Genomic DNA, 113139 nt, shown 5'->3' on the forward strand with positions numbered 1-113139 from the left:
ATTCACGTATCGTCAATTGCAACAAGTGACAAGCAGCGAATTTTACGCGGGAAAGGCGCAAGATGCGTGGACTTCCTGCGGCGATGCGGCCTTTTAGGCCCTGCGGTCTGACAAATCCTTTTCCGCACAAGGTCGGAGGGCGTTCAGATGCCCCTAAACGTCCCTCGATCCGCCCGTTATCTCCTCGAGATAACGGGCTACTTTTTTTCCGCGCCATACTGCTTCGCGAGTTTCCGTGCCGCGCCGGCGAGGAGCACGACGTCTATACCCACGGCGATGAAGGTGACGCCCAGTGCAGCATAGGTGTCGATGGCTGCGGGATCCGTCGCCAGTATTCCCGACGCCCTGCCGGCAGCGTGGATGCGACCGATTGCAACCGCTATCGCTTCCTGGACCTCCGGCGTGCCGGGCTTGCCGATGTGTCCCATGTCGGCGGCGAGATCCGCCGGTCCGATGAAGACGCCGTCGATCCCCTCGACCGCCAGGATATCGTCCAGGGCGGCCATGCCGGCCCGGTTCTCCACCTGCACCAGCAGACATATCTCGTCGTCGGCGGTGGTGAGATAGTCGGAGATGCCGGAGAATCTCGACGCGCGGGCAAGCGCCGAACCGACGCCGCGCACGCCCCTCGGCGGATACCGCACCGCCTTCACCAGCGCGGCGGCCTGTTCGCCGCTTTCGACCATCGGCACCAGGATGTTCTGCGCGCCGAGATCGAGCACCTGCTTGATCATCCAGGTCTCGCCGATCGGCAGGCGGACGACGGAATGGGACGGTGACGCCTCGAGCGCCTGCAGCTGGGCGAGGATGGAGCGCAGGTCGTTTGGCGCGTGCTCGCCGTCGATCAGCAGCCAGTCGAAACCGGCGGTGCCCATGATCTCCGCCGCATAGGCGTCGGCAAGGCCGAGCCAGCAGCCGACCTGGCGTTCGCCGCGCGACAGGGCGGCCTTGAACTCGTTTACGGGTGCGGGCATGGCGTGGTCCTCAAGCGAAATTGCAGGAAACGGTTCCGAAGGCGCCGAAATCGGCGTGGATCTTCGAGCCCGGCGGGCATTCGACCGGGCGGATAAAGGATCCGGACAGGACGACCTGGCCGGGCTCGATGCGCTGGCCGTAACCGGCCATGCGGCGGGCCAGCCAGACGATGCCGGTTACCGGGTTGTCGAGGACGCCGGCGCCGAGTCCGGTTTCCTCCACCTCGCCATTGCGCGAAACGATGGCACCGACCCAGCGCAGGTCGAAGGCGTCGACGGGATGCCTTTCATCGCCCAGAACGATGCCGGCATTGGCGGCGTTGTCGGAAATGGTGTCGCAGATGGCGCGCGCGCGGCCGGTCTCGGGATCGGCGCGCAGGATGCGGGTGTCGAGGATCTCCAGCGACGGCGCGACATGATCCGTCGCGGCGATCACCTCCTCGCGGGTGACATTCGCCCCGGCGAGCGGGGCCTTCATGACGAAGGCAATCTCGGCCTCGATGCGCGGCTGGATGAAGCGGCCGGCGGGCACGGTCGCGCCGTTGTCGAAGGCCATGTCGTCGAGCAGCACGCCGCTGTCGGGAATGTCGATGTTCAAGGCGGACTGCATCGCCCTGGAGGTCAGGCCGATCTTCCAGCCGATCACCTTGCGGCCGGCGTCCAGCTTGCGGCGGACGAGCGCCGCCTGCACGGCATAGGCCTCGTCCATCGTCATGGATGGGTGGCGAAGAGTCAGGAGGCCGATCTGGCGGCGGTTCTGGTCGGCCCGGAAGAGTTCCTCGGCCGCCTGCTCGATCTCGGATTCGCTGAGCGTCATGTCTCGTCCGCCACGCCGTTTCTCAAGACGCCGATTCCTTCCGCCTCGATCTCGACCAAGTCGCCGGGTTCGAGGAAGACCGGCGGATCGAGGCGCGCACCGGCTCCGGTCGGCGTGCCGGTGACGATGATATCACCGGGCAGAAGGGTGGTGAAAGTGGAGATGTAGGCGATCTGGCGGGCGACGGGAAACATCATCCGGCCTGTGCGGTCATCCTGCCGGACCTCGCCGTTGACGCGGGTGGTCAGGCGCACGTCGATGATCTGGGCGGGATCCCGGAACGGTACCAGCCAGGGGCCCATGGCGCCCGAGCTGTCGAAATTCTTGCCCTGGGTGACGTTGAACTTGGCGTGTCGCACCCAGTCGCGCAGCGTGCCCTCGTTGCAAAGGGTCAGTGCGGCGATGTGGCCGAGCGCCTCGTCGTCGGGGATATGGCGGCCGCCCTTGCCGATCACCACTGCGATCTCGCCCTCGTAGTCGAGCTTGTCGGACGCCTTCGGGCGGATCAGCGGCCGGTCATGGCCGGTGAAGGAGCGCGGGAAGCGGACAAAGAGCGACATGTTCTCCGGCGCGTCCTTGCCGTCCTTGTACTCGGCATTGCGATCGGGGAAATTGACACCGACGCAGATGATCTTCTCCGGCGCGGGCACCGGGATCTCGTATTGGAAGCTTGCGTCCGGGTGGGTGACCGGGCGGCCCTTCGCGGCCTCGACAAGCTGTTCCAGCGCGCCGGCCTCGACCACTTCGCGCAGTGTCGGCCATTGCGGGAAGTCCGGCGACAGGGCGATCATGCCGCCATCGGCGACGACGCCGTAGAAGGATTCTCCGGCGGCGGAAAACGTGGCGATGCGGTCAGTCATGCCTAACTCCTCAGGGCGCGACAATGGGCTGGGCGGCGAGGCTCGGCTCGACGATGTCCGTGCCCTCGAACAGGCTTCCTTCCTCGAACCATGAGCGCGGCGCAGGCGCGCCCCACAGGGTCTGGCGCTGGGGGTCCTTGAGGTCCCACTTGATCGGCTCCAGGTCCGGATCGACCGTCTGGTAATCGGAGCAGTAGATCTCGATGCGGTGGTTGTCGGGATCGCGGATGTAAAGGAAGAAGGCGTTGGAGATGCCGTGCCGGCCCGGGCCGCGCTCGATGTTCGAAACCCAGCCGGTCGTTGCCATCAGGTCGAGCAGGTCGATGATGTTGAGCGGGGTGGGAACCCAGAAGGCGGTGTGGTGCAGGCGCGGGCCGCGGCCGTTGGTGAAGGCGAGGTCGTGGACGCCGCCCTTGCGGTGCGTCCATGCCGCCCAGAGCCGGCCGGTTTCCTCGTCCTCGGTGTACTCGGTCACGCGAAAACCGATCTCGTTGTAGAAGGCGACGGATTCGTCGACATTCGGCGAGAAGCAGTTGAAGTGGTCGATGCGCAGCGGTTTCACGCCGCGATAGAGTTCGTATTTCTGGTGGATCGGCGGCAGGCGGTCCATGCGGGCGTAGAATTCCAGCGGGATGCCGTGCGGATCGCGGGTGCGGAAGGTGCGCGACTGCCAGGGGCGCTCGACCCATTCGACCGGCAGGTCCCTGGATTTGAAGAAGTGTGCCGCCTTGTCGAGATCCTCTTCGCTGAACACCTTGAAGCCGAGATCGCGGGCAACCGCCGTCTCGCCCTCGCGCAGCACGATGCAGTGGTGGCCGCGCTCCTCCATGGCTCGCAGCCAGATGGTGTCCGGCGTCTCGTCGGTAACCTGCAGGCCGAGCGTATCGACATAGAAGGCACGGCTCTTCGCCAGATCGGTTACCACGAGCTCCACATGGGACAGGCGGACGATATTGAAGGGCGGGTAAAGGACCGGTGCGGGTATCGGCATCGCTTGCTCTCGTTCCGGTAGCCGTCAGACGACGGGGAATATAACGTTTGTCTGGCCCGTGCCGGAGCTCGGGAAATATTCGGTCACGACCTCGCCCCTTCCCTTGTAGCCGTCCCAGCCGAGCGCACCGAGCAGCATGACGGTGTCGTGCATGGAGCCCTCGCCGCAGCAATAGTCGGCATATTCGGGAAGCATCTTCACGAAGGCGGCCCAGTCGCCGCGCTGCCACATGTCGAGCACGTGGAGATCAACCTGGCGGTTGAACTCGGACGAGATGGTGAAGGTGCCGTTGTTGGCCTCGTATTCGTCGTTCGGCCAGATCCTGTGGGACAGGGAACCGGAGGCAAGCAGAAGGACCTTCGAGTTGCTTTCCTCCACCGCCTCGCGGATCGCCTCGCCGATCCGGCGCGAGGTTTCGAAGCTGTGCACGGTGCAGTACGCGGCGATGGAGACGACGCGGAAGTCGGCGACCCGGCTCATGAAATGCATCGGCACGATGGTACCGTATTCCAGTTCCAGCGAGTCGATCTGGTGCGAGAGCGTGTAGACGTCCTTCGCCATCGCCTTCTCGGCGATCGCATCGCCGAGCGCAGCGTTGCCCTCGAAATCGAACTCGAGATCCTGGATGAATTGCGGGAACTCGTTGGAGGTGTAGAGGCCCCGGAAGCGGTGGTTGGCATTGATGTGGTAGCCGGCATTGACCAGCCAGTGGGTGTCGCAGACCACAGCCGTGTCGGCGCCGAGCTCCCTTGCGCGCCGGGCGATCTCGAGATGGCCGTCGATGGCGGGCTGGCGACAGCCGTGCAGGCGTCCGGGCTGCTCCGACATCAGCATGGTCGGAACATGCGTCACCTTGGCGGCCAGTACGATTTCACCCATGTCTTCCTCCCGTTGTCTGCATGTCATGCGTGTCCGGTCACTTGCCGAGCTGCGGAATGCGGTGCCGTCCGGTGGCGAACCCGATGTGCTTCTGCTCCATGTAGAATTCGAAGGACCAGTCACCGCCGTCGCGCCCGATGCCGCTGGCCTTGACCCCGCCGAAGGGCGTCGGCAGGTGGCGGACGTTTTCCGAGTTCACCCAGATCATGCCGGCCTCGAGCTTGTCGGTGAAACGCAGCGCCCGGGTCAGGTCGTTGGTCCAGACATAGCCGGTCAGACCGTATTGCACGCCATTGGCGATCTCGAGCGCCTCGTCCTCTTCCCCGAAGGTGATGGCCGTCAGGACCGGGCCGAAGATCTCCTCCTGGGCAATGCGCATGTCAGGTCGTGCGCCGGTGAACAGGGTCGGCCTGACGAACCAGCCCTTGCCGTCCACTGCCTCGCCGCCGGCGGCGATCGTCGCGCCCTCCGCGCGTGCCACGTCGAAATAGGATGTCACCTTGTCGAAATGGGTCTTGTGGATCAGCGGGCCGATCTCGGTCTCGGGATCAAGCGGGTGGCCGACGCGTATGCGGTTCACGCGCTCAACCAGCTTCGCCAGGAATTCTTCCGCAACCGTTTCCTGGACAAGCAGGCGCGAGGAGGAGGTGCAGCGCTCGCCATTGAGCGAGTAGATCATGAAGATCGCCGCATCGAGCGCGCGGTCGAGATCGGCATCGTCGAAGACGATAACCGGGTTCTTGCCGCCAAGCTCGAAATGGACCCGCTTGAGGGTGTCTGCACCCTGTTTCATGATCATCGAGCCGGTCTTCGACTCACCGACGAAGGCAATGGCCCGGATGTCGGGATGCTCGGTAAGGGCCTTGCCCGCATCCTCGCCGAAGCCGTTGACGAGATTCCAGACACCGGCGGGAAGGCCGGCCTCCTCGGCGATCTCCATCAGTATTCGCGCGGTCACCGGCGAGAACTCGGCAGGCTTGTGGACGACCGTGCAGCCGGCGGCGAGCGCCGGGGCGATCTTCCAGGTCGACAGCATGAAGGGCGTGTTCCACGGGGTTATGACGCCGACGGGGCCGATCGGGACGCGGGTGGTCACGTTCATCAGTGTCGGGGACGGCAGGGACTGGCCGTCGCGCGCGGACGGGGCGCGGTCGGCGAAAAAGCGGAAGTTCTCCGCTCCGCGCAAGGCCGCCTTGGACATGAAACGGTGGGCCTGGCCGGTGTCCCAGCATTCGGCAATGGCGATTTCGTCGGCGCGCTCGATAATCCCGTCGGCGATGGCGTGCAGGATCTTCTTGCGGCTGACGGCATCGAAATCGCGCCAGGCCGGGAAGGCCGCCTTTGCCGCCTTCGCCGCCGCGTCGACATCTTCCGCGCCGCTTTTCGCGACCTTGCAGATGAAGCTCTCGTCGACCGGGGAATGGTTGTCGAAGGTGGCGCCGGAGGCGGCAGGGCGGCTCTCGCCGCCGATGTGATTGAGAACGCCGTCCGCGCGGAAGCGGGCGATACAGGCGTCGAGCTTTTCGAGGTTCTTTTCGAGAGTAGACAAGGTCAGCCGTCCTTCAGATGGTCCCTGATGGTGTTCAGTTTCGGACTCAGTTCCGGGTCAATGTCGCGCATCTCCATCGACAGGGCCACCGGGCGGGTGGCGATCACCGGATCGAGAAAGGATTTCGCCGCGGCGAACAGCTTTTCCGTAGCGGCCTTCTTCGCCTCGAAGGTGCGGCCACCGCGCAGGCGTATCGATATGTCGATATAGCCGTGGTGCGGATTGCCGTCGGCAATCGACACGTGGTCGGCGCGAATCGCGCGGACACGAATGCCAGCCATCGGAAACACGCCCGTCTCGATGCCTGTCCTGCGGAGAAGATCGCATAGCGCGGGCATGTCGACCGAATTCTCCAGATTCGCCGAATAGTCGATTATGATGTGCGGCACCGGCACCTCCCTTGCCGCTGAACTCGTTAACATGTTAAATTGTTGCGCGTGGAGAGTCAAGTGCACTCTGGTGCAAGGCATATTGCCTTGCGGAACCGCGAGGGGCAAATATCGGGCATGGAGAAAACGGAAAAGACCGCTGGACGGGAGAGCGCAGCAAAAGTCGGCCTCGCGACTGCCCGATCGCTGCCGATCGCGCTCCTGCGCGCCCGCGAGCGCGTGATGGGACCGATCCGCGCCATGCTCGCCGATGCCGGCGTGACCGAGCAGCAGTGGCGCGTGCTCCGCGTGCTCGACGAGAATGGCGCGATGGACCCGACGGAGATCGCGGAGCGGTCCTGTCTGCTGCTGCCGAGCCTGACGCGGATCCTGCAGGCGCTTTCGGAGAAGGGCTATGTCAACCGTACGCCGCATCCGACAGACGGGCGCCGCCTCCAGATCACCATCACGTCCGCAGGTCACGATTTCATCGCCTCCAACATGGCGGAGGCGGAACGCATCACCGCGCGGCTACGCGACCATCTCGGTGCGGACAAGCTGGACACGCTGCTCGATCTTCTGAACGAGCTTGACGGCCTGCGCCTGTAAGGGGCGCGGAAGGCGTTCTCGGAGCACCTCCCCGGCTTGGGACGGGTCAGCGGGACCGGGCGGCCTCCAGCGCCTCGCGCAGCGTCTCGCGATCGCCGATATGGTTGGCCAGGATGAGAATGAGGCGGGCGTTGAAGGCGTCGCTCTCCTCCTTGTCCAACCCCTCGTGCGCGGCCAGAAGGTCGGCATAGAAATCGTCGGGTGCGGCGATGTTCGGCCTGGTTTCCAGCTTTGCCATTGTCATGCCCTCCCCGTTGCGGTGCGGATCGCGGCCTTGACCTCCGCCTCGTCGAAAGACTGCCAGCGGGCCGCGACGTGCTGGTCCGGCCTGATCAGATAGACGGCGGACCGGGCCTCGCCGAGATAGCGCGCGGCCAGGCCGCCATCGGAATCATCGGCGGATGAAAGCCGCAGCGCCTCCGCCACGACGCCGCCATCCCCGATGCTGTCGGGAATATCCGCGTCGATGGCGAGCAGATGGAAGCGGTTCCCGAGCAAATCAAGCAGGAAGCCGGAGTCGAGCGGTGCGTCCGGGCAGGGGGCGCCGGGCCGCGTGCGCGCGGGGCCGCCTTCCAGCCTGTCCGGGCCGTTGAGCGGCGAACCGTCATAGACGCAGGGCACGGACAGGCGTCCGGAATTGACCAGCGGACGCGCGAACTCGTAGCGCTCGGAAAGGTCCAGCACCGCGTCGCGGAAAATGCGGCTGATCTCCGATTTCGGCGTGATGAAATCGGTCGAGCGCGTGGAATTGAGGATGTTCTCGTCCGCGCCGTGGATCCGTTCGTGATCATAGGAGTCGAGCAGGCTTTCCGGCGCCAAGCCGTCCATCACCAGCTTCAGCTTCCAGCACAGGTTGTCGGTGTCCTGCAGGCCGGAATTGGCGCCGCGCGCGCCGAAGGGCGACACCTGGTGCGCGGAATCGCCGGCAAAGATCACATGGCCGTGCCGGAACTTTTCCATGCGGCGGCACTGGAAGGTGTAGATGGACACCCATTCGAGCTCGAACTTCACGTCTTCGCCAAGCATGGCCTTGAGGCGCGGGATGACGTTCTCGGGCTTCTTTTCCTCCTCCTTGTCGATATCCCAGCCGAGCTGCAGGTCGATGCGCCAGACATTGTCGGGCTGCCTGTGCAGAAGTGCCGACTGGCCGCGGTTGAAGGGCGGATCGAACCAGAACCAGCGCTCAGTCGGGAAATCGGCCTCCATGACGACGTCGGCGATCAGGAAATTGTCCTCGAAGACGCGGCCGACAAAATCGAGCCCCATCATGGAGCGGATCGGCGAGCCGGCGCCATCGCAGGCGATCAGCCAGTCGGCCGAGATGGCGTAGGGGCCATCGGGCGTGTCCACGGTCAGCGCGACGCCGCCTTCCTTTTCCTCGACGGAGACGACCTTGTTGCGGCCGCGCAGCTCGACGGGCTTTCCCTCCCGCTGCAACTCGCGGATCCGTTCAACGAGATACTGTTCAAAATAGTATTGCTGCAGGTTGATGAAGGCCGGGCGGCGGTGTCCCGACTCAGGCAGAAGGTTGAATTCGTAGACCTGGCGGTCGTCGAAGAACACCTTGCCGATGTTCCACTCAACGCCCTTGTCGACCATCGGCTGGCCGCAGCCGAGCCGGTCCAGAATTTCCAGCGGGCGCTTGGCGTAGCAGACCGCGCGCGAGCCCCAGGAGACCTTGTCATTGTCGTCGAGCACGACGACCGGCACGTCCATCTGGGCGAGGTCTATGGCGGCGGCAAGGCCGATGGGGCCGGCGCCGACCACGACGACCGGATGATGTGCCGAGGCGCCCGGTTCCTGGTCCGCCGTGCGCCGATAGGGATAAAGCGGCGTCTCGAATATCTTCTTGCCGCCGGTTTCGACTGCCTGGTCCACCTTCGCTCCTCCCGTGGTGCTTCCTCTCGTCGGCCTCAGCCCTGCAGGGCCTCCCACATCTCGCGGTCGCGCTGTGCCGTCCAGACGCGCGGCGTGTCGATGTCCAGCGCCTCGTCATAGGCACGGCTGACATTGAATGGCAGGCAATGCTCGTAGATGGCGTAGTCGGAGAATTTCGGATCACACTCGGCGCGGCAGGCGTCCCAGGCCTCCTTCAGGGAACCGCCCTTCCTGGCCACGCGCGCCACCGGATCGTAGGTGGAGGTGACGAAGTCCGTCGTCAGGTCGAGCGCCGCATTGACCATGTCCCTGCCGACAAGCGCGTCGCCGCGGCCGGGCGCGATGGCGTCCACGTCAAAGGCGCGGATCTTCTCGATGGTCTTCGGCCAGTCGCCGAAATGACCGTCGCCGCAATAGCAGGCGGAGTGGTATTCGACGATGTCTCCGGTGAACATGACGTTTTCGTCGGGCACGTGGATGACGATGTCGCCGGCTGTGTGCGCCCGGCCGAGGAACATCAGGTCGACGCGCCGCTTGCCGAGATAGACGCTCATCCTGTCGGTGAAGGTCGTGGTCGGCCAGGTCAGGGGCGGTACGTCGGCGATGTTCTCATAGCCCTTGAACAGGCGCGGGAAGCGCATGAATTCGGACTCGCGGTCCTCGGCACCGCGTTCGGCAACCATGGAACGGGCCTTCTCGCTCATGACGATGGTCGGCGCGTTGTAGGCGGACGCGCCGAGAACGCGGACGGCGTGATAATGGGTCAGCGCGAGATGGGTAATCGGCTTGTCCGTGACGGAACGTACCTTCTCGATCACCTTGTTCGCCAGTTCCGGCGTGGCCTGCGCCTCGACAATCATGACGGAATCGTCGCCGATGATGACGCCGGTGTTCGGATCGCCCTCGGCGGTGAACGCCCAGAGATCGCGGCCGATTTCGGTGAAGGATATCTTCTTCTCGGCGAGATCGCCGGCGGAAGCGAATTGCTTGGCCATCAGTCGGTTCCTTCGTATTTCTCGACGGTCTGCTCGATGGCGCCGAAGATCGAGTGTCCCTCGGCGTCCTTCATCTCGATGCGAACGGTATCGCCGAACCGCATGAATGGCGTTTTCGGCGCACCGTCGCGAATGGTCTCAATCATGCGCACCTCAGCCAGGCAGGAATAGCCCAGCCCGCCATCGGCGACCGGCTTGCCGGGGTTGCCGTCGGCATCCTTGTTGGACACGGTACCGGAACCGATGATGGCACCGGCGCCGAGCGGCCTCGTTTTCGCGGCATGGGCGACCAGCGTCGGGAAATCGAACGTCATGTCGATGCCGGCATTGGCGCGGCCGAGCGGCTCGCCGTTGAGATCCACGCAGAGCGGCAGATGCACCTTGCCGCCGTCCCATGCGTCACCCAGCTCGTCCGGCGTGACTGCGACCGGCGAGAAGGCCGAGGACGGCTTGGACTGGAAGAAGCCGAACCCCTTGGCGAGTTCCGCGGGGATCAGGCCGCGCAGGGAGACGTCGTTGACCAGCATGACGAGGCGAATGGCGTCTTTCGCCCTCGCCGGCGAGGCACCCATGGGCACGTCGTCGACGATGACGGCAACCTCGCCCTCCATGTCGATGCCCCAGGCCTCGTCGGCCATGCGGATCGGCGCGCGCGGGGCGAGAAACGTGTCGGAGCCGCCCTGATACATCAACGGGTCGGTCCAGAAGGAGGCCGGCAACTCGGCGCCGCGCGCCTTGCGCACCAGCTCGACGTGGTTGACATAGGCGGAGCCGTCCGCCCACTGGTACGCACGTGGCAGCGGCGATAGCGCGTCATGCTCGTGGAAGCGCTCGGTCGGCACCGCGTCCTTCAGAAGGCCCTCGGAGAGCGCTTCCAGCTTCGGCGCAACTTCATTCCAGTTGTCGAGAGCAGCCTGCAGGGTCGGTGCGACGGAGGTCGCATCCGTGCAGCGCGTCAGGTCGCGCGATACGACGACCAGCCTGCCGTCACGTGTACCGTTGTCGAGGGTCGCGAGTTTCATCGTTCCGTCCTTGTCGTCGTCGGCGGTGCGGTCTGCGTGCGGGGGAGGAGGGTACGATCACATGCCGCCGTCGCCCATCCTCCCGTATAAGGGGCGGTCGCATCGCAATCGGTCCGTTCGTAATGGTTGCGATTGTAACTAACAACAAATTTTTTCCGAAACGGACGACGGATGATGGCGCGGGCGCCTACAAGGACCATGTTCTCGGCAGCGGCCGACCGTCGAGAAACAGGGAAAGCAGCGGGAGAAGACGCTTGCGCAGGGCATGGCTCGTCGGCGCGGCGGCGCGAACGACGATCCTGCCGCCGGCGCCTTCGCCGATTCGGCTGATTCCCGCGGCGGTGCCGTCCAGCAGGTCGCGGGCCTTCGCCACGGCCAGGTCAAGGCGTTCCGCGTCGTCCCCGGTCGCAACGACCAGCGTCGCCGCGACCCGGTTCCCGCCCAGCACGGCGGCAGCCGTTACGCAGGGTTCCCCCTCCGGGTCGATACGGAAATCCTCGGCATGGACAAGCGCTCCGGCGCGGCGGATGCGCCAGCGGTCACGGTACAGGCCGGAGGCAACGGTCTCGCCCATCGCCTCGCGACCGAGAATCAGGGTTTCCAGGCCGACGAAGCGCGCATCATCCGCGAGGTCGACCTCGAGGGCACGGACGAAGCGGCCGCCGTCGAATAGGATCGTCTCCTGCGGCAGCCAGAACAGCGTGGCGCCGGACTCGACCCGGATTGCCGTGTTCTGCCGGCCGGTATCGCCGGCGCTCCGATAGATGCGCTCGCAGGCCTGGGTGGAAATGATCGCGTTGGTGCCCGGACCAGACTCGATCGTCCAGGACAGGGTGTCCCCACCGGTGACGCCTCCGGACGTGTTGATGAGAACGGCTTCCAGCGCATCGGTATGCGTTCCCGGTACCCGGATCTTCGCATTTCCCGACTGGTGAAGCCGGTCGATACGCGTGCGCCCGGCCGCGCGCTTAACGGCAAGCGTACCCTTGCCGTGAGAGCGCTGCATGTGCGTGGCGGCGATCCCGGTCATTCACTGCCGAGGTGCCGCTGGCCGCGCATCCGCGCCAGCTCGATCTGGCGCTGTCGCTCGGCGTAGCGGGCGCGGTCCTCCGCGGTACGCTTCTCGTAGCAATGAGGGCAGGAGATGCCCTCGACATATTTCGCGGATCGGGTCTCCTCGGGCGTCAGGGGATGCCGGCAGGCGCGGCACAGAACGTAGTTTTCCGGCTTCAGGCCGTGGCCGACGGCTACACGTTCGTCGAAGACGAAACAGGCGCCTCGCCACTTGCTTTCCTCCTCAGGCACTTCCTCCAGGTATTTCAGGATGCCGCCCTTGAGGTGATAGACCTCTTCGAAGCCGAGTGTCTTGACGAAGGCAGTCGCCTTCTCACAGCGGATGCCGCCGGTGCAGAACATGGCGATCTTCCTGCCCTTCAGCTCGTTGTCGTGGCGACGCACCCAGTCAGGAAACTCGCGGAACGTGCTGGTATGGGGGTCGACCGCGTTCTCGAAGGTGCCAATGGCGTATTCATAGTCGTTTCGGGTGTCGATGACGACTGTGTCAGGGTCGGCTATGAGGTCGTTCCATTCGCGCGGCTCGACATAGGTGCCGACGATCTGCGTCGGGTCCGTGTCGGGCACGCCCATGGTCACGATTTCCTTCTTCAAACGCACCTTCATGCGCAGGAATGGGGCCTTCTCCGCCCAGCTTTCCTTGTGTTCCAGGCCCGCGAATTCGGGCTGGGCGTGAAGAAACTCGAGAAGGCGGTCGATACCCTCTCGCGAACCGGCGACCGTTCCGTTGATGCCCTCGCTTGCCAGCAGCAGCGTGCCTTTCAGCCCGGCTTCGCGGCAAACCGCCTCAAGCTCCGGCCGGAATTCGCGGAAGCGGTCGAACTTCGCGAAGTGATAGAGCGCGGCAACGATATATGGCGGGTTCCTGTGCATGACCTTCCGGTTACTGCCGAACGGATATCGAGGCAAGGGGCGGTCGCCGCGAACGCCAGCGCGAAACCGGCAGTCACGAATGGATTTACCGGCCGGTAACCATGGCACCTAACCGGATGGTAGGCCGGTTCTGCTATTCCCGGTTGCATCCGGACCGTCGCCAAATCAACCGCCGGTCTGTGGGGATCGGGGGATCAATCGTTGGACACGACGACGCTATTCCTGGCCATCGCATTGATTCTCGTGGTCATGGCGACCGCGTTTCATGTCGCCGGGCGCGGCCGGAGAGACCAGCCGTACTGGGGCACGTGGACGGTTGCCAATCTCGTGCTGGCGGCAGCGCTGACAGCCTATGTCTTTCTCGACGACCTGCCGCGGTTCTTCATGGCAACCGTGCCGAACGGCCTGCTGGTGCTGGGATTCGGAATGCGCTGGCTGGCTGCACGCCAGTTCGGCGGGCGCGATACTCGGAACTGGATGGTCTGGGGCCCGTGCGCGCTGTTCGTGGGCCTGTGCGCCATTCCGGCCGTGGCGGGCTCCTATTCCGCGGTCTACACGATCGTCAACGTGATCCTCTGCGCGACTGCCTTCGCGACAGCGGCCGAGTTCTGGCGGGACCGCGCCGACCGGCTGCCTTCGCGGATCGGCCTCGTTTTCGCGTACGGAATCATGGGCGCCTCATTCGCGGTCCGCGTGGGGCAGGGATTGTTCGCGGCAGGCGACATCGTGCGCTACCTGCCCGAGGACACCTTGCTGGAAATTCACCTGGTGGTAGGCGTCCTGCACGCGGTCGGCGCCGGCGCCTTCGCCCTGTCGCTTGCCTATGAACGGGGTAACCTGGAATTGCGCCATGCCGCCGACCACGACGCGCTGACCGGGCTGTTGAACCGCGGCGCTTTCGAAGCGCGGCTGCGCCGGCGGCTCGAACATGGTTGCGGCAATTTCGCGCTTGCGGTGTTCGACGTGGACCATTTCAAGGGCATCAATGACACCTATGGTCACGCGGCGGGTGACGAGGCGCTCAGGACATGCGCGCAGGTGTGCCGTTCGATCGTGCGTGACGGTGACATGGTTGCGCGGATCGGCGGGGAGGAATTCGCGGTCCTGCTGGACGGCCTGTCGGCGAACGAGGCGCGGGCAACCGTGGAACGGATCCGCCGGACGATGAAGGCGACCATCATCTCTGCCGGCGAGCGTCGCTTCCGGATATCGATCAGCGCCGGCATCCATCACGTCGGTGCCGGGAGCCGGGATTTCGACGCGCTGATGCGCGTCGCGGACGAGGGGCTCTATGCCGCCAAGAACGGCGGGCGCGACAGGATCGAAGAAGCGGCCGCGATGTCGGCCTGATCGCCCGCACGGGGCGGAAAACTTATCCAACGGCGCGAAAGCCGGCGCACAATTGCCGCAGCGAAACCTTCTGCGGGATTGGCCATGTTCTCGAAAGAAATCATATCGGAAATCGAGGCGGCCGCACGGGATGTCGGAGCGGAGCCGGCGGCCCTGCTGGCCGTGATCGAAGTGGAATCGGGCGGTCGGGCATTTGCCGAGATCGACGGTCGCAAGGAGCCCCTGATCCGCTTCGAGGGGCACTGGTTCGATCGTCTCCTGGACGGCAGGAAACGCGCCCGGGCGCGCGCGTTGGGGCTGGCATCGCCAAGGGCGGGTGTGGTGAGGAACCCGGCCTCGCAGGCGGAGCGCTGGCGCCTGCTCGCGGAAGCCATGAAGGTCGATCGCCCGGCGGCGCTGCAATCGACATCGTGGGGCATGGGCCAGGTGATGGGATTTCACTGGAAAGCGCTGGGGTACGCCTCGATCGAGGAACTTGTCGCCGAAGCCCGGTCCGGCCCGGCGGGACAGGTACGCCTGATGGTGCGGTTCATGCAGGCGAACGGACTGATCGACGCTTTGAAAGCGCGGGACTGGGCCGCATTCGCGCGTGCCTATAACGGACCGCGCTACAGGGTGCACCGCTACGACAGCCGGATCGCCGCCGCCTACCGGCGCCACAGGCGACTGCTGGACAGCGGCAGGCCCGGGCCGGCCGGTCTCGTGCGCGGCGACCGCGGGGAGGCGGTCCGGAAACTGCAGCGGATGCTGACGGCGGCGGGCTATCCGCTTGCGCAGGACGGGCAGTACGGTCCGGAAACCGAGCGGGCGGTCAGACGGTTCCAGGCCGATCACGGACTCGATCCGAGCGGATCGGCAGGGACGAGGACCATGGACGAACTGCGGCGCGCATCGCGAAGCGGGGCATTTTTTCGCAACTTGTCATACCTGTACCGTCTTTTGCGGGCTATGTTGCCGGGTGCCGCCCGGAAATCCGACACATGGTCTGGACGGCTTCGCTAAACCGATTTAAGTGCACGGCAGAACGCCACAAGGACTTCGACATGCCGCAAAATACCGATGCATTGCTTCCCATCATGACCGGTCAGCCGGTCATACCAGTCATCGTGCTCGATGACGCGAAGGACGCGGTGCCGCTGGCGAAGGCGCTGGTGGCCGGCGGACTGCCCGCGATCGAGATCACGCTCAGGACCGATGCCGCACTGGAATCGATCCGTCGCGTGGCGGACGAGGTTCCGGAGGCGCTGGTCGGTGCCGGCACCATCCTCAACGGCACGCAGTTCGACCAGGCGGTCGATGCAGGCGCAAAATTCGTGGTCAGTCCCGGCCTGACGCCGGAACTGGTGGACGCCGCAGAGGGAAGCCCGGTGCCGCTGTTGCCCGGCGCGGTGACGTCGAGCGAGATCATGGCGGCACTGGAGGACGGCTATTCACTGCTGAAGTTCTTCCCGGCCGAACAGGCGGGCGGGGCGGCCTATCTGAAATCGCTGTCGTCGCCTTTCGGCGGCGTGAGGTTCTGCCCGACCGGCGGGGTCTCGGCGAAAAACGCGGACGAATACCTGGCGCTACCGAATGTGCTCTGCGTCGGGGGGTCCTGGGTGGCGCCGAAGGATGCTGTCACATCCGGCGACTGGGACCGGATTGCCGCACTCGCCGGGGAAGCCGCATCGCTGAAATAGCCGGGGCCCGGCAGGGGAAAGAAAAAGCCCGGGGCGGCGAGCCGTCCCGGGCTTCCTTTTGCATTGTCTTGCCAGTGCCTAGAGCTTGCCGGCGCGCTGCTGCAGCATCTGGAATGTGTCGAAGTTGTACTCCGACAGCTGCTGCCACAGATAGCCTTCGCGGCGATAGCCCATGTAGCTGTCGTGAACCTTCTTGAAGGTCGCGTTCTCCGCGGAGAGCTCGGCATAGGTTTCCGTCGCAGCGTCGAAGCAGGCCTCGAGAATCTGCTGGCTGTAGGGACGGAGCTGCGTGCCGGAGGCAGCGATCTCCTTGAGGGCCTTGGGGTTCAGCGTGTCGTAACGGGCCATCATCACGCTGTTGGCCAGAGCGGATGCGCTCTTGACAATTGCCTGGTAGGACTTCGGCAGTTCGTTCCACTTCTCGAGATTGATGAAGTTGTGGACGGTCACGCCGCCTTCCCACCAGCCCGGATAGTAGTAGTAGGGAGCGACCTTGTTGAAGCCGAGCTTGCTGTCGTCATAGGGGCCGACCCACTCGGCGCCGTCGATGGCACCCTTTTCCAGTGCCGGGTAGATGTCGCCGCCGGGGATGCCCTGCGGAACCACGCCGACCTTCTCGATGATCTTGCCGCCCATGCCGCCGATGCGGAACTTCAGGCCCTTCAGGTCGTCGAGCGTGTTGATTTCCTTGCGGAACCAGCCGCCCATCTGGGCACCGGTATTGCCGGCCGGGAACGCGATGGTGTTGTAGTTGGCATAGAATTCGTTGAGCAGGTCGGTGCCACCACCCTCGTAGAGCCAGCCATTGGTCATGCGGGCGTTGAGACCGAAGGGAATGCCGGTTCCGATGCCGAAGGTCGGGTCCTTGCCCCAGAAATAGTAGGAGCAGTTGTGCATCATCTCCACCGTGCCGTTGGACACGGCATCGAGCGCTTCCAGCGTGCCGACGATCTCGCCGGCGGCGAAGACCTGGATGTTGAAGTTGCCGTCGGTGGCTTCATTCACCGCGGCGGCGAAGACCTCGGCAGCACCGTAGATGGTGTCCAGCGCCTTCGGGAAGCCCGAGGTGCAGCGCCAAGTGATTTTCGGCATGGACTGCGCGATGGCCGGGGCGGCAAGGGCGGTTGCAGCCGCAGCGCCGGCGCCGACAGCGCCGGTTTTCTTGATGAAAGAACGACGATCCATAAGATCCTCCCAGATGATTACGTGACGAGACCGCCCCGTTGTCCCCCCAAAAACACGGGCTTTTCCGCGGCGGAACCCGGCGCGTACCTTACAGTTTTGCCCTTGCCTGTCCAGCGGTGACGCCCGGTCAAAACGCACTGAATGGTAAATTTTTTTGTCCACTGCGATCGAATGCGGCGGCACCCGCGACCGGTGCCCAAAAAGCGTGCAGTACAAGACCATTGCATCGAACGTCGGCACCAATACATAAGGTGCGGATTTACCAGGAGAGAACAACCATGCAACCGATCGTCGCCGTGGTCGCTGATGTCCGCGATTTCGACAATTATCGCTGGCATTGCACCCCGCAGTTCTATCTCGAAGCGGCCATGTCGGTTGCCGGCGTGCTGCCGCTGATCGTACCCGCCTTCGGCGACCGAATCGATCTCGGCGACCTGCTTGGCCGTGTCGACGGCGTGCTGCTGTCCGGGTCGAAATCGAACGTGCATCCGCACCGCTATGGCGTGGAACCGACATCCGACCACGAGCCCTATGACGAGGCCCGCGACGCGACCGCATTGCCGCTGATTCGCGGCGCAATCGACAGGGGCGTGCCGTTGTTCGCGATCTGTCGCGGCTTGCAGGAACTGAATGTCGCGCTGGGCGGGACGATCGCCCATGAGATCCAGACACGGCCGGGCAATGCGGACCACCGCGCGCCGCAAAGCGACGTTCAGGACGAGCGGTTCGCGTTTGCGCACGAGGTGGATCTGCGGCGTGGCGGCTGCCTGGCGCGCATCGTCAATGCGGATCGCATCAAGGTGAACTCGCTGCACCGGCAGGCCGTCGAGAAGCTGGCGCCAGGGCTGAGCGTCGAGGCCACGGCGGACGACGGCACGGTGGAGGCGGTCACGGTCGACGGTGCCAAGGGGTTTGTCGTGGGTGTGCAGTGGCACCCGGAATACTGGGCGAAGACAGACAAGCCCTCGGGCGCGTTGTTCAAGGCTTTTGGCGATGCCGCGCGAGCCCGCGCAGCGGAACGCGCGTCCACCTGAGAAAGCGCTGGCGCGCGTCAGAACGCCTCGAAGGACAGCGCCAAATCAGCCGGTTCCACGACATTCCAGCCGAAACGGTCGTCGGCGGACAGGCGCATCACGACATTTCCCTTGCGGTCGGTTATGCGCACCCTGCCGGTTGCGGTGTCCTGCCAGATGCGCGCCTCGGAAAGCGCCGGCGGCATGCCGTCGCACTTTCCGGGCTCAAGCCGGTGGATGTCATAGCCCGCGGCGCGGTGCAGGGCGACTATGCAGGTGCGGTTGCGGGCGTGGTCGACCACCATGAACCGGTCGGCATCCGCCGGGGGCGCGATCGATGCGGTGGTCATGGTGTCGATTCCCGGATCGGCAATTCCGCTGCCCATGGCCATCATTCCGGCGATGCCGAGCACGGCAGCGCCATTGATCCAGTACGCGAAAGATTTCATCGCCGATCCCACCACTTGCACTACAAACAGGCGGGCACATTGGCCGATCATGGTTAAGCGAGGGCTAACGCCCGCTGCGCTTCGCCAGATGACGCGCTTCCGGCACGGCGGTCAGCGTCTCTCCCTTCGAGAACCACGACACCAGATTGTCGGCGACGAGATCGCCCATCAATCCGCGCGTATGCACCGATGCCGACCCGACATGCGGCAGGAGGCAGACATTCCGCATGGCGATCAGTTCCTCCGGGACATCCGGCTCGTTCTCGAAGACATCGAGGCCCGCGCCGGCAATCGTCCCCTTGCTCAAGGCGGCGACGAGGGCCGCCTCGTCGATCACGGTGCCGCGGCCGATATTGACAAGCACACCATTCGGGCCAAGCGCCTCGAGCACCTGGGCATTGACCGTATGTCGCGTCTCCGGCGTGCCCGGAACGACGCAAACCAGGGTGTCGACGGCCTCGGCAAGGTCGAGCAGCGTGTCGTGATACGGATAGGCTACATCGGTGGCGCGGCTGCGATTGTGGTAGCGGATCGACAGGCCGAAAGCCTCGAGCCGGCGCGCGATCGCCTTTCCGATGCGTCCGAGACCGTAGATTCCCACCGTCCGGTCGCGCAGGGTCAGGGGCGTAAGCCTGTAGTTGCCCTCGCCTGTCCACCGACCCTGACGCAGCCATTCCTCTGCCGAGTAGAATTCGCGCACGGTGTTCAGCAGCAGCGCCACGGCGGTGTCGGCAACCTCCTCGTCGAGCACGCCGGGCGTGTGGGTGACGACGATGCCCCTTTCAATGGCGTGGAGGCTGGATTTCGGATCGTAGCCGACGCCGAAATTGGCGATGATTTCCAGGGAGGGAAGCGCGTCGATTACCGGAATCCAGTCCGGGCTCAGACCCGCTGCCAAACCACGGATGCTTTCGCGCAATTCCGCAGGAACAAGCGCGGGATCCGGCCGCTCGAGCGTCAAGGCGTCAAATTCTCCGGCAATGCGGTCCCTGGCGCGCGGATCGAACGCGGCCGGCATGGCGACGCGCAGGGTTTTCAGGTCGTTTGCCATGTCAGTTCCTTTCCTTCACGGGGGAGGTGGACTGGCGAATATGCAGTTCGGGCCGGATGAGTTCCAGCGTGCCGGACTGGTCCTTGACGCCATCGATGCGGTCGAGAAGGGCGCGGGCGGCCCGACGCCCGACTTCCGGCTGACCGTTCCAAACCGTTGTCAGCGCAGGCGTGGCAATGGCCGCTTCCTCGAGATCATCATAGCCGGTGATGGAGATGTCGATGCCCGGCACGAGGCCGGCGCGACGGATGCCATTCATCATGCCGATGGCGACGAGATCGTTCCAGCACACGGCCGCAGTCGGCTTGTCGGGCAGGGCGAGGAACTCGCTGGCCGCCTCGAAACCCGCCTGCTTCGTACGCGGGCCGGGAATGCGCCATTCCGGCTTGACCGGCAATTCTGCCTTTTCCATCGCCTGAAGATAGCCCTGGAAGCGATCGCGACCGGTGGAGGTATCGTCGGTGCCACCGATCATCGCGATGCGCTTGTGGCCGAGCGATATCAGGTGCTTGGTTGCGAGCCCGGTGCCGAAGGCATCGTCGCCGCGAAAGACCGGAAGGCGCGCGCGCGGGATGGAACGGGCTATCAGGACCACGGGAAGGCCGTTCCGCAATACCAGGTCGATATCGTCAAGCGGTGTACCGATGGCCGGAGACATGATGACGCCGTCGGCGCCGAGTTGCAGCAGCGTGTCCAGGAAATCGCGCTGCTTCTCGACGTTGTCGTAGTGATTGGACAACAGGAAGGTGTGGCGGGACCGGTCCAGTTCCGTTTCTATGGCCTTCAGAATCTCGCCGTAGAACGGGTTCATGATGTCATGGACGACGACGCCGATGATGCCTGACTTCGATGTGCGCAGACTGGCGGCACGCCGGTTGTAGATATAGCCCATCTGGCGGGCGTGCGCCTTGATGCGTTCCTTGGTGGCCTCGGCAACAAGGGGGCTGTCACGCAATGCGAGCGAGACCGTCGCCGTCGATACGCCGAGTGCATCAGCAATGGTTGAAAGCTTGATCTTCTGCGCCACGAACCCCTCTCCCTTTAAAAAATTTAGCTAGCTTTAAAATTTGCAGGCCGCAAGAGCAAAATGTTTAGGCGTCTTGGTCGGCGGGGCGGGGCAGGGCAGTCAGTCGGGGAAATGGAGGGAGGCGCGCAGTGGGGCCGGGCCGGGATCGCCCATTCGATGCGAGCAATGCCGGCGGCAGCACGCCTATTCGACGGCCGGCTTCTTTTTCCTGTTGCCGGACTTCCTTTTCTTCTTCGGCCTTGTCGCGGTTCCGGAAAGATTGGCGTCGATGCGGGCGAGAATCCGGGCCAACGCCTTGCGCTCCTTCTTCTTTATTCCGTCAAGCGCGCGCGCCTCGGATTCGCGAATGGCGTCTTGCATATTGTCGAGAAGCGCGCGGCCCTTTTCGGTCAGCCAGACATGGATCAGGCGGGCATCGGATTCCGAGGGGCGGCGTTCGACGATCTCCTGTTCCTGCAGGCGGGTGACCGACTTGGTGACAGTGGGCGGCTTGACGCCCAACGCGGCCGCGAGTTGGCCAAGCGCCTGGCCGTCCTCCTTCGCGAGGAGTTCCAGAATGCTCTCCTGACCCGCATAAAGGCCAATCGACTGCAGGCGACGAGCCATGTGCGTGCGACTGTTGCGCGCCGTGTTCTGGAGGCTGGCCAAGAGGTTGGTCGCCTCTTCGGCGTCCTTCTCGATATAGTAGCGGTTCATGCAAATCGATTAGCCGACGAATATTTCCGGGTCAAGTTCGGGCCGCCGTCCGACGGCGGTCCATCTTTGCAGTCAGGCCCTCGATCCATTAATGGTGGCGCATGGATGCCGTGGACCGATTGCCGAAATGAACGCTCCCAAACCCCTCTGGCTGAAAGGCCCGCTCGCAATTCTCTCCGGAGCCGACGCGACCGGCGGCATCGTCGTCGCGGAAGGCCGGATTGCCGAACTCGTGCCCGCGGGCGGAGCCCCGACGATGGAATGCGACACATTCGATGCGTCACGCCACGTTGTGCTGCCGGGACTCGTCAATACGCACCATCACTTCTACCAGACGCTCACAAGAGCGCATCCCGCGGCGATCAACAAGGAACTCTTCGACTGGCTGACCGCGCTCTATCCGGCCTGGGCGAAGCTCGGGCCTGATGGCCTGAGGCTGGCAACGCGGCTGGCGCTGGTCGAACTGATGCTTTCGGGCGTCACATGCACGTCCGATCACCACTACGTCTTTCCGGCCGGATTGGAGGACGCGATCGACATACAGGCGGAGGAAGCGACGGCGCTCGGCATGCGGATGACGCTCAACCGGGGATCGATGAACCTGTCGAGGAAGGATGGCGGACTCCCGCCGGACAGCGTCGTGCAGGACCACGACACGATCCTCGCCGATTGCGAGCGGGTCATCGCGAAATATCACGACCCCGGCGAAGGTGCGATGCTCCAGGTCGCGCTGGCACCCTGTTCGCCTTTCTCGGTGAGCCGCGACCTTATGCGGGATACCGCCGCATTGGCGGGGCGATGCGGCTGCGCGCTGCATACGCACCTGGGGGAGACGCAGGACGAGGACGCCTATTGTGTCGCGCGCTTCGGCTGCCGTCCGGTGGACTATCTCGAGGAGTGCGGCTGGCTCGGCGACAGGACGTGGCTGGCACACGGTATCCATTTCGACGACGGCGAGATTGCCCGCCTCGGCAATGCCGGTGTCGGCGTCTGTCATTGCCCGACCTCCAATGCCGTGCTCGCTTCCGGCCTTTGTCGCACGCGCGAGATGGAGGCGGCAGGCGTGAAGGTCGGGCTGGGAGTCGACGGATCGGCATCGAACGATTCCTCGAACCTGATGGAGGGTGTGCGCCATGCATTGATGTTGAACCGCGTCCGGTACGATGCCACCGTAACGCACCTCGACGCGTTGCGATGGGCGACGGAGGGCTCGGCAGCCTGTCTCGGCCGCTCGGAGATCGGGAAGATCGCCGTCGGGAAACAGGCGGACCTGGCGTTGTTCACGCTCGATGAATTGCGCTTCTCCGGCGCGCACGATCCGCTGGCAGCCCTGGTGCTGTGTGGCGCACATCGCGCCGACCGTGTGATGATCGCGGGCAAATGGACCGTGGAGGACGGCATGCCTGTTGGCGTCGACATCGAAAAACTACGGCACGAGCATGGTGCGGTGGCGAAACTGTTCGCGGAGGCGACATGACGAAGGGAGAAGACAAGAGACAAGGAAAGATGCGCCAGCGCGTCGAGAATCTGTCGGATCGCGCGCCGGCGGAAGCAGCGAAGTGGATCGCGGTATTGCCACTGGGGGCGACCGAGCAGCACGGACCGCACCTGCCGTTCGAGACCGACAGCCTGATCGCCGAAGCGGTTGTCGAGCGATTGATCGAGCGGCTGCCGGACTCGGCGCCGGTGGTGTTCCTGCCTGTCGAGGAAATCGGCTATTCGCCGGAGCACATGCACGTGGCCGGCACGAAGACCTTGGCTTGGGACCAGGCGGTCAGGCGGTGGGTGCGGATCGGAGAGCAGGCGCATCGATCCGGCATTCGCAAGTTCGTCATGCTGAACGCGCATGGCGGTAATTCGCCGTTGATGACCATCGTGGCTACGGAACTGCGCACGCGGTTCAACATGCTGGCGGTGGCGACAAGCTGGACGCGGTTCGGTCTGCCGTCCGGGATCATGACCGCCGAGGAGAAGTATCTCGACATTCACGGAGGGCTGATCGAAACATCGGTCATGCTGGCGACCCACCCGGAACGGGTGGACATGGTACAGGCTGCGGATTTTCCTTCAAGGCAGGCGGATTATGTCCGCGAGTATACCCATCTCAGGGCCTATGGGCCGCACGCCTTCGGCTGGCAGATGTCCGACCTTTCTGAAATCGGCGCCGTCGGCAACGCCGCCGGCGCAACGGCGGAAATCGGAGAAAAGATCCTCGACCATGCGGTCGAGGGGCTTTTCGAGCTGTTGAAGGATGTCGAGAAGCATCCGGGCTTCTGATCAGCCCTGCGGCGCGACCGATACCACGGTGAAGGTGTGCATCTTGCCGTCGTGGCCGGCGATCGAGACATATTCGCCTTCCTTGAAGGCGTGTTCGCCGAAGCGAAAGCCCGCCTCGTCGTCGTCATCGGCATCGAAATCGAAGTCGAATACCCACTGCCCCTTGCGGTGCCGCTCGATATAGCCGAGCTCGGTGCGCTCGCCGTCCCAGAACCGCTGGACGGTGCAGGCCTCCGGGTGCTTTTTCCACTCCGCGGCATCGATCTTCATTTCGTCGTCCAGCGGCAGGACGAGCTGGTATCCCCGGTTCGGATTGCCATTCGGAAAGCCCGGTTCGCGGGCCATTTCGAGACGGACATTGTACAGCGTCATGCGGATTCTCCCGTTTTCCCGGGTTCTCGGGCAGTTTGCCGATGCTCGCATTGATACCGATCAAGACGGCAATTTCCCGGTTTTGGCGCGATACGGCAAACGCCGGTGGCGAGACCTCAATCTATCGCCTATATGCCGTGCAAACAAAGTATTCCGCGCGAGGCAGACATGAGCGAACAGTCCATTCCCGTTACCGTGCTGACCGGCTATCTCGGTTCCGGCAAGACGACGCTGCTCAATCGCATCCTGACAGAGGATCACGGCAAGCGCTACGCGGTGATCGTCAACGAGTTCGGCGAGATCGGAATCGACAACGACCTGATCGTCGAGTCGGACGAGGAAATCTACGAGATGAACAATGGCTGCGTGTGCTGCACGGTGCGCGGCGACCTGGTGCGCGTGGTCGAGGGGCTGATGCGCCGGCCGGGGCGGTTCGATGCGATCCTGGTGGAAACGACGGGGCTGGCCGACCCGGCGCCGGTGGCGCAGACATTCTTCATGGACGATGACGTGCGCGCCAAGACGCGGCTCGACGCCGTGGTCGCACTGGCCGATGCCAAACACCTGCCGGAGCGGCTGAAGGACAGCCGCGAGGCGGAAGACCAGATTGCTTTTGCCGACGTGGTTCTGCTCAACAAGGTCGATCTCGTCAGCGAGGAGGAACTCCGCGATCTCGAAAGCACGATCCGGGCGATCAATCCGCATGCGCGCATACATCGCACGGAACGCTCGCAGATCGACCTGAAGGAGATCCTGGACCGCGGCGCCTTCGACCTGAGCCGCGCGCTGGAGAACGATCCGCATTTCCTCGATCACGATCATCCCGACCATGCATGCGGGCCGGACTGCGACCACGATCACGGGCATGACGGGCATCACCATCATGGAGACGGGCACCATCATCACGATAATAGCGGGATTCACGGCACGACCATCCAGTCCGTCTCACTGCGTGCCGGCGAGGTGGATCCGCAGAAGTTCATGCCGTGGATCCAGAAAATCACCCAGCTCGACGGGCCGAACATATTGCGCATGAAGGGAATCATCGCGTTCCCGGACGACCCGCAGCGCTACGTGGTGCAGGGCGTGCACATGATCATCGAGGGAGACCACGAGCGGGACTGGAAGGAAGGCGAGAAGCGGGAAAGCCGTCTTGTTTTCATCGGTCGCGAACTCGACCGGGAAAAGCTGGAGCGCACGTTCGCGGCGTGCGCTGCCTGATTTTTGGGGTAATCGGACGGAGACGGATCAGGACTCGTCGACAACCTCAGCGCCAGGGCCGTTCTTCTTGAGCGACTCGATGGCGTTCTTCGAACTGGACTTGGAGGTGTAGGTCTCGGTACGGACCATCGTTTCGCCGTTGGAGGCGACGAAACGAACGAATGTCTGCCCGTCCTTCGAGGCGGCAATCTCGAAGTGGTAGCCCTTGGCATCCTCGTCCTTCGTCAGGTCGGCGGTCGGGGCATCGGGCGCATTCTTCTTCAGCGAATCGATGCAGTTCTGGGCGCTCGACTTGCTCTTGTAGCTTTCAGACCAGAAGATCACCTCGGAATTGTAAACGAACTGTACTCCGAACTGGCCGTTGCTACGGCTGACGATCTTGAATTTGTGCGCCAATGGGCCTCTCCTCAAAATTTGAACCCGCCAAACTTAACCGACTCGTCTCGAAAAGTAAGCCCATTCCTTGCTGCAATACCTGCGCCGTGCCTTGACGCAGGCCGCCATTCCGGGGAAGTGCTGCACGACGCAACCGAACCGCGGATTCATGCCTCATGCCAACAGTCGCACCACTCGATCTTGACGGATTCTGCATGTTTGCAGGCTTTCTCGGCGATGTGCCGGTTTTCGCGCAGGCCGACGGGACCGTGCATCGGCTGGACCACGGCCACAAGACGGAAACGGTTCATGACGGGCTGACCTGTGCCGTCCCCGTACCCGACGGGGCGGCACTGGTCACGGGGGGCGAGGACGGACAGGTGCGGCGGTCCGACGCGACGGGTGGCATCGAAGACCTCGGCTCGGCCGGCAGGAAATGGATCACCACCGTCGCCGCAGGGCCGCAGAATGCCGTCGCATGGGCGGCGGGCAAGCAGGCGTGGGTCCGGCTTGCCGACGGGACGACACGGGAATTTTCCGAAGAGCGTTCCATAGAGGGGCTTGCCTTCGCACCGAAGGGAATGCGGCTGGCAACAGCGCGCTACAATGGCGGAACGCTTCACTGGGTTACGACGGCCGGCAAGCCGATCGACCTTGAGTGGAAAGGCGCACACACGGACATTACCTTTTCGCCCGACGGCAAGTATGTCGTCACCACCATGCAGGAGAATGCGCTGCACGGGTGGCGGCTCGACGACATGAAGCACATGCGCATGTCCGGCTATCCGGCCAAGGTGAAGAGCTGGTCGTGGTCGGCGAAGGGCAAGTGGCTGGCGACATCCGGTGCTCCCGCAGCGATCGTCTGGCCCTTCCAGGGCAAGGACGGGCCGATGGGCAAGGCGCCGCTGGAACTCGGGACGCGGGGCGACCAGATGGTCACCGCCGTTTCATGCCATCCGCAGGAGGACATAGTCGCCATCGGATATACCGACGGCATGGTGCTGGCAGCACGCTTCGCGGATGGCAAGGAAGTGCTTCTGCGGCGCGGCGGCAATGGACCGGTCACGTCGATGGCCTGGGACAGGGATGGCTATCGCGTCGCGTTCGGTTCCGAGGTCGGCGACTGCGGCGTGATCGATATCCGGGGATGACACGCGCAGGTATCGGCAGGTAACCATAAGGACACGTCCGTACCGGCGGGATTTGACGGATCACGCCGGGATCACGATTATGTGATCAATGGCCTCGTGGCGGAATGGCTACGCGGGGGATGTGCAAATCTCCTTCATCCCCGGTTCGAATCCGGGGCGAGGCCTCCAGATCACCTCCGCATTGTGAATCTCCGATGCACGGACTGGATTTCCCGGGGCATTGCGGTGAAATTCGGGTATGGGCATCACCGTTCACTTGCGGGACGAGCACGATTTTGCCGGCTGGCGCAACGCTGCGCGGGCACTGGCGCTGAATGGCGTGGATCCCCGGTCAGTCACATGGCTGACTGACAATGGCTCCGATGCATTGCCTGCGCCGCCTCCGGGCGCGACCTTGTCGGTCCCCAGGGCGTTCGTGGCAATGGCAGAGCATGCGCTATTCCACCCGGCACCGGACCGGTTCGCATTTCTCTATTCGGTGCTGAAGCGTCTGGCCGACGGCAAGCTGAAGATCGGGCAGAAGACCGATCCCGACATCAAGCGGCTGGTGCAGATGGTGGCAGAGGCGGAGATTCCCGGCGGAGCCAATTTCCAGGTTCCGGATCCGCTGGAGGGGCCGCGCGCCGCGGCGAAGCTCTGCACGCATTGCCATCTGCACGGGCCGGCCAGCCAGACGGTTTTCGGCGACGGGCGGGCAGACGCGAAGCTCGTTTTCGTCGGCGAGCAGCCGGGCGACCAGGAGGACATCCAGGGAAAGCCCTTCGTGGGACCGGCGGGGCAATTGTTCGACGAAATTCTCGGCGAGGTCGGCATCGACCGGTCGGAAACCTACGTCACCAATTCGGTGAAACACTTCAAGTTCGAGCCCCGCGGGGCGCGTCGCATCCACCGGAAGCCGGATGCCGGCGAGGTGCAATTGTGCCGCTGGTGGGTGGAAAAGGAAATTGCGCTGATCCGGCCGAAACTGGTCGTGGCGCTGGGGGCGACCGCGGCGTTTTCTCTGCTCGACCGCAATGTCGGTATCATGCGCGAGCGTGGTTCGATCCACACGCGGGCGCGCGACAGCCTTCCGGTGCTGCTGACATATCACCCATCCTTCCTGCTGCGCATCCGCGAAGCGGACGAGGCGGCGCGGCAGCGGGCGAATTTCACTTCCGATCTCCGGCAGGCGAGAGACTGGCTGGAACGGAATGTCGCCTGACAGCGTCGAGGCTGCCGCAGCGCGCACACGCTTGACCTGGGCCAGAGGAACGACGAAATCCCGGTTCCCCGGATGTGGTGTTATATCACGTAGGAACGCAGCGGCTCGAAGCCGTTGAAGGCGACAGAAGAATAGGTTGTCGTGTAGGCGCCGGTCCCCTCGATCAACACCTCGTCGCCGATCGTCAGCGAGACCGGAAGAGGGTAGGGGGCCTTCTCGTAGAGAACGTCTGCCGAATCGCATGTCGGTCCCGCGAGGACGCAGGGTTCCGTGATGTCGCCGTCGCGGGGTGTCACGATCCGGTAGCGGATCGCCTCGTCCATGGTCTCGGCAAGACCGCCGAACTTGCCGATGTCGAGATAGACCCAGCGGACTTCGTCATCGTCCGATTTTTTCGAAACAAGCACGACTTCCGACTTGATGACGCCGGCGTTGCCGACCATGCCGCGGCCCGGCTCGATGATGGTCTCCGGGATGCGGTTGCCGAAATGGTCGCGCAGGGCGTCGAATATTGCCCTTCCATAGGTTTCTGCCGACGGCACATCCTTCAGGTAACGGGTTGGAAAGCCGCCGCCCAAGTTGACCATTCTCAGCGTGATGCCTTTCTCGCCCAGACGGTCGAAAACCGTACGGGCATCAGCCAACGCGTCATCCCAGGCACCGGTGTCGACCATCTGCGAGCCGACATGGAACGACACGCCGTAGGCGTCGAGGCCGAGTCGGGCTGCCCGGGCAAGAACGTCGACCGCCATTTCCGGTGTGCAACCGAATTTGCGCGACAGCGGCCATTCGGCACCTTCGCCCGATGTCAGGACCCGGCAGAACACGCGTGAGCCGGGGGCGGAACGGGCAATCTTCTCGACTTCCTCGACGCAGTCCACGGCAAAGAGCCGGATGCCCAGCCGGTATGCGCGGGCGATGTCGCGCTCCTTCTTTATCGTGTTGCCGAAGGAGATGCCGTCGGGCGTGGCGCCTGCTGCGAGAGCCATTTCTATTTCCGGCACCGAGGCGGTGTCGAAGCAGGAACCGAGGGACGCCAGCAGGCGCAGGATCTCCGGCGCCGGATTGGCCTTCACGGCATAGAAGATGCGGCTGTCGGGGAGCGCCTTGCGGAATGCGCAATAGTTCTCGCGGACGACGTCCAGATCGACAACGAGGCAGGGGGAGGGAGGACGTCGGGTGGCGAGAAATTCCTGGATGCGGGCAGTCGTCATGTCAGTATCCAATCGGCGAATCCGTGCAGCCGGGGCTGCGTGAAAACCTGAGGTTCCGGGCAAAACCGGCGTGCATGTGCCGGTCCCTTGCGGAACCACGTGAAATCTCAGGCCGGAAAAACCGGCCTTGATTGCCATTGATTGGACGGGAGACCCCTCCGCACGTTTGGCAAGGATGGCTGTGTCTCTCAACTACCCCGGCGTTTGGACCGCCAGACGAGTGATCGATAGACCCGACCGTCGTTGCTTCAAGATGTCCTCGCTGGTCCGGTTGGCCGGGCAGCGACCGGAGGGGTTAGCTCCGGGTACCTTGCCTTTCCCCTCACCAATACGAGAGGACGGCGGACACCCACAGGCACGTGCGACTTTGGGCGGTGCGGATATAGGCGGATATCTGTTGCGGATCAATGAAAAATCCGGCTTGCCGAATCCTTTTTGCGCACCGATCTTGAACAAGGTTGACGGACGGGTTCGAAAGTCATGAACGATCGACGGGAATCGGCGACGGCATTCAGGCAATCTCGCCGTCACGGGAAGAGAGGATCTGTCCGATGGACACGCTGACACGCATGCGCGCCTTCATTGCGGTGGTCGAGAACGAGGGGTTTTCATCCGCGGCGCGGAAGATCGGACGTTCCAAGGCTCTGCTGTCGAAATATGTGCGAGAGCTCGAGGACGAACTCGGGGCGCTGCTGCTAAACCGCACCACTCGCCAGTTCTCGCTGACGGAACTCGGCCATACCTACTACAAGCGCGCCGTCGAAATCGTGCGCGAAATCGACACGCTGCGGGACATGGTACGCGACAGCCGCGAGGGCGTGCGTGGGCGCATCAAGGTTTCGGCGCCGCGAAGCTTCGCCGATGCTTCGCTCGATCAGGCCCTGATAGACTTTTGCGCCGCAAATCCGGAGATCGGTCTCGACATCCACCTGGATGACCGCTTCGTGGATCTTGTGGAGGAAGGCTTCGATCTCGCCATCCGCGTGACCGTGCTCGAGGATTCCGCCCTGATTGCCCGTCGGTTGGCCCCGTTCCGGCTCAGGCTCGTCGCGACGCCGGAGACCATCCGCAAATTCGGCTTGCCGGAAAGGCCGGAGGATCTCGCCTCCAGACCCTGCATCATCGACACGAATGCGCGGCGGCGGAACAACTGGGTGCTGAAAGGATCCGACGGCGCGGCACAGGTGGTGACGGTCGGCGGGCCGATCGAGGTCAACAGCCCGCTTTCGGCACGCGCTGCCGTTCTCGCGAATCTCGGCTTCGGACTTGCACCTGATTTCATCGTACGCGAGGACCTGAAGAACGGAGCACTGGTAGAGGTGCTGCCGGATTCCACCCCGGAAGAGGCAGGCATATATGCAGTCTACCCGCACAGGCGCTATCTGCCGGCCAAGGTGCGCGCATTGGTCGACTTCCTTGTCGAGTGGTTCAGGGACTACGAGAACAGGGCGCCATAATGTGGCCGGGTTTTTCCGGTGGAGCGGGCACGAGAGGTACACAATGCAATCCAGCACGAGACGCTTCGCCTGCACAGCCGTTTTGGGGGCGCTAGTCGCATCTGCCGCCGCAGGCAAGGTTGCCGCCCATCCGCATGTCTTCGCCGAGGCCCGGCTGGAAGTTGCGGTGGCACCGGACGGGCAGGTGGAAGCCCTGCGTCACGTCTGGCGTTTCGACGAGATGTTTTCCTCCACGGTGATGCTGGAATTCGATGCCGATACCGACAACCGGCTGGAGGAACCGGAGCTGCGGGAAATCGCCTCGGTGATATCGGAATCGATAGCGGAATTCGGCTATTTCCAGGTGATCACGGCCAATGGGAAGGACATCGGCGTCAAGCCGGTGGACGACATGAAGGTGCTGTTCGATGACGGGCAGATGATCATCTTCTTCACGACCGAGCCGGAAGAGCCGATCGCGATTACCGCGTCGCCGACTTTCGGTGTCTATGATCCCACATTCTATACGGCGATCGATTTCTACGACGACAGCAACATGGTGCTCGAGGGCGCCCCGAAGAATTGCACCCGTACCATGGTCGTGCCGGATCCCGACGAGGCGATCGCCCAAAACCAGGCGACTCTCACCGAGGCATTCTTCTCCGATCCTACCGGCAATGACCTGTCGAAGCTGCTGGCGACCCGCATGGAGGTGAACTGCCGGTGATTCGCGTAACAGGGCGCATTGCTGCGGGTGCGACATTGGGCGCACTCCTGGTCGTGACGGCCGCGCACGCTCAATCCTCGCTCGGAATCGGTTCCAACGAGGTGTCGTTGCAGCCTTCCGGCGGACCGTTCGCCGGGTTCTTCCTTTGGATCAACGAAATGCAGCGCTCCTTCTACCGGGAGATGACGGGTGCGCTGAAGGCGATGCGCGAGGATGGCGCCGCAGTGTGGCTGCTCGTGGGCCTGTCCTTCGCCTACGGCATCTTCCACGCTGCCGGTCCCGGCCACGGCAAGGCGGTCATTTCGTCCTACATGATCGCCAACGAAACGCTTTTGCGCCGCGGCGTGATCCTCTCTTTCGTGTCAGCAATGCTGCAAGCCGTGTCGGCAATCGTGCTTGTCGGCGCGGCCTACCTTGTGCTTCGTGGCACAGCTGTGTCGATGACGGACGCGACCTGGTTCATGGAGACGGCGAGTTACGCCCTGATCGCTGCGTTCGGGCTATGGCTTCTGGTGACGAAGCTCCGGTCACCAAAGACGCTGTCGTCGCGATCGGTGGCGCATGCGCACGATCACCACGATCACCACGATCATCACGACCACGACCACGAGCATCATCATCACGGCGACGGCGAAGTGTGTTCGACTTGCGGACATGCACATGCGCCGAATCCCGAGATGCTGGCCGGACCGATGAATTGGCGCTCTGCCTGGGCGGCGGTTGCGGCGGTGGGTCTGAGACCTTGTTCGGGCGCGTTGATCGTGTTGACCTTCGCGTTTCTGAACGGGCTCTATCTCGGCGGGATCGTCTCTGTTCTGGCCATGGCGCTCGGTACCGCCATAACCGTGTCGGCACTGGCCACGCTTGCAGTCACCGCGAAGAATGTTGCACTGCGCTATTCCGGATCCGGCGTGATGTCAGCCAGGCTACACCGCGCGGTCGAACTTGGTGGCGCGACACTGGTGATGGTCCTGGGCCTCGTACTGCTCGGCGGTGCTCTGGCGGCCTGATATGCTGCTCAATCGTCCTTGCGGCGCATCCGTCCACGCAGCCACAAGCCCAGGAACGGCAAGACAAGAACGATGAAGACAACCGCCCCGGCCAGCCAACGGTTCTCGCCCCCGATCGCCAGCATGATGTTGGGCAGGAAATAGACAAGAAGGGCGAACCCGATGAAGATTGCACCAGCGGTAATGAGGGTCTTGCGGTCGTAGCCGCCGTCATTGTTCCCGGACATCAGAGCGTCCATCCTCCATCGATCGGGATTGCCGTTCCCGTAGTGAAAGCGGCGGCGTCGCTGGCGAGATAGACGGCCAGCGCAGCGACCTCTTCCGGCTTGCCTACACGGCCCATCGGCTGGCGGTCGACAAACATCTGCAATGCCTTGTCCGTGCTGCCGACGGACTTGCCGAGTTCCTCGACCCGCTGATGCCACGACGGCGATTCTATGGTGCCGGGACAGATCGCGTTGCAGCGGATACGCTGCCGGATGAAATCCTGGGCCACGGCCTTGGTCAGGCCTATGACCGCAGCCTTGGTCGTGCCGTACACATAGCGGTTCGGTGCGCCCTTCAGCGACGATGCGCCCGATGACATGTTTATGATCGAGCCCGACGAATCGTTGGCTTCGGCACGCGCGAGCATTCCGGGCAGCAAGGCACGGATCATGCGGTGCATGGACTTTACGTTGAGATCGAAGGAAAAGTCCCAGTCGCTCTCGGTGCAATCGAGCACGGTTCCGTGGTGCACGAAGCCAGCGACATTGACGAGAATGTCTATTCCGCCGATCTCGGCGGCATAGGCGTTGACAGCATCCGTGTCGGTTACGTCGAGTACAGCCTTCGAGGCGTCGAGCCCGTCGAGCTTCTTGATGTCGATGTCGGACGCATGCACCTTCGCACCTTCGACTGCAAAGGCCTCGGCGATTGCCCGGCCGATTCCCTGTCCCGCGGCGGTGACGACGGCAATCTTTCCCTCAAGCTGTCCCGGCATCGATGTTCTCCCTGATTTCCTCCAGCCGTCTTAGCTGATTTCCGTCCGCGTCAAAATTCCCGGGGGCCAGCCAGGCTTCGAAGGCTTTCTTCGCACGCGGCCACTCGCGGTCGAGCAGCGAAAACCAGGCGGTGTCGCGGTTTTCGCCCTTGACCACCGCGGCCTGGCGGAACGTGCCCTCCCAGGTCATGCCGAACCGTTCGGCGGCCCGCTTCGACGGGGCGTTGCGGTCATTGCATTTCCACTCGAAGCGCCGGTAGCCGAGGTCATCGAATATGTGACGGGCAAAGAGGTAGAACGCCTCGGTCGCTGCCGGTTTCCGGGCGATCAGCGAAGACCAGAATATGTGGCCGATTTCGATGACGCCGTTCTTCGTGTCGATGCGCATGAGCGTCTGGCGGCCGGCGATCCTGTCGGTCGCCTTGTCGATGATCGCATAGTACAGCGGGTCGGTGCTGGCCTCAGCCCTCTCCAGCCAGGGCCGGAAAGCTTCACGGCTTTCCGGAGGATATTCCGGCAGCCACCGAAAACGGTCGCCGGCGTCGGGCATTGTCGATGCTTCGTAGAGTCCGTTGCCGTGCATCTTTGCAGATAGCCGTTCGAGGCGCACGAAGCGTCCTTCCAGCGCGGAAATACCCGGCGCCTGGCAACCTTTCCAACTTGTCAAATCCCGCATGCTTTCGCGCTCCTCGCTAGCTGGCTCTGCATTGCAAAAAGCGCAGACGAATGCCAGACAGAAGTCCGGTTTACCTGCGTATTTGGAGGCGCGCGCATGCCAATCACCGTTGCAGCCTATGACCGTATCGGCGAGGAAAACGCTTTTGCCGTCTTGGCGCGGGCGACGCAGCTTGCCGCCGAGGGACGGGACATCATCAATCTCGGGATAGGTCAGCCCGATTTCAAAACACCGGAACATATCGTCGAAGCGGCAGTGAAGGCGCTTCGCGATGGCCATCATGGCTACACGCCTGCAAACGGAATCCTTCCTGCGCGCGAGGCAGTCGTGCGGCGCACGCTGACGACCACCGGTATCGAGGTCTCGCCGGACAATGTCATGATCATGCCGGGCGGCAAGCCGACCATGTATGCGGCGATCACCATGTTCGGCGAGCCTGGCGCGGAAATCCTCTATCCCGATCCGGGCTTTCCCATCTATCGGTCGATGATCGAGTTTACCGGTGCGACGCCGGTGCCGGTTCCGATCCGCGAGGAAAACGGCTTTGCCTTCTCTGCGGAAGAAACGTTGTCTCTCATCACGCCGAAGACGCGGCTCATCATCCTCAACTCGCCCGCCAACCCCACCGGCGGCGTGACACCAAAGGCCGAGATCGATGCCCTGGTCGCGGGGCTCGCCCGGTATCCCGATGTCGCGATCCTTTCCGATGAAATCTATGACGTGATGACCTATGACGGCGAAACACACACGTCCTTGCTGCAGTATCCGGAATTGCGGGACCGACTGATCGTGCTCAACGGCTGGTCAAAGACCTGGGCGATGACAGGATGGCGGCTCGGCTGGTCGATATGGCCCGATCTCCTGATAGACAAGGTGCGCAAGCTGGCGGTCAATTGCTGGTCCTGCGTCAACGCGCCATCGCAATTTGCCGGCATCGCGGCGATCGACGGACCGCAGGACGCGGTAGCCAGGATGATGGAGGCATTCGATCGTCGCCGCCATATCGTCGTCGAAAGGATGAACGCCCTGCCAAACGTTTCCTGTGCGACGCCCAAGGGCGCGTTCTATGCCTACCCGAACATCTCGGCGACCGGTTGGAAAGCCAAGAAGCTGGCATCGGCGCTTCTGGAAGAGGCCGGCGTAGCGCTGATCGGCGGGCCGGATTTCGGCGTGCTCGGCGAGGGCTACATTCGCCTTTCCTTCGCGAACTCGGCGGAGAACATCGAACGCGCTATCGAACGCATCGGGGAATTCCTCGCCCAGCGGGACGCCTGAGAAGCATTCTTCTTTACACTGTCAGGATTGAGGCTGTTTGAATTCTGACTGGTGTCAAGATATCCTTCCGCGTGATTCGGAACGGCAGGGGCGATCCATGGCGGCTGCGCGCCGGAAGGGTGACAGGCCTTACCATCACGGCGATCTTCGGGCCGCTCTCGTCGCGGCAGCGGAGGCAGAGCTGATCGAGAAGGGCGTGGATGGCTTTTCGCTGCGCTCCGCGGCCAGGCGAGCGGGCGTCAGCCATGCGGCGCCTGCGCATCATTTCAGGGACACGAAAGCGTTGCTCGACGCGCTGGCAGGCGCCGGATTTGCGCGGCTCGGGGATGCAATGCGGGAAGAACAGGCAGGGGCCGGGGCGGAGGCGATGGCGCGGCTGGCCGCGGCCGGCGCGGCCTATGTGCGTTTCGCACTGGCCAATCCGGAGCTGTTCGGCCTGATGTACGCCCGGTCGCGGCGTGCGGATGCCGGCGGCGACCTGAAGCGCAATTCGGAGGCGATCTTCTCGCTGCTCGTGAACGCCATCGGCGCGATACGCGGCCGTGATGCCTTCAGGAGCGATGCCGGATGGCGCGATGCCGTCGCCTGCTGGTCGATGCTGCATGGATATGCGCAACTGGCGATCGCAGGGAAAATGGAATTCGCGACAGCGCTGGAATTCAAGGAGCAGCGTCCGTTGATTGAAGAGCTGGTTGGCAGGGCGCTGCGCGAACGGCATTCCTGACGCCGCGTTCCGTATGCCCATATGAAAAGCGGGCGATCTTTGAAAAAGATCGCCCCGCTTCTTCAGACCGCAGAGGGAGGAGCTGACGGTCTTATGTGCCACCACTGTTTCATGTTGAAACGAATCAGTTGCCAAAACGTTAACACCGAGGCGAATACAGGCAAAAGAGCTTGTGCGTGTTCCCGTCTATATTTGAGGACTGTGTGTCCTTTCAGTCACAGTCTCGCAATGCCAGCCGCGGAAACGCATCTACTTGCGGCGCGGCTGACTTAGACTTTCCGGTCTTCGGGTTATTTATCGCCCCCCAATTAGCGGGTGGTCATTTCCGGCCCCATCAGGGCATAGGGCAGCGCCGTCGAAAGCACCGGCACATAGGTGACCAACACAAGGAAAACCAGGAGAACGGCAACGAAGGGCGCGGCCGCCCGCACCACCCGGATCAGGCTCATGCCCGTGATGCCGGACGTGACGAAGAGGTTCAGCCCGATCGGCGGGGTGATCATCCCGATTTCCATGTTTACAACCATGATGATGCCGAGATGGATCGGGTCGACGCCGAGCTCCATCGCGATTGGGAACACGACCGGCGCGACGATGAGCAGCAGGCCCGAGGGCTCCATGAACTGGCCGCCGAGCAGCAGCAACAGGTTCACGGCAATCAGGAAGGTGAACCAGGTAAAGCCGGCATCGACCATCAAAGTCGTAATGGCCTGGGGAATGCGCTCGGCCGTCAGCACATGGGCGAACAGAAGCGCGTTCACGATGATGAACATCAGCATGATGATGGTTCTCGAGGAATCCACCATCACCTTGCGTGTATCGGCATGGAAGAACGCACCGACGAAATGCCGTCCCATCAATGCCAGGTTACGGCCCCAGACGGGAAGACCGGCATAGAGAAACCGTGGAATGTTGGCCGGGTTCGATGCCGGATCGCGCCAGACGGAATAGGCAACGAGTACCGCGAGCGAGAACGCCAGCCCGGTCCATGCGCGTCCGGCGGCGGTGACATTCTCCCAGTCGGCGGTGGCAAAGAAGGACAGCACCATCCAGACGAAGAAGAATGCAAGCGCGTACACGCTGGCCGAGAAGCCGATATGGGCCGGTGTGCCACGGACCTCGTCCTCGCCAAGCCAGCGGCGGCCGGCCATCGGGCCCATGTCGCGATAGATGAACAGTGCGATGAAGAAGGCATAGACGGCGGCCACGGCAGCAGCCTCGGTCGGCGTGAAGACACCGCCATAGATGCCGCCGATGATGATAACGATCAGGAACAGGCCCCAGCCCGCTTCCTTGCCGCCATTGAGCAGTTCGCCGAAACCCTTCCATTCTTCCGCCGGAAGATCGCGGCGGCGCGCGATGACGTATATGGCGATCATCAGCATGAGGCCGGCCACGATGCCGGGAATCACGCCGGCAAGGAACATGCGGCCGACCGAAACGTTGGTGGCCGCCGCATAGACGACCATGACGATGGACGGCGGGATCAGAATGCCGAGCGTGCCGGCATTGGCGATGACGCCGGCAGCGAATTCCTTGGAATATCCGACCTGGCGCATGCCGGCGATGGCGATCGTTCCGATAGCCACGACCGTCGCAGGCGACGAACCCGACAGCGCGGCAAACATCATGCAGGCAAGCACCGAGGCCATGGCAAGACCGCCGCGGAAATGGCCGACGGTGGCTATCGAGAACCGGATGATTCGCCGGGCCACGCCGCCGGTGGACATGAAGGCCGAGGCAAGCACGAAGAAGGGAATGGCCAGCAGGGTGTAGTTCTGCGAGGCGGTGAACAATTGCTGGGCGACCGACGACATCGAGTCCTCGGAAAAGAAGGCGATGACGATGATCGAGGACAGCCCGAGAGAGACGCCGACCGGGACACCGAGAAACAGGAGGCCGAGAACGAGGGCAAAAAGAATACCGGTTTCCATGGGGAATCAGTCCTTCAGAACGTCGCGGTTCTCGGCAACGAGGTCTTCCGCCTCGTGGCCGGCGATGATCAGCTCGCGGTCGCCGCGCCAGATCGATACGAGCGCCTGAAGGCTGCGAAAGGCGAGAAGGGCGAGCCCGATGGGCAGCATGAGGTAGGCGACCCAGCGCTGTACGCGCTCCTGCAGGCCGAATGTCTCCTGCATCCAGCCGGGATAGCGCAGGTCATCAAGGCCGATGCCGGTATTGTACATCAGCGTCCAGTAGCCGAGTGCGCCGGACTGGCGATAGTTCACAATCTCCTTGGCGCCGAAGAAATGCAGCCAGCCGGCATGCAGGAGCATCATGGCGTAGAGCAGGCAGCACAGTGCACCGAAGATGGCGGCTGCGCGGAAAAGCGGCTTGGGCAGGGTCCTGATCAGCGCGTCGACGCCCAGGTGCATGCCGTGTTTCACGCCCCATGACATGCCAAACAGGATCAGCCAGGCGAAAAGGATCCGGGTCAGTTCCAGGGCGCCGCCCCAGCCGGTGTTGAAGCCGTAGCGGGCGACGACCTGGGTAAAGGAAATGATGGTGATCGCGGCAAGAAGGACCGATACGACGCCCTCCTCGAGCGAATTGATCGTGTCGGCAAACCGGCGTTCGGCGGCGAACAGCGCCGCGACGAGGACGACCAGCAGTATGGATGGCCACATTACCGCCATGACGAGATTTCCCCCCAATCCGATGTTGCGACCACCGGCGGGGCATTCCCCGCCGGCGGCCTTGTTTCAGGCGATCAGGAACCGTTGGACGCGACGGCTGCCTCGATCAGGTCCTTGCCAATGTCGGCCTCGAACTTTTCCCAGACGGGCTTCATGACCGACACCCACTCGGCGCGCTGTTCCGGCGTGAGCGTACGGACTTCGAAACCGGCATCTATGATGTTCTGGCGATTGGCCGCCTCCTTCTCGGCGACCTGCGCATTCGCGGCCATGGTCACCTCGTCGACGATCGACAGGAACTGGTCGCGCATGTCCGCGTCGAGGCCGTTCAGCCACTCCGTCGAGGTGACGAGAAGATAGGCGAGCAGCTGGTGGTTGGTTTCGGTGGTGCCGTCCTGCACCTCGAAGAACTTCTGGGTGTAGATGTTGGACCAGGTGTTCTCCTGGCCGTCGACGACGCCGGTCTGCAGGGCGCCGTAGACCTCCTTGAAGGCGAGCTTCTGCGCCGATGCGCCCATCGCCTCGATCATGGCAACGGCGACGTCCGACGTCTGCACGCGGAACTTGAGGCCGTCGGCGTCGGAGGGCACGAGCAGCGGCTTGTTGGCAGAGAACTGTTTCAGGCCGGACGACCAGTAGCCGAGGCCGGTATAACCGTTCGGTTCAATGACCTTGAGCAGTTCCTTGCCCGCATCCGAGGTGGTGAAGGTGGTGACGGCATCAAGGCTCGAGAACAGGAAGGGCAGGTCGAAGAGGCGATACTTCTTGGTGTAGGCCTCGAATTTCGACAGCGACGGAGCGGCGAGCTGCACGTCGCCGAGAAGGAGCGCTTCCATCACCTTGTCGTCGTCATAGAGGGTCGAGTTCGGGAAGACCTCCATGCAGGCCTTGCCGTTCATCTCCTCGTTGACACGTTCGGCGAGCATGGTTGCGGCATCACCCTTCGGGTGGCCGCTCGCGGCAACGACGTGGCTGAACTTGATGACCATCTCGCCGTCATCGCACTGGGCGAAGGCCTGGGTCGCGGTCAGCGATATTGCGAGCGCCGATACGGCGCCGAGAAGCTTCTTCATGAGTTGTTTCCTCCACGAAGGGGACAATTCCCCGTTTCTCACATCGGTAAGAGGACGGGAGCCGGCGGCCTTGCGCCGCATTTGCCCTCTCACTCCGTAAAAGGCTGAAAGCCTTTCGCCGATAGGGAGAGCATACACCATGCCAGTTGCGGAATCTCCCGAAATGAAAGGGTAGTCGGGCGCATCGGCACCCGTGTGTGTGTAGAATCCTACACATTCGGCAGGAGTCGTGTTTCGAATCCTACCCGTCAGTCGGCGCAGCCATGGCCCTTCCACCGGCAGCGGGAGGAACGATGGCAGCGGTACGGGGCCAATGGGCGGTGCGCCTATTCGTCTGTCCGATTGACCGCGATGCCCAGCTTCTGCATCTTGTCGTAGAGGCCTTTCCGCGAGATTCCGAGCGTCTGGTAGACATCCTTCAGGCGTCCTCCGGCACGGCGGATCTCGGCCTCGATAACGGCACGCTCGAAGGCCGCCAGGCGCTCGGAAAGCGGACCCGCGAAGTCCTCGTCGGCGGTTCGGGAGCCGTTGCCGAAGCCGTTCCAGAGGCCGAGCACCCAGCGGTCGGCGACATTGCGCAGCTCTCGAACATTGCCGGGCCAGTCGTGGCGGAGAAGTTGGCGCTCCAGTTCCGGCGTGAAGTCGGGAATGTCACGGCGATAGCGCGCGCGGGCCTGGCGGGCAAGATGTTCGAAGAGCAGCGGGATATCCTCGCGGCGTTCGCGCAGCGGCGGAATCGTCAGCGATACGACATTGAGACGGTAGTACAGATCGGCGCGGAAACGCCCGGCATCGGCCTCTTCCGACAGGTCGGTTTTCGTGGCGGCAACGAAACGTACATCCAGCGGAATCGACTTGTTCGAGCCGAGTCGTTCAATGGCGCGGTCCTCGATGGCACGCAGAAGTTTTGCCTGAAGGTCCAGCGGCATGGATTCGATCTCGTCGAGAAAGACGGTTCCCCCGTTGGCATGTTCGAGCTTGCCTACCCGCTGGCTGGAGGCGCCTGTGAAGGCACCGGCCTCGTGACCGAAAAGTTCCGACTCGAAGAGATCGGGTGGCAGGGCTGCGCAGTTCAGGGCAACGAAGGGAGCGGCTGCTCGGGGCGAGAAGTCATGGAGCGCGCGCGCCACAACTTCCTTGCCGGAGCCGGTCTCGCCGAGAACCACAACGTCCGCATCCGCGCCGGCAATAAGTTCGATCTCGTTGCGCAGCCGGGCAATGGCGGGAGAACGACCAACGATCCGCTCCGCGATCCCCGACACGGAATCGAGCTCCGAGCGGAGTACCCGGTTTTCCAGCACAAGCCGGCGTTTCTCGAGGGCACGACGGCTGACCGCTCCAAGGTCCTGAACACTGAAGGGCTTGGGAATGAAGTCGTATGCGCCCTCGCGCATGGCATCGACGGCAAGCTGGATGTCGCCATGGCCGGTAACGAGGATGACGGGAATTGCCGGATCGATCTCGAGCACGCGCGCCATGAACTCCATGCCGCCGATACCGGGCATGCGTATGTCGCTGACGACAGCGCCGGCGAAGTCCCGCCGTATCGATGGCAGTGCGTCGGCCGGGTTCTTGAAGTCCGCGACGACCAGATCGTCCAGTTCAAGCCCCTGGCGCAGCGCATGGCGCAAATCATCGTCGTCATCGACAAGCAGGATATCCGGGTCGTTTTCCATTGCGGTCATCGGTGATTTGTCCTCATTCCGCGGCCTCGGCCTCTTCCCGTGTCGCCGGGAGGTCGATCACGAAACAAGCGCCTATTTCGCCGTCGCGATCCTCCAGCCGGACCGATCCCTGCAGATCACGTACGATGGATTCCACGATCGACAGGCCGAGCCCCAGTCCGGCACCTGCCGGCTTGGTGGTGAAGAACGGCTCGAACACATTCTCGCGCAGCGCCGGATCGATGCCCGGCCCATTGTCCGAGACCGCAATGTGCACGCGTCCGCTTGCGTGGTGCGCGGCGATGCACACCCGGCTACCGGCAGGCGCCTCGGGACCGTCACCGCACAAGGCGTCGATGGCATTGCCCACCAGGTTGACGAGAACCTGGGACAGGCGAATGCGCCCACTGTGGACGACGAGGCCGGGCTCGATATCGGTTTCGACGGCCACGCCGGCCTTGCGGGCCTTCTGGCCGACAATAACCAGGGCCTCGCTGACGACGGTCTCGACAGAAACGGGCTCGAGCTCGGTACCGGGCTTCCGCGAAAAGGCGAGGAGCGTTCTCGACAGCGTGCTCATGCGGTCGACCATCCGCCCGATGCGCGCCAGCACCTCGTGGGCGGCTGCCGTCCTGCCGCGTTCGATCATCGTCGCCGCATTGGAGGCATAGGTCTTGATGGCGGCAAGTGGCTGATTGTACTCGTGGCTCAGTGTTGCAGACATCTGCCCGATCACCGCGAGCTTGGCAGCGTGGACAAGTTCGTTCTGGGTGTCGCGCAGCCGCTTCTCCGTCTCGCGGCGCACCTCTATCTCGCCGCGCAGAACCTCGTTGACGTTCGAGAGTTCCGCGGTGCGTTCACGCACCAGCCTTTCGAGCCGCAGGGCCTGGGCCTTTTCGCGGCGTATCCGCGCCTGCGCCATCTCCTGGCGGGCAAGGTAAAGGTTGGCCGTCAACCCTGCCAGCACCACGGCGAGAGCCGCCAGCATGGCGGCATTGCGCCGCGCCCTCGCGAAAGGGGCCGAATCGGCGAGGACATGCATCGTCCAACCGAGGATCGGGATGTCACGGGAGGCGGCGACATACTCCGAGTTGCCGCTTTCCGGGACGCGGAAGAACCGGCCGGAAACGAAGGAAAGGGGCTCGACACCGGGGGCGGCGTCGGACGCTTTCCATGGCTTGCCGACCCATTCGGCCCGGTTCGACAGGAAGACGAATTCGCGGGCGTCGGTAACGAGGATCGGATTGCTGGAGAGGGACCAGTTCGCCTCGATCGCGTCAAATGGGACCAGAACAACGACCATTCCGGCATTTGTGCCCGCTTCCCGGCCGGGCACATGCGCGGCGAAGGCATAGGCGCGCGAACCGTCGGAGAGGCGAAGGGGCGCGCGACCGAGGCGGCGCTGTGCGGTCGCGAGATGCAGGCGGGCAGGCGCGAGCGTCCCGGTCGTGGCGAAGCCGCGGGCCGAAGCCAGCACGGTGCCGTCAATGGCGGCGATGGCAACATCGCGGGCGCCGGATGCCGCCGCGACGCGCATCAGGAGCCGGCGAACGGCCTCACCGTCCTCGACCGCAGGCGTCTCGAAAAGCGCTCGAATATCGGCGCGGCGGCTGAGGAGCGGCGGAATGAGGCGGTATTTTTCCATCACCCCGGCAAGTGCCTCGATCTGCAGGGAAAGGCTTTCCTCCGCCGCTGCACTCAATTCGCGATAGGCGCGGTCTCCGGCCCATTCCCGTGCGAACCAGACCGCGAAGACGAGGCAGAACAAGGTGGCCGCAACCACCGCCCGGGTTGCCAGGCGATAGCGTTTCCTCAACTGCACGCTGCCGATCGTCGTCATGCGATGAATTAGTACCGGTCAGGCGTGTTCCTGTACAAGTCGCCGTTCGAACGAGATCGTCTTGACCAGTGCATGGACGGTCATGCCTTCGTGCAGCGCGAGTTCGTGCACCGTCTGCCGGGTGACGCGGGCACGCAGGAACTGGCCACCGATGCGCCCGCGGATCTCCGCATGGGCGCCGCCCTCCTCGTTGCGGATCGCGTCGATCACCATCGGCAACTGGTTGCGCATGCTGATGCCGGCGAGGGGAGCGAGCGAGATCGCCACGTCGCGGGCATGAACGCGAAGCCTGAGCATCGTGCCCGGCGCAACAGCTTCCTCGCCGGGAGGCGGCGCAAGCAAGTGTAGCTTCCTGCCCTCGACATCGACCTCGACCATGCCCCACCGCTCATCTGTGCCGGTGACGCGGCCCTTCAGAAGGACGCTGGTATCGTTGCCACCCAGGAGCGGGCCGAGATCGAGCCTGGCGAAGAGGTCTGCCGCCGCGCCATGCGCGGCGACGCGCCCGTCGTCGAGGATCACAAGCGTATCCGCCAGTCGGGAGACCTCGCCGAGCTCGTGGCTGACATAGAGGATCGGTATGCTGGTCTCGGCGCGAATGCGTTCCAGATAGGGCATGATCCGGTCGCGGCGGGCGTGATCGAGCGAGGCGAGCGGCTCATCCATCAGCAGGAGTTGCGGCGACGAGAGGAGCGCGCGGGCAATCGCGACCCGCTTGCGTTCACCGCCGGAGAGCGTGCCCGGCATGCGATCGAGTAGCCGGTCGAGACCGAGCAGATCCGTCACCGAGGCGAACGCCGTGGAGGTCTCCCCTTTAGCGCCATAGGTCATGTTGCGGCGCACAGACATATGCGGAAACAGCCGGTCGTCCTGGAACACGAAACCGATGCGCCGCGCGCGCGCCGGAAGGCGTAGTCTTTTGTCGGTATCTTCCAGAAGCCGACCGCCGATGGAAATTCGTGCGCGATCGCAGGCGACCAGCCCGGCGAGCGCGCGCAGCAGGGTCGACTTGCCGGCACCCGAGCGGCCGAAAATGGCGGTGATCCCGGGGCCGGCCTCGAATGCGCATTCCAGCGTGAAATTGCCGGCGCGGGCGCGGATGTCGACGCTGAGTTCAACCATCGCGGCCGTTCCTCGCGCCCGGGAGGCGCGCCGCTACCCATTCCGACAGCACGATGGCGCCGATGGCCAGCACGACCGACACGGCGATCAGCCGCAGCGCCGGGGTATCGCCCGACGGGCTCTGAAGCAGGGAATAGATTGCGAGAGAGAGCGTCTGTGTCTGGCCGGGTATGTTGGAGACGAAGGTGATGGTCGCACCGAACTCTCCCAGCGCCTTGGCGAAGCCGAGAATGCCGCCAGCGAGGATGCCGGGCAGGGCAAGTGGCAGCGTTACCGTGGCAAGGATGCGAAGCCTCCCGGCGCCAAGCGTTTCCGCGGCTTCCTCCAGCCCGGAATCAATGGATTCGAGGGACAGGCGGATCGGCCGGACCAGCAGCGGAAACGCCATCACGGCGGCAGCGAGGGCGGCGCCGGTCCAACGGAAGGCGAGATCGAGGCCGAAGGTTTCTCGAAGGAACGTTCCCGCAGCACCACCTGCGCCGAACCATACCAGCAACGCGTAGCCGGTGACGACGGGCGGCAGGACGAGCGGCAGCGTCACAAGCGCCTGCAGCAGGCCGTGTCCCGGAAACCGCCGGCGGGCGAGCAGCCAGGCGACCGCGAAGGCGAGAGGCAGCGCCACCGCGATCGCCGTAGCGGCAACCTTGAGAGACAGGATGACGATTTGCGCTTCCGTGCCCGTCAGCATTTCATCCGTTGCCCGGTTCGTCGCCCGGCAGAAAGCCGAAGCGTGCGAGGATGGCCTGGCCCTCGGAGCCAGAAAGGAGGTCAAGGAAGGCCTGTCCTGCTGCGCCGCCGTCCGTCAGCAGCACCGCCTCATAGGCGATTTCGGGATGGGATGACGGATTGAAGGCATGGGCTACGGCGAGCGTCGATTCCATCGTCGCGTCGGTGGCGTAGACGATGGCCGCACCGACATCGCCGCGCGCGGCAAGCGCGAGCGCGACGCGCACGTTTTCCGTGAAGACGGCATTACGGGCGATGTCATCCCAGAGGCCAAGAGAGGAAAGTGCTGCCTTGGCATAGATGCCGGCCGGGACATGTCCGGGATCGCCCATGGCAAAGCGTGTCGACAACAATGCCGCGATGCCGGTTTCCGCGGACGTGTCCGGACGGGAGACAATGACAAGGGCGTTGCGGGCAAAGGTTCGCGGACTGCCGGCGAGGCGGGTGGGCGCCTCCTCCCGGAGCCAGGCAACCCAGTCACGGTTCGCCGACAGGAAGATATCGGCAGGTGCGCCGACGGCTATCTGGCGTGCCAGCGTCGAAGTGCCGGCGGTGGAGACAGCGGCGGTGCAGCCGGTCTTGCTCTCATAGGCCGTCGCGATTTCGCCGACCGCGTCGGCCAGCGAAGCCGCAGCGAACACCGTCAGTGGCTCGTCGCCACATACGGTTTCCGCTCCGGCCTGCGGCGCCGCCAGCAGCGCCATCGCGAGGACGAGACTTCGAGCAATGGCGGCCATGTTCAAATCGACTTTCATCATGCAACCGATCGGCATCCCGTACCGATAGCTGGAATCCGGCCAATGGCCAACCATCCGGGCCCGAACGAGACCCGCCCCTGCCGCGTCAGGCAGTCGCGCCCTCGATGGTCGCCTCGACATGGTCGATCAGCGCGTCGGGCAAGCCGAGGCGACCGGCAAGCATGTCGAGATAGCCGCGTTCGGCGCGGCTGTCCGGGCGAATGGTCAGGCGGGAGGCGGTGTAGAGCTCGACCTTCTGCGCATCGGTTTTCGCGGCGGCCACGATGGCGTCGAGATCGAGCGGCGCGGCGAGCTCGCGATCGATGAATTCCGCGGCGTCGTGCTCGAGGCCGGCCATGGCCAGCCTTTCTGCAATTTGTTCGCGCTCTTCGTCATCGATATGCCCGTCGGCACGCGCCCCCGCGATCATGGCACGGACGAGGGCCAGTGCGAATTCGTCCTCACCCTGGGGTGCGGATGCCGTGTCGAAAGCGGTATCAGCAGGGGGCGGCAGGATTTTCTGCTCGCCGGATGCTTCGGTGCGGCTTTGCTCGGGCGACTTGCCGTCCTGGTAATTCTGGAATGCCTTGTAGGCAAGGCCGGCAACGGCGGCGAGACCACCCAGCTTCAGTGCTGACCCGGTGATCGAACGCCCGGTGGATGTGCCGAACAGGATCGCGGCAATGGCACCGGTGGCGATCGGATTGTGCCTTGCAAGCTCTCCGGCCTGCCGAGCCTTGTCGCGAACGGTGCCGTCGGTCCCCGGCATCCGGGAATCGAGCAGGTCGGTCAGAAGCTTCTTGGGATCGAACATCGGGTCCTCCTGTTTGGCGCTGTGGCGGCGCCTTGCCGCCAACAGGTGGTGTGAACGCCAGCCTATTGCAACAGGAGGATAATCGTACCGACACCGGAGGGGCCCGCCCGTAGGGGGCGGGCGATCGATCCACGGATCACTGGATGACCGGCGGCTGGCCGAGGTCCACCGGCTGTTCTGTCGGAGCCTGTTCGACCGCGGGCGGCGCACCGTTCAGGTTGAGGCCACCTGGCAGGCCCGGCAGACCGAGCGAAGGGGCGTCGCCGGAGGATCCGCCGCCCGTCGATGGCGGAGAGCCGTTCAGGTTGAGACCGCCGGGCAGGCCGAGGCCGCCGGGCTGCGCACCGCCACCCTGGCCAGGCAACCCGGAGGGCGCCTGCGGGGCGCCCATTCCGGGCAGCTGGATCTGGAATTCCTCGAGATTTACCGGGGCGACCTCATCCTTGTAGTGGGTGACGAGGCGCGGATAGAAGATGACGATCAGGATCGCGATGAACTGGATCGCGATATAGGGCAGTGCCCCTTTGTAAATCTGCCCCGTCCGGATGCCTTCGATCCGCCGGCCCGTCACTTCGTCATTCCAGGCCGTGGATGGCGCGATGGATCGCAGGTAGAACAACCCGAAGCCAAAGGGCGGCGTCAGGAACGAAGTCTGCAGGTTGATTCCGAGAATGATGCCGAGCCAGATCAGGTCGATGCCCAGCGATTCCGCCGGCCCTACCAACAGCGGCACGACGATGAACGCGATCTCGAAGAAATCGAGGAAGCAGCCGAGAATGAAGACAATTACCGTGACGACAATCAGGAAGCCGTGCTCGGCGCCGGGGAGCGCCAGCAGCAGTTCCTCGATCCAGATATGGCCGTTGATGCCGTAGAAGGTCAGGCCGAATACACGTGCGCCGATCAGGATGAACATCACGAAGGATGTCAGCTTGGTCGTGGAATCGAGGGCTTCCTTCAGCGTTCCGAAGGTCAGCCGCCGCTTGACGAATGCGAGGATCAGCGCGCCGGTCGCGCCCATCGCTCCGCCTTCGGTCGGCGTGGCAATCCCGAGGAAGATGGTGCCGAGTACCAGGAAGATCAGCGCCAGCGGCGGTATCAGCACGATGATAACCTGTTCGGCGAGCCGCGATATGATGCCAAGCTTGAGGTGACGGTTCGCGAGACTGAACGCCAGCGCGGTTGCGGTGGCGATAGTGGCCGACCAGACGAAACGAGTCTCGTAGCGCAAGCCGTCGAACACGAAATAGTAGAGCGCGTAGGCTAGCCCGACCGACAGGATGATCATGGCGAACAGGGATGTGACGCCGCCGCCGAGCGTCCGGAACTCGGCCGGCAGGGCAGGCGCGCTGTTCGGGCGGATCAGCGTCACGAAAAAGATGTAGGCGCAGTACATCGCGATAATCATGAGCGCGGGATACAGGGCGCCAACATACATGTCGCCCACGGAACGGCCGAGCTGGTCGGACATGACGATCAGGACGAGTGACGGCGGAACGATCTGCGCCAGGGTGCCGGAGGCGGCAATCGTGCCGGTGGCCAGCGAGCGATCATAGCCGTAACGCATCATGATGGGCAGCGAGATCAGGCCCATGGCGATCACCGAGGCGGCCACCACGCCAGTCGTAGCGCCAAGCAGCGCGCCCACCACGATCGCCGCATATGCAAGGCCGCCACGAACCGGACCGAACAGCTGTCCGATCGTGTCGAGAAGGTCCTCGGCCATGCGCGATCGTTCGAGTATCAGTCCCATGAAGGTGAAGAACGGAATCGCCAGCAACGTGTCGTTCCGCATCACATCAAAAGTGCGGTTGGCGTTTGCCTGGATAAGATTGGGAAAGAGGCGGATCTGGTCCGGCGCGAAGGCCGACAGCTCGACACCGATGAAGAAGAAGGCGAGACCGCCGGCGGCAAGGGTGAAGGCTACCGGGTAGCCCAGCAGCAGAAGCGCCATAACGGATGTGAACATTACCGGCGCGAGGTTATGGGCGATGATCTCTATCATTTGTTCGTCCTCGCCTCGAGGTCTGCGGCGGTTTCCAGTTCCTCGACCAGGGGGGGCATTTCATGCTTGGCCGTCGGGTCGTCGATCAGGCCCCTGATCACCGCAATGCGCTTGATGATCTCCGAAAAGGCTTGTGCTGTCAGCAACGCGAAGCCGAAAAAGACCATAGACTTGGCGGGCCAAAGCATGAGGCCGCCGGCATTGACGGAGACTTCGGGCGTTCGTGCCTGCTCGAAATACGGCCATGTGTCGCGCAGCTCCAGTCCGGCAGAGTTCAGGACAAGCGCCCAGCCGAGATAGACCATGATCAGGCATAGTGGCAGCAGGAAGAAAACATGGCCCAACAAGTCGATCCAGTCGCGGGCACGCTTGGACAGGCCTGATGTGGCGATATCGATGCGCACATGTTCGTTGCGTTGCAGGGTGTAGGCTGCGGCAAGCATGAAGACGGTGCCGTAAAGATACCACTGCAATTCAAGCCAGGCGTTCGACGAGGTGTCGAATATCTTTCTGATTGTCGCATTGCCGGCACTGACCAGCACGGCAACAAGGATCAGCCAGGACACGGACCGGCCTATGAAGGCGGTCACCGCGTCGATGGCGCGTGACAATTTTAGCAATGAAGCCATCTCACTCCCCAAATGCAGGCCTTTTCGTGTCGGGACCGATCCTTTCCGCACCGCACGCCCGATATTCGCAAACGCACACGAAACTTCCCGTCGGTCAAGCCAGACCGGGGCGTTTGCTAGCATTAGAGAAAGCGATTCACAATCGAGTGGTTAGTTAAACTTACCAATCGAAAAGGTTGATGGACGGTCGTCCGAGTTGACGCCGGGACGGTGCCGGGTTTTGTTCGGCGCCGGATTGCGGAGAGCGGCATGGTGGAAGACATATTTTCGGTAGACGGGCGGGTTTGCCTGGTGACGGGGGCGTCGTCGGGACTTGGAGCGCATTTCGCCGAATTGTTGGCCGGATGTGGCGCACGGGTCGCGGGCGCCAGCCGTACCGCGCCTGCTGATGCCAATGGCTTGGTCCGGCATTTCGTCTGCGACATTCGCGATGTCGATTCGGTGGTGGCATCGGTCGACGCAGTCGAGAGGGAACTGGGACCGGTCGACGTGCTGGTCAATGCGGCGGGCGTGGCCCGGTTCGAGCGTGCAGAGGCCCTCGACGAGGAGGATTTCACCGAACTCTTCAACGTCAATGTAGCAGGAACCGTGCGGGTGACGCGCGAGGTGGTGAAAAGGATGCAGGCGGCGAGACGAGGCGGCTCGATCATTCACGTGACTAGCGTACTGGCAAGCAAGACGATGAGCGGGCTGTCGGCCTATGGGGGAACGAAGGCCGCTCTCGAGCAAATGACCCGTTCGCAGGCGTCGGAATGGGCCCGCCACGGCATCCGGGTGAATGCGCTCGCTCCGGGCTGGTTTCCCACGACCATGACACAGGACTACCTAGACCGGGGAATCGACAGCGTTCTCAGAAGCCGTATCCCGATGCGGCGTCTCGGCAAGCCGGACGATCTCGACGGGGCGCTGCTCCTGTTGGCATCCGATGCGTCGCGCTACATGACGGGGAGCGTTCTGACCGTCGATGGAGGCTTCACAGCCGGCATTTAATTCATTTCTCCAAAGCGGCAAAAACGGACCGATTCTTGCGCTGAAAACCGCTGATTTTGCTCAATATTTCCGTTTCGCGACGCACAACGGAAAAGATTTGACGCAGCCTCGCAGACGCCCAACACTGGCGGCCGTGGCAGGTGAGGATCCCTGCGAGGAGGAGCACATGGATCTCAGACCGGTGAAGCTGGATGACAAGTACGATCTCGGCTGCGAGCGCATATTCGTATCCGGCACCCAGGCGATCGTGCGGATGCTGCTCATGCAGCGCGAGCGCGACCGGCGCGCGGGACTGAAAACGGCCGGTTTCGTTTCAGGCTATCGCGGCTCTCCCATCGGCGGGCTGGACCAGCAATTGTGGGCGGCCGGCAAGGCGCTCGAGGCAGCCAACATCAGGTTCCAGCCCGGCCTCAACGAGGAACTCGCCGCGACGGCGTGCTGGGGCACGCAGCAGGCAGAACTCAACGGCGAGGGTGTCCATGACGGCGTTTTTGCACTGTGGTACGGCAAGGGACCCGGTGTCGATCGCACGGGTGATGTGTTCCGGCATGGGAATCTCGCCGGTTCGTCCAGGCATGGCGGCGTTCTCGCGCTCATGGGCGATGATCACACGGCAGAATCCTCGACAAATGCTCACCAGTCGGAATTCGCCTTCGTCGACACTTTGATCCCGATCTTCAACCCTGCCGGCGTACAGGAGATCATCGACTACGGCCTGCATTCCTATGCGCTAAGCCGCTTCGCGGGCACCTGGGCGGCAATGAAATGCGTCAAGGACAACATCGAGTCGACCGCCTCGGTCTATGCAGGTATCGATCGGGTCAATCCGGTATTGCCGGAATTCGACATGCCGCCCGGCGGGCTGAACATCCGGCGCATGGACATCAACTTCCTCGAGCAGGAAGACAGGCTGCACCGCTTCAAGCGCGAGGCGGCGGTCGCCTACAACCGGGCCAACAAGATTGACCGCGTTGTGTGGAGCGGCGGACGCAACCCGAAGCTGGGGCTGGTCGCCGCCGGCAAGAATTACCTTGATCTGCGCGAGGCCCTTCAGGATCTCGGAATCGACGAGGCCGCGGCGACGAAACTGGGCATCCGGCTCTACAAGGTGGGCATGCCTTGGCCGCTCGACCCGGACGACCTGATCCGCTTCGCCGACGGGTTGCACACCATTTTCGTGGTGGAGGAGAAGCGCGGGCTGATCGAGGTGCAGATCAAGGAGGAGTTGTACGGCTTCACCAACCGGCCGCTTGTCATCGGCAAGCGCGACGAGAAGAACCGGACGCTGTTCCCTATCATGGGCGCTCTCGATCCCAACGACATCGCCATCGCCGTCGGAGAACGGGTGCTTTCCGTGTGTGGCGAAAACGAGGAGGTCGCTGCCAGAATCGCTCATATTCGCAAGGTGCAGAAGGCATTCTCAGGGACGACAGATGTCGCGACCCGCATGCCGACTTTCTGCTCGGGCTGTCCGCACAACACGTCGACGCGGGTTCCCGAGGGTGCGCGCGCATCCGCCGGAATCGGCTGTCATTTCATGGCCATATGGATGGAGCGCGATACGGAAGGTTTCACGCAGATGGGCGGAGAGGGGGCCAACTGGGTCGGCGAGGCGCCGTTCTCCAAACGCGGCCACATCTTCCAGAATCTTGGCGACGGCACCTACAATCACTCGGGCTCCCTCGCGATCCGTTTCGCGCTGTCAGCCGGCGTGAACATCACCTACAAGATCCTCTACAACGACGCGGTGGCCATGACCGGCGGCCAGCATGTCGAGGGCGACCTGACCGTCGACGAGATCGCGCGGCAGGTGCGCGCCGAGGGGGTTGAGCGCATCGCCGTGGTCAGCGACGAGCCGGACAAATATGCCGGGCATGCCAATTTTCCGGGCGGCGTGACCATCCATCACCGCGACGATCTCGATGATGTCCAGCGCGAACTTCAGGCGGTGCCGGGCGTCTCGGTTCTGATCTATGACCAGACATGCGCCGCGGAGAAACGTCGCCGCCGCAAACGCGGCACCTTCCCCGATCCCGACAAGCGGGTGCTCATCAACGAGCTCGTCTGCGAGGGTTGCGGCGATTGCAGCGTGCAGTCGAACTGTGTGGCGGTCCAGCCCCTCGAGACCGAGTTTGGTCGCAAGCGGCGCATCGACCAGTCCGCCTGCAACAAGGACTTCTCCTGCGTGAAAGGTTTCTGCCCCTCCTTCGTCACCGTACACGGGGCGAAACTGAGGAAACCGGAACCGGTTCAGGGGAAATCCGATCCGCTGGAAGGCGTGCCGGAAGCGCCGCGTTTCGCGCTCGACGAAAGCCGCGAGGAATGGGCTGCCGTGATCGACGGTATCGGCGGCACCGGCGTGGTGACCATCGGCGCGGTCCTTGGCATGGCCGCCCACCTGGAAGGCAAGGGGGTCGGGATCATCGACATGGCCGGCCTGGCGCAGAAGGGCGGAGCAGTGTTCACCCACATGCGCATCGGCCGTACGCCCGAGGCCGTATCCTCGATCCGGGTGTCACCGGGCAAGGCAGATCTCGTTCTTGGTGGCGACATCGTCGTGTCGGGCAACCGCAAGGTGCTCGGAACGATCCGCAAGGGGGATACGCTGGTCGTGGTCAACAAGGCCGAGATCATGCCGGGCGATTTCGCACGGCACCCGGACCTCAGGCTGCCGACCGACAAGCTCGTCGGTGCCCTGCGCAAGGCGGCGGGGCCGAAGGGGCTGCACCTCGTGGATGCGACGGCGGCCGCCGAAGCGATTTTCGCCAACTCGATCGCAGGCAACATGTTCATGCTGGGGTTCGCTGCGCAGAAGGGCGGATTGCCGGTCTCGACGGAAGCGATAGAGGAAGCGATACGGCTCAATGGACAGGCCGTCCGGATGAACATCGATGCGTTCCGGTGGGGGCGCCGTGCCGCTCATGACCCTGCTGCAATCGAGAAGCTCCTCGAAACCAAGCGCGGTCCGCGGGACAGGGAGATTTCGCGGACGCTGGACGAGGTCATCGAAAGGCGCGCGGAGTTCCTGGCCGGCTATCACGATGTCACCTACGCGCAGCGTTACCGCGACCGCGTCGCGTCGGTTGCCGCCCGCGAGCGCGAGATTGCGGGCAAACCGGGAGCTCTCACCGAGACGGCGGCACGGCAACTGTTCAAGCTGATGGCTGTCAAGGACGAGTTCGAAGTGGCGCGGCTTTACACGCTTCCGGATTTCCGCCGGCAGTTGGAAAGCGAGTTCTCCGACTGGCGCAAGATCGAGTTTCATCTCGCGCCGCCGGTGCTGGGAAAGACGGACAGCGGCGGGCGGCCGAAGAAGAGCGTCTTCGGGCCCTGGATGATGAAGGCATTCGTCGTTCTCGCAAGTCTCAGGCGCCTGCGGTTCTCGCCGATAAACATTTTCGCGCGGCATCCCGACCGGCGGCTGGAATGGGAGACCTTGGCGCAGTACGAGCGTGACCTCGATCTCATCGCCGAGATGGTACAGGAAGACGACCTGGCGGCGGCGACGGCGTTTGCCGCATGGCCCGAAGCGATCGCAGGTTATGGACATATACGGGTGAAAAGCATCGAGGATGCCATGGCACGCCGTGCAGGGCACAACAGGGCGTTCGCCGCCAAGATCTGACGGGATCAGAAGGCGGAATGGCATGACCTTCGGCGATTGCCGAGCCGCCATCGGGGCGGAACCGGATGGTCATCCGGAGCCGGGAGCAAGCATGGAGATGCGTGCCGAGGACCGAGCGGCGGGCCTCCCTTCCAGTCGCATGCTGCGAGTTTTATCCCGGTCTTTCACGATTTATTGGCATTTTGTCGCCATTTAGCGCGCCGGTTTCGCCGTGCCGAGCGGGACAGCCGGCACGGGGCAGCCCGCGGGAGCCGCAAATGTGTCCCAATATAGTTCGATGCGCGCAATTTCGGGACGGCACGAAACGCTTCATTAAGCGCGAACTGGTAGGTTTCCGTGACGTCGCCGGGTGTCGAGAGGTCCGTTGAAGCAGAACATATCAAAAGCAATGACTGCCGAGGTGTACACGTCATTTGTGGACACCTTCTTCTCGGATTCTCGGTCTCTCGTCGTCGGTGCCGGAATGCAGGCGATTGTCGTCGGCGCGGCCTGGCTCGACACCGATCATCCCATCTATCTGGTCCTGATCGTGGCCATGTTGGTCACGGCTTTTGTCCGGCTGCTGCAGGTGCGCGCCTATCACAAAGACAGGGGCAGTCTTCCGGACCTCGACCACGAGGACAAGGTTCGATGGGCCACGCAATGGGAAAACCGGTATATCTGGCTGGGATGTGCGGCGACATCGCTGATCGGAATTTATGCTTTCGTGGCGATGCATGTCGCTTACAGCGAGTACACGGTGATATCGGCGTTCACCCTTGTCTTTGCCACATTGCCGACCGTTGTCGGCCGTCTCTACGGTTCACCGCGCCTCGTATTCTTCATCATGGTCTCGTTGCTGTTGCCGACTTCGCTCGGCGCGGCACTCTACGGGGACTTTGCGCATGTCCTCGCCGCCTTGATGTGCATTCCTTACCTTATGCTGGTCCAGCGACTGGTCCGCAGCATTCGCTCTTCCGTTCTCGACGCCATCTCTGGCCGCTGGACGAACCAGGAAATCGCTGAGCGCTTCGATATCGCGCTCAACAACATGTCGCACGGACTGATCATGTTCGATGGCGACCTGCGCATACTGGTCGCCAACCGAACAGCAAAAACACTGTTCAACGTGCCTTCGCATATCGACCTAGAAGGCCGTAATTTCGAAGCGATTCTTCGATATGGACGGCAGAGAAAGGCCTTGTCCGCGCGTCAGGTGGATAAGCTGAAGCGACAGCTCGTGCCGATGATCCTGAAGGGCGGAAGCGTCAAGCATTTCGTCCTGAATGATGGACGCCATGTCGAGTTCAAGTCCAACCCGCGGGCCTTTTCGGGCGCTGTCTTGACCTTCGAAGACGTGACCGAACGGATCAATGCCGAAAAGCAGATGATCAACATGGCGCGTTACGACGCTTTGACGGGTTTGCCCAATCGCGGCTACTTCGCCACACTGATTGCCGAGCGCCTGAGGCAGACGACAGGCGATAGCGATTGCGTCCTCATCATGCTCGACATCGACGATTTCAAGCACGTCAACGACACGCTGGGCCATTCGCAAGGCGATGCCCTGTTGTGTGCCGTTGCCAACAGGTTGAAGGATTTCCGCACCGGCGATGTCATGATCTCCCGCCAGGGTGGCGACGAATTCATGATCTTTGTCCCGACGATGGCCGACGGCGAAACGCCCGGCCAGATTGCGGAGAGCCTGCGCGCAATTCTCGCCGGCGTCTATGAACTCGGTGGTGAACAGGTGCATGTCACGGTGTCCATCGGAGCTGCCACGTCCGAACGCAGCAAGTTCGAACTGAACACGATGATGATGCGGTCGGACCTGGCCCTCTATCGCTCGAAGGCGCTTGGCAAGGGCGTCTGGTCGGTCTTCGAGGAATCCATGGACGCCGAGTACAAGCGGCGGCAGCTTGTGAAGAACGAACTGGCCAAGGCGCTCGATCACGACATGCTGACGGTCCGCTACCAGCCCATCGTCGATGCCAAGACCGGACGGATTGTCGCCTGTGAGGCACTGTCGCGCTGGAACCATCCGGAACTCGGCGACATCTCACCGGCAGAGTACATTCCGCTTGCGGAGGAGATGGGCATGATCGGCAAGGTGAGTCGGTCCGTGCTGGCCCGTGCTCTCAGCGATTGCGCCACTTGGCCGGAGAGCGTCAACATTTCCGTGAATCTGTCCGCCATAGATTTTCGCCGTTCGCGTCTGCTCGATGAAATCGACAGTGCCGTCAGCGCTTCGGGCGTTGCGCCGGAACGACTGGAAATCGAAGTGACCGAAACCGCCGTGATCTCCAACGAACAGGAGATGTTCGCGGTTCTGCAGGCGATCCGCGACCGCGGCATCAAGATATCTCTTGACGATTTCGGTACCGGTTACTCGTCGCTCGGCTATCTGCACAAGCTTCCGCTGGACAAGGTCAAGATAGACCGTTCCTTCGTCGAGGGCATAGAGAGCGGTCAGACGCCGATCGCGCTGCTGCGGGGTGTCGCCAACTTGTGCAAGACATTGGGACTGCAGGTGACGATCGAAGGCGTGTCGTCCGACGACCAGCTCAATCTCGTCCTGGCGACCGAGGGCGTGAGCCGTATCCAGGGATTCGTGCTCGGCCCGGCACTGCCCTCGTCCTCGGTTCTGGAACTCGCCCAGCATACGCTCTTGCCGAATTCGCTGAACCGTGAAACCGAGCAACGGGCCGTTCCCGCGATGTGACACATGCTTCGGATCCGCGCTTGCCTTGCGCGGGGAAGCCTCGAACCAAACTTCCCGTATCACCCCTTGCAACAGTCGGCCGGCATGACCGCGCAGGCGAAATTTTGCCATGATTCGAATTTGTTAACCTTAACGAATCGTAAACGGGTTCGATGGTATTTACATATGATTAATGTCGTCTACTGTGCGGCCCAGATGGGGACTTGTATCGAGTATGACGGCCAGAAACGTTGTGAACGCGCAGGCTGGCGCAAGCCTGCAGGAGCGCATCTTCGAGGTGATGGATCGCATCGAATACCGGAGGATCGTCTCTCCGGAAGACTTCGAGGACATCAGTCAGCTGCGAAGCCTGGCGTTCGATGCACATGCCATCTACAGCCGCAAACTCAATGGCAATGCGACCGATGACAGCGACTTCTGGCCGGGCGTGCAGGTCTTCGGCATGTACTACGATCGCGAACTTGTTTCCACGATACGCATCGCCCATGTGACGCCCAAGAACCGGGATTGCCAGGCAGTGCGGCTCTTTCCTGAGGTACTCGATCCGCTTCTTGACCAGGGACAGACCTTCATCGATCCGAGCCGGTTCGCCGTGAATGACGAGATTTCCCGAGATGTCCCGGGGTTGGCGCTCTTGACGCTGAGGCTCGCCTTCATGGCGACGAAGTATTTTGGCGTTGACGCCTGTCTGGGCCTGGTCACCGAGGATCATGTTCCGTTTTATCGCCGGGTGTTTCGGTCCACGGTCATCGCGGGGCCGAAGAAGTGCGAAGGATTCGCGGTGCCACTGGTTCTGTTCGCAAGTCCGTTGCGGGAAGAGGAAATCTGCGCACGGTACCCCTTGTTTCGTTCTACGGCGAAGGAGAGGGAAATGCTTTTCGACACCCCTGCTTCGGGCATGCCTCCGCTTACAATTCTCCCGACCGCGAAATATGTCGCGCATGCGGCCTGACGAAGCATTCGATGTCGGGGGCATTGAAGTCGCGGCCGGATTTCGCTAATCGCAGCTGACTGAATGTTATTGCGCAGCGGAGCAACAGAAATGGCCGAAAACCAACCGACAGGTCCTGCAGAAACCGGAGCAGAGATGGACTACGGCGAGCACGAGCGGACGTTTTCGATGTTTCTGGCCCTGACCAAGTGGCTCGTGATCCTTAGCGTGTCCCTTCTCGTGGCGATGGCGTTCGGCTTTTTCGCCGGCGGCGGCCTTTTCGGCGGCATCGTTCTTTTCATCGTGCTGAACGCACTCGCCTATTTCCTGACCTGACAAGCGGACCGGGTTCACCCGGTTCAACGCCGGCGGTTGATCGCGTCGCCCCCGGGTGGCGCGTCCGCGCGTCTTGGCCAAGACGTGGTCGGTTCCAGCGACAGCTGGCGCAAGGAGAGGTGGCGAAATGAGTGCTACGCGCGTCAGCGCCGCATTGAACGTACCGGCAATCATGGCACGCAAGGGCGGCGATCCGCTTGTGTGCCTGACGGCCTATACCACGCCGATTGCCAGGCTGGCCGATCGTCACTGTGACATCATTCTCGTGGGCGACAGCGTCGGGATGGTGCTGCACGGTCTCGATTCAACGCTTGGTGTCACGCTCGAAATGATGATCCTGCACGGGCAGGCAGTGCGGCGCGGCGTCGACAAGGCGCTCATGGTTGTTGATATGCCGTTTGGCTCCTACGAGGAAAGCCCCGAGCAGGCCTTCCGCAACGCGGCCCGCCTGATGGCAGAGACCGGCTGCGAGGCCGTCAAGCTCGAGGGCGGTGCGTCAATGATCGAAACAATATCCTTCCTGACATCGCGCGGTGTTCCCGTTATGGGGCATATTGGTCTCACGCCGCAGGCGGTTAACATGTTCGGCGGCTACAGGGTGCAGGGACGCGGCACAGCAGGTGAAACAATTCGTCGTGATGCTCAAGCCGTAGCCGATGCCGGGGCATTTTCCGTCGTCATTGAAAAGGTGCCGGAAAGTCTGGCGCGTTCGGTGACGGAAGACGTGGCCGTTCCCACCATTGGAATAGGGGCTTCGCCCGCATGTGACGGCCAGATCCTCGTCGTCGACGACATGCTCGGGATGTTCAGCGACTTTCGGCCGAAATTCGTCAAGCGCTATGGCAATCTTGCGACAGAGGCGGAAGAGGCGATTGCGTCATATGCCAGGGATGTGCGGTCGAGGAGCTTCCCCGATGAGAGTCATGTATTCGGCGACGATGAGCCGCTGGGGGACAGGAAAGCCGGCCGATGAGTATCGCGATCGAACGTACCGTTGCGGGCTTGCGCGGGTATGTTGCGGATTGGCGCAGCAAGGGGCAGCGGATCGGCGTGGTGCCAACGATGGGAGCATTGCACGAGGGGCACCTGAGCCTTGTTCGTGCCGCGCTGGAGCGAATGGATCGCGTGATCGTTACGGTGTTCGTGAACCCGAAGCAGTTCGATAACGCGGACGATCTGGCCACCTATCCACGTACCGAGAGGGAAGACGCTGAAAAGCTGGAAACCGTTGGTGCGCATCTCTTGTATTGTCCGGATGCTGGCGAAATGTATCCGGCCGGTTTCTCGACCACTGTTTCGGTTTCCGGCATCTCGGAGGGGTTGTGCGGGGCCCACCGGCCCGGCCATTTCGATGGTGTGGCCACCGTGGTGGCGAAGCTGCTCCTGCAGACCGGAGCCGATGCCGCCTTCTTCGGCGAGAAGGACTTTCAGCAGTTGCAGGTGGTCCGCCGCATGGTTGCCGACATGGACATACCGGTCAAGATTGTCGGTTGTCCGACGGTGCGGGAAGCGGACGGGCTGGCGCTGTCTTCCAGAAATGTCCGGCTGAGCGCGGAAGATCGTGCTATCGCACCGGCGCTGGCAAGGGGCCTGGTCGAAGCCGCGAAAAGGATCGAGATGGGCGACGATGTTGCGGATTCGCTCGCATGGGCGCGTCGCGCGATCGAGGCAGCCGGCTTTCGCGAAGTGGAGTATCTGGAACTGCGCGGCGAAGACGATCTGGCGCCGATGACCTCGCTCAACCGTCCTGCCCGCTTGCTGGCAGCCGCCTGGCTTGGCAATACACGGCTTATCGACAACGTGCCGATCGGCGGTCGCTGAAGGTCAGACCTTGCCTCCGACGCGGGCCAGCCCGCTGCGCGCGGGCTCATATGCCGGGTCGAGCTGCAATGCACGCTGATAGGACTTCCTTGCTTTCGCGACATCGCCCTTCTTTTCGTAGACCAGCGCCTGGTTCGCCCAGCTTTCGGCGACACGGTCGTTCAATTGAAGTGCGTAGTTGAAATCGTCAAATGCATTGTCCAACTGACCAAGCGCGACATATGAAAGACCGCGGCCGTTGTAGGGCTCGGGCGCATTTGGCTGAAGCGAAATGGCGGTAGAGAAGTCGTCTATCGCAAAGTCGTGCTGTCCCCGGCTCTGGTAAACGAGACCTCGGCGGTGATAGGCGCGCGGATCGGTCGTATCGAGCTGGATCGCCTTCTGGAAATCGTTGAACGCTTCCGTGACGCGACCGGAACGGCGATAGAGTTCGCCGCGGCCGATATAGGCGGTGTCGTAGCGCGGATTGATCCGCAGCGCGGCGTTGTAGTCTTCCGCAGCGCGGCCGAGATCGCCCAGTGCCCGCCAGATAAGCGCACGATTTGCATAAGCCTCGAAGAAGCGCGGATTTAGCGCGATCGCCTGGTCGAAGTCTCGCAGGGCTTCCTGGTATCGACCGGCCCGTCCGAAGGCGGAACCGCGCACATTGTATGCGCTCGGATCATTTGGATTGGCGCGAATCACCTCGGTCAGGGAGGCGATGTTCTCCTCGCTGCCCTGCTCGGCTTCGATCGTGGTGGCGAGGCTATTGTTTATGGTGCTGGACTGACAGCCCGCAAGGGCTGCTGCAACTAGGACAAGGCCGGCAAGAGATCCGCGCAGTTTCACGGAATGGCGTGTCGCGTCCGAGACCCAACTGCCCCGCTTCTTGCCGTCAATGATGTCCATAAAGTTCGTTTCCCCTCGCCGGCACTGTCACGAACAAAAAAGCGGCGCGCTTTTCTGAAAAGCAACGCCACTTATCAATTCAAAAGTAGACGAAATCGCGGCTTAACGACCGCGGCCTCCGAGAAGGCCCTCGCGCTGGGCACGTTTCCGGGCCAACTTGCGTGTGCGGCGAACCGCTTCAGCCTTTTCGCGGGCGCGCTTCTCCGACGGCTTTTCATAGTGTCCGCGCATCTTCATTTCGCGGAAAATGCCTTCGCGCTGCATCTTTTTCTTCAAAGCGCGAAGCGCCTGGTCAACATTGTTGTCGCGTACGAGAACCTGCACGTGTATCCCAACTTTCCAATTGTGTTGATCGATCGCCGGAACACGAAAATCCGGCCCCGCGACGAGTTCGCCGCAGAATTCGGGCTGCGCATACCAGAAAAGGTCGACTTTGTCCACTATCCGGGTTGCCGGATTCCGTCAATTCGGGGTGCAAGATGTATTCTCACGTATTTGTGAAAACAAGACGCCAAAATTCCTCGCGCAAGGCAGTAAATGCGATATATTACGTAACGTAACCCGTCTCCGGAGGACCGAGCCGTTTGCCCGGGGAGGCGCGTCGCTTTCACTGATCTCCGAGTCAAGGATTTCGGTGGCCTAATTCCTCCGGATCAGGCTACCGAGAAGGCACGGGATTCGCCCCATCCCCGTGCCTTCTTTTTGTTCCGCGCTGACAGCCGGATCCCTTGCCGTGCGCGCCATGTGGCGTCGCAAAAAGGGCAGGGTGTCGTATTCGCAGCAGTTAATGCTACCTTCAGACAGCGTGCAGGGGGTGCCTGCATGGCCGAATCACGACGACCTAACGGGGTTACCTCGATGCGGAAGTATTCCGGGTTCGCAGTGCTGCGCGAAGCGATGCGCGGCCACAAGGGGTGGGACAAGCAGTGGGGATCGCCGGAACCGCGCAAGGAATACGATGTCATCATAATCGGTGCGGGCGGGCATGGCCTGGCGACGGCATACTATCTCGCCAAGGAACACGGGATCACCAATGTCGCAGTGCTGGAGAAGGGATGGCTCGGCGGCGGCAATACCGGTCGAAACACGACGATCATCCGCTCCAACTACCTGTATGACGAGTCCGCTGCGCTCTACGACCACGCCGTGAAGCTGTGGGAGAACCTTTCCCAGGACCTCAACTACAATGTCATGTATTCGCCCCGTGGCGTCATGATGCTGGCGCACAATGTGCACGACGTGCAGGTGTTCAAGCGGCACATTCACGCCAACCGTCTGAACGGCGTGGACAATGAGTGGCTGACGCCGGAAGAGGCGAAGGAATACTGCCCGCCTCTCAATATCTCGAAGACCGCGCGCTATCCCGTCATGGGCGCGGCGCTGCAGAGGCGCGGCGGCACGGCGCGGCATGACGCGGTCGCCTGGGGCTATGCACGCGCGGCGTCCGATCGCGGGGTCCACATCATCCAGAACTGCGAGGTGACCGGAATCCGGCGCAGCGCGAAGGGCGAGGTTGCCGGCGTCGAGACTTCGCGCGGGTTCATCGGCGCAAAGAAAATCGGCGTCGTCGCTGCCGGCAATACCTCGGTGATCATGCAGATGGCCGGCGTACGCATGCCGCTGGAAAGCTTCCCGCTGCAGGCGCTGGTGTCGGAGCCGGTGAAGCCCTGCTTTCCCTGCGTGGTGATGTCAAACACGGTGCATGCCTACATCTCCCAGTCGGACAAGGGAGAACTGGTCATCGGTGCCGGCACCGACCAGTATACCTCCTATTCGCAGACCGGCGGGCTGCACATAATCAATCACACGCTCGACGCGATCTGCGAGATGTTCCCGATGTTCACGCGCATGCGCATGCTGCGTTCCTGGGGCGGGATCGTCGACGTGACGCCGGACCGATCGCCCATAATCGCGAAGGCGCCCGTGCCTGGACTCTTCGTAAATTGCGGCTGGGGTACCGGTGGCTTCAAGGCGACGCCGGGTTCGGGACACGTCTTTGCCCATACGATTGCGCGGGACGAACCGCATCCGATCAATGCGGGCTACACGATCGAACGCTTCACCACCGGTCGGTTGATCGACGAGGCGGCAGCCGCCGCCGTTGCGCACTGAGGTTTTCGACATGCTTCTCGTTCATTGTCCCTATTGTGACGAAGATCGGCCCGAAATCGAGTTTCGTCACGCTGGCGAGGCACATATCGAGCGCCCGAGGAACATAGCGGAGATATCCGATGAGGAATTCGCGCAGTATTTCTTCTACCGCGACAACCCCAAGGGCATCACATTCGAGCGCTGGCGGCATGCTCATGGTTGCGCACGCTTCTTCAACGCGGTGCGCGACACGGTCTCCGACAAGTTCCTCATGACCTACAAGGCCGGAGAACCAAAGCCTGATATCGCGGCATTGATCGGCGACAGCGCTGCAGCGGAAAAGACGGGACGGGGAACGAAATGACGACCGCCGGAGTAAATCGCATTACCGGCAAGGGCCGGCTGACGCCCGCGAACAAAGTGCGCTTCATCTTTGACGGCAAGAGCTATTCGGGCCTTGAGGGCGACACGCTCGCCGCGGCACTTATCGCCAACGACGTGCACCTGGTGGGACGTTCCTTCAAGTATCACCGGCCGCGCGGCATCCTTTCGGCCGGACCCGAGGAGCCGTCGGCACTCGTTGGAGTGCGCCGGGATGCGGCCCGGCACACCCCCAATGTGCGGGCGACTGTGCAGGAAATTCATGACGGGCTTGAAGCGGTCAGCCAGAACCGGTGGCCGTCCCTGACCGTCGATATCGGGGCGGTCAACGATATCGCGTCGCCGCTTTTCTCGGCTGGCTTCTACTACAAGACCTTCATGTGGCCGAAAGCTGCGTGGAAACATATCTACGAGCCTTTCATCCGCCAGGCGGCGGGTCTCGGAAAGGCGCCGGCGGAGGCCGATCCCGATCACTATGCATCGCGCTTCGCACATTGCGACGTGCTGGTGATCGGCGGTGGCGCGGCCGGACTGTCGGCGGCGCTGGCCGCAGCGGAGTCGGGCGCCCGCGTCATCGTCTGCGATGAGCGGGCGGCGTTCGGAGGCGCGTTGCATTTCGAGGAGGAGTCCCGAATCGACGGCATGCCAGGCTATGAGTGGGCGCAGCAGACAGCGGCGCGGCTTTCGGCCATGGACAATGTGCGCGTGCTGCCGCGCACGACGGCGTTCGGCTACTATGCGCAGAATTTCGTCGGGCTGGTAGAGCGGGTCACGGACCATCTCGCCGCGCCCAATCCGGACCTGCCGCGCGAGCGGCTCTGGCAGGTGCGCGCGAAACGGGTGATCATCGCCGCCGGCGCCATCGAGCGGCACATGCTCTTTCCGAACAACGACCGGCCGGGCATCATGCTGGCCTCGGCCGCGCGCACCTATCTCAATCATCATGGCGTCGCCATCGGTCGCAAGGTCGGTGTCTACACGGCGAATGACAGCGCCTATGCGGCCGCAATCGACCTGCGCAAGGCGGGCGTCGAGATTCCGGCGATCGTCGACATGCGCGACGATCCCGACAGCGGCCTGCTGGAAGAGGCCAAGGCGCTCGGCATCCGCGTCCTGACCGGCCATGCGGTCACCGGCGCGGGCGGCAAGCTTCGTGTGGCCTCGATGTCGGTGCAGCGCAAGGACGGAGGACCGGCGGAGGTAATCCCGGTCGACGCGCTGATCATGAGCGCCGGCTGGACGCCATCGGTCCACATGTATTCGCAATCGCGCGGCAAGGTGGTGTGGGACGAGGAAAGCGGCCGCTTCCTGCCAGGCGAATATCCGCAGGATGCAGTTTCGGTCGGTGCTTGCAACGGCACCGACGATCTCCCGGAAGCGGTAGCCGAGGCCATTGCGGCCGGCGAGAAGGCGGCAAAGGCCGTGCGCCCCAGGGCGAAAAATGCAAACCTCAAGGTCAAGGTTTCCGGCGCCGGGCAATGGTCGGGCAGCGCTCTCGGCGCTGGTCCAGGCGCGGAGCAAGGCAAGATGGTAAAGGCCTTCGTCGACTATCAGAACGACGTGACGGCGAAGGACATCCGGCTTGCCGTGCAGGAGGGCATGCATTCCATCGAGCACGTGAAGCGCTTCACCACCAACGGCATGGCCACCGATCAGGGAAAGCTTTCCAACCTGCACGGCCTGGCGATTGCCGCCGAGACGCTCGGCAAGCCGATTCCGCAGGTGGGGCTGACGACCTTCCGCCCGCCTTACACGCCGACGACCTTCGGTGCGATCGTCAACCATGCGCGCGGCAAACTGTTCGACCCGGTGCGCAAGACGCCGATGCACGAGGCCGAGGAAGCGGCTGGCGCGGTGTTCGAGGATGTCGGCCAGTGGAAGCGAGCCTGGTACTACCCGCGCTCCGGCGAGGACATGCATGCCGCCGTCAATCGCGAGTGCCGCACGGTGCGCGAGGTTGCCGGCATGTTCGATGCCTCGACGCTGGGCAAGATCGAGGTGGTCGGGCCCGACGCGGCGAAATTCCTCGACCTGATGTACACCAACCCCTTCATGAAGCTCGGCGTGGGCAGGCTGCGTTACGGCATCATGTGCCGCGAGGACGGTTTCATCTACGATGACGGCGTGGTGGCGCGCATCGCCGAAGATCGCTTCCACGTGACGACGACGACCGGCGGCGCACCGCGCGTGCTTCATCACATGGAGGACTATCTCCAGACCGAGTTTCCCGATCTCAAGGTGTGGCTGACCTCGATCACGGAACAATGGGCGGTGATCGCCGTACAGGGGCCGAAAGCCCGCGAGATCGTGGAGCCCTTCGTCGAGGGCGTCGACCTCTCAAACGAGGCCTTCCCGCACATGAGCTTCGCCGAGGCGAGGGTCTGCGGCATACCGGCCCGGCTGTTCCGCATGTCCTTCACCGGAGAGGCCGGTTACGAGATCAACGTGCCGGCGGATTACGGCCCCGTGGTGTGGAACGCGATTCACGAACGCGGCACGCCCATGGGAATGTGTCTCTACGGCACCGAGACCATGCACGTCCTGCGCGCGGAGAAGGGCTACATCATCGTCGGGCAGGACACCGACGGAACGGTCACGCCGCACGATGCGGGACTTTCCTGGGCGGTCGGCAAGAAGAAGGCCGACTTTGTCGGCATACGCGGACTGAAGCGTCCCGACCTCGTCGCGGAGGGCCGGCGCCAGCTCGTCGGCCTGACCGTGAAGGACGGGAAAACCGTGCTGGAGGAGGGGGCGCAGATCGTCGCCGACCCGAACCAGCCCGTGCCGATGAAGATCATCGGATGGGTGTCGTCATCCTACTGGTCGGAAAATTGCGGACAGCCGATCGCCCTGGCGCTGGTCGAGAACGGTTTCAGGCGCATGGGCGAGACGCTCTACGTACCGATGCCTGACAGGGTGATCGAGGTGGAAGTGCGCGATACGGTGTTCTTCGACAAGGAAGGAGGCAGACTCAATGGCTGACAATGCTGTTTTCCGCACGCTTCCGCTTGCCGGCCAGACGCTTGGCGGGTCCGGAGTCTCGATCGCAGCCGCGCCGGAGGCATGGCGCGTCAGCCTGCGCGCTGGCGGAACGTCGGTTGCCGCGCTGTCTAAGGCCCTGGGCGTGACGCTGCCGAAAAAGCCGAAGACTTCGTCGTCGAACGGCAGCCGGCACGCGCTGTGGCTCGGCCCGGACGAGTGGCTGGTGATAGACGAATCTGCGGATCCGTCGACCGATTGCGCCTCGGTAAAAGCGGTGCACAGCGCCGTCGATATCTCGCACCGGAACACGGCAATCCTCGTATCCGGCCCCGCGGCAGCCGATGTCATCAACGCCGGATGTCCGCAGGACCTGTCCATCGAGGCTTTCCCGGCGGGCGCGTGCTCGCGCACGGTGCTCGGCAAGATCGAGGTGGTGCTTTACCGCGTTGACGAGGAAAGCTTCCGCGTGGAGTGCTGGCGGTCGTTCTCCGAATATGCTTTCGACTTCCTGACCGACGCGGCACGCGCGGCCTAGCCACGCATCAGTGGCGCTCCAGCACCGCCATGGTGATCCAGGTGGCCGCCAGTGCCGGCTTCGTGCCGTTCTCGATTTCCAGCGTCACGTCATAGGTCGATATCACGCGGCCGGACGGGCGAATGTCGGCATCGGCCAGCTTGAATACCGCGCGTATCCGCGCGCCGGCCCTGACCGGCGCCATGAAACGAACCTTGTCGAAGCCGTAGTTGATTCCCATCGTCGAGCCCTCGAGCTGCGGCAGAGCCTCGTATGCAAGCGTCGACAGCAGCGAGAGGGTTAGGAAACCGTGCGCAATGGTGCCGCCAAAGGGCGTTTCCCTTGCTGCCCGCTCGGGATCGAGATGGATCCACTGGTGGTCGTCGGTGGCGTCGGCAAAGAGATTGATCATCTCCTGGGTGACTGTCCGCCAATCCGAGCGCCCGATTTCTGTACCGATCGCGCCCGGAATATCGTCAACGGTAATGGTGGCCATCTCTTTTCCCACGCCCAGGTTTCGGTGGCGCCTGCTTACGCAGGGGCGCCGGTGCAATCAACCCCGTCTGCAGTCGAACGGATCGGCCGTGTCCGGGATGTCAGAAACGATTCGACCGTTCACGTGATTCGCATGCAACGAAGATGATCGGGGATGCCTTGCCATCAATGCAGGGGGCTGGAGAATGGTGGGCGGTACTGGGATTGAACCAGTGACCCCTTCGATGTCAACGAAGTGCTCTCCCGCTGAGCTAACCGCCCTTCCAGAGCCGGGCATACACCACAAGAGATGCCGGTGGTCAATACCGCAATTGCGACAAATATGGCATCGCGGTGAAGGCGGTCAGGCCGCCTTGATCATCTTGTCGACTTCCGAGACCAGCTCGCGCAGGTGGAACGGCTTGGAGAGCACCTTGGCGTCCTTCGGCGCGTTCGAATCGGGGTTGAGCGCGACGGCGGCGAATCCGGTGATGAACATCACCTTCAGGTCCGGGTCGAGTTCGGTGGCGCGGCGTGCCAGTTCGATGCCGTCCATCTCCGGCATGACGATGTCGGTAAGCAGCAGCGAGAAGGGTTCTTCGCGAAGCCGTTCGTAGGCCGCGGCCCCGTTGTCAAAATCGACGACCTGGTAGCCAGCCTTCTCCAGAGCCCTTACGAGGAAGGCGCGCATATCGTTGTCGTCTTCGGCGAGAAGAATGCGGTTCATGATTAACCTGTTCTGTTTCCACGCAAAAAGCGAGGTAGAAATTGGCTGCCACAGTCATGACCGGGCAGCGTAAACAACCGGTTTATTTCGACCCGATTTGCGATGATTGGCAAGAGTTTTCACAACATCGCGACACGCGCCAGACTGGACAGGGCGGAAGCCTCCTGTCAACAATCCCGTAAACTCACGGGAATCAGAGGCGCTGTTTTTTCGTAACATGCTTTGCGAACCGGATTTCACCAATCATCCCGCCTTCGAAGTAAGGCAGCCGGCCGAACAGCGGGTTCCATTCGTATTCAACTCGCCGCACAGCGGCCGGTACTATCCGGAACGCTTTCTTGGCATGAGCCGGCTGGACCGGATATCCATTCGCCGCTCGGAAGACTATTTCGTGGAAGAGCTGTTTTCGGGGGCAGTGCCGCTCGGTGCGCCGATGCTTCTGGCACATTTCCCGCGAGCCTATCTGGACGTCAACAGGGAACCGTACGAACTCGATCCGCGCATGTTCGGCGAGCGGCTGCCGCCCTACGTCAATTCGCGTTCGATCCGCGTAGCCGGCGGGTTGGGCACCATCCCGCGCGTCGTATCCGAGGGGATCGAGATCTACGGAAAACGCTTGCCGGTTGCCGAGGCGCAGGCGCGAATCGCCAACATCTACAAGCCCTATCACCAGACCCTTCGCGATCTTCTCGCGCAGACCCACCGTCGTTTCGGATTTGCGGTGCTCATAGACTGCCATTCCATGCCAGCGTCCGTACGGTACGGGCAGGACGGTGTCCGGCCAGACTTCATCATCGGCGACCGCTTCGGAACCAGCGCCAGCCGGGAATTGAGCGAAGCAGCCATGTCGATCCTTTCGGGAATGGGGTACCTGGTGACCTCCAACAAGCCCTATGCCGGCGGTTTCATCACCGAGCACTACGGCCGCCCGCTCAAGGGACTGCACGCCCTGCAGATCGAGGTCAATCGCGGACTTTACATGGATGAGCCGACGATCACCAAGAAGGCGTCCTTTCACCTTCTGCAGGAAGACATCGCCTCATTCATATCGCAGCTCATGTCCCTGCCTGACAGCAACTTCTTCGATTATTCAGTCGCGGCCGAATAGGCGGCAGTCGCAAAAAAAAAGCCGCATCAAGGTTGATGCGGCCAAAATCTAGGGAGGAAACGCCCAAGGAGGGCGTGGCAGCGTGCTGCCATCCCAAAGATCGTGTTGCGATGCACAAATGTCAATGTGCACCGCAGAAACTTTTCTGCGGCGCTTGTGGTTTTCGGGATTTTTCAGCAGATGGGGACAATGAACACTCGAAGACTGCCCGATATCGCCTTCCTGCAACGCCTTGCAGCCGCAGCTGCTGCGGAGACCCTGCCCCTGTTTCGCAATCCGGCCCTTGTCGAGAACAAGGATTCGGAGGGGTTCGACCCGGTCACGGCCGCCGACAAACAGGCGGAAACAGCGATCCGATCGCTGATCGAGCATGAGTTTCCCGAGCATGGTATAGTCGGCGAGGAACATGGCACGATACGAAGCGAACACCCGTTGGTCTGGATCATAGATCCGATTGACGGGACGCGTGCCTTCATATCCGGTCTGCCGGTCTGGGGAACGCTGGTCGGTCTGAAGATCGATGGCCTTGCTCGCATCGGGTTCATGTCCCAGCCCTATACCGGAGAGTTGTTTGTCGCCGATGGCGACAGGAGCCTGTTGCTGCGGGACGGCGCGACGCCGGTGACGCTTGCGACGCGCAAGAATCACACGGTATCGGACGCGACACTGTTCACGACTACGCCGGCGCTGTTCAGCGGCGCGACGCGAGATGCCTATGATCGCCTGGAAGAAAAGGTGCGTCTCGCCCGCTACGGCTGCGATTGCTACGCCTTTGCCATGCTTGCTGCCGGATTTGCCGACATCGTCATCGAGGCCGGGCTGAAGACCTACGACATCGCGGCCCTTATCCCGTTGGTGGAACAGGCAGGCGGCGTCGTGACGACGTGGGACGGCGGCAATGCAGTCGATGGTGGCGATGTTGTTGCTGCGGCGACGCCGCAACTGCACGCAGCCGCTCTCGACATTCTCAATCGCTAGAGCCGGCCGCCGGCAGGCCGGGTTCGGCGCCGCTGCCGGGAATGAATGCCAGAAGTGCAGCCATGAACTGCTCCCTGTAGATGTCGGCCTCCTGCATCAGTTCATGGCGGGCGCCGTCAATGGTGAGAAGGGATGCAGAACGCAGCCTGGTCGTCAGGGTCTCGATGGCGGCGTTGGAGACCACGCTCTCAGCGCCGGCCATCAGTACTAGGGTCGGTGTCGTTGTCCGCGCCATGTGTTCCGGGTCGCTCACCACGTCGATTGCCCTGAACGCCGCCGATACCCAGGAGGCGGAGGGACCGCCAATGGCCAGTTCCGGATGTTCTGCCAGCACGGAGGTGTTCCGGGCATAACGGTCGGAATCCGATGTCAGCGGGTTGATCTCGAAAGGCTTGCGCAACCGCGCCGCCGAGCCGCCATAGACGTAGAGATTGCCCAGCCCCAGAAATCCCATCATCTTTGTAACGGCCCGTGTTGCGCCGTGCTTGAAATCGGACGCGGGCAAGCCGAGAAACGGCGAACTCAGCACCATGCGGCGTATCCGATTCACATAGGCCGGGGCCGTGTATAGGGCTGCGAGGGCGCCGCTCGAATGGCCCAGAATGAAATAGGGCGGACGGCAGTCGGGCAGGACTATCTGTTCGAAGACCGTGTCGAGATCGATGGCATATTGTTCGAAAGAATCGACATATCCGGAATCGATGCGGCGAAAGAAGCGCTGCGAGCCGCCTTGTCCGCGCCAGTCGAAGGCGACCACATCGAAGCCCGCATCGAGAATGTCCGAGATCGTCTCGAAGTATTTCTCGATGAATTCGTTGCGCCCCTGGAGGATGACGACAGTGCCCTTGACCGGGTTGGCGTCGGCGCGAAACCGGGCATACCGGACAGAGAAACCGTCCGGTGTTTCGACATGGCCATCGGCGGCGATATCCGGAGCCGGATTGGATTCTGTAAACCGAAGCGTGGTCATGAAAAGCGGATTCGGCCCTGATGCGAACCGCACAAGGTCTACGGGTGTCGGTCGGAAAAATCAAAGAAAAACCGGGAGCGCCGCAAAGCGCTCCCGGCGTGACGACCGAACAGGAAGGGACGATACAGTTCGGCCGAAGTTGGCGTCAGTGGATGCCGAAATGGTAGGAGAAGCCGCCGGTACGGCCGTGGAAGGTCACGCCGGGCCGATGGCGAGTATGAAACAACGGTTTGCGTGACAGGACGCGAGCGGTGCGGCCATCGACGACGAGGCGGACCGGCCCTCGGCGGCTGGTTGCATGCAGCACGTAGTCTCCGTGGCGCATCCGGATGTTGCGGATGTTGCGATAGCCTTTCCGGTGCAGCGATTTGATGACCGCACGGCGTGGCAGGATGCGACGTTGATGCCTGATGTAGCCTCGGTCATGTTGAGCGACGAGATTTGCCTGGACACCGTTAGCGGGAGTGGCGACGGTCGCGGCAACCGGCATTGCCGAGGTGGCGGAAACGGTACCGGCGGAAAAAAGCGCTGCGAAAGCGGCAGTGGCGATGACATTCTTCATGATCGGTCTCCCTTTCGGTTCCGGCCCGTGATGGCCGGCGGTTATCAGGCGTGGAGACACAATGGCCCAACCCGGCTGAACCGAACCGGAAGGCCTTGTTCATCTGGCGTTCAGGAAGGAAATTCCGCGCCCTTGAACGCGTTTCGGTGAATCACCAGATAGATCGGGCGGACGCCGTACGGGTCCGTTGGCATTCAATGGCTGCGCCTCGAGCAGGGTGGCCGCGCATGCCAAACGCAACACAGTCGCTCACGAATGGAGGACACCCATGCGTCATGTAGACTATTCGCCCCTTTTCCGCTCGACCGTCGGATTCGACCGACTTTTCTCCATGCTGGACACGCTTGCCCAGCCGGAGCACAACGGTCAGACCTATCCGCCTTACAACATCGAGCGCACGGGCGAGAACAACTATCGCATAACGATGGCCGTTGCAGGCTTTTCCGAGGATGACCTGTCGATCGAAGCCCGCGCCAATGTCTTGACTGTCGCCGGCGCGAAGCCGGAACAGAAGGACGAGGAGAAGCGCGAGTTTCTGCATCGCGGCATCGCTTCGCGCGCCTTCGAGCGTCGTTTCCAGCTCGCCGATTATGTGGAAGTGAAATCCGCCGAGCTGAAGAACGGTCTCTTGCATATCGACCTCGAGCGCGAGATTCCCGAAGCGATGAAGCCGCGCAAGATCGCGATCAAGAATGGCCAGGACAAGAATGGCAAGCAGATCGAGGCGAAGGCCGTCAACTGAGACATTCGCGGAATGATCCAATTATCCGGTCACACGCCGTTGCGCCGGTTCCTCCCTGCCGGCAGGCACGGCGATGGGAAGGCGGGGGAAACCCCGCCTTTTCTCATGACGGATCAAGGTTGGCGGAAGCGTCGCGCCAGAAGATGGTCGAGTGACAACCGGCCGGGGCCGTTGGCGACGATCATCAGCATCAGGAAAACCCACATCATGCGCTGGTCGAATATGATCGAATCGGGAAAGCGATCGAACATCGCGCCGACATATTTTCCGGAAAGGCCGTGGAAGGCGATGTCGACGTAGCTCTGCACCGCGATGAAGGCAATCATTCCGAGCGCGGCGATGCGACTGAACAGCCCGAGCACGATAAGCAGCGGTAGCGCGATCTCCGCCATCGTGCCGAGAATGACCACGAAATCCCAGTAGAACGGAATCGCGTCAACATCTGCGCCATGATCCTCGAACACTGGCGGCAGAATGGACGCATAGGCGCCGACCGACGGTTTGAGGAAACCGAAGACTCCGTCCCCGAGCTTGTTCCAGCCGGAATTCAGGTAATAGAGGAGAAGCAGGCTGGCGAAGGCGAAGCGAGCGGCAAAGCCGTTGAACCAGCCCGAGAGTCCGTTTTCCAGGCTCCTGAAAATCCGGTCGTGCAGTCTGGCGAGCGCCTTGACCTGCGCGGGAAGGAAAGCGTCCTGCACGTCTTTCGTATCGGCGATGTCGCTCATTGTGCTTGTCCCGTTTGGCTATTGTGTCGCGACCGCGGCGAAAGCGCCGGTGCTCAGAAGGCCCGTGATCGCCGACGCGACGTCGAATGACCCGGCCTTGGCGAGGCCGGCGGCGGCGGCTTCGCCGAGCGCGCCACCCTGAATGAGACACGAGAAAAAGGCGTCGTGGCCGTCGTCGAGCGCAATGACAATGACCTCATGGCCGGGGCGCGTGACCAGGGCGCTTTGTGCGCGGGCGGCGTCGATGCGGCCGACGGTCTCGTGATTGCGGTTGGCGTCGAATATGTCGAAGACCGCGTATTCCGAGATGACGAGACCGGTGGCGGGGTGCGGCGCGAAGGTCACGCTCTCCAGGGCGGACGGCGGGATCTCGCCGAGTACGGCGGGGGCGAGCGGCTCCACATCGGCCGCGTGATAGGCCGTGAGCCAGGCGCGCTCGAGCCGGGCGACGTCGGCAAGATAGGGCATCCGGCGGGTATGCTCGAACGTTTCAACGAAGGCTGGAAATTCGTGGCCGTAGAGAAACAGCAGCGGCGAGACCGGGGGATGGGCGCGGACGAATTCGCGCGCCATGTCGCGGAACAGCGTCTCGCCGGCGATGCGCCTGACCGCCGGGAAGATGTCGGCAAGCGCGTTGATCAGGCTGACGGTGACGTTGTTGCGGTAGACATTGAAGCGCCTGACCGCCTTCTTGCCGCGCGGACCGACGACATGGGCCGGCTCGTCGTGGCGCGGGTCGAGGATCGATGCGCAGAAGTCCGCGGTGTCCAGGGCGGGATGGTCAGCTTCCGGTCGCATGGCTCTTGCCCATCATGAAGGTGCGCGCGGCCTCGTCGAGAATGCGGTCCGCCGCCTCGGCCTCGGCACGCAATACCGGCCAGTCGGGCAGATCGGAGTCCCATTCGACCAGGGTCGGCACGGGCCCGCACTGCCGGACGACGACCGAGAACAGGTCCCAGACCGCGTCCGCAACGGGCGCGTCGTGGCTGTCGATCAGCAGCGGATCGCCTTCGTCGTCTTCCTGTACCGCGTGTCCGGCGAGGTGGATCTCGCCGACATGCTCCATCGGATAGTCCACGAGGTAGGACATCGGCGAGAAGCCGTGATTGGTGGCGGAGACGAAGACGTTGTTGACGTCGAGCAGCAGGCCGCAGCCGGTACGGCGCACGATCTCGCGGAGGAAGTCGGTCTCGCTCATCGTCGAGTTGTCGAAGACGACATAGGTCGACGGATTCTCGAGCAGTATCCGGCGGCCGATGTGGTCCTGCATCCGTTCGACATGCGCGCAGACGTGTCCCAGCGTCTCCTCCGTGTAGGGCAGGGGCAGCAGATCGTTCATGAACACCTCGTCGTGGGTCGACCAAGCGAGATGCTCGGAGACGAGCGCCGGCTCGTAGCGCTCGACCAGCGCCCTGAAACGGTCGAGATGGTCGGCGCTCAGCGGTCGCGGCCCGCCGATCGACATGCAGACGCCGTGCAGCGAGAGCGGGAAGTCCCGGCGTACGCGCTCCAGCGCCCGGTGCGGAAAGCCGCCGTCGCCCATGTAATTCTCGGCATGGACCTCAAGGAATCCGACCGGGCCGGGATCGGACAGGATTGCGTCGAGATGGGCATGCTTGAAGCCGACCCCGGCCGAGGCCGGAATACGGGCGGTGCTGGCCGCAAACCGGGAGCCGCCGGCAGCCTGGGGCGGGGCCTCGGACGAACCTTCGCGAAGAGGGGTCGTGGTCATGGCGAAATCTCCGGTTTGCGGCAGGTCGGGCGAAATCAGGCCGGCAGGTCGCGGTCGAGCGGCTCGAGCGAGCCGGTGCGGCCGTCCGGCAGTTCCATCGACGTGCAGGTGCCTTCCTCGACATACTTCCAGGCGTTGCCCTGGTAGTCGATGGTCGAGGTGCCCTGGCAGGTCGTGCCCGGTCCGGCTGCGCAATCGTTCTGGCCGGCCAACGCGACACCGTAGCATTTCACATTGGCGGCGGCCGCATCAGTGGCGGTAACAAGCTGGGCGCCTGACAGGGCGGCAGCAACCGCGCCGGCGAGAACGGCACCGGAAAGTGCGGACTTGGAAGCATTGGACATGTGTAACTCCTCTGAATGTTCGGGCCGGACTTTTCCGCCCGGCAAACGCAGGAGTCGCAGAGTGGCCAATAAAACGGAAATCAAGGCGACGTTATCCGCCGTCACTTCCGTGTGAGGGAAAGTTGAGCGCGCGAGATGAACTCACGCGTCGAGCAATTCGGAAAATCGGGCGATGTCCGTTTCCTTCGTTTCGAAGCTGGTGACCATGCGCACGAGCGTTTCGCCTTCCGCCAGCCCGGTGTTCTCGCCGGCCGGTTCCGGCCAGTCGTGGAAATGCACGCCGGCGGCAAGCAGGCGATCGTACTCGCCGACCGGCAGGATCGCGAACACCTCGTTTGCCTGCGGCGGCCATGCCAGTCGCGCGCGGTTGCTGTTTTCAATCGTCGCGGCGAGCCTGGCCGCCATGGCATTGGCGTGCCGGGCGAGTTCGAGCCAGAGGCCGTTTTCGAGATAGGCCAGGAACTGGGCAGCGACAAAGCGCGACTTTGAGAACAGCTGCCCCGAGCGCTTGCGCAGCCACGGCATGTCCCGCGCCATTTCCGGATCGAAGAACAACAGCGCTTCGGCGCACCAGCAGCCGTTCTTGGTGCCGCCGAAGGACAGGATGTCCACACCGCTCTTCCATGTCATCTCCGCCGGCGAGCAATCGAGCGAGACAAGAGCATTGGCGAAACGGGCCCCGTCCATGTGCAGCGGCAGGCCATGATCGCGGCAAACCCCCGATATCGCGGTGATGTCCTCCAATCCGTAGACCGTGCCGATCTCGGTTGCCTGGGTTATCGAGACAGCCATGGCGCGGCCCATGTTGACCGTGCCCGGAGAGAAAGGCTCGATCTCCTCGCGCAGTCGCGACGCATCGATCTTGCCCGAGCTGCCGGGTACAGGGCGCACGCGCACACCGCCGGTCAGGAACTCCGGCGCGCCGCCCTCGTCCTCGCGAACATGGGCGTCGGCGTGGGCAAAGGCGACGCCGCCTATGCGGTTGACCGCGGCAAGCGCCAGCGAATTGGCCGCCGTTCCGGTAGGCAGGAACCAGACGGAAACTTCATGCTCGAAGATCTCGGCCAGGCGCCTTTCGGCCTCGCGATCGAGCGGGCCGGTTCCATAGGCGGCGTGAAAGCCGCTTCCGTGTTCGGTCAGGGCGGCGGAAATGGCCGGATGGGCGCCTGCCCAGTTGTCGGAAGCGAAATACATGGCGGATCTCCCAGGAATGGTTCAGCAACGGACCTTCGGCAGATATCGCGAAACGATGTAACCCGAAACATCGTTTCTGCGACATTTTCGATCCTTTCCTGCGCGATTTTTTTGCAATTGCATCTTGAGAAATTTCCCGCTATCTGCCATAGGAATATGACAGCATTGCTGTCCTATTTTGCATTTCGGGTCGAACGGCATGGCAATTTCCGTTCGGTCCGTATACGCGTCTGCAGGCGCAGGGCCCCGATCAGATCCTGGCGAGCAGCATACCGATCTCACCGGCTTCGGCAGGTGCAGCGTCGAAGCGCCGGTTGGCCGGGCGGGTGTCGGTGCGGGTCCCGAAATGCTAGATAGGGCAAGGAAAACGCGCGTCAGCGCCGAGACGGAGGATTGAGCGATGAGCAGGATGTTTGCATCCGGACCCGCCCATGCGGACGGGAAGGCGACGGCAAAGACCGCGGCGGCGCGCAAAACCACGTCCGGCCTGCCGGGTCCTAGCGGACTTTACGATCCGCGCAACGAGCATGATGCCTGCGGTGTCGGCTTCATCGCGCACATGAAGGGCGAGCGGACGCACAAGATCGTGTCCGAAGGGCTCGCCATGCTGGAGAACCTCACCCATCGTGGCGCCGTGGGCGCCGATCCGCTGATGGGCGACGGCGCCGGCATGCTGGTGCAGATTCCCGACGCGCTTTTCCGCGCCGAATGGGCGGAGCGAGGCGTGGAGTTGCCGAAGGAGGGCGACTATGCGGTCGGCCACTTCTTCCTGCCGCAGGATGCCGAACTGCGCGCGCACATCGAGAACATCATCACCCAGGTGATTGCCGAGGAGGGCAAGGAACTGATCGGCTTCCGCGATGTGCCGGTCGACAATTCCTCGCTGTCCAAGGCGCCGGAAATCGTGGCGACCGAGCCGGTGCACCGCCAGGTTTTCATCGCCAAGGCCGACGATCGCGAGGGCGGCGACGCCTTCGAACGGCGTCTGTTCATTTTGCGCAAGGTGATTTCCAACCGCATCCATGCCGAAACGCAGGGCCGCGACAACGGCTTCTATCCGGTGTCCATGTCGTCGCGCACCATCGTCTACAAGGGCATGTTCCTGGCCTATCAGCTGGGCGCCTATTACAAGGATCTCACGGACGAACGTTTCGAATCCGCGCTGGCGTTGGTGCATCAGAGGTTTTCCACCAACACCTTCCCGTCATGGAAGCTGGCGCATCCCTACCGCATGGTCGCCCATAACGGCGAGATCAACACGCTGCGCGGCAATGTCAACTGGATGGCGGCGCGGCAGGCGTCGGTCCAGTCCGAACTGTTCGGCGACGAGATCGAGAAGCTCTGGCCCATTTCCTACGAGGGCCAGTCGGATACGGCGTGTTTCGACAATGCGCTCGAATTCCTCGTCCAGGGCGGCTACTCGCTCGCGCATGCGGTCATGATGCTGATCCCGGAGGCATGGGCCGGCAACAAGCTGATGGATGAGAAGCGCAAGGCGTTCTACGAGTATCACGCCGCGCTGATGGAGCCGTGGGACGGCCCCGCCGCCGTGGCATTCACCGACGGGCGCCAGATCGGCGCCACGCTCGATCGCAACGGTCTGCGGCCCGCTCGCTATATCGTCACGGACGACGACCTCGTCATCATGGCCTCCGAGGCCGGTGTTATCACGGTGCCCGACGACAGGATCGTCACCAAGTGGCGGCTGCAGCCGGGCAAGATGCTGCTAATCGACATGGAAGAGGGGCGTATCGTCTCCGACGAGGAGATCAAGCGTCAGATGGCGGAGATGCACCCCTATGGCGAGTGGCTGGAAAACACGCAGCTGATTCTCGAGGACCTCAAGCCCGTCGCGCCTCGTGCGGTGCGCGAGGACGTGAGCCTGCTCGATCGCCAGCAGGCCTTCGGCTATACCCAGGAAGACGTCAAGATCCTGATGGCGCCGATGGCCACGACCGGCCAGGAGGCGATCGGCTCGATGGGCACGGACACGCCGATCTCGGCGATGTCGAACAAGTCGAAACTGCTCTACACCTATTTCAAGCAGAACTTCGCCCAGGTCACCAACCCGCCGATCGACCCGATCCGCGAGGAACTGGTGATGAGCCTCGTGTCCTTCATCGGACCGCGCCCGAACATTTTCGACCTGGAAGGACTGTCCAAGCGCAAGCGGCTGGAAGTTCGCCAGCCGATCCTGACCAACGGCGACCTGGAAAAGATCCGCTCCATCGGTCATACCGAAGACCTGTTCGATTCCAAGACCCTGGACACGACCTACAAGGCCAGCGAAGGCGCGGCCGGGATGGAAGCGGCGCTCGACCGGCTGTGCGAACGCGCGGAGCAGGCCGTGCATGGCGGCTACAACATCATCGTCCTGTCCGATCGCCAGGTCGGCCCGGACAGGATCGCGATTCCGGCACTTCTTTCGACGGCGGCCGTGCATCACCACCTTATCCGAAAGGGTTTGAGAACCTCGGTCGGGCTGGTCGTGGAATCCGGTGAGCCGCGCGAGGTGCATCATTTCTGCTGTCTGGCCGGTTACGGTGCCGAGGCGATCAACCCCTATCTCGCCTTCGACACGCTGCTCGACATGCATTCCAAGGGCGAGTTCCCGCCCGAGGTTGACCGCTACGAGGTGGTCTCCCGCTATATCAAGTCGATCGGCAAGGGCATTTTGAAGGTCATGTCCAAGATGGGCATCTCGACCTACCAGTCCTATTGCGGCGCGCAGATTTTCGATGCGGTGGGACTTTCGACCGACTTCGTGAACAAGTACTTCACCGGCACGGCAACGACGATCGAGGGCATCGGCCTGGCCGAGGTCGCCGAGGAAACCGTGCGCCGCCACAAGTCGGCATTCTCCAACGATCCCGTCCTGATCAATGCGCTGGAGGTCGGCGGCGAATACATGTACCGCATCCGCGGCGAGGAACACGTCTGGACGCCGGACGCGGTCGCCTCGCTCCAGCATTCGGTGCGAAGGAACCTGCCGGAAAAATTCCGCGAATTCTCGGATCAGGTGAATGCCGATGCGCGTCATGCCAAGACGATCCGTGGCCTGTTCCATATCCGGAACGCGAATGAAGCCGGGCGCAAGCCGGTTCCGATCGACGAGGTCGAACCGGCATCCGAAATCGTCAAGCGCTTTTCGACGGGCGCAATGAGCTTCGGCTCGATCTCCCGCGAGGCGCATACGACGCTCGCCATCGCGATGAACCGGATTGGCGGCAAGTCGAACACCGGAGAGGGCGGCGAGGAGCCGGACCGGTACCATCCCCTGCCCGATGGCACGCGGAATCCGGAACGCTCCGCGATCAAGCAGGTCGCGTCGGGACGGTTCGGGGTGACGACCGAGTATCTCGTCAATTCCGACATGATACAGATCAAGGTTGCGCAGGGCGCCAAGCCCGGCGAGGGCGGACAGTTGCCCGGCCACAAGGTCGACGCGACCATCGCCAAGACCCGTCACTCCACGCCGGGTGTTGGCCTGATCTCGCCGCCGCCGCACCACGACATCTATTCGATCGAGGATCTGGCTCAGCTGATCTACGACCTCAAGAACGTCAACCCGGCCGCCGACATCTCTGTCAAGCTGGTGTCCGAGGTCGGCGTGGGCACGGTTGCAGCGGGCGTAGCCAAGGCGCGCGCCGATCACATCACCATCTCCGGCTATGACGGAGGCACGGGCGCCTCGCCGCTGACGTCGCTCAAGCATGCTGGCAGCCCGTGGGAAATGGGCCTTGCCGAGACGCACCAGACGCTGGTGCTGAACGGATTGCGCAGCCGCGTGGCTTTGCAGGTCGACGGCGGGCTTCGCACCGGCCGGGACGTTGTCATCGGCGCGCTGCTGGGGGCCGACGAGTTCGGCTTCTCGACCGCGCCGCTCATCGCGGCCGGTTGCGTGATGATGCGCAAGTGTCACCTCAACACCTGCCCGGTCGGCGTGGCGACGCAGGACCCGGTGCTGCGCAAGCGTTTCAAGGGCACGCCCGAGCACGTGGTCAACTACTTCTTCTACGTGGCCGAGGAGGTGCGCGAACTGCTGGCCGAGATGGGCTATACCAGGCTCGACGACATCATCGGCGAGACGCAGCTGCTGGAGCAGGAAGCGCTGATCGACCACTGGAAGGCGCACGGTCTCGATTTTTCCAAGGTGTTCTACAAGCCCGAGGCCGAGAAGCGCGCGATCTACTGGACAGAACGCCAGAAGCACCCGATCGACGACATCCTCGATCGCAAGCTGATCGAGGCGGCCATGCCGGCGTTGGAACGGAAGGAACAGGTTCGCATCGACATGCCGATCCACAATACCGATCGCTCAGCCGGGGCGATGCTTTCGGGGGAACTGGTCAAGCGGCACAAGCACAAGGGCCTGGAGGATGGTACCATCCACGTGACCCTGCGTGGCACGGCGGGACAGTCCTTCGGCGCCTTCCTGGCCAATGGCATTACCTTCGACCTGATCGGTGACGGCAACGATTATGTCGGCAAGGGCCTTTGCGGCGGCCGGATCATCGTGCGACCGCCGGAAAATGCCAGGATCGTTCCGGAGGAATCGATCATCGTTGGCAATACCGTGCTTTATGGTGCGATCCAGGGCGAGGCATATTTCCGGGGCGTTGCCGGCGAGCGTTTTGCCGTGCGCAACTCCGGTGCGGCCGCGGTCGTCGAAGGCGTCGGCGATCACGGCTGCGAGTACATGACCGGCGGTGTCGTCGTGGTGCTGGGTTCGACGGGCCGCAACTTCGCCGCGGGAATGTCGGGCGGTGTCGCCTATGTGCTCGACGAGGACGGCACCTTCGAGACCCGCTGCAACATGGCGATGGTCGAGCTGGAGCCGGTCCCGGAGGAGGACGACATCCTCGAGAAGTTGCACCATCACGGCGGCGACCTGATGCACAAGGGGAGGGTCGACGTTTCCGGCGACATGACGCGCCATGACGAGGAGCGCCTGTTGCAGCTGATCGCCAAGCATCGGCATCTGACGGGCTCGACCCGCGCGGAGCACATCCTGGAGAACTGGGAGAGCTTCCGCGGCAAGTTCCGGAAGGTGATGCCGGTCGAGTACCGGCGTGCGCTGGAGGAAATGGAGCGGATGCGCCTCAACGTGGCGGCGGAGTAGCCCATGATCGTGTCGACAACCAACACGATCGAGGGGCGCAGGATCGTCGAATACAAGGGTGTGGTCACCGGGGAGGCGATCCTCGGGGCCAATATCTTTCGCGATTTTTTCGCCGGTATTCGCGATATCGTTGGCGGGCGGTCCGGTGCCTACGAGAAATCTCTGCGCGAGGCGCGCGAGATCGCGCTGCGCGAAATGGAAGAGGAAGCGCTTCGTTGCGGCTGCAATGCGGTCATCGGCGTCGACCTCGATTATGAAAACATAGCGGCCGGTTCCGGCTCGATGCTGATGGTGTCGGCGTCGGGCACGGCAGTCGTCATCGAATAGTTGCGGGATCAATCATGGGCAAGGTAACGGGTTTCCTCGAGATCGACCGGCAGACGCCGAAGTACCAGCCGGCGTCCGACCGCATCAGGCATTTCAAGGAGTTCACCATTCCCCTCGAGGACGGGGAGGTGGTCAAGCAGGCAGCGCGCTGCATGGATTGCGGCATCCCGTTCTGCCACGGGCCGACGGGCTGTCCGGTCAACAACCAGATTCCCGACTGGAACGACCTCGTCTACAACGGGGACTGGGACAACGCGATCCGCAACCTGCATTCGACCAACAATTTCCCCGAGATCACGGGACGAATCTGCCCGGCGCCCTGCGAGGAGGCCTGTACGCTGAACCTCGAGGACGTTCCCGTCGCGATCAAGACGGTTGAGCAGGCCATCGCCGACAAGGCCTATGAGAGCGGCTATGTCGTGCCGCAGCCGGCGGCGACGAAGACGGGCAAGAAGGTTGCCATTATCGGTTCCGGCCCGGCGGGCCTGGCGGCGGCGCAGCAGCTCGGCCGCGCCGGTCACGAGGTGCACGTGTTCGAGCGCGAGGCACGGATCGGCGGGCTGATGCGCTACGGCATCCCGGACTTCAAGATGGAGAAGCGCTATATAGACGCGCGCCAGAAGCAGATGGAAGGCGAGGGCGTGACGTTCCACGTCAATGTCAATGTCGGGGTCGACAAGCCGGTCGCGGAACTGATCGAGGAATTCGATGCCGTGCTTTACTGCGGCGGCTCGGAAAAGCCGCGCGAGGCGGGCATTCCCGGCGGCGACCTCGCCGGTGTGCATCCGGCGATGAACTACCTCGTGCAGCAGAACAAGCGCGTGGCCGGCGAGAATATCGGCTCGGTCGCATGGGCGTCGGAGCCGATCGTCGCCAACGGCAAACATGTTGTTGTTGTTGGTGGTGGCGACACAGCCTCCGACTGCATAGGCACCGCGTTCCGTCAGGGTGCGGTGAAGGTAACCCAGCTCGACATCCGACCGCAGCCGCCTGAAAAGGAAGACAAGCTTGCCGTGTGGCCGTACTGGGCGACCAAGATGCGCACGTCGTCATCCCAGGCGGAAGGCGCGCAACGGGAATTCCAGGTGGCTACGCTGGAATTCATAGGCGAGAATGGGCAACTGACCCATGTCAAATGCTGTGAGGTCGATGAGAAGCGTGAGCCGATCGCTGGTACGGAATTTTATATCCGGGCGGATCTAGCCTTTATCGCAATCGGTTTTTCGGGTCCGCTGGAAGATGGCGTGATCGCGGAACTCGGCGACAAGTTGCAGATCGACGTTGACCGGCGTGGCGGTACCTCGGTGCATGCCAACGACCTCGATTACAGGACAACCACCGACAAGGTCTTCGCTGCCGGTGATGCACGGCGTGGTCAATCACTCGTCGTTTGGGCGATTCGTGAGGGTCGGCAGGCGGCCCACGCAATCGACAAGTTCCTGATGGGCGAGACGGTTTTGCCGCGCTGACGCTCTACAGCACGAATCGCAGCGCTTTGACTTGGCGCAAGGCGTCAGAGCCAATCGGCGTTCATGATCCCTCATGTCTCATGCGATGATGGGGGTCGATCATGTTCGCACTGTTTCTTGCCGCTTACCTTCTCACTGCACCGACGCTGATGGGTATCGTTGTTATCATGTTGCTGACAGCGGACCTTTTCTCGGCGCAGCATATAGCCATCGCCGCGGTAGCGGGTGCGGCTATCGGGGTTCCGGTCGCGTGGCTTGTGGCGCGCAAGCTTGAGCACATTTTCGACGTCAAGCGTAACTGAAAAAAGCACCTATCTGAACGGTGCTTCCAAGCAGCTGTGCATGGCTGTATAGCGCGGTTGACCATGATGGCGTGATGCGGCATCGGTGAGCCCTGTTTTCCGACTCATGAGGAGCCTGCCCATGTCCGACGTGAATGGCGTCGCCCGCGATCAGTTGCGTGCATTCGTGGAACGAATCGAGCGTCTCGAGGAAGAGAAAAAATCGATCGCCGACGATATCAAGGACGTATATGCCGAGGCCAAAGGCGTCGGATTCGATACGAAAGTGCTGCGCAAGGTCGTTGCTATTCGCAAGCAGGACCAGAACGAACGGATGGAACAGGAGGCTGTCCTGGATCTCTATCTTCACGCGCTTGGAATGGTGCCGGCGCCCGAGGAAGAATAGTCTGGCAAGGGGCGCGTTTTCCGGTTGTCGGCAACCAATCCGCTAAGGCGAATTCTGTGGCTGTCCTGCCGCAGAATGTGCTTGGTGAGGCAGCACGAAGATTGAGCCTGCCTGCGGCGGCTGATTCACGGATAATTCGCAGTCATACACCGCCTGCAGATTTGATGCGGTCAGAACATCAGCCGGCGTACCGGCAGCATGAATACGCCCGTTTTTCAGCAGTACAACGTGGTCCGCATAAATCGCCGTGAGGTTGAGATCGTGCAGGATTGCCAATACGCCGCCGCCACGGACGGCAAAGTCGCGCGCGACATTCATGATCTGCAACTGGTGGCGGATGTCCAAGCTCGAAACCGGTTCATCTAGGAACAGGTAGCGTGCCTTGCCGTCAATGACTGGTGACCAGACCTGGCAGAGGACGCGGGCGAGTTGTACGCGCTGCTGTTCGCCACCAGAAAGCTCCTGGTACATTCGGCCCTCGAAGCCAGCAAGGTCCACCCGAGCAAGGGCTGCCGACACAACATCCCGATCATCTTCCGTCAGCCCTTCGCGGGTGCCGAGGCCTACGATCTCTCGCACGGTAAACGGAAACGACAAATTGGACGATTGCGGCAGTACGCCACGAAGTGTTGCCAGTTCCCATGGTTTTGCGCGTGCGATATCGAGGCTATGCAAGCTGGCATGTCCGGAATAGGGCAAGTCACCGGACAGAGCCCGCAAAAGCGTTGTCTTGCCGGAGCCGTTCGGACCGATGACGACCGACAATCGCCCCTCCGGCACGGTCAGGCTCACGCCATCCAGTACCTTCTTCCGGCTCAGTCGGACCTCAATGTTCTGTGCAACGAGCATGGTGTCCTAGAGGTCAATGATGCCGCGCTTGCGCAGCAATATCCAGAGGAAGAATGGTGCGCCGGCCGCGGCCGTTACAATTCCGATGGGCAGTTCTGCAGGTGCCACGATTTGTCGGGCGATCGTGTCCGCAAACAGAAGCAGGGTCGCGCCGAGAAGGGCGGATGCGGGCAGCAGGTAGCGGTGGTCCGGGCCGATGGCGAGCCGCAGGAGATGCGGTACGACAATTCCAACAAAACCTATGCCGCCCGAAACGGCCACGGATGCTCCGGTGGCAGAAGCAACGCAGACAATTGCGGCGTTCTTGAACCGCTGCACGTCGGTTCCGAGATGGCGCGCCGAGGCCTCTCCAAGCGCAAGCGCATTTAGCCCGCGCGCCATCAGCGGTAGGGCGAAAAGGACCGGCAAGATCAGAGGCGCGACCATGAAGTTCTTCGACCAGGTTGCGCCGGCGAGTGAACCGAGCCCCCAGAAGGTCAGGTCGCGCAATTGCTGGTCATTTGCCCAGAAGACGAGGAGTCCTGTGAATGCGCCGGACAATGCGCCGAGTGCGATACCGGCAAGCAGCATTGTGGCAACCGAGGTGTGTCCATGCCTTGTCGAGATTCGGTAGAGGACCAGGGTCGACGCGAGCCCGCCGAGAAAGGCGGAGAATGGAATGGCGTAGATGCCGAAAAACGCTGCAACAGGTGCCAGAATTGAGCCTTGCAGCACGATGAAAGCAACCGCTCCCAGACCGGCGCCCGCCGAGACGCCTACAATACCGGGATCGGCGAGCGGATTGCGGAATACGCCCTGCATGATCGCGCCCGAGACGGCAAGAGCCGCCCCGATCAGCACGCCGAGCACCGCTCGCGGCATGCGGATGTCGAAGACGACAATACGGTCGGCGAGATCGAGGGTTCCCGACCGCAGACCCGCCGCCTCGAGAAACACCTGCCATGCCGATGCGCCGGATGCTCCCGACGCCAGGCTGAAAAAGAAGGAAAGGACGAGAAGAAGTGCGAGCGCGATTATCGCCGCGCGCGCTGCGGCGGAACGGTCGCCCTTGCGCCGCGACATCCGAACAGTGGCAAGGGTATCAGCGAAGGTCATTGCCGTACAAAGCCTTGGCCAGATCAAGCGCTGCCGCCGCCGTGCGCGGACCGAAGCCGAGCAGGTATAGCCCGTCCATGCGGACGAACGCGCGGTTCCTTCCGGCCCGGGTCGATTTCAGGCCGGGATGCGAGAACAGAGCCTCGTCGTCAATCGTGAACCCGTCCCCGCGATCCATCATCAGAACGACATCCGGATCGGCGGAAATCAGCGCCTCGTCGGTGAGTTGCTTGTAACCCGCGAACTCGGTGAGCGCATTCTCTGCACCGGCCAATCGGAGTATGCCATCTGCGGCAGTCCCGGTGCCAGAAGCCATGATACGGCCATCCTGCATGGACAGAATAAACAGCACACGCTTCCTTTGCTTGATTTCGGCGACTGCAACCGAAAGTTCCGTTATTTGCTCAGACAGGTCCGCACGCAGAGCATCGCCCTTCTCGCGGACGCCGAGCGCTTCGGAAACTATCCGGATCGCGGCATCGATGCCCTCGGCGTCATATTCCTGCGGCACCTCGACGTAGGGAATGCTGGCGGCTTTCAACACGTCGATGGCCTCGGGCGGTCCGCTTCCTTCGCTTGCCAGGATCAGGTCCGGCCGGATCGACAGGACACCTTCCGGTGCCAGGGCGCGCATGTAGCCGACATCGGGCAGTTCGCGTGCCTCTTCAGGCCACGTGCTGGTCGAGTCTCGCCCGACAAGCCGGCCTTCTTCGCCGAGTGCAAAGACGATTTCCGTGATCGCGCCGCCAATGGACAGGATACGTCGCGGGCTTTCTTGCGCGTCCGCCGAAGCATTGCGAGTCACAAGCAGAAGCAGGACCATTGCTGCGCAGGCAGCGGACCAGAGAAGGCTCCGCGGTCTTCCGGCGGACAGAGCATGGCGAATGAGAAGCAGCATTTCGGAAACCTCATGCGGTAGCGATGGCGGAATGGCGCGGCAAACCATTCACCAGCATCTGCCAGTCCGGGCGGTTTGCCTGTCCGGCAGACCAGATGCCATTGACGAGCAGGATGCGGTCACCGGTCGAATCATAGGCCTCCACAGACAGGACATCACCGTCTCTGGAGGGGCGCCTTAGTGCCCAGCACTCGGCAATCGCCGTCGTGCGCAGATGGAGGTGAAAATCGGGATCCATGACGTTTAGCCAGTCCCCGGTACGCCTGACGTTGGCGATCAAGCCGGAATGGATCTGCAGCATGCCCGGGTTGCGCACGAACACCATAAGCGGAACACGTTCATTGGCGGCGATGTTCAGCAGCGCCTCCATGGCGTCGTCGGTGATACGCCAAGCATATCGATCGCCTATTGAGCGGATCGCCTGCAACCGCCTGAAACCCAGTCGCGCGATCATTCCCTGGAATTTGTGTGTATCCTCGATTGAGGCCCAACGCCGACGCAGTTCTTCAACCAGTTCTTCTCCCGGATCGGTCGCCGGTACCCGTTCGGTGTGCGGGGCGAAGCCGGGAATTCGCGCATTTTCCGGCATCCGAACGTCATCAATGATTTTCTGCCAAGCGCCGAGATCGCTGTTGTGGCGGAAATGGATCTTGTGCACGGCATCGCCGTGCGCATCGAAGAACTGGATGCTTCGCGCGATCCCTTTTGCGGTGTCCTTCTCTACCGCGAAGGCGTGCACCCAATGCGCCCGGAAAATTCGCAGGTCCATCGCCTTTCCAAGGAACATCGCGACCCGTCCGCGCGGAGTGTAGTTTTCGTAAACACCGATTTTCTCGTGAACGGCGTGTTCATTGCGCGTCAGCGCCATCAACTCGCCAACCGAGGCGAGGCGCGGCAGGATTGCATCGAGATCGGGCGAAAGGCGCGTGACACCTTCGCCCTCCCAGGCCGCGGTGAACTCGCCTTCGGATATGCCAAGCTTGCTTGCCAGGTCCCGTTCGCGGGTTTCCGGCTCGGCTGCCTTGGCCGACCTGATTTCTTCCGGCGCAAGGCGGATTTCTCTATTCATCTGGTAGCTCACTTGTTGAGTATCAGCTTGCCCTGCCGGGTTATCTTGAGCCGATAGATCGTTCCGTCATGGTTGATGCAGATCTCGGTCGCGCCATTGAAAAGCTGCGCGCTGTTGTAGACGGCGATGCCGCCGGGAAGCGTTCCTATCTGCGGGTTCATGGCGTCATGTGCCGGTACCCGGTTATTCTGCTCTGTCATCATTCTCGCACTGCTGAATCGTAAACGCCTGGCTGGCCGGAACGCTGGCTCGGCGACTGGAGGTCAAAATCAAACTTGACTCTCATCGTCATGTTTCATATCGGATGCAATACATGAGTGAATGTGTCAAGTTTGATTAGACAGTTTCTCACTCACAAGGCCAGCAAGCCGCCCGCCAGCAAGCCGTTTTACCCGTTTAGAATCAGGAGAAGGCAATGGGGTTGGTGGGGCATAAGTCAGCGATTTTGGCAGGCGGTGTCGCGTTGGGAGTCTTGTGCATGGCATCTTCGGCTGTCGCACAGGAAGACGTCGTGGATTCCGGGCAGCCGACGCTTCTGCAGCGGTTGATCTTGTTGGGCAAGGAGAGGGAAGCGGGGTCGGTCGCCGGTACGCCGCTTGCAACCCAGACGACGGACGAAGAGATCGAGCGCAATCAGATAGACAGCATCGTCGACCTGGGTAATACGACCGAGCCGGGAATCGGCACGGGGGCCGCGGGTCGCGGCGTCAATATTCGCGGACTTGAAGCCGATCGCATCCTGACAACAATCGACGGAATTCCGATACCCTTTCTCGTCAATGATGCGCGCAGCGGTGTGAACAGCGCCGATGGCGGTGTCGATACATTCGATTTCTCCAGCCTTTCGACCGTTGATATCGTTCGCGGTGCCGATTCCAGTCGCGCCGGTTCCGGGGCTCTCGGCGGCGCGGTTGTTTTGCGCACGCTCGAGCCGGGCGATCTGCTGGAAGAAGATGACAATTTTGGCGGTATTGCCAGGACAACCTATGACAGCAGGGATCAGTCCATCGGGGGCGTCGTGGCGATCGCCGGGCGCAGAAACGATACATCCGTCCTGCTGCAGGCCGGCTATACACGCGGCCACGAGATGGATAACCAGGGAACGGTCGGGGGCACAGGGGCCGGTCGTTCCCAGCCGAATCCCGTCGATTATGACGAGCACAACCTGCTCTTCAAGATTCGTCAGGATGTTGGCGCCGGTCATATGGTGGGTTTGACCGCTGAACGTTTCCGCAATGATTCGTCGACAGACCTCTTCACCGAGGAAGGCAGTACCTATTCCGAACTTGACGGCGAAGATGTCAATGAACGCAATCGCGTATCGATAGACTATCGATACGAGGCGCCGATCCCTGGTGCGCTGGTGGATCGGGCGGATGCCAAGCTGTACTGGCAGCGGCTGCAATCCTTCGCCGGTGTTGAAGGTGTGCGCGTCGATTCGCTGGCGGGTGACTGGATGCGTGGCAACGACCTGACCGAGAATGCCGTTGGCTTCACGGGGGCGGCGGAGCGCAGTCTCGAAGTCGGCGCTTCAACCCATCTTCTTTCCGTGGGGCTCGACATGTCGCTTTCGCGCTTCGAACAGTATTCGAGCGGTGACGACGCTTGCGACACGATTTCTCCGCCGCCGTTCGCGTGCATGTTCTACCACAACAACAAGTCCGACATGCCGGATATCGACGCCTATCGCGTCGGCCTGTTCGTGGATGACGAGATTTCGTTCGGGGATAGCGGTTTCAGCCTGACGCCCGGCCTGCGCTACGACTGGTATGACTACAAGCCCAGGGACACGGCCGACTTTCCCGGTACGCTGCCCAAAGAACGCAGCGACTACCAGTTCTCGCCGAAACTCCGCGCCGGCTACCGGGTCGATCCCGGCCTGCAGCTGTTCGCGCAGTGGAGCATGGCATTCAAGGCACCGAATGTCAGCCAGCTCTACCTGAACTACGACAACGCGCCGTTCTATCGGTCGATCGGCAATCCCGACCTCGAACCCGAAACGAGCCATGGCTTCGAAGTCGGCGCGAATTTCGGCGACGAAGACCAAGGCGGCCGCATTACGGCATTCTACAACAAGTATCGGAATTTCATCGATAGCGAGACCAGCTACACGGTGCCGGGCTATTCCTTCAGCACCACCTACGAGAATCTCGATCGCGTGGAAATCTACGGATTCGAGGCGGAACTGCACAAGCGATTCGAGAACGGGTTCAGCTTGAGCGGAGCGTTCGCCCTTGCGCACGGAAAGGACGAGGATACCGGTGACCTGATCGACTCGGTTGCCCCGCTGAAAGCCGTTGTGGGCATAGGCTACGAAACCGAGACCTGGGGAACCGATGCCCGTCTCATCGGCGTAGCGCCGGTCGACGCGGAATCGCCTGCGGCGTTCAAGCCCGATGGCTATGCGATCGTGAACCTGACCGGATGGTGGGAGCCGGAAAACCTGAACGGATTCCGCTTGTCGGGTGGCGTCTACAATCTTTTCGATACCGAATATTATGACGCCGTGAAGTGGCGTGACCTCGATCTCACGTCATCCTCGGCCCAGCCGATGGCGTACTATTCCGAGCCGGGGCGCACCTTCAAGGTGACGCTTACGCAACGCTTCTAACGCGGATGGTGGAACAGGCTTTCGCAGGGCGCCGCGGCCCCGGCCGCGGCGATCAGCAAAGGGGGCGGGTTTCGAAATGCAAACTTGACTCCGATTGTCCTGTTTTATATCGGATTCAAACATGAGCAAAAATATCATGTTTGTGCCGTGAAACCCTTCAATGCCCCGCGATGGGCGACTCCGGTCGCGGGATCGCAGCCTAAGTGAAGAGAGGATCATCTACACATGAAACAGGCAGGACGACACTCCCACGTCTGGCAAGTCAGGGCCGCGATAAGCCTGGCGTGCGTCCTTGCCCTGTCGGGGCCGGTCTTTTCGCAGGACAAAGCGCCGGCCCCGCATCTATCCCTGGAACTGAATGCCCTGCAGCAGATCGAAGAATCCTGCCGCATCGTGTTCCTGGCCGAGAACCGTCTCGGGGCCGATCTCGAAGCGCTTGCCTACGAGACGGTATTGATCGGGACTGACGGGGTCGTCGACCGGCTGACGCTGTTCGATTTCCAGGCGCTGCCGGAGGGGCGCAAGCGCGTGCGCCAGTTCGACCTCGACAATGCGAAATGCGGGGCGATTGGCAGCGTCCTTATCAACGGCGCGGCGTCCTGCTCCGGCAGCGGGCTTTCGGGCGATGAGTGCATCGACAGGCTGAGGGTCACGTCGAAGACCGCGGTCGAGTTGGCAGGATGAAGCCGATGATCGATGGCACGTTGCAACGCATTGCGGATTTTCTGGCTCTTGGCGGTCCTGTCGTGACCGTTCTGGTCGGTGTCTCGGTCATATCTGCTGCGCTGGTCATTGCGAAGATCTGGCAATTCCTCGTGGAGCGGGTTGGCCGGCATACCAACATGGACCGTGCCCTGGCGCACTGGAACGCGGGCAATCGCCAGCTGGCAATATCCGATCTGTCCGCAAGTCGAAGTGCCGCCGGTGCCCTTGTTCGCCAGGGCATGGCGACGATCGCCGAAGCCGGGTCCGACGAGAAGGATGCCGTCAGCGAGCGGCTCCAGGCGGAGGCATTTGCCTATCTTGCCAGGTTGCAATCCGGGTTTCGCGCGCTCGATGCAATTGCTCAGCTTTCACCCCTGATCGGACTTTTCGGCACCGTTCTGGGCATGATCGAAGCTTTCCGGAGTCTCCAGGAAGCGGGAAACTCGGTCGACCCCTCCCTGCTCGCCGGCGGCATATGGGTTGCGCTCCTGACGACCGCGGTCGGGCTGGCGGTCGCCATGCCGACATCGCTGTTTCTCACCTGGTTCGAGAGCCGGGTGGCGCGTGAGCGCGAGCTTCTGGCGCGTGCGCTGACGATCATTCTCAATCCCGTGCAACTGGCCGAGCCGGTTGCGATATCCCGCGAACAACCGACCGGAATGACGGGGGAGGCGCCGGTTCATGCAGCTTGAGCTGGCAGAGCGAAGGCGTGGCACGATCTCGATGACATCGCTGATCGATGTCATTTTCCTGCTGCTGCTTTTCTTCATGCTGTCGTCGACCTTTGCCAAGTTCGGCGAAATCGAGCTGACCGCCGCCGGCGCCGCCGCGGAGCGGGAGGTCAAGCCGGTCTATCTCCGCCTTTCCGACGACCGGCTGATTCTCAACGGCAAAGAGGTCGAACTCGCGGATATTGCGGACGTCCTGGGACGACAGGCCGAACAGGGCGCCAATACCGTGCTGCTGGCACTGGATTCCGAAACCGTGTCGCAACGCTTCGTCGATGTCTATGCCCTCCTGAAAGGCGTACCCGGTTTCGCCGTCGCTGTCGTGCATTGAGGTTCGTGCCATGCGTCTTGCCGCCGAGACTTCATCCGTACGAAAGCCCGAGCCGACGATCGCCCTGATCAATGTCGTCTTCCTGATGCTCGTGTTCTTCCTGATTGCGGGGACGCTGTCGCCGCCGCTCGACCGGGATGTGACCCTGGTCAAGGCGGCTGACCTGCAAGGGCGCGAGCCGCCCGACGCGCTGGTTATCCATGCCGACGGGACGATCAGTTATCGCGGCGAACCGGTTGAACCGGCAGATGCGCTTTCCGTGGCCGGAGAAACGCTGGAGCAGGGCGATACCGTGGTGCGACTGGTACCCGATCGCGATCTTCCCGCAGTCAGGCTGGTCGAGATCGGCAATGCCCTGCGCGATGCCGGGGCAAGCCGTGTGTTCATCGTTGCCGAACGGAATCTCGAATGAAGCATCGCCAGTTCGTGCGAATCGCAGTTGCAGTCGCGGCTTCGCTCGGTATCCACTTTGCCGCTGCCATGGTCGCGACCCCTTCGGCGCCGCCGGTTCTTGTCGAGGGCGGCGAGACGGCACAGATCGCCATGCTTGGTTCGAGTTTCGAGGACCTGCTACAGGGCAGCGATCACGTGATTCCCGCCAGACCGCTGCCTGCAAACCGCGTCGAGGCCGAGGTCGCGCCGAGCATGAAACCGGTCCGGCCAGCCGTCACCGAGCCCGCGCGGTCCGCGGAAATTGTATCCGTCGTTCCCACGGCAGCGGAGTTGGCCGCTACTTCCGATGCGGCAATACCGACCGTTCCGGCGGTGGCTGCGGGAACAGTGCCCGTTGCAGCGCAACAGCCGGCTCCCCCGGAAAAGACGCAACCCGTCGAGGCAAATCCGGTCGCGAAACGTGAACTGCCCGCCGATTCCCGGGATATGGCCGCCCTGATGCCAAGCCACGTCACGGAGACTGTCCGCGCCCTGGCGGACACGTCCGCGACACCCGTTCCCACTGCGCGTCCGCCGCGGCCCGGGGACGAAGGCAAACTTGCGAAAGCCCGGGAGTCGCAGCCGAGAAGGAAGATCGAGCGCGCCAAGGTGGCGAATGCCGCCCGCGGGAATTCCGACCGCAACGCGCGTACAGGTCGCTCGGACGGACGTGTCGAGGCCAAGGCGAAGTCCGGCGGAAAGCTTCGTGCCGGTACGGCCGCAAGAGCCGGCAACGCCAAGGCTTCGAACTATCCGGGCAAGGTCTATTCCAAAATCCGGCGGACGCGCCAGAAGCGAGCCGGGGGCAGCGGCGTGGCCCGGATAGGCTTTTCGATCACCGCCAATGGCGGTCTTGCCAGCGCTCGCGTCGTTGCCAGTTCCGGTTCTCCGGCGGTCGACAAGGTCGCGCTGGACCATATTCGCCGCTCGGCTCCGTTTCCGCCGCCTCCCCCGGGCGCGAAACGCCAATTCGTAATCCCCGTCGAAGTCAGACGGTGAAGCCCGAATCCGTCAAGTCAAATCAAGGAAAGGAACCAGCAAATGTATGTCGCCATGAACCGATTTCGCATCAATGACGGCCACGAGGAAGCGTTCGAGAATGTCTGGCGCAACCGGAATTCCAGCCTCGCGGAAATGCCCGGCTTCAGGTCTTTCCATCTCCTGAAGGGCCCGCGGGACGAGGAGGCCGGGACGACGCTCTACGCTTCGCACACGATCTGGGAAAGCGAGGAGGATTTCGTCAACTGGACGAACTCGGAGAATTTCCGCGCCGCGCACAGGAATGCGGGCGGAAACAAGGGCATGTATGCCGGGCACCCGCAGTTCGAGGGGTTTGTCGCGGTGGTAGACCGCTAGGAGCAACCGTCATTCGGCGGGCGGGATCTGCAATGTGAGCGGCTGACCGTCACCCCCGGTCCCGCCTCCGAATTTCGCAACGGTCAGGAAGGTCACAGCGTTGCCGGAGAAACGGCGCGGGTCGGGCATCGCCTCCCTGCGGAAGCCCTCGGTATAGACCGTCGTCGGGGCTTCGCGGAGGGCATTCCGGATAAAGACAGGCCTTTCCGACGGGCGGCCGTAATCGGTGACTGACAGTTGCGCGGTGGTCCAGCTTCCGAAGCGGGCCGGGTCGATCTGGTCGGCGGGAACGATCTCCACGGGCTTGCGGGCGTCGCGCGCCGACGCTTCCCGGAGCGCCGGACGTGCTGTCTTCCCGGTTGTCGCCACGCCGGTGTCAAGCATGGCCAGGGCGCGCGGATCGTCCGGCACGGGAAGCGAAGCGACCGCGGTCCTGTCCGGTTCGGAAGGCCGCGGGCGCGGGTTCGGCGCTGGTGCATAGGCGGCGGAAACGGGAATGCCCGCGTTCACGTCATCCCGGGGAACGGGTCTTGCCAGCGCAGCCAGTTCGACCGGTGCGCGCTCCGCTGTCTGCGGCCGCGGTGCGGCGGAGGGCAGCGGAACAGGGGACGGGGCAGGCGGTTCTGCTGCGTTGTCGCGGTTGGCAGCCAGCAGGGCTTCGACCGTGGTCTGCCGCAGGTCGGCGTCTGCCGGACGGTCGGCCGCGGCATCGAGCGCAGCCTCGATCTCTGCGGCGGAGCGGCGCGTCGGCAGGCCGGGATCCGCCGCAGCGACCAGTATGTCTTCCGGCTTGGGCTCGGGAAGCGGTATGTCGGCCGGGACCGGAACGGATTCCGCGACCGGCTCGGCCAGGGCAATCACCTGTTCGGGCGGTGCTACCGGTATGGTGCCCTGCGGTCGCGGTGCGAACTGCGGCAACGGCGTCTTGCGGGGTGCCAATGCCGCGATGAGCGCGCTCGGCGACTGTGTATCGGGCGGCGGCGCTGCCTTGACGACCGTCGTCCTGCGGGCGACCGGCGCGGCGGCCTCGATGTTGTCCTCTTCCTCGTCCGCGCCGCCGCCAAAGATGGCGGCGAGCAGGTTCCGGCCGCCGCCGGATCTGCGGCTACCCACGTCAAGCGCGGTCGCGTCACCTCGAGATTTGCGGGCCTTGTATGCTGCAAGTGCCTGCTGGTAGCCGGGCAGGGGCTTTCCATCCGGCGGCAGATGCAATGTCTTGCCATCAGGGAACAGGCGGGTCAGCTCGGATCGACTCATTCGCGGCCAGGCGCGCACGTTGCCGGTGTCGAAATGCACAAAGGGCGACCCGGACTTGGGATAATAGCCGACGCCGCCGCCCTGCAGCTTGAAACCGACCTCGCGGAGCTTCGACAGCTTGACGCCCGGGATATAGAAATCCAACGCCTTGCCGTACATGTGCTGGCTCTTTTGGGCCTGGCCGCCGCGGGTCCTGCGCAGCATCTCGTTCGTGGCAGGTGAGCGGTAGGCCGAAACGACGTGGATATAGTCCTTCGCGCCGACCATCTGATAGGCTTCCCAGACAATGTCGAAGAGCTGCGGATCCATTTTCGTCGGCTCGTTCCGCCGCCAGTCGCGCAGGAAGCGGTTCAGCTTGTCGAGGCCGCTCTTGATATACTTGCCGTCCTTCTTGAAGGTGATCTCGGCGCGTTCCTTGGTATGGATATAGTAAAGCTTCAGCGTGCGGGTTTCCGCACTTGCGGACAGCGATCCCGCCAGCGTGAGCGAAAGGCCGATACAGAGCAACGCGAGCGTGCGCGCGGTCAAGCGCACGACCGTTATCCGGAGGCCTTTCGCCTCTCTTGGCACCCGCTGTTTCAATACGCACCAACCTGGAACAAGAAAACTTCCCCGGAAGCTAACGGCAACATGGTTAACCGCGTGTTATCGCGGCGATGGCACCAATACCCGGCAATATACAGAACGGATGCGTCTGAAAGGCAATCGCGCACGTACCAATCCCCGAACTTCCCCTTTCTAGACGGTGTGATGGCCAGAAATTGCGGTAATACGATGGCAGGATTCCAGGTGAGGCCGGGTGCAAAAACACATGATTACCAAAGCCATGAAGGCCGTGGCTGCCCCGCCGCGTCAATGCGGCGCGAGGCGCTTCACTCGGCGGCGACGCCGGTGTCGCCGAGATTGTATTCCTTGAGCTTGCGGTAAAGCGTCGAGCGGCCGATGCCGAGACGGCGTGCAACTTCGCTCATCTGGCCGCCATAATGGTCGATCGCAAAGGCGATCGCCTCGCATTCCAGTTCGACGAGCGGGCGCACATTTCCGTCCTCGTCAAGCAATCGCACCGTTCCCCAACTGCCGGCGGGCTCGATCCAGTCCCCCGCCGAGGCGGAAGGGACATTGTCGAGTTCGGCGCGCCGAGGCGATGCCGACTCTTCCGCTGTCGGCTCCTTCTCCGCACCCTCGAGCTCCTTCGGATCTATGCCGTGCACCTGGGCCGAGATCTGGGGGAAGTCCTCCTCGCCGAGCATGTTGCCCTCGCACAGGACCATGGCGCGGAAAACCGCGTTCTGAAGCTGGCGGATGTTGCCCGGCCAGTCATGAGCCTGCAGAAGGGAAAGTGCCCGCGGGGAGATGCCGCGCGCCCTGAAGGCCGGTTCCTCGCGCCGGTACATCTCGATGAAGTGATGTACCAGTTGCGGAATGTCGGAGACGCGCTGGCGCAGCGGCGGCACCATGATCGGAAAGACGTTGAGGCGGTAGAACAGGTCTTCGCGGAAACGGCCTTCCTTGATCGCCGCGATCAGGTCGCGATTGGTTGCCGAAATGATGCGGATGTTGACCTTCTTCGGCGTCTTGGCACCGACGGGCTCGATCTCTCCCTCCTGGATCGCGCGCAGCAGCTTGACCTGCGCGTCAAGCGGCAGTTCGCCAATTTCGTCGAGGAAAAGCGTCCCGCCGTTGGCCTCGACGAACTTGCCCGTGTGCTTCTCCGTCGCGCCCGTGAACGCGCCCTTCTCGTGGCCGAACAGGATGCTTTCGATGAGGTTCTCGGGGATTGCGCCGCAGTTGACGACGACGAACGGTTTGTTCTTGCGAGGGCTGTCGGCCTGGATGGCGCGGGCGATCAGCTCCTTGCCCACGCCGGACTCGCCCTCGATCAACACGGGTATGTCGGTGGCGGCGGCCTTGCGCATCAGGGTCTTGACGCGATCCATGGCCTCGCTGCCCGCCACCATGTTGCGAACGGCGGAGGCGCCGTCGTGGTCGCCGGAGGAGACCCTCTTGGAATTGACCTTGAGCGCGGCGTCGAGCGCCGTTGCCAGGCGTTCCGGCGAGACGGGCTTGACCAGGAAATCGAAGGCACCGGCACGCATGGCGGTGATGACCACATCGATGCCGCCCTGCGCCGTCAACACGATGACGGGAATGTTGACATCGCGTTCGCGCATGGAACGCATCACCGTCAGCCCGTCGATGTCGGGCATGACAAGGTCGAGCAGCATGGCGTCGAACGGGGCGGTGCCGGCGTTTTCGACAGCGTCGAGCGCCGCCGCTCCGCCATCGCAGGAGCGCGGTGTGTGACCCAGCCGTTCCACCGCCGCCTCGAGCAGGCGGCGCTGGACCGGATCGTCGTCGACAATGAGGATTTGTGCACTCATCGCTTGAACCGCATGACGCCTTTTGTATTGTTCTGACCGGAAGACACTTCCCGGCAGTCCCAGTGCGCCAAGTTGGCACAAATTCCTGAAATGCGGGCTAAGGCGGTGTTTAGAAGTTTAACGACCGCCGGACCGGGATCGGGACGAGCGCAACGAGGCATGCGAAATGACAAATCCGGTTTTTCCTCGATCCGCCGATGCCGCGCGTGGCGCAACGGCGACCGGCGGCACCGCGCAATCGACACCAGTCGGCGACCTGCCGGAGTGGAATCTCGCCGATCTCTATGCCGGTCTCGATGCGCCGGAACTGAAGCGGGACCTCGAACGGGCCGAACGGGAAGCGCTCGCATTCTCGGACAAGTGGAAGGGAAAACTTCCGGTGGCGGCCACCAACGGCGAACTGGGCAAGGCCGTCGTCGCCTTCGAGGCGCTGGAGGAGCTGCTCGGCCGCATCATGGCCTATGCCAGCCTCACCTATGCCGGTGAGACTGCGGACCCGGTCAAGGCGAAGTTCTACGGCGACATGCAGCAGAGGCTGACCGACATCAGCTCGCATCTGCTGTTCTTCACGCTGGAACTGAACCGGCTGGAAGACGAGGCGATGGAACAAGCCCTCGCCGCGGACGAGACCCTCGCGCGCTACCGGCCCTGGATCGCCGACCTGCGCAAGGAGAAGCCCTATCAGCTGGAGGATCGCATCGAGCAGCTCTTCCATGAAAAATCGCTGACCGGACGCGGGGCGTTCAATCGCCTGTTCGACGAGACGATGACGGGGCTGCGCTTCTCCGTCGACGGGGAGGAACTGCCGCTCGAACCGACCCTGAACCTGCTGCAGGATCACGACCGGATGAAACGTGAGGCGGGCTTCCGTGCGCTGGCCAATACATTCGCCGCGAACCTGCCGACCTTCACGCTGATAACCAACACGCTCGCCAAGGACAAGGAAATCTCCGATCGTTGGCGCGGCTTCGAGGACATTGCCGACAGCAGGCATCTGGCCAACCGCGTGGAACGCGAGGTCGTCGACGCGCTGACGCAGGCCGTGCGCGACGCCTATCCGCGCATCTCGCATCGCTACTATGCGCTGAAGGCGAAATGGCTGGGTCTCGACCGCCTGGAGGCGTGGGACCGGAACGCACCATTGCCGGACAGTTCGCAGGCAACCATAGGCTGGCAACAGGCGAAGGAGACCGTCCTTTCCGCCTATGCCGAGTTCTCGCCCGAAATGGCCGAAATCGCACGGCAGTTCTTCGACAAGTCGTGGATCGACGCGCCGGCGCGTCCCGGCAAGGCGCCGGGTGCATTCGCGCATCCGACCGTGCCCTCGGCGCATCCCTACGTGCTTCTCAACTACATGGGCAAGCCGCGCGACGTGATGACGCTGGCGCACGAGCTGGGCCATGGCGTGCACCAGGTGCTGGCCGGCGAGCAGGGCGCCCTGATGGCGCAAACTCCGCTGACTCTGGCCGAGACGGCGTCGGTCTTCGGCGAGATGCTGACCTTCCGCTCGATGCTCGACCGCACCACGGACCGGCGCGAGCGCAAGGCGATGCTGGCGCAGAAGGCGGAGGACATGATCAACACAGTGATCCGCCAGATCGCCTTCTATTGCTTCGAACGCAAGGTCCACACCGAACGCAGGTCCGGCGAACTGACCGCGGAGCAGATCGGCGAATTGTGGATGAGCGTGCAGGGCGAAAGCCTCGGCCCGGCAATTCGGTTGCCGGAGGGTTACGAGACCTTCTGGGTTTACATACCGCATTTCATCCATTCGCCGTTCTACGTCTATGCCTACGCGTTCGGCGATTGCCTGGTGAACTCGCTCTACGCGGTCTACCAGGATGCAGAGTCGGGCTTCCAGGCAAAGTATTTCGACATGCTGCGCGCAGGCGGAACAAAACATCATTCCGAACTGCTGGCGCCGTTCGGGCTGGATGCGTCGGATCCGGCCTTCTGGTCGAAGGGACTGGCGGTGATCGAGGGCATCATCGACGAACTGGAAGCGATGGACAGCTAGGGGGCGGCCATGGTGCGACCGGTCCACACTCCCTATGACGGATCGGCGACACCGTTCACCATCGGCCTGAAACCGTTCGACCTGCGGGACTGGATCGAGATCGACGGCGAACTCGAACGCTGCCTGACCGAAAAGGACCGCCTTTTCGACGCGGTGCCGGACCGGGTTTTCATGGCGCGTGCCGACACGATCGAGGCGCAGCGCGAGGTTCGGAACGAGCTTCTCCGCCACCTCCTTCAGAGGTTCCCGGGCACCTATCGCCGCGCGGCAGACGAAGTTTTCGTGGGCGACAGGGGAAGACGTGTGCAGATCCGTGCGGACGATCCGGCGCCGCTCAAGACCGTTTCCCTGATGATTGCCGAGGACCTCGTGCTGATGCGGAAATGCGACGACGGCTGGCGACTTGTCGCCGCGTCGCTCTGCTTTCCCTCGTCATGGTCGCTGGCGGAGAAGTTCGATCGTCCGCTGGATGCGATCCACGACACCGTTCCGGGGTTCGGACCGGGGACGCGGACGGCCGGGATGATCGGCCGGATCTTCGACAACCTTAAGGTCGAATTGCCGGTCGAGCGGCGAAACTGGTCACTGCAGGAGAACGGGGAGCTTCATCACCCGCGCTCGAAGGACCTGCGGGATGCCGGTGCGGAGGCGGACGGCGGGTTCCTGGCCGGCATGGCGCCTACGGACGTATTCGTCCGTGTCGAGCGCCAGACGTTGCGCAAGATGCCGGCGTCGGGCGACATCCTGTTCACGATCCGCATCCATCTCGATCCGATATCGGTTATCGAGGGCCATCCGGACGGTCCCGCGCTCGCACGCGGACTGGCGGCGCAACTCGATGCGCTGGAGGCAGACCAGCTTGCCTACAAGGGACTGACGGGCGTCCGTGACAGGCTTTCCGCGTGGTTGCGCGAGCGTGCCGCCATCGGGGAATGACGCCGGTTCCTTGGAACCGGCGCTGCCAGTCGGTTACTCGGGCAGGATACGCACCGCGCCCTTGTCGGCGGAGGACGCGAAGGCGGCATAGACCTTGAGCGCAGTCGTCACGTTGCGCTTGCGCGGCTTTGCCGGCTTCCAGCCGGCGGCGTCCTGCTCGGACCTGCGTTTTGCCAGTTCGGCTTCCGATACCGCAAGATTGATGGTGCGGTTCGGGATGTCGATTTCGATCATGTCGCCGTCGCGTACAAGACCGATGGCGCCGCCATTGGCCGCCTCGGGCGAAACATGGCCGATCGAAAGACCGGAACTGCCGCCGGAGAACCGGCCGTCGGTGACGAGCGCGCAGGCCTTTCCCAGCCCTTTCGACTTCAGGTAGCTGGTCGGGTAGAGCATTTCCTGCATGCCCGGACCGCCCTTCGGTCCCTCGTATCGGATGACCACGACATCGCCGGGACTGACTTCGTTGCCGAGGATGCCCTTGACCGCCGCGTCCTGGCTCTCGAAGACCTTGGCCGGCCCGGAGAAGGTCAGAATCGATTCATCCACGCCCGCGGTCTTCACTATGCAGCCGTCGACAGCGATATTGCCCTTCAGCACGGCGAGGCCGCCATCACGGGAGAAGGCGTTGTCGACCGAGCGGATAACGCCGGACGTCCGGTCGGTATCCAGTTCATCCCATAGACGCTCCTGGCTGAAAGCCGTCTGGGTCGGCACCCCGCCGGGTGCTGCACGGTAGAAAGTGCGCACGTCATCGCTGTTCGTCCGCATGACGTCCCAACGGTCGATGGCATCGCCTATCGTCGCCGAATGCACGGTCGGGCAATCGCGATGGATCAGGCCGCCCCTGTCGAGTTCGCCCAGAATCGCCATGATCCCGCCAGCGCGGTGGACATCCTCCATGTGAACGTCACCCTTGGCCGGCGCGACCTTCGACAGGCAGGGAACATTGCGCGACAGGCGGTCGATGTCCTCCATCCGGAAATCCAGACCGGCCTCGTGCGCCGCCGCAAGAATGTGCAGCACCGTGTTGGTGGAACCGCCCATGGCGATGTCGAGCGTCATGGCATTCTCGAACGCCTTTTTCGACGCGACGTTGCGGGGCAGGACGGATTCATCGTCCTGTTCGTAGTAGCGACGCGCGATGTCGACAATCAGGTGCCCGGCCTCGACGAACAGGCGCCGGCGGAAAGCATGCGTTGCGAGCATCGAGCCGTTGCCGGGCAGGGAGAGGCCGAGGGCCTCGGTCAGGCAGTTCATCGAGTTGGCCGTGAACATGCCGGAACACGAACCGCAGGTCGGGCACGCGGACCGCTCGATGGTCCGGACATCCTCGTCGGTGACATTGTCGTCCGCGGCGGCGACCATGGCGTCGACCAGGTCGAGCGCGTGGGTTTCGCCCTTCAGGACAACCTTGCCGGCCTCCATCGGCCCGCCCGAAACGAAAACCGCCGGAATATTCAGGCGCATTGCCGCGTTCAGCATGCCGGGCGTGATCTTGTCGCAGTTGGATATACACACCATGGCATCAGCACAGTGGGCATTGACCATGTACTCGACGGAATCGGCGATGATCTCGCGGCTGGGCAGCGAATAGAGCATGCCGTCATGGCCCATGGCGATGCCGTCATCGACAGCGATGGTATTGAATTCCTTGGCTACGCCGCCCGCAGCCTCGATCTCGCGCGCCACGAGCTGACCCATGTCCTTCAGGTGGACATGGCCGGGAACGAACTGCGTGAAAGAGTTGACGACGGCGATGATCGGCTTGCCGAAGTCGGTATCCTTCATGCCGGTGGCGCGCCAGAGGCCGCGGGCACCGGCCATGTTGCGGCCGTGGGTGGTCGTGCGGGATCGGTATGCGGGCATTTCAACTACCTGTTTTTCTTTTCCAGAAGGGAAATAGCGCGCCTTGGACCAATCCGAAAGGCATATGGCCTGCATTTTTTGTTCCGGCAGCATGGCCGAGACGCGGGACGGGCGATACCAAGGCGACGAGGAACCCGGCCGCCTTATATTGGCCCGGCGGGGCTGCTAAAGGACCAAACCCGGCCAGCGCCCGGCCAGAACTGTTCCGTGTACTCGCCGTCGCCACGGGCGACAGCTGCCGAAAGTACCGGCGCATTGAAGCATTGCGGCTTCTATGCATGAAGAAAGTGTTCTAGATTGGCACAAGACATATTCGATAGGGGTAACCGCATGAATTCCCGCCTTCTCGCCAAATCCACCGCCCTTGCCGGCAGTCTGCTTGCGCTCGCCACGCTCGGCGGCTGCGTCATGGACGGTCCTCCTCCGGGTTATGGTTACGGCCAGGCGACGCGCGGTGGCGGCGTCGAGGGCAACTGGAGCGATACCGGTGGCGTCGCGACATCGAGCTTCAACAGCGGCGTGTTCGTGACCGTCGCCAACGATACCGGCAACCGGCTGGCGGAAGGCAGCTACCGCTATATCGACGACCGGAACATCGAGATCATCTTCACCTCGCTGGTGCGCCAGCAGCAGGTGCGCGCAAATTGCCTGGTCATCAATCCCGGCCAGATGAACTGCACCAACGATGCCGGCTCGCAGTTCACACTGGTACGTCGAGGCGCCATCGGGTGATCGCGCGCGCTTCGCGGCCATCACAAGCTTTTGCAATCGACGGCCGTGCCGTCTTGCCAATCGTCGCGGCCGGTGGAAACATCGTGGCGACGGCGGCCATCGCATGATTGTTACAGGCATGTGCCATGGAGCCGCCCACGGTGTCCGCCCCGGCGGCGCCAACCGAACAGGGAGAATGGAATGAAACGAATCCTGAGACTTGCCATGTTCAGCGTCTCGGCGCTGGCGATCGGTACGGCGAGTGCGAGTGCCGATTATACGTTGCATATCATCCACATAAACGATCTCCACAGCCGTATCGAACCGGTCAGCAAGTATGACTCGACCTGCAGCGCGGAAGACAACGAGGCAGGTGAATGTTTCGGCGGCGTGGCCCGCGTTGCCACAAAGATCAACGAACTGCGCAAGGAACTGGAAGGCGAGAACGTCCTTGTTCTCGATGCGGGCGACCAGTACCAGGGGTCGCTGTTCTACACGACCTACAAGGGCGACGTCGAAGCGGAGTTCATGAACCATATCGGCTTCGACGCCATGGCCGTGGGCAACCATGAATTCGATGACGGGGACGAAGGCCTGGCGAAGCTGGCGGACAAGGTCGATTTCCCGGTCATTTCGGGCAATATCGATGTCAGCCAGTCGAACATTCTCGCTGGCAAGATCGAGGATCACCTGGTGATCGAGGTCGGCGGGGAGAAAATCGGCATCGTTTCCGCGCTGGCGACCGATACGGTCGAAACGTCGAGCCCGTCCGATGCCGTGACATTCTCCGACGAGATCGAAAGCCTGCAGGCCGATGCCGATGCGTTGGCGGCCGAGGGCGTGAACAAGATCATAGCGCTCAACCATGTCGGCGTGACGAAGGACATGGAGATCGCGGGCGCTGTGACCGGCCTTGACGCTGTCGTCGGCGGCCATTCGCACACGAAGTTCTCCAATACCGAGGAAGGCGCCATGGCCTATCCGACCATGGTGGGCAACGTGCCGGTGGTGCAGGCCTACGCCTATTCGAAATATGTCGGCCACCTGGTCCTCACCTTCGATGACGACGGCAATGTCATCGAGGCCACCGGCGACACGATACTGCTGGACGCTTCCGTCGAGGAAGATCCGGAGGTCGTCGCCCGGGTCAAGGAACTTGCCGAGCCGATCGAGGAACTCAAGGTCAAGGTGATCGGCGAGGCGGCAGATGATATCGACGGCAGCCGCGATGTCTGCCGCGCGATGGAATGTTCCATGGGGACCCTGGTTGCCGATGCCATGCTCGATCGCGTCAAGGACCAGGGTGTCCAGATCGCCATCCAGAACGGAGGCGGGCTGCGCTCCTCCATCGACGCCGGCGAAGTGACGATGGGCGAGGTGCTGGCGGTTCTTCCGTTCCAGAACACGCTGGCAACCTTCCAGCTCAAGGGCGCGGACGTGATTGCAGCCCTGGAAAACGGCGTCAGCCAGATCGAGGAGGGAGCCGGTCGCTTCCCGCAGGTCGCCGGCCTGAAATACACATTCGACGCAAAGGCCGAGCCGGGCTCGCGCATTTCGAACGTGATGGTCGCCGATGCGAACGGCGAATTCGCTCCGATCGACCCCGAAGCGGTCTATGGTGTCGTTTCCAACAACTACATGCGCGGCGGCGGCGACGGCTATGCCGTATTCAGGGACAAGGGCATGAATGCCTATGACTACGGCCCGGGTCTCGAGGAAGTCGTGGCCGACTACATCGCGGCAAACAGCCCCTACAAGCCGTATACGGACGGACGCATCCAGGCAGCCGATGCGGCGATGGCCGGGGAGACCGCCGTGGCGGTGCCGGAACCGGAGCTGCCCGTCTCGACATTGACAAGCGGCGCTCCGGTGGTGCCGGCACGGACCCACATGGTGGCGCGTGGCGACAATTACTGGAACCTCGCCAGGAAGTATTACGGTGACGGCCAGATGTGGTCGAAGATCGCCGAGGCCAATCCCGACATGGATGCCGACAACCTGACGATCGGCGCGGAACTCGTCATCCCCTGAGATGCCGGACAGATCGAAAGGAAGGGCGCGGGCTTTCCCGCGCCCTTTCGTTTGCGTGACGGGGACCGTGGCAAGATACGGCATTGAAACATGGCCGGCGGCGGCTAAGTTCCTGCCCAAAGGATAGGACGATGAACATCACGACGAAGATCGATCGCGCCGAGGCGCGGGCCACCGGGCCGCTGCCGCCTGACCATCCGCCGGTGAAGGCCCGGAAGATCGGCGTTCTGCTGATCAATCTCGGCACGCCGGATGCCACCGACGTGAAGTCGATGCGGCGTTACCTGAAGGAATTCCTGACCGACCGGCGCGTGATCGAATGGCCGCGATATGTCTGGTATCCGATCCTCTTCGGCATCGTGCTCAGAACCCGCCCCGCGAAGGTGGGCAAGGCGTACAAGACGATCTGGAACGAGGATCGCGACGAAAGCTATCTGCGCACCTACACGCGGTCCCAGGCAGAAAAGCTCGGTGCGGCGCTGGAAAACCATCCGGATATCGTCGTCGACTGGGCGATGCGGTACGGAAACCCCTCCATCGATTCACGCATGACGGCGTTGCGCGAGCAGGGATGCGATCGCATCCTGGCTTTCCCGCTCTATCCGCAGTATTCGGCGGCAACGACGGCAACCGTCAACGACAAGGTTTTCCAGTCGCTCATGGCAACACGGTTCATGCCGGCTGTGCGGACGGTGCCGTCCTATCACGACGAACCGATCTACATCGAGGCGCTCGCGCGCTCGATCGAGGCGCATTTCGAGAAGCTGGATTTCGAACCGGAAAAGGTGATCGCCTCCTATCACGGGATACCCCAGAGCTATTTCAAGCGCGGCGATCCGTATCATTGCCAGTGCCAGAAGACCTCGCGGCTGCTCGAACAGCGACTCGGCTGGGAGGAGGGCCGCCTGCTGACGTGCTTCCAGTCGCGGTTCGGTCCGGAGGAATGGCTGCAACCCTATACCGACAAGACCATCGAGCAGCTTGCCAGGGACGGCGTGAAAACGATCGCCGTCTTCAATCCCGGCTTCGTTTCCGACTGCCTGGAAACGCTGGAGGAAATCGCGGGCGAGGGGGCCGATATCTTCCGGGAAAACGGCGGCGAGAAATTCACCCACATTCCCTGCCTCAACGACTCGGAGGAGGGCATGGCAGTCATCGAGGCGATGGTGCGCCGGGAACTGCAGGGCTGGATATAATCAGCGGCGCGTATCCGGTTTCGTAATCCGCGGTTTACATTCCCATATTAACAATCGGCCAGCGCAATGCCGGTCGCGGCACCTGGAGGATTCAAGTCATGTTCGGCTTCGACATAGCAATCGCGGTGTTCGCCGCACTCGTGGTCATCGTCCTGTTTGCCGGCATCAAGACCGTGCCGCAGGGCTACAACTACACGGTGGAACGGTTCGGGAAATACACCCGCACGCTCGAACCGGGACTCAATCTCATCATCCCCTTCTTCGACCGGATCGGCGCGAAGATGAACATGATGGAGCAGGTGCTCGATGTGCCGACCCAGGTCGTCATCACCCGCGACAACGCATCCGTCGAAGCTGACGGCGTGTGCTTCTACCAGGTCATGAACGCGCCCAAGGCCGCCTACCAGGTCGCGGGACTGGAAAACGCGATCCTGAACCTGACCATGACCAATATCCGTTCGGTGATGGGCTCCATGGATCTCGACGAGCTGTTGTCCAACCGCGATGCGATCAACACGCGTTTGCTGCGCGTCGTGGACGAGGCGGGAAGCCCGTGGGGCATCAAGATCACCCGCATAGAGATCAAGGACATCAACCCGCCGGCAGATCTCGTCGATGCCATGGCACGGCAGATGAAGGCCGAGCGCGACAAGCGCGCCGAGATCCTCGAGGCCGAGGGCGAGCGCCAGTCGCAGATTCTGCGTGCCGAGGGCCTCAAGCAATCCGCGATCCTGAAGGCGGAAGGCGAGCGCGAGGCCGCCTATCGCGAGGCGGAGGCCCGTGAGCGGCTGGCCCAGGCCGAGGCGAACGCGACACGATCGGTCTCCGAGGCGATTGCCGCGGGCTCGACCCAGGCCATCAACTACTTTGTCGCCCAGAAATACACCGAGGCCCTGCAGGCGATCGGATCGGCGCCGAACCAGAAGATCGTCCTGATGCCGATGGAAGCGGCTTCGCTGATCGGTTCGCTCGGCGGCATAGGTGCCATCGCCAAGGAAGTGTTCGGCGATGGCGACGGATCGAACGGATCCGGCAACCGCAGCCGCACCGTCCCTCCGACCGGCAAGCTGTAGGCCGGAGAACACCATGATCCTTCAATGGATAACCGATATCGGCGGCTGGAGCTGGATCATCCTGGGACTGGTCCTGCTCGTGCTGGAAGTTCTCGCGCCGGGCATCTTCTTCCTGTGGCTCGGTATCGCCGCGCTGGTCATCGGCGTGATTTCGCTTGTCGTGTGGGGAATTGGCGCGGAGTTGTGGACCTGGCAGGTGCAGGTGCTCGGGTTCCTGATCCTGTCGGTCGGCTTCGTCTATGCCGGCCGGTCGTGGCTGGCGCGCACGGAAACAGACAGCGACGAACCCTTGCTCAACGATCGCGTGGCGCAGATGGTCGGCCGGACGGCGACACTGGAGGACCCGATCACGAACGGGGTCGGCCGTATCCGTCTGGGAGACACGCTGTGGCGGGTCGAGGGGCCGGACCTGCCTGCCGGCACGAAGGTGCGCATCATCGGCGGCAGTGCCGACCGGCTCGAAGTGGAACGCGCCTGAAATCTCAGGCGGCGCCGACGCGCAGCAGGTCGTGAAGGTGAACGATCCCGACGGGCTTGCCGTCGCTGACAACCATCAGGGCGGTGATCGAGGAGGTATTGACGATCTTCAGCGCGGAGGCGACCAGAGTGTCGCCCTCGATCGTCTTGGGTGAGCGGGTCATGACCTCGTCGACCGACATGGACAAGAGGTCGGCATCAATATGGCGGCGCAGGTCACCGTCGGTGATGATGCCGCAGAGTCGGGCGTCGCGGTCGATTACGCCGACGCAGCCGAAACCCTTCTCCGAAATTCGCATGATGGCATTGCGCATGCTCGTCCCGGCCTCGACCAGCGGGACCCGGTCACCGGTGTGCATGATTTCCGACACCTTCATGAGGCTCGCACCCAGTTTGCCGCCGGGATGGAAGGTGTGAAAATCGGATGCGCTGAAGCCGCGGCTTTCCAGAAGCGCAACCGCGAGCGCATCACCAAGCGCAAGCTGCATCAGGGTCGATGTCGTCGGGGCGAGACCATGTGGGCAGGCCTCCTCGGCCTTCGGCAGTGCAAGAACGATATCGGCCTGGCGGGCAAGCGTGGATTCCACGCCGGCGGTTATCGCGATCAGCGGGATCTCGAAGCGGCGCGAATAGCTCAGGATACCGCCCAGTTCCCGTGTTTCCCCGGACCAGGACATGGTGACGATCGCGTCGTCGCGCGCGATCATGCCAAGATCGCCGTGATTCGCCTCGGCAGGGTGGACGAAAAAGGCCGGCGTACCCGTCGAGGCCAGCGTGGCGGCAATCTTGGAGCCGATATGGCCGCTCTTGCCGACCCCGGTGACGATCACGCGGCCGGTGATGCCGCGGATCACTTCGAGCGCTTGCGAGAACGGCTTACCCAGGCCGTCCGCGATCGCTTCCGACAAGGCCTCGAGTCCCTTGCGCTCCACGGCCAGGGTGCGGAGCGCGGACATGACAGGCTCCTTCACCGTCTCCGAATTCTTCGTGTTTTCGCTCATGGCCGACCGCTACTCCACCGCTTGCCGTTTGTCCATCAAGGATAGACGCCAGCCGGTGCCGCATGAATGGTTTGCCCGTGTTTTTCCCGCAGGGCTCTAAGCATTCGTTAACCACGGCCGTTTAGGTTTCGGTAAGAAAACGAGGTGATCGACCGTGGCAACGGTCCCATTCAGCAAAAGCACGACCCCGAACCGACGAGTCGCGTCTGCCGCGCTGCCGTTCAGGCTGGCTGCGCTGTGCATGCTCGCTTCGCAGGGCTCCGCATTCGCGCAGGATGTCGATCCGCTGGGCGAAGATGTCGGCGCGCAAGTGCTCGCTGCCGACCAGGCGTCGGAAACGGAACCGGCGGAAATGACCTCGCCGCCCGTCAGGGGAGCCGTGCAAAGATCACTGTCGGTTGACCCGGTCACTCCGATTGGCCGCTCGCGCGGCCGCTCGGAAGACGATCCCTTCGCGGCGCCGGGGCTGCGTTTCGGCAGTTTCGTCCTGCGGCCGACTCTGGAACTCGGGCTGACCGGCTCGCGGACAATGGGCGCCTCCGGCGCCACGATGGACCGGACGATAGGCGAATCGTCGCTTCAAATTGACATGGAATCCGAATGGGATCGCCATGCACTCGGCGTGTCCGTTGAAGGCGGATTGCAGCGCGGGTTTGGCGACGGGAACGAGCTGGAGCCCGAACTGAATGTGGACGCCACGGCACGGGCCGACCTCGGCAGCGATACGACGCTCACGGGCAGGGTCGGCTACGCCTACGAGACGGAAAACGGACAATCGGCAGCCTATCTCGCGGCGACGGACCCGCTGCTGGTGCCCGCAGTAACCGGGATCAACGACCCGGCTACCCAGACCTTCAGCGGCGGACTGGCGTTGCGCCGGGACTTCGGTCGCTTCCACGGCGAGGCCGAGGCATCCGCGGAGCGCAATATCCACGGTACGGCCAAGCTGAGCAACGGCACCTCGATTTCGCAGCGCGATCTCGACAACACCGTCTACGATTTCCGGTTGCGGGCCGGGTTCGACATGTCGCCGGTGTTTTCACCGTTCCTAGAGACGACTTTCGGCTTGCGCCGGATGGACAGCAAGCCCGACAGCGGCGGAGCGAACCGCGACGCATACCGCTACGGAATACGCGCGGGGACAGGGGTCGACCTGGGGGAGAAGCTGAACGGGGAAGTCTCGGTCGGCTTCATCGCGGAAGACATCGCCGATGCCGCGCTCGAAGACCTGCGCGGGGTATCCTTCGATGCGGCGCTCAACTGGTCGCCGCGTCGCGGGACCGATGTCGCGCTGACAATGACGACAAGCACGGAGAGCGGCAGCCGGAGCGGTTCGAGCGGAGCGTTGCTCTATGCAGCGGAACTCGGCGTCACCCACCGTGCCCGCGCCGATCTTACCTTCGAAGGGGCACTCGGCGCCGAATACAGGGATGCGCGCGGCATGGCGGACGAGGTCACGGTGGATGGATCCGTTGCGCTTACCTACTGGTTCAATCGCTTTACGGGCCTGACCACCAGAATCGAACACGAGCGCACGACGAGCTCCGATGCGGCGCTGCGCTCCGAAGAAACGAGCGCATTTGTCGGCCTCACCTTGCAGCGCTGAGCGGCGAATGCCGAAATTATGCCATCGAATCATGCTCACAAGGCCGAAAACAAGCGCGTCCAGCGACGGGGATTTCGGCGTCACGCAATGCATGAGAAAGGACGAGACATTCATGCGCAAGAGCAATTCCTGCCGCCGCATTGCGGGCCTGGCGGTCGCCGCAACCCTGCTGGCCGCCACGCTTTCCGGTCAAGCCAGCGCCGATGCCGCGTTCCAGCGGTGGATCGGCGACTTCCGGCGCACCGCCGTCGAGAGCGGAATTTCCGCCGCAGTCTATGACCGGGCATTCGCCGGGGTCACGGCGCCCGATCCCGAGGTTCTGAGAAAGGCCAACTTCCAGCCGGAGTTCCGGGACGAGGCATGGCAGTATATCGACGGGCGCGTGCACGAGCGGTCGATCGCCACCGGCCGCGAGATGCTGCGCAAATACGGGCGGCTTCTCAGCTCCATCGAACGGCAGACCGGCGTGAGCCGCAACATCGTGCTGGCGATCTGGTCGATGGAATCCGACTACGGCGAGTTCCTGAAGCGCGAGGACCGGCTGCACTACGTGCCGCAGGCACTGGCGACGCTTGCCTATGCCGACCGGCGGCGGGCGAAATATGCGCGCGGGCAGCTGATCGGCGCGCTGAAGATCCTGCAGCGTGGCGACGTCTCGCGCAACCAGCTGCTCGGCTCATGGGCCGGTGCGATGGGACACACGCAATTCATCCCGACAAGCTACCTGGCCTATGCGGTGGACGGCGACGGCGACGGGCGCCGCGACATCTGGAACTCGGTTCCGGACGCTCTCTGGACGGCGGCCAACCTGCTGCGCCGCAACGGATGGAAAGCCGGCCAGACCTGGGGCTACGAGGTGGTCCTGCCACCCGGACGCAAGTTCCCGGGCGGCAAGATGAGCCTTGCCCAGTGGGAGAAGATCGGCGTGCGCCGCGCCAACGGCAAGGCATTCCCGCGACCCAACCAGAAGGCCGAGCTGAAAGTACTGCAGGGGCGCGACGGGCCCGCTTTCCTGATGGTGGACAACTTCTTCGTCCTCAAGCGCTACAACAATGCCGACAAGTACGCTCTCGCTGTCGGGCTGCTTGCCGACCAGATCGGCGGCCACCCGGGGCCGCAGAAGGACTGGAAACGCCCGTTCACCAAGCTGTCGATCGCCGAGAGCGAGGAACTGCAGCAACGGCTCAAGCGGGCAGGCTTCTACGACGGCGAGATCGACGGGAAGATCGGGCCAGCCTCGCGCAGCGCGATCCTTGCCTATCAGCAACATCACGGGCTGGAGCAGGATGGCTATGCCTCGATGGAACTGCTAAACATCCTGCGACGAAACTGAGGCGGCGATTGGCCGGCAAGAGGCCGGCTGCCGGGATGCGGACTTGTCGCGGTTCTTGAACATGATGCGCGGATTGGCAGTACTGGTGACGGCGGCTGTCCTGCTGCAGGCGGTTGCGGGGACCGCAGGCGTGCCTGGCCTCGACGTGGCCGCGGCGGAGGCGCAGGAGCGGCGCACGTTGCTGGATCTGCTGTTCCGGGGACGCACGCGACCCGAGCCGCAGGCTCGAGAAGTCCCGCGCACGTCGCGCAAGCGCGTGGTCAGGAAGAAATCGGCGCCGGCAAGGCGCGCGCCTGCACCGGCTCCGAAGGTCGAGAAATCTGAGGATGCACAGGTCATCCTGGTTGCCGGCGACTTCACCGCGTCCGGGCTTGCACAGGGGCTGCAGGAAGCCTTCGCAGACGTGCCGACGATCCGCATCGAATCGCGGGCAAATGGTTCGTCGGGCTTCGTGCGCGACGACTACTATGACTGGCCGGGTTCGATCGGGCCCATCCTCGAGGAGACCAAGCCCGCACTGCTCGTCGTGATGATCGGTTCCAACGACCGCCAGTCGATGCGCGTCAACGGCAAGACCGAGAAGGTGCGCACAGAGGCCTGGGACCGGGAATATGTCGCGCGCGTCGACCGTTTCGTGGGAACCGTCCGCGACAGCGGCGTTCCGCTGATATGGGTCGGCGGGCCTCCCTACCGGTTCAAGGCGATGTCGGCCGACATCCTTGCCTTCAACGAATTCTACCGAACCAGCGTCGAGGCGGCGGGCGGCACCTTCGTCGATATCTGGGACGGATTCACCGACCAGGATGGCGCATTCGTGCTCAGCGGCTCGGACATCAATGGCCAGACCGTGCGGTTGCGCAATTCGGACGGGATCAATTTCACGAACGAGGGAAAGCGGAAGCTGGCCTTCTACGTGGAACGGCAGATCAGGCAGATGCTGGGGGCGGGCCCGTCGCCCCTGCAATCCGGCCTTGCGCCGGAAAGCTTCTCGACGATGCGGCTGCCGCCCCTGCGTTCCGAGGTCAACCTGGAGCGGCTCGATCCGATCAACCTGTCCGATCCTGAACTGGATGGCGGCGTTGCCCTGCTCGGCGATGTCACCGTGCCGAAGGCCGAGCCGCCGGCAAACCCGCTGCAGACCAAGAGCGTACGCAACCGGCTGGTCGAGGACGGAGTCCCGCCGCCACCGAAGCCGGGGCGGGCAAACGACTTCGCATGGTCCGCCGGTGACGGTGAATCGCCATAGGGATCAATCGTGCTTCGGCGCCACCTCCGCGAAGCGGGCCTTCTGCTCCGGGGTGGCCTCGGTCTGGTATTTCGCGCGCCATTCCTCGTAGGGCATTCCGTAGACGATCTCGCGCGACTCCTCCTTGGACAGGGCGATGCCCTCGGCCTCGGCCGCCTCGCGGTACCAGTTGGACAGGCAGTTGCGGCAGAATCCGGCCAGGTTCATCAGGTCGATATTCTGCACGTCGGTGCGTTCGCGAAGGTGCCGGACGAGACGCCGGAACGCGGCGGCCTCCAGTTCGA

At 62.9% G+C, this 113139-nt stretch carries 107 protein-coding genes and 2 tRNA genes (1 of these 109 running past the window's edge); 52 read left to right on the plus strand and 57 right to left on the minus strand.

Translation table 11 applies throughout. The features are described 5' to 3' along the window. Nucleotides 1-197: 197 nt before the first annotated feature. The 7 genes from hpaI to HTY61_RS18525 are packed head-to-tail and all read right to left on the minus strand — an operon-like array spanning nucleotide 198 to nucleotide 6459. Entirely contained in the window at nucleotides 198-974 is a 777-nt protein-coding gene (gene hpaI / locus HTY61_RS18495) for a 4-hydroxy-2-oxoheptanedioate aldolase (protein ID WP_175278186.1), read from the minus strand. A gap of 10 nt (nucleotides 975-984) precedes the next feature. Beyond that, a complete protein-coding gene (gene hpaH, locus HTY61_RS18500) occupies nucleotides 985-1791 on the minus strand; it encodes a 2-oxo-hept-4-ene-1,7-dioate hydratase (RefSeq protein WP_175278187.1) in 807 nt (268 codons plus the stop codon). Continuing rightward, entirely contained in the window at nucleotides 1788-2651 is an 864-nt protein-coding gene (locus HTY61_RS18505; protein WP_175278188.1) for a fumarylacetoacetate hydrolase family protein, read from the minus strand. The genes hpaH and HTY61_RS18505 overlap by 4 nt, the downstream gene beginning before the upstream one ends. A gap of 10 nt (nucleotides 2652-2661) precedes the next feature. Continuing rightward, nucleotides 2662-3642 (minus strand): 3,4-dihydroxyphenylacetate 2,3-dioxygenase, encoded by a 981-nt coding sequence (hpaD, locus tag HTY61_RS18510; RefSeq protein ID WP_175278189.1) that lies wholly within the window; start codon nucleotides 3640-3642, stop codon nucleotides 2662-2664. 24 nt (nucleotides 3643-3666) lie between these two features. Next, nucleotides 3667-4521 carry a 3,4-dihydroxyphenylacetate 2,3-dioxygenase gene (gene hpaD, locus HTY61_RS18515; protein WP_175278190.1) on the minus strand — a complete coding sequence of 285 codons (855 nt, stop codon included), beginning with the start codon at nucleotides 4519-4521 and terminating at the stop codon, nucleotides 3667-3669. A 37-nt stretch (nucleotides 4522-4558) separates the two neighbouring features. After that, nucleotides 4559-6070 (minus strand): 5-carboxymethyl-2-hydroxymuconate semialdehyde dehydrogenase, encoded by a 1512-nt coding sequence (gene hpaE, locus HTY61_RS18520; protein WP_175278191.1) that lies wholly within the window; start codon nucleotides 6068-6070, stop codon nucleotides 4559-4561. Nucleotides 6071-6072: 2 nt separating this feature from the next. Beyond that, nucleotides 6073-6459, minus strand: a complete 387-nt coding sequence (locus tag HTY61_RS18525) for a 5-carboxymethyl-2-hydroxymuconate Delta-isomerase (RefSeq protein WP_175278192.1) — start codon at nucleotides 6457-6459, stop codon at nucleotides 6073-6075. A 117-nt stretch (nucleotides 6460-6576) separates the two neighbouring features. Here HTY61_RS18525 and hpaR point away from each other — a divergent pair, with 117 nt between their 5' ends. After that, complete coding sequence (hpaR, locus tag HTY61_RS18530; protein ID WP_175278193.1) at nucleotides 6577-7047, plus strand: homoprotocatechuate degradation operon regulator HpaR; 471 nt, start codon at nucleotides 6577-6579, stop codon at nucleotides 7045-7047. Nucleotides 7048-7093: 46 nt separating this feature from the next. Here hpaR and HTY61_RS18535 read toward each other — a convergent pair whose 3' ends face one another. The 6 genes from HTY61_RS18535 to trhO form a co-directional block, all read right to left on the minus strand. Next, a complete protein-coding gene (locus tag HTY61_RS18535; protein ID WP_175278194.1) occupies nucleotides 7094-7285 on the minus strand; it encodes a DUF2783 domain-containing protein in 192 nt (63 codons plus the stop codon). Nucleotides 7286-7287: 2 nt separating this feature from the next. Further along, nucleotides 7288-8925: an FAD-dependent oxidoreductase gene (locus HTY61_RS18540; RefSeq protein WP_175278195.1), complete on the minus strand. Its 1638-nt coding sequence runs from the start codon at nucleotides 8923-8925 to the stop codon at nucleotides 7288-7290. A gap of 35 nt (nucleotides 8926-8960) precedes the next feature. Further along, nucleotides 8961-9920, minus strand: a complete 960-nt coding sequence (locus tag HTY61_RS18545) for an MBL fold metallo-hydrolase (protein WP_175278196.1) — start codon at nucleotides 9918-9920, stop codon at nucleotides 8961-8963. Continuing rightward, entirely contained in the window at nucleotides 9920-10942 is a 1023-nt protein-coding gene (locus tag HTY61_RS18550; protein WP_175278197.1) for a fumarylacetoacetate hydrolase family protein, read from the minus strand. The genes HTY61_RS18545 and HTY61_RS18550 overlap by 1 nt, the downstream gene beginning before the upstream one ends. Nucleotides 10943-11129: 187 nt before the next feature. Then, nucleotides 11130-11972 carry an urease accessory protein UreD gene (locus HTY61_RS18555; protein WP_175278198.1) on the minus strand — a complete coding sequence of 281 codons (843 nt, stop codon included), beginning with the start codon at nucleotides 11970-11972 and terminating at the stop codon, nucleotides 11130-11132. Beyond that, nucleotides 11969-12889 (minus strand): oxygen-dependent tRNA uridine(34) hydroxylase TrhO, encoded by a 921-nt coding sequence (gene trhO, locus HTY61_RS18560; RefSeq protein ID WP_175278199.1) that lies wholly within the window; start codon nucleotides 12887-12889, stop codon nucleotides 11969-11971. The genes HTY61_RS18555 and trhO overlap by 4 nt, the downstream gene beginning before the upstream one ends. Nucleotides 12890-13090: 201 nt before the next feature. On the opposite strand from trhO, the gene HTY61_RS18565 reads away from it, so the two are divergent. The 3 genes from HTY61_RS18565 to HTY61_RS18575 all read left to right on the plus strand — a co-directional run bounded on the left by HTY61_RS18565 (nucleotide 13091) and on the right by HTY61_RS18575 (nucleotide 15918). Continuing rightward, entirely contained in the window at nucleotides 13091-14239 is a 1149-nt protein-coding gene (locus tag HTY61_RS18565) for a GGDEF domain-containing protein (protein ID WP_175278200.1), read from the plus strand. Nucleotides 14240-14323: 84 nt separating this feature from the next. After that, nucleotides 14324-15241 carry an N-acetylmuramidase domain-containing protein gene (locus tag HTY61_RS18570; protein ID WP_175278201.1) on the plus strand — a complete coding sequence of 306 codons (918 nt, stop codon included), beginning with the start codon at nucleotides 14324-14326 and terminating at the stop codon, nucleotides 15239-15241. A gap of 41 nt (nucleotides 15242-15282) precedes the next feature. Next, nucleotides 15283-15918, plus strand: a complete 636-nt coding sequence (locus HTY61_RS18575) for a 2-dehydro-3-deoxy-phosphogluconate aldolase (protein WP_175278202.1) — start codon at nucleotides 15283-15285, stop codon at nucleotides 15916-15918. Nucleotides 15919-15996: 78 nt separating this feature from the next. Here HTY61_RS18575 and HTY61_RS18580 read toward each other — a convergent pair whose 3' ends face one another. Beyond that, on the minus strand, nucleotides 15997-17103 hold the full coding sequence (locus HTY61_RS18580; protein ID WP_175278203.1) for a TRAP transporter substrate-binding protein: 1107 nt from the start codon (nucleotides 17101-17103) through the stop codon (nucleotides 15997-15999). Between the two features lie 278 nt (nucleotides 17104-17381). Here HTY61_RS18580 and HTY61_RS18585 point away from each other — a divergent pair, with 278 nt between their 5' ends. Beyond that, entirely contained in the window at nucleotides 17382-18137 is a 756-nt protein-coding gene (locus HTY61_RS18585) for a gamma-glutamyl-gamma-aminobutyrate hydrolase family protein (RefSeq protein ID WP_175278204.1), read from the plus strand. A gap of 17 nt (nucleotides 18138-18154) precedes the next feature. Here HTY61_RS18585 and HTY61_RS18590 read toward each other — a convergent pair whose 3' ends face one another. From HTY61_RS18590 to HTY61_RS18605, 4 genes are all read right to left on the minus strand, one after another. Continuing rightward, on the minus strand, nucleotides 18155-18565 hold the full coding sequence (locus HTY61_RS18590; RefSeq protein ID WP_175278205.1) for a hypothetical protein: 411 nt from the start codon (nucleotides 18563-18565) through the stop codon (nucleotides 18155-18157). 64 nt (nucleotides 18566-18629) lie between these two features. Then, a complete protein-coding gene (locus HTY61_RS18595) occupies nucleotides 18630-19604 on the minus strand; it encodes a 2-hydroxyacid dehydrogenase (RefSeq protein WP_175278635.1) in 975 nt (324 codons plus the stop codon). A gap of 13 nt (nucleotides 19605-19617) precedes the next feature. After that, nucleotides 19618-20643 (minus strand): LacI family DNA-binding transcriptional regulator, encoded by a 1026-nt coding sequence (locus HTY61_RS18600; protein WP_175278206.1) that lies wholly within the window; start codon nucleotides 20641-20643, stop codon nucleotides 19618-19620. Nucleotides 20644-20826: 183 nt separating this feature from the next. Further along, nucleotides 20827-21339 (minus strand): MarR family winged helix-turn-helix transcriptional regulator, encoded by a 513-nt coding sequence (locus HTY61_RS18605; RefSeq protein ID WP_175278207.1) that lies wholly within the window; start codon nucleotides 21337-21339, stop codon nucleotides 20827-20829. A 127-nt stretch (nucleotides 21340-21466) separates the two neighbouring features. Here HTY61_RS18605 and HTY61_RS18610 point away from each other — a divergent pair, with 127 nt between their 5' ends. Both HTY61_RS18610 and HTY61_RS18615 read left to right on the plus strand, forming a co-directional pair. Beyond that, nucleotides 21467-22816: an 8-oxoguanine deaminase gene (locus HTY61_RS18610; protein WP_175278208.1), complete on the plus strand. Its 1350-nt coding sequence runs from the start codon at nucleotides 21467-21469 to the stop codon at nucleotides 22814-22816. Nucleotides 22817-22845: 29 nt separating this feature from the next. Continuing rightward, complete coding sequence (locus HTY61_RS18615; protein WP_175278636.1) at nucleotides 22846-23616, plus strand: creatininase family protein; 771 nt, start codon at nucleotides 22846-22848, stop codon at nucleotides 23614-23616. Here the strand turns inward: HTY61_RS18615 and HTY61_RS18620 are convergent, their stop codons facing one another. Then, nucleotides 23617-23988, minus strand: a complete 372-nt coding sequence (locus HTY61_RS18620) for a hypothetical protein (protein ID WP_175278209.1) — start codon at nucleotides 23986-23988, stop codon at nucleotides 23617-23619. Between the two features lie 168 nt (nucleotides 23989-24156). Here HTY61_RS18620 and HTY61_RS18625 point away from each other — a divergent pair, with 168 nt between their 5' ends. Beyond that, on the plus strand, nucleotides 24157-25209 hold the full coding sequence (locus tag HTY61_RS18625; RefSeq protein WP_175278210.1) for a CobW family GTP-binding protein: 1053 nt from the start codon (nucleotides 24157-24159) through the stop codon (nucleotides 25207-25209). 27 nt (nucleotides 25210-25236) lie between these two features. Here the strand turns inward: HTY61_RS18625 and HTY61_RS19725 are convergent, their stop codons facing one another. After that, nucleotides 25237-25605, minus strand: coding sequence for a YegP family protein (locus HTY61_RS19725; RefSeq protein WP_175278211.1), 369 nt, complete (start codon nucleotides 25603-25605; stop codon nucleotides 25237-25239). A gap of 155 nt (nucleotides 25606-25760) precedes the next feature. Between HTY61_RS19725 and HTY61_RS18635 the strand changes: the two genes are divergently transcribed. The 3 genes from HTY61_RS18635 to HTY61_RS18645 all read left to right on the plus strand — a co-directional run bounded on the left by HTY61_RS18635 (nucleotide 25761) and on the right by HTY61_RS18645 (nucleotide 27936). Next, nucleotides 25761-26735, plus strand: a complete 975-nt coding sequence (locus HTY61_RS18635) for a WD40 repeat domain-containing protein (RefSeq protein WP_175278212.1) — start codon at nucleotides 25761-25763, stop codon at nucleotides 26733-26735. A gap of 90 nt (nucleotides 26736-26825) precedes the next feature. Continuing rightward, nucleotides 26826-26903 (plus strand) — tRNA-OTHER (locus HTY61_RS18640). A 70-nt stretch (nucleotides 26904-26973) separates the two neighbouring features. Next, complete coding sequence (locus tag HTY61_RS18645) at nucleotides 26974-27936, plus strand: UdgX family uracil-DNA binding protein (protein ID WP_175278213.1); 963 nt, start codon at nucleotides 26974-26976, stop codon at nucleotides 27934-27936. 80 nt (nucleotides 27937-28016) lie between these two features. Here HTY61_RS18645 and HTY61_RS18650 read toward each other — a convergent pair whose 3' ends face one another. Continuing rightward, entirely contained in the window at nucleotides 28017-29150 is a 1134-nt protein-coding gene (locus tag HTY61_RS18650) for a type III PLP-dependent enzyme (RefSeq protein WP_175278214.1), read from the minus strand. A gap of 551 nt (nucleotides 29151-29701) precedes the next feature. Here HTY61_RS18650 and HTY61_RS18655 point away from each other — a divergent pair. From HTY61_RS18655 to HTY61_RS18665, 3 genes are read left to right on the plus strand one after another with little or no spacing between them, the layout of a single operon-like run. After that, the gene (locus tag HTY61_RS18655; RefSeq protein ID WP_175278215.1) at nucleotides 29702-30607 is read left to right on the plus strand and encodes a LysR family transcriptional regulator; all 906 of its coding nucleotides are present in this window, start codon (nucleotides 29702-29704) and stop codon (nucleotides 30605-30607) included. A gap of 43 nt (nucleotides 30608-30650) precedes the next feature. Then, complete coding sequence (locus tag HTY61_RS18660) at nucleotides 30651-31313, plus strand: DUF1007 family protein (RefSeq protein ID WP_175278216.1); 663 nt, start codon at nucleotides 30651-30653, stop codon at nucleotides 31311-31313. Then, entirely contained in the window at nucleotides 31310-32323 is a 1014-nt protein-coding gene (locus HTY61_RS18665; protein WP_487345366.1) for a nickel/cobalt transporter, read from the plus strand. The genes HTY61_RS18660 and HTY61_RS18665 overlap by 4 nt, the downstream gene beginning before the upstream one ends. Nucleotides 32324-32331: 8 nt before the next feature. On the opposite strand, the gene HTY61_RS18670 is transcribed toward HTY61_RS18665, so the two are convergent. Genes HTY61_RS18670 through HTY61_RS18680 form a run of 3 tightly spaced genes read right to left on the minus strand, consistent with a single transcriptional unit; the run spans nucleotide 32332 to nucleotide 33981 of the window. Continuing rightward, nucleotides 32332-32550, minus strand: coding sequence for a hypothetical protein (locus tag HTY61_RS18670; protein ID WP_175278217.1), 219 nt, complete (start codon nucleotides 32548-32550; stop codon nucleotides 32332-32334). Then, on the minus strand, nucleotides 32550-33305 hold the full coding sequence (locus HTY61_RS18675) for an SDR family oxidoreductase (RefSeq protein ID WP_175278218.1): 756 nt from the start codon (nucleotides 33303-33305) through the stop codon (nucleotides 32550-32552). The genes HTY61_RS18670 and HTY61_RS18675 overlap by 1 nt, the downstream gene beginning before the upstream one ends. Further along, on the minus strand, nucleotides 33289-33981 hold the full coding sequence (locus tag HTY61_RS18680; RefSeq protein WP_175278219.1) for a GNAT family N-acetyltransferase: 693 nt from the start codon (nucleotides 33979-33981) through the stop codon (nucleotides 33289-33291). The genes HTY61_RS18675 and HTY61_RS18680 overlap by 17 nt, the downstream gene beginning before the upstream one ends. Before the next feature lie 96 nt (nucleotides 33982-34077). On the opposite strand from HTY61_RS18680, the gene HTY61_RS18685 reads away from it, so the two are divergent. Together HTY61_RS18685 and HTY61_RS18690 are read left to right on the plus strand one after the other, a co-directional pair. Then, on the plus strand, nucleotides 34078-35256 hold the full coding sequence (locus HTY61_RS18685) for a pyridoxal phosphate-dependent aminotransferase (protein WP_175278220.1): 1179 nt from the start codon (nucleotides 34078-34080) through the stop codon (nucleotides 35254-35256). Between the two features lie 97 nt (nucleotides 35257-35353). Next, entirely contained in the window at nucleotides 35354-35980 is a 627-nt protein-coding gene (locus HTY61_RS18690) for a TetR/AcrR family transcriptional regulator (RefSeq protein ID WP_175278221.1), read from the plus strand. Between the two features lie 308 nt (nucleotides 35981-36288). Here the strand turns inward: HTY61_RS18690 and HTY61_RS18695 are convergent, their stop codons facing one another. From HTY61_RS18695 to HTY61_RS18745, 11 genes are all read right to left on the minus strand, one after another. Beyond that, the gene (locus HTY61_RS18695) at nucleotides 36289-37914 is read right to left on the minus strand and encodes a TRAP transporter large permease (protein ID WP_175278222.1); all 1626 of its coding nucleotides are present in this window, start codon (nucleotides 37912-37914) and stop codon (nucleotides 36289-36291) included. Between the two features lie 6 nt (nucleotides 37915-37920). Further along, on the minus strand, nucleotides 37921-38616 hold the full coding sequence (locus HTY61_RS18700) for a TRAP transporter small permease (protein WP_175278223.1): 696 nt from the start codon (nucleotides 38614-38616) through the stop codon (nucleotides 37921-37923). A gap of 74 nt (nucleotides 38617-38690) precedes the next feature. Then, nucleotides 38691-39689, minus strand: coding sequence for a DctP family TRAP transporter solute-binding subunit (locus HTY61_RS18705; protein WP_175278224.1), 999 nt, complete (start codon nucleotides 39687-39689; stop codon nucleotides 38691-38693). A 326-nt stretch (nucleotides 39690-40015) separates the two neighbouring features. Then, nucleotides 40016-41374, minus strand: coding sequence for a sigma-54-dependent transcriptional regulator (locus tag HTY61_RS18710; RefSeq protein ID WP_281367562.1), 1359 nt, complete (start codon nucleotides 41372-41374; stop codon nucleotides 40016-40018). A gap of 13 nt (nucleotides 41375-41387) precedes the next feature. Continuing rightward, nucleotides 41388-43193 (minus strand): sensor histidine kinase, encoded by a 1806-nt coding sequence (locus HTY61_RS18715; RefSeq protein ID WP_175278225.1) that lies wholly within the window; start codon nucleotides 43191-43193, stop codon nucleotides 41388-41390. Nucleotides 43194-43211: 18 nt separating this feature from the next. Continuing rightward, nucleotides 43212-44315 carry a molybdenum ABC transporter ATP-binding protein gene (gene modC / locus HTY61_RS18720; protein WP_175278226.1) on the minus strand — a complete coding sequence of 368 codons (1104 nt, stop codon included), beginning with the start codon at nucleotides 44313-44315 and terminating at the stop codon, nucleotides 43212-43214. After that, a complete protein-coding gene (modB, locus tag HTY61_RS18725; protein WP_175278227.1) occupies nucleotides 44308-45003 on the minus strand; it encodes a molybdate ABC transporter permease subunit in 696 nt (231 codons plus the stop codon). Before modB ends, modC begins: the two co-directional genes overlap by 8 nt. 1 nt (nucleotide 45004) lies before the next feature. After that, the gene (gene modA, locus HTY61_RS18730; protein WP_175278228.1) at nucleotides 45005-45799 is read right to left on the minus strand and encodes a molybdate ABC transporter substrate-binding protein; all 795 of its coding nucleotides are present in this window, start codon (nucleotides 45797-45799) and stop codon (nucleotides 45005-45007) included. Between the two features lie 85 nt (nucleotides 45800-45884). Beyond that, nucleotides 45885-46592, minus strand: a complete 708-nt coding sequence (locus HTY61_RS18735; RefSeq protein ID WP_175278229.1) for a tellurite resistance TerB family protein — start codon at nucleotides 46590-46592, stop codon at nucleotides 45885-45887. Between the two features lie 136 nt (nucleotides 46593-46728). Beyond that, entirely contained in the window at nucleotides 46729-48597 is a 1869-nt protein-coding gene (locus HTY61_RS18740) for a TRAP transporter large permease (protein ID WP_175278230.1), read from the minus strand. Then, nucleotides 48594-49226: a TRAP transporter small permease subunit gene (locus tag HTY61_RS18745; RefSeq protein WP_175278231.1), complete on the minus strand. Its 633-nt coding sequence runs from the start codon at nucleotides 49224-49226 to the stop codon at nucleotides 48594-48596. The genes HTY61_RS18740 and HTY61_RS18745 overlap by 4 nt, the downstream gene beginning before the upstream one ends. A 249-nt stretch (nucleotides 49227-49475) precedes the next feature. Between HTY61_RS18745 and HTY61_RS18750 the strand changes: the two genes are divergently transcribed. The 7 genes from HTY61_RS18750 (at nucleotide 49476) to panC (ending at nucleotide 59630) form a co-directional block, all read left to right on the plus strand. Next, on the plus strand, nucleotides 49476-50216 hold the full coding sequence (locus HTY61_RS18750) for an SDR family NAD(P)-dependent oxidoreductase (RefSeq protein ID WP_175278232.1): 741 nt from the start codon (nucleotides 49476-49478) through the stop codon (nucleotides 50214-50216). Nucleotides 50217-50382: 166 nt separating this feature from the next. Further along, complete coding sequence (locus HTY61_RS18755) at nucleotides 50383-53841, plus strand: indolepyruvate ferredoxin oxidoreductase family protein (protein ID WP_175278233.1); 3459 nt, start codon at nucleotides 50383-50385, stop codon at nucleotides 53839-53841. A gap of 388 nt (nucleotides 53842-54229) precedes the next feature. Continuing rightward, nucleotides 54230-56542 (plus strand): putative bifunctional diguanylate cyclase/phosphodiesterase, encoded by a 2313-nt coding sequence (locus HTY61_RS18760; protein ID WP_175278234.1) that lies wholly within the window; start codon nucleotides 54230-54232, stop codon nucleotides 56540-56542. A gap of 280 nt (nucleotides 56543-56822) precedes the next feature. Beyond that, nucleotides 56823-57494: an N-acyl amino acid synthase FeeM domain-containing protein gene (locus HTY61_RS18765; protein ID WP_175278235.1), complete on the plus strand. Its 672-nt coding sequence runs from the start codon at nucleotides 56823-56825 to the stop codon at nucleotides 57492-57494. Between the two features lie 90 nt (nucleotides 57495-57584). Continuing rightward, complete coding sequence (locus HTY61_RS18770; protein WP_175278236.1) at nucleotides 57585-57809, plus strand: aa3-type cytochrome c oxidase subunit IV; 225 nt, start codon at nucleotides 57585-57587, stop codon at nucleotides 57807-57809. Nucleotides 57810-57936: 127 nt separating this feature from the next. After that, nucleotides 57937-58782 (plus strand): 3-methyl-2-oxobutanoate hydroxymethyltransferase, encoded by an 846-nt coding sequence (gene panB / locus HTY61_RS18775; protein ID WP_175278237.1) that lies wholly within the window; start codon nucleotides 57937-57939, stop codon nucleotides 58780-58782. Then, nucleotides 58779-59630, plus strand: a complete 852-nt coding sequence (gene panC / locus HTY61_RS18780) for a pantoate--beta-alanine ligase (RefSeq protein ID WP_175278238.1) — start codon at nucleotides 58779-58781, stop codon at nucleotides 59628-59630. The genes panB and panC overlap by 4 nt, the downstream gene beginning before the upstream one ends. A gap of 3 nt (nucleotides 59631-59633) precedes the next feature. On the opposite strand, the gene HTY61_RS18785 is transcribed toward panC, so the two are convergent. Both HTY61_RS18785 and rpsU read right to left on the minus strand, forming a co-directional pair. Next, complete coding sequence (locus HTY61_RS18785; protein ID WP_175278239.1) at nucleotides 59634-60518, minus strand: tetratricopeptide repeat protein; 885 nt, start codon at nucleotides 60516-60518, stop codon at nucleotides 59634-59636. A gap of 102 nt (nucleotides 60519-60620) precedes the next feature. After that, a complete protein-coding gene (gene rpsU / locus HTY61_RS18790; RefSeq protein WP_175278240.1) occupies nucleotides 60621-60842 on the minus strand; it encodes a 30S ribosomal protein S21 in 222 nt (73 codons plus the stop codon). A 534-nt stretch (nucleotides 60843-61376) separates the two neighbouring features. On the opposite strand from rpsU, the gene HTY61_RS18795 reads away from it, so the two are divergent. From HTY61_RS18795 to HTY61_RS18810, 4 genes are read left to right on the plus strand one after another with little or no spacing between them, the layout of a single operon-like run. Then, nucleotides 61377-62630 carry a sarcosine oxidase subunit beta gene (locus HTY61_RS18795; RefSeq protein ID WP_175278241.1) on the plus strand — a complete coding sequence of 418 codons (1254 nt, stop codon included), beginning with the start codon at nucleotides 61377-61379 and terminating at the stop codon, nucleotides 62628-62630. A gap of 10 nt (nucleotides 62631-62640) precedes the next feature. Further along, nucleotides 62641-62973 (plus strand): sarcosine oxidase subunit delta, encoded by a 333-nt coding sequence (locus tag HTY61_RS18800; protein WP_175278242.1) that lies wholly within the window; start codon nucleotides 62641-62643, stop codon nucleotides 62971-62973. Continuing rightward, nucleotides 62970-65972, plus strand: coding sequence for a sarcosine oxidase subunit alpha (locus HTY61_RS18805; protein ID WP_175278243.1), 3003 nt, complete (start codon nucleotides 62970-62972; stop codon nucleotides 65970-65972). Before HTY61_RS18800 ends, HTY61_RS18805 begins: the two co-directional genes overlap by 4 nt. Further along, nucleotides 65965-66507, plus strand: coding sequence for a sarcosine oxidase subunit gamma (locus HTY61_RS18810; RefSeq protein WP_175278244.1), 543 nt, complete (start codon nucleotides 65965-65967; stop codon nucleotides 66505-66507). Before HTY61_RS18805 ends, HTY61_RS18810 begins: the two co-directional genes overlap by 8 nt. A 7-nt stretch (nucleotides 66508-66514) precedes the next feature. On the opposite strand, the gene HTY61_RS18815 is transcribed toward HTY61_RS18810, so the two are convergent. From HTY61_RS18815 to cpdR, 3 genes are all read right to left on the minus strand, one after another. After that, nucleotides 66515-66982, minus strand: coding sequence for a MaoC family dehydratase (locus tag HTY61_RS18815; RefSeq protein WP_175278245.1), 468 nt, complete (start codon nucleotides 66980-66982; stop codon nucleotides 66515-66517). 185 nt (nucleotides 66983-67167) lie between these two features. Continuing rightward, a tRNA-Val gene (locus tag HTY61_RS18820) sits at nucleotides 67168-67242 on the minus strand. Nucleotides 67243-67324: 82 nt separating this feature from the next. After that, nucleotides 67325-67687, minus strand: coding sequence for a cell cycle two-component system response regulator CpdR (gene cpdR / locus HTY61_RS18825; protein WP_175278246.1), 363 nt, complete (start codon nucleotides 67685-67687; stop codon nucleotides 67325-67327). A 217-nt stretch (nucleotides 67688-67904) separates the two neighbouring features. Between cpdR and HTY61_RS18830 the strand changes: the two genes are divergently transcribed. Next, on the plus strand, nucleotides 67905-68795 hold the full coding sequence (locus tag HTY61_RS18830) for an N-formylglutamate amidohydrolase (protein ID WP_175278247.1): 891 nt from the start codon (nucleotides 67905-67907) through the stop codon (nucleotides 68793-68795). 189 nt (nucleotides 68796-68984) lie between these two features. Further along, the gene (gene hisN / locus HTY61_RS18835; RefSeq protein WP_175278248.1) at nucleotides 68985-69773 is read left to right on the plus strand and encodes a histidinol-phosphatase; all 789 of its coding nucleotides are present in this window, start codon (nucleotides 68985-68987) and stop codon (nucleotides 69771-69773) included. Here hisN and HTY61_RS18840 read toward each other — a convergent pair. After that, nucleotides 69763-70743: an alpha/beta fold hydrolase gene (locus HTY61_RS18840; RefSeq protein WP_175278249.1), complete on the minus strand. Its 981-nt coding sequence runs from the start codon at nucleotides 70741-70743 to the stop codon at nucleotides 69763-69765. The two genes, hisN and HTY61_RS18840, sit on opposite strands and share 11 nt — an antisense overlap. 145 nt (nucleotides 70744-70888) lie before the next feature. Further along, a complete protein-coding gene (locus HTY61_RS18845) occupies nucleotides 70889-71305 on the minus strand; it encodes a hypothetical protein (RefSeq protein WP_175278250.1) in 417 nt (138 codons plus the stop codon). A 268-nt stretch (nucleotides 71306-71573) separates the two neighbouring features. Between HTY61_RS18845 and HTY61_RS18850 the strand changes: the two genes are divergently transcribed. Beyond that, on the plus strand, nucleotides 71574-72047 hold the full coding sequence (locus tag HTY61_RS18850; RefSeq protein ID WP_175278251.1) for an Hsp20 family protein: 474 nt from the start codon (nucleotides 71574-71576) through the stop codon (nucleotides 72045-72047). A gap of 113 nt (nucleotides 72048-72160) precedes the next feature. Here HTY61_RS18850 and HTY61_RS18855 read toward each other — a convergent pair whose 3' ends face one another. From HTY61_RS18855 to HTY61_RS18875, 5 genes are all read right to left on the minus strand, one after another. Beyond that, entirely contained in the window at nucleotides 72161-72772 is a 612-nt protein-coding gene (locus HTY61_RS18855; protein ID WP_175278252.1) for a DoxX family protein, read from the minus strand. 18 nt (nucleotides 72773-72790) lie between these two features. Beyond that, nucleotides 72791-73570, minus strand: a complete 780-nt coding sequence (locus tag HTY61_RS18860) for an HvfC/BufC N-terminal domain-containing protein (RefSeq protein WP_175278253.1) — start codon at nucleotides 73568-73570, stop codon at nucleotides 72791-72793. Continuing rightward, nucleotides 73554-74504: an MNIO family bufferin maturase gene (gene bufB, locus HTY61_RS18865; RefSeq protein WP_175278254.1), complete on the minus strand. Its 951-nt coding sequence runs from the start codon at nucleotides 74502-74504 to the stop codon at nucleotides 73554-73556. Before bufB ends, HTY61_RS18860 begins: the two co-directional genes overlap by 17 nt. A 35-nt stretch (nucleotides 74505-74539) precedes the next feature. After that, nucleotides 74540-74848, minus strand: coding sequence for a BufA1 family periplasmic bufferin-type metallophore (locus HTY61_RS18870; RefSeq protein ID WP_175278255.1), 309 nt, complete (start codon nucleotides 74846-74848; stop codon nucleotides 74540-74542). Between the two features lie 141 nt (nucleotides 74849-74989). After that, nucleotides 74990-76042, minus strand: a complete 1053-nt coding sequence (locus tag HTY61_RS18875; protein WP_175278256.1) for a threonine aldolase family protein — start codon at nucleotides 76040-76042, stop codon at nucleotides 74990-74992. Between the two features lie 400 nt (nucleotides 76043-76442). Here HTY61_RS18875 and gltB point away from each other — a divergent pair, with 400 nt between their 5' ends. The 5 genes from gltB (at nucleotide 76443) to HTY61_RS18900 (ending at nucleotide 83647) form a co-directional block, all read left to right on the plus strand. Further along, the gene (gene gltB, locus HTY61_RS18880) at nucleotides 76443-81164 is read left to right on the plus strand and encodes a glutamate synthase large subunit (RefSeq protein WP_175278257.1); all 4722 of its coding nucleotides are present in this window, start codon (nucleotides 76443-76445) and stop codon (nucleotides 81162-81164) included. A gap of 3 nt (nucleotides 81165-81167) precedes the next feature. After that, a complete protein-coding gene (locus HTY61_RS18885; RefSeq protein ID WP_175278258.1) occupies nucleotides 81168-81491 on the plus strand; it encodes a heavy metal-binding domain-containing protein in 324 nt (107 codons plus the stop codon). A gap of 14 nt (nucleotides 81492-81505) precedes the next feature. Continuing rightward, a complete protein-coding gene (locus HTY61_RS18890; RefSeq protein WP_175278259.1) occupies nucleotides 81506-82960 on the plus strand; it encodes a glutamate synthase subunit beta in 1455 nt (484 codons plus the stop codon). Nucleotides 82961-83061: 101 nt separating this feature from the next. Next, nucleotides 83062-83262, plus strand: coding sequence for a hypothetical protein (locus tag HTY61_RS18895; RefSeq protein ID WP_175278260.1), 201 nt, complete (start codon nucleotides 83062-83064; stop codon nucleotides 83260-83262). A 121-nt stretch (nucleotides 83263-83383) separates the two neighbouring features. Then, nucleotides 83384-83647, plus strand: coding sequence for a DUF2312 domain-containing protein (locus HTY61_RS18900; RefSeq protein WP_175278261.1), 264 nt, complete (start codon nucleotides 83384-83386; stop codon nucleotides 83645-83647). A gap of 42 nt (nucleotides 83648-83689) precedes the next feature. On the opposite strand, the gene HTY61_RS18905 is transcribed toward HTY61_RS18900, so the two are convergent. The 5 genes from HTY61_RS18905 to hemP all read right to left on the minus strand — a co-directional run bounded on the left by HTY61_RS18905 (nucleotide 83690) and on the right by hemP (nucleotide 87719). Beyond that, nucleotides 83690-84496: a heme ABC transporter ATP-binding protein gene (locus tag HTY61_RS18905; protein ID WP_175278262.1), complete on the minus strand. Its 807-nt coding sequence runs from the start codon at nucleotides 84494-84496 to the stop codon at nucleotides 83690-83692. A 6-nt stretch (nucleotides 84497-84502) separates the two neighbouring features. Beyond that, nucleotides 84503-85591, minus strand: a complete 1089-nt coding sequence (locus tag HTY61_RS18910; RefSeq protein WP_175278263.1) for a FecCD family ABC transporter permease — start codon at nucleotides 85589-85591, stop codon at nucleotides 84503-84505. After that, nucleotides 85578-86414, minus strand: coding sequence for a heme/hemin ABC transporter substrate-binding protein (locus HTY61_RS18915; RefSeq protein ID WP_246272855.1), 837 nt, complete (start codon nucleotides 86412-86414; stop codon nucleotides 85578-85580). Before HTY61_RS18915 ends, HTY61_RS18910 begins: the two co-directional genes overlap by 14 nt. Nucleotides 86415-86499: 85 nt before the next feature. After that, nucleotides 86500-87558, minus strand: coding sequence for a hemin-degrading factor (locus tag HTY61_RS18920; protein WP_175278265.1), 1059 nt, complete (start codon nucleotides 87556-87558; stop codon nucleotides 86500-86502). Nucleotides 87559-87566: 8 nt separating this feature from the next. Continuing rightward, nucleotides 87567-87719 (minus strand): hemin uptake protein HemP, encoded by a 153-nt coding sequence (gene hemP / locus HTY61_RS18925; protein WP_246273078.1) that lies wholly within the window; start codon nucleotides 87717-87719, stop codon nucleotides 87567-87569. A gap of 317 nt (nucleotides 87720-88036) precedes the next feature. Here hemP and HTY61_RS18930 point away from each other — a divergent pair, with 317 nt between their 5' ends. The 7 genes from HTY61_RS18930 to hmuQ all read left to right on the plus strand — a co-directional run bounded on the left by HTY61_RS18930 (nucleotide 88037) and on the right by hmuQ (nucleotide 93721). Continuing rightward, on the plus strand, nucleotides 88037-90169 hold the full coding sequence (locus HTY61_RS18930; RefSeq protein ID WP_175278267.1) for a TonB-dependent hemoglobin/transferrin/lactoferrin family receptor: 2133 nt from the start codon (nucleotides 88037-88039) through the stop codon (nucleotides 90167-90169). Between the two features lie 225 nt (nucleotides 90170-90394). After that, the gene (locus tag HTY61_RS18935; protein WP_175278268.1) at nucleotides 90395-90853 is read left to right on the plus strand and encodes a hypothetical protein; all 459 of its coding nucleotides are present in this window, start codon (nucleotides 90395-90397) and stop codon (nucleotides 90851-90853) included. 5 nt (nucleotides 90854-90858) lie between these two features. Continuing rightward, nucleotides 90859-91566, plus strand: a complete 708-nt coding sequence (locus HTY61_RS18940; RefSeq protein WP_175278269.1) for a MotA/TolQ/ExbB proton channel family protein — start codon at nucleotides 90859-90861, stop codon at nucleotides 91564-91566. Next, nucleotides 91556-91933, plus strand: coding sequence for an ExbD/TolR family protein (locus HTY61_RS18945; RefSeq protein ID WP_175278270.1), 378 nt, complete (start codon nucleotides 91556-91558; stop codon nucleotides 91931-91933). The genes HTY61_RS18940 and HTY61_RS18945 overlap by 11 nt, the downstream gene beginning before the upstream one ends. Before the next feature lie 10 nt (nucleotides 91934-91943). Next, nucleotides 91944-92345 (plus strand): ExbD/TolR family protein, encoded by a 402-nt coding sequence (locus HTY61_RS18950; RefSeq protein WP_175278271.1) that lies wholly within the window; start codon nucleotides 91944-91946, stop codon nucleotides 92343-92345. Beyond that, the gene (locus tag HTY61_RS18955; protein WP_175278272.1) at nucleotides 92342-93364 is read left to right on the plus strand and encodes an energy transducer TonB family protein; all 1023 of its coding nucleotides are present in this window, start codon (nucleotides 92342-92344) and stop codon (nucleotides 93362-93364) included. The genes HTY61_RS18950 and HTY61_RS18955 overlap by 4 nt, the downstream gene beginning before the upstream one ends. Before the next feature lie 42 nt (nucleotides 93365-93406). Beyond that, complete coding sequence (hmuQ, locus tag HTY61_RS18960) at nucleotides 93407-93721, plus strand: heme-degrading protein HmuQ (protein WP_175278273.1); 315 nt, start codon at nucleotides 93407-93409, stop codon at nucleotides 93719-93721. Nucleotides 93722-93730: 9 nt separating this feature from the next. Here hmuQ and HTY61_RS18965 read toward each other — a convergent pair whose 3' ends face one another. Then, nucleotides 93731-95512 (minus strand): peptidoglycan L,D-endopeptidase MepK, encoded by a 1782-nt coding sequence (locus tag HTY61_RS18965; protein WP_246272856.1) that lies wholly within the window; start codon nucleotides 95510-95512, stop codon nucleotides 93731-93733. Between the two features lie 338 nt (nucleotides 95513-95850). Further along, nucleotides 95851-97359, minus strand: a complete 1509-nt coding sequence (locus HTY61_RS18970; protein ID WP_175278274.1) for a sigma-54-dependent transcriptional regulator — start codon at nucleotides 97357-97359, stop codon at nucleotides 95851-95853. A 166-nt stretch (nucleotides 97360-97525) separates the two neighbouring features. Between HTY61_RS18970 and HTY61_RS18975 the strand changes: the two genes are divergently transcribed. Continuing rightward, the gene (locus tag HTY61_RS18975) at nucleotides 97526-99376 is read left to right on the plus strand and encodes a M3 family oligoendopeptidase (RefSeq protein WP_175278275.1); all 1851 of its coding nucleotides are present in this window, start codon (nucleotides 97526-97528) and stop codon (nucleotides 99374-99376) included. A gap of 9 nt (nucleotides 99377-99385) precedes the next feature. Next, the gene (locus tag HTY61_RS18980) at nucleotides 99386-100312 is read left to right on the plus strand and encodes a heme-dependent oxidative N-demethylase family protein (RefSeq protein WP_175278276.1); all 927 of its coding nucleotides are present in this window, start codon (nucleotides 99386-99388) and stop codon (nucleotides 100310-100312) included. Between the two features lie 33 nt (nucleotides 100313-100345). Here the strand turns inward: HTY61_RS18980 and ilvD are convergent, their stop codons facing one another. Continuing rightward, nucleotides 100346-102181, minus strand: coding sequence for a dihydroxy-acid dehydratase (ilvD, locus tag HTY61_RS18985; protein ID WP_175278277.1), 1836 nt, complete (start codon nucleotides 102179-102181; stop codon nucleotides 100346-100348). A 330-nt stretch (nucleotides 102182-102511) separates the two neighbouring features. Between ilvD and omp10 the strand changes: the two genes are divergently transcribed. From omp10 to HTY61_RS19010, 5 genes are all read left to right on the plus strand, one after another. After that, a complete protein-coding gene (gene omp10, locus HTY61_RS18990; RefSeq protein ID WP_175278278.1) occupies nucleotides 102512-102913 on the plus strand; it encodes an outer membrane lipoprotein Omp10 in 402 nt (133 codons plus the stop codon). Nucleotides 102914-103093: 180 nt separating this feature from the next. Further along, on the plus strand, nucleotides 103094-104923 hold the full coding sequence (locus tag HTY61_RS18995) for a 5'-nucleotidase C-terminal domain-containing protein (protein ID WP_175278279.1): 1830 nt from the start codon (nucleotides 103094-103096) through the stop codon (nucleotides 104921-104923). Nucleotides 104924-105054: 131 nt separating this feature from the next. Beyond that, entirely contained in the window at nucleotides 105055-106119 is a 1065-nt protein-coding gene (gene hemH, locus HTY61_RS19000) for a ferrochelatase (RefSeq protein WP_175278280.1), read from the plus strand. Nucleotides 106120-106217: 98 nt separating this feature from the next. Beyond that, on the plus strand, nucleotides 106218-107192 hold the full coding sequence (locus tag HTY61_RS19005) for an SPFH domain-containing protein (protein ID WP_175278281.1): 975 nt from the start codon (nucleotides 106218-106220) through the stop codon (nucleotides 107190-107192). A 13-nt stretch (nucleotides 107193-107205) separates the two neighbouring features. Then, the gene (locus tag HTY61_RS19010; protein ID WP_175278282.1) at nucleotides 107206-107670 is read left to right on the plus strand and encodes an NfeD family protein; all 465 of its coding nucleotides are present in this window, start codon (nucleotides 107206-107208) and stop codon (nucleotides 107668-107670) included. Between the two features lie 4 nt (nucleotides 107671-107674). On the opposite strand, the gene HTY61_RS19015 is transcribed toward HTY61_RS19010, so the two are convergent. After that, nucleotides 107675-108670, minus strand: a complete 996-nt coding sequence (locus HTY61_RS19015; protein WP_175278283.1) for a KpsF/GutQ family sugar-phosphate isomerase — start codon at nucleotides 108668-108670, stop codon at nucleotides 107675-107677. A gap of 241 nt (nucleotides 108671-108911) precedes the next feature. Between HTY61_RS19015 and HTY61_RS19020 the strand changes: the two genes are divergently transcribed. From HTY61_RS19020 to HTY61_RS19030, 3 genes are all read left to right on the plus strand, one after another. Further along, nucleotides 108912-110276: an outer membrane beta-barrel protein gene (locus HTY61_RS19020; RefSeq protein WP_175278284.1), complete on the plus strand. Its 1365-nt coding sequence runs from the start codon at nucleotides 108912-108914 to the stop codon at nucleotides 110274-110276. Between the two features lie 112 nt (nucleotides 110277-110388). After that, nucleotides 110389-111609, plus strand: a complete 1221-nt coding sequence (locus HTY61_RS19025) for a lytic murein transglycosylase (RefSeq protein ID WP_175278285.1) — start codon at nucleotides 110389-110391, stop codon at nucleotides 111607-111609. A gap of 43 nt (nucleotides 111610-111652) precedes the next feature. Then, a complete protein-coding gene (locus HTY61_RS19030; protein WP_175278286.1) occupies nucleotides 111653-112855 on the plus strand; it encodes an SGNH/GDSL hydrolase family protein in 1203 nt (400 codons plus the stop codon). A 3-nt stretch (nucleotides 112856-112858) separates the two neighbouring features. Here HTY61_RS19030 and HTY61_RS19035 read toward each other — a convergent pair whose 3' ends face one another. Further along, nucleotides 112859-113139: the 3' portion of a DUF1244 domain-containing protein gene (locus tag HTY61_RS19035; RefSeq protein WP_175278287.1), read on the minus strand. The gene runs 28 nt beyond the window's last position; only the last 281 of its 309 coding nucleotides appear in the window; its start codon lies off the right edge, out of view — the gene reads right to left on this strand; it ends in the stop codon at nucleotides 112859-112861.

The sequence above is a fragment of the Oricola thermophila genome (assembly GCF_013358405.1).
Classification (GTDB): domain Bacteria; phylum Pseudomonadota; class Alphaproteobacteria; order Rhizobiales; family Rhizobiaceae; genus Oricola; species Oricola thermophila.

Coding starts and splice junctions, on each gene's coding strand:
- hpaI (WP_175278186.1), bottom strand. CDS start 974: ATGCCCGCACCCGTAAACGAGTTCAAGGCCGCCCTGTCGCGCGGCGAA.
- hpaH (WP_175278187.1), bottom strand. CDS start 1,791: ATGACGCTCAGCGAATCCGAGATCGAGCAGGCGGCCGAGGAACTCTTC.
- HTY61_RS18505 (WP_175278188.1), bottom strand. CDS start 2,651: ATGACTGACCGCATCGCCACGTTTTCCGCCGCCGGAGAATCCTTCTAC.
- hpaD (WP_175278189.1), bottom strand. CDS start 3,642: ATGCCGATACCCGCACCGGTCCTTTACCCGCCCTTCAATATCGTCCGC.
- hpaD (WP_175278190.1), bottom strand. CDS start 4,521: ATGGGTGAAATCGTACTGGCCGCCAAGGTGACGCATGTTCCGACCATG.
- hpaR (WP_175278193.1), top strand. CDS start 6,577: ATGGAGAAAACGGAAAAGACCGCTGGACGGGAGAGCGCAGCAAAAGTC.
- HTY61_RS18535 (WP_175278194.1), bottom strand. CDS start 7,285: ATGGCAAAGCTGGAAACCAGGCCGAACATCGCCGCACCCGACGATTTC.
- HTY61_RS18545 (WP_175278196.1), bottom strand. CDS start 9,920: ATGGCCAAGCAATTCGCTTCCGCCGGCGATCTCGCCGAGAAGAAGATA.
- HTY61_RS18550 (WP_175278197.1), bottom strand. CDS start 10,942: ATGAAACTCGCGACCCTCGACAACGGTACACGTGACGGCAGGCTGGTC.
- HTY61_RS18555 (WP_175278198.1), bottom strand. CDS start 11,972: ATGACCGGGATCGCCGCCACGCACATGCAGCGCTCTCACGGCAAGGGT.
- trhO (WP_175278199.1), bottom strand. CDS start 12,889: ATGCACAGGAACCCGCCATATATCGTTGCCGCGCTCTATCACTTCGCG.
- HTY61_RS18570 (WP_175278201.1), top strand. CDS start 14,324: ATGTTCTCGAAAGAAATCATATCGGAAATCGAGGCGGCCGCACGGGAT.
- HTY61_RS18575 (WP_175278202.1), top strand. CDS start 15,283: ATGCCGCAAAATACCGATGCATTGCTTCCCATCATGACCGGTCAGCCG.
- HTY61_RS18580 (WP_175278203.1), bottom strand. CDS start 17,103: ATGGATCGTCGTTCTTTCATCAAGAAAACCGGCGCTGTCGGCGCCGGC.
- HTY61_RS18585 (WP_175278204.1), top strand. CDS start 17,382: ATGCAACCGATCGTCGCCGTGGTCGCTGATGTCCGCGATTTCGACAAT.
- HTY61_RS18590 (WP_175278205.1), bottom strand. CDS start 18,565: ATGAAATCTTTCGCGTACTGGATCAATGGCGCTGCCGTGCTCGGCATC.
- HTY61_RS18605 (WP_175278207.1), bottom strand. CDS start 21,339: ATGAACCGCTACTATATCGAGAAGGACGCCGAAGAGGCGACCAACCTC.
- HTY61_RS18610 (WP_175278208.1), top strand. CDS start 21,467: ATGAACGCTCCCAAACCCCTCTGGCTGAAAGGCCCGCTCGCAATTCTC.
- HTY61_RS18615 (WP_175278636.1), top strand. CDS start 22,846: ATGCGCCAGCGCGTCGAGAATCTGTCGGATCGCGCGCCGGCGGAAGCA.
- HTY61_RS18620 (WP_175278209.1), bottom strand. CDS start 23,988: ATGACGCTGTACAATGTCCGTCTCGAAATGGCCCGCGAACCGGGCTTT.
- HTY61_RS18625 (WP_175278210.1), top strand. CDS start 24,157: ATGAGCGAACAGTCCATTCCCGTTACCGTGCTGACCGGCTATCTCGGT.
- HTY61_RS18635 (WP_175278212.1), top strand. CDS start 25,761: ATGCCAACAGTCGCACCACTCGATCTTGACGGATTCTGCATGTTTGCA.
- HTY61_RS18645 (WP_175278213.1), top strand. CDS start 26,974: ATGGGCATCACCGTTCACTTGCGGGACGAGCACGATTTTGCCGGCTGG.
- HTY61_RS18650 (WP_175278214.1), bottom strand. CDS start 29,150: ATGACGACTGCCCGCATCCAGGAATTTCTCGCCACCCGACGTCCTCCC.
- HTY61_RS18655 (WP_175278215.1), top strand. CDS start 29,702: ATGGACACGCTGACACGCATGCGCGCCTTCATTGCGGTGGTCGAGAAC.
- HTY61_RS18660 (WP_175278216.1), top strand. CDS start 30,651: ATGCAATCCAGCACGAGACGCTTCGCCTGCACAGCCGTTTTGGGGGCG.
- HTY61_RS18670 (WP_175278217.1), bottom strand. CDS start 32,550: ATGTCCGGGAACAATGACGGCGGCTACGACCGCAAGACCCTCATTACC.
- HTY61_RS18675 (WP_175278218.1), bottom strand. CDS start 33,305: ATGCCGGGACAGCTTGAGGGAAAGATTGCCGTCGTCACCGCCGCGGGA.
- HTY61_RS18680 (WP_175278219.1), bottom strand. CDS start 33,981: ATGCGGGATTTGACAAGTTGGAAAGGTTGCCAGGCGCCGGGTATTTCC.
- HTY61_RS18685 (WP_175278220.1), top strand. CDS start 34,078: ATGCCAATCACCGTTGCAGCCTATGACCGTATCGGCGAGGAAAACGCT.
- HTY61_RS18690 (WP_175278221.1), top strand. CDS start 35,354: ATGGCGGCTGCGCGCCGGAAGGGTGACAGGCCTTACCATCACGGCGAT.
- HTY61_RS18695 (WP_175278222.1), bottom strand. CDS start 37,914: ATGGAAACCGGTATTCTTTTTGCCCTCGTTCTCGGCCTCCTGTTTCTC.
- HTY61_RS18700 (WP_175278223.1), bottom strand. CDS start 38,616: ATGGCGGTAATGTGGCCATCCATACTGCTGGTCGTCCTCGTCGCGGCG.
- HTY61_RS18705 (WP_175278224.1), bottom strand. CDS start 39,689: ATGAAGAAGCTTCTCGGCGCCGTATCGGCGCTCGCAATATCGCTGACC.
- HTY61_RS18710 (WP_281367562.1), bottom strand. CDS start 41,374: ATGACCGCAATGGAAAACGACCCGGATATCCTGCTTGTCGATGACGAC.
- HTY61_RS18715 (WP_175278225.1), bottom strand. CDS start 43,193: ATGACGACGATCGGCAGCGTGCAGTTGAGGAAACGCTATCGCCTGGCA.
- modC (WP_175278226.1), bottom strand. CDS start 44,315: ATGGTTGAACTCAGCGTCGACATCCGCGCCCGCGCCGGCAATTTCACG.
- modB (WP_175278227.1), bottom strand. CDS start 45,003: ATGCTGACGGGCACGGAAGCGCAAATCGTCATCCTGTCTCTCAAGGTT.
- modA (WP_175278228.1), bottom strand. CDS start 45,799: ATGATGAAAGTCGATTTGAACATGGCCGCCATTGCTCGAAGTCTCGTC.
- HTY61_RS18735 (WP_175278229.1), bottom strand. CDS start 46,592: ATGTTCGATCCCAAGAAGCTTCTGACCGACCTGCTCGATTCCCGGATG.
- HTY61_RS18740 (WP_175278230.1), bottom strand. CDS start 48,597: ATGATAGAGATCATCGCCCATAACCTCGCGCCGGTAATGTTCACATCC.
- HTY61_RS18745 (WP_175278231.1), bottom strand. CDS start 49,226: ATGGCTTCATTGCTAAAATTGTCACGCGCCATCGACGCGGTGACCGCC.
- HTY61_RS18750 (WP_175278232.1), top strand. CDS start 49,476: ATGGTGGAAGACATATTTTCGGTAGACGGGCGGGTTTGCCTGGTGACG.
- HTY61_RS18755 (WP_175278233.1), top strand. CDS start 50,383: ATGGATCTCAGACCGGTGAAGCTGGATGACAAGTACGATCTCGGCTGC.
- HTY61_RS18760 (WP_175278234.1), top strand. CDS start 54,230: ATGACTGCCGAGGTGTACACGTCATTTGTGGACACCTTCTTCTCGGAT.
- HTY61_RS18765 (WP_175278235.1), top strand. CDS start 56,823: ATGGATCGCATCGAATACCGGAGGATCGTCTCTCCGGAAGACTTCGAG.
- HTY61_RS18770 (WP_175278236.1), top strand. CDS start 57,585: ATGGCCGAAAACCAACCGACAGGTCCTGCAGAAACCGGAGCAGAGATG.
- panB (WP_175278237.1), top strand. CDS start 57,937: ATGAGTGCTACGCGCGTCAGCGCCGCATTGAACGTACCGGCAATCATG.
- panC (WP_175278238.1), top strand. CDS start 58,779: ATGAGTATCGCGATCGAACGTACCGTTGCGGGCTTGCGCGGGTATGTT.
- HTY61_RS18785 (WP_175278239.1), bottom strand. CDS start 60,518: ATGGACATCATTGACGGCAAGAAGCGGGGCAGTTGGGTCTCGGACGCG.
- HTY61_RS18795 (WP_175278241.1), top strand. CDS start 61,377: ATGCGGAAGTATTCCGGGTTCGCAGTGCTGCGCGAAGCGATGCGCGGC.
- HTY61_RS18800 (WP_175278242.1), top strand. CDS start 62,641: ATGCTTCTCGTTCATTGTCCCTATTGTGACGAAGATCGGCCCGAAATC.
- HTY61_RS18805 (WP_175278243.1), top strand. CDS start 62,970: ATGACGACCGCCGGAGTAAATCGCATTACCGGCAAGGGCCGGCTGACG.
- HTY61_RS18810 (WP_175278244.1), top strand. CDS start 65,965: ATGGCTGACAATGCTGTTTTCCGCACGCTTCCGCTTGCCGGCCAGACG.
- HTY61_RS18815 (WP_175278245.1), bottom strand. CDS start 66,982: ATGGCCACCATTACCGTTGACGATATTCCGGGCGCGATCGGTACAGAA.
- cpdR (WP_175278246.1), bottom strand. CDS start 67,687: ATGAACCGCATTCTTCTCGCCGAAGACGACAACGATATGCGCGCCTTC.
- HTY61_RS18830 (WP_175278247.1), top strand. CDS start 67,905: ATGCTTTGCGAACCGGATTTCACCAATCATCCCGCCTTCGAAGTAAGG.
- hisN (WP_175278248.1), top strand. CDS start 68,985: ATGAACACTCGAAGACTGCCCGATATCGCCTTCCTGCAACGCCTTGCA.
- HTY61_RS18840 (WP_175278249.1), bottom strand. CDS start 70,743: ATGACCACGCTTCGGTTTACAGAATCCAATCCGGCTCCGGATATCGCC.
- HTY61_RS18845 (WP_175278250.1), bottom strand. CDS start 71,305: ATGAAGAATGTCATCGCCACTGCCGCTTTCGCAGCGCTTTTTTCCGCC.
- HTY61_RS18850 (WP_175278251.1), top strand. CDS start 71,574: ATGCGTCATGTAGACTATTCGCCCCTTTTCCGCTCGACCGTCGGATTC.
- HTY61_RS18855 (WP_175278252.1), bottom strand. CDS start 72,772: ATGAGCGACATCGCCGATACGAAAGACGTGCAGGACGCTTTCCTTCCC.
- HTY61_RS18860 (WP_175278253.1), bottom strand. CDS start 73,570: ATGCGACCGGAAGCTGACCATCCCGCCCTGGACACCGCGGACTTCTGC.
- bufB (WP_175278254.1), bottom strand. CDS start 74,504: ATGACCACGACCCCTCTTCGCGAAGGTTCGTCCGAGGCCCCGCCCCAG.
- HTY61_RS18870 (WP_175278255.1), bottom strand. CDS start 74,848: ATGTCCAATGCTTCCAAGTCCGCACTTTCCGGTGCCGTTCTCGCCGGC.
- HTY61_RS18875 (WP_175278256.1), bottom strand. CDS start 76,042: ATGTATTTCGCTTCCGACAACTGGGCAGGCGCCCATCCGGCCATTTCC.
- gltB (WP_175278257.1), top strand. CDS start 76,443: ATGAGCAGGATGTTTGCATCCGGACCCGCCCATGCGGACGGGAAGGCG.
- HTY61_RS18885 (WP_175278258.1), top strand. CDS start 81,168: ATGATCGTGTCGACAACCAACACGATCGAGGGGCGCAGGATCGTCGAA.
- HTY61_RS18890 (WP_175278259.1), top strand. CDS start 81,506: ATGGGCAAGGTAACGGGTTTCCTCGAGATCGACCGGCAGACGCCGAAG.
- HTY61_RS18895 (WP_175278260.1), top strand. CDS start 83,062: ATGTTCGCACTGTTTCTTGCCGCTTACCTTCTCACTGCACCGACGCTG.
- HTY61_RS18900 (WP_175278261.1), top strand. CDS start 83,384: ATGTCCGACGTGAATGGCGTCGCCCGCGATCAGTTGCGTGCATTCGTG.
- HTY61_RS18905 (WP_175278262.1), bottom strand. CDS start 84,496: ATGCTCGTTGCACAGAACATTGAGGTCCGACTGAGCCGGAAGAAGGTA.
- HTY61_RS18910 (WP_175278263.1), bottom strand. CDS start 85,591: ATGACCTTCGCTGATACCCTTGCCACTGTTCGGATGTCGCGGCGCAAG.
- HTY61_RS18915 (WP_246272855.1), bottom strand. CDS start 86,414: ATGGTCCTGCTTCTGCTTGTGACTCGCAATGCTTCGGCGGACGCGCAA.
- HTY61_RS18920 (WP_175278265.1), bottom strand. CDS start 87,558: ATGAATAGAGAAATCCGCCTTGCGCCGGAAGAAATCAGGTCGGCCAAG.
- hemP (WP_246273078.1), bottom strand. CDS start 87,719: ATGAACCCGCAGATAGGAACGCTTCCCGGCGGCATCGCCGTCTACAAC.
- HTY61_RS18930 (WP_175278267.1), top strand. CDS start 88,037: ATGGCATCTTCGGCTGTCGCACAGGAAGACGTCGTGGATTCCGGGCAG.
- HTY61_RS18935 (WP_175278268.1), top strand. CDS start 90,395: ATGAAACAGGCAGGACGACACTCCCACGTCTGGCAAGTCAGGGCCGCG.
- HTY61_RS18940 (WP_175278269.1), top strand. CDS start 90,859: ATGATCGATGGCACGTTGCAACGCATTGCGGATTTTCTGGCTCTTGGC.
- HTY61_RS18945 (WP_175278270.1), top strand. CDS start 91,556: ATGCAGCTTGAGCTGGCAGAGCGAAGGCGTGGCACGATCTCGATGACA.
- HTY61_RS18950 (WP_175278271.1), top strand. CDS start 91,944: ATGCGTCTTGCCGCCGAGACTTCATCCGTACGAAAGCCCGAGCCGACG.
- HTY61_RS18955 (WP_175278272.1), top strand. CDS start 92,342: ATGAAGCATCGCCAGTTCGTGCGAATCGCAGTTGCAGTCGCGGCTTCG.
- hmuQ (WP_175278273.1), top strand. CDS start 93,407: ATGTATGTCGCCATGAACCGATTTCGCATCAATGACGGCCACGAGGAA.
- HTY61_RS18970 (WP_175278274.1), bottom strand. CDS start 97,359: ATGAGTGCACAAATCCTCATTGTCGACGACGATCCGGTCCAGCGCCGC.
- HTY61_RS18975 (WP_175278275.1), top strand. CDS start 97,526: ATGACAAATCCGGTTTTTCCTCGATCCGCCGATGCCGCGCGTGGCGCA.
- HTY61_RS18980 (WP_175278276.1), top strand. CDS start 99,386: ATGGTGCGACCGGTCCACACTCCCTATGACGGATCGGCGACACCGTTC.
- ilvD (WP_175278277.1), bottom strand. CDS start 102,181: ATGCCCGCATACCGATCCCGCACGACCACCCACGGCCGCAACATGGCC.
- omp10 (WP_175278278.1), top strand. CDS start 102,512: ATGAATTCCCGCCTTCTCGCCAAATCCACCGCCCTTGCCGGCAGTCTG.
- HTY61_RS18995 (WP_175278279.1), top strand. CDS start 103,094: ATGAAACGAATCCTGAGACTTGCCATGTTCAGCGTCTCGGCGCTGGCG.
- hemH (WP_175278280.1), top strand. CDS start 105,055: ATGAACATCACGACGAAGATCGATCGCGCCGAGGCGCGGGCCACCGGG.
- HTY61_RS19005 (WP_175278281.1), top strand. CDS start 106,218: ATGTTCGGCTTCGACATAGCAATCGCGGTGTTCGCCGCACTCGTGGTC.
- HTY61_RS19010 (WP_175278282.1), top strand. CDS start 107,206: ATGATCCTTCAATGGATAACCGATATCGGCGGCTGGAGCTGGATCATC.
- HTY61_RS19015 (WP_175278283.1), bottom strand. CDS start 108,670: ATGAGCGAAAACACGAAGAATTCGGAGACGGTGAAGGAGCCTGTCATG.
- HTY61_RS19020 (WP_175278284.1), top strand. CDS start 108,912: ATGCTCGCTTCGCAGGGCTCCGCATTCGCGCAGGATGTCGATCCGCTG.
- HTY61_RS19025 (WP_175278285.1), top strand. CDS start 110,389: ATGCGCAAGAGCAATTCCTGCCGCCGCATTGCGGGCCTGGCGGTCGCC.